Source organism: Corynebacterium sp. HMSC063G05, from assembly GCF_001810555.1.
Taxonomy (GTDB): Bacteria; Actinomycetota; Actinomycetes; order Mycobacteriales; family Mycobacteriaceae; genus Corynebacterium; species Corynebacterium jeikeium_D.
This window is the reverse complement of record NZ_KV801830.1, coordinates 1-109,278: the sequence shown is the minus strand read 5'-3', so window position 1 is coordinate 109,278 and position 109,278 is coordinate 1. Positions and strand designations below refer to the sequence as shown.

Below are 109,278 nucleotides of genomic sequence, written 5' to 3'. Positions count from 1 at the left end.
TCATAAACTCATACAGTTTCACATTTGCAGCCCGCGATCACGCGGCCGCTGCGGCGGCTGCGCCCGCTGCGGCCTGTCGTGGCCAGCCACTGACAGCCACGGGGATGATCATGGCCAGCCGCACAGCAGCCGTCGGGTCGGCAACTGCCGGCCACCGGGATCCCCCACAGCAGCCCCTTCAGTCACACCCAAAATCCGCCCGATACTTGAGGAATCCACGCGACAAACTAGATTGTGTGTACGGTATTCCTTATATTCTTCATATTCTTTCCAGATAATCTTCCGGGGAGAACGCGGCCGGGAACTGATTTGCACTGATCGGAACCGGTTGGAACCGATTGCGGGCTTCTCACAGCTGAAGCCCAGCCAGAGTCCGGCCAAGAACCCCAAGATTTAAACGAAAACAAGAATCTAAACAGTCAAAAACATTCAACGTTGCAGGATAGAAAAACTTCTATGGCGAATTCAGACGGCCTCAAGCGCCTTGTAATTGTCGAGTCGGCGACGAAAGCTCGCAAGATTCAGCCGTATCTCGGCGATGATTACATCGTGGAGGCGTCGGTGGGCCACATTCGCGACTTGCCCCGTGGCGCAGCCGATGTTCCGGCTCGTTACAAGAAGGAGCCCTGGGCTCGTCTGGGCGTGAATGTCGACAACGGATTCGCTCCGTTGTATGTCGTCAGCGCTGATAAGAAGAAGAAAGTCGCCGACCTGAAGGCCAAGCTCAAGGAAGTCGACGAACTCTATCTCGCAACGGACCCCGACCGTGAGGGCGAGGCTATTGCCTGGCACTTGCTGGAGGTTCTGAAGCCCAAGGTGCCGGTGCGCCGCATGGTGTTCCATGAGATCACCAAGCAGGCCATCTTGGAGGCCGCTGCCAACACCCGTGAGCTGGACCAGAACCTGGTCGATGCCCAGGAAGGTCGCCGTATCCTCGACCGTCTTTACGGCTACGAGGTCTCCCCGGTGCTGTGGAAGAAGGTCATGCCGCGCCTGTCGGCAGGTCGTGTGCAGTCGGTGGCAACGCGCGTCATCGTCGAGCGTGAGCGCGAGCGCATGGCGTTTATCTCCGCTGAGTACTGGGATGTCGCCGCAACTTTGGACACCGGCTCGGCTTCTGCTGATGCCAACCAGCCGAAGGAATTTGTCGCAACCCTGACCAGCGTTGATGGTCAGCGCGTAGCGCAGGGCCGCGACTTCGATGACCGTGGCCAGCTGAAGAAGTCTGAGGGCATTCGGGTCGTCGATAAGCAGCTCGCCGAAACTCTGGCGGCGGACCTCGTGGGCTCCGAGCTCAAGGTCGCGTCGGTGGAGGAGAAGCCGTACACCCGCCGGCCGTACCCGCCGTTTATGACGTCCACGCTGCAGCAGGAGGCCGGCCGCAAGCTGCATTACACCTCTGAGCGCACGATGCGTGTGGCGCAGCGTCTGTACGAAAACGGTCACATTACCTACATGCGTACCGACTCCACGACGCTGTCCAAGGCCGGCATCGACGCCGCGCGTAAGCAGGCGTTGGAGCTTTACGGCTCGGAATACGTCGCCGATGCGCCGCGCCAGTACTCGCGCAAGGTGAAGAACTCGCAGGAGGCGCACGAGGCGATTCGCCCGGCGGGCGAGACGTTCGCAACACCGGGGCAGCTGGCTGGCTCGCTGGATGCCGAGGAGTTCAAACTCTACGAACTAATCTGGCAGCGCACCGTCGCCTCGCAGATGGCCGACGCACGCGGCACGTCCATGAAGGTCACCATCGCCGGTGCTACCGACACGCACGCCGTCGAGTTCGCCTCCACCGGACGCACGATTCGCTTCCCGGGCTTCCTCAAGGCATACGTCGAGGTCTCCGCGCTTTCCGACGGCCGCAAGGTCGCCGACAACGCCGAGAAGCGTCTGCCACAGTTGACGGAAGGCCAGGGCCTGACGGCCACGGACTTCAGTGCCGACAGTCACTCCACCAACCCGCCTGCGCGCTTCACCGAGGCCAGCTTGGTGAAGAAGATGGAGGACCTGGGAATTGGGCGTCCGTCGACATACGCGTCGATTATCAAGACCATTCAGGATCGCGGCTACGTCTACTCCCGAGGCAACGCTCTGGTGCCCTCGTGGGTGGCCTTTGCCGTGGTGGGGCTGATGGAGGAAGCATTCTCCGATTTGGTCAACTACGACTTCACCTCCGAGCTGGAGGATGAGCTCGACGACATTGCCGCGGGCAACAAGGATCGCACGACCTGGCTGACCGGTTTCTACTTCGGTGATGACAAGGATCACCGCCACAAGGGTGCCGATGCCATTGCGACCCACGGTGGTCTGAAGAACATCATCGACGTGAACCTGGAATCGATTGATGCTCGGAAGGTCAATTCTCTCCACCTCTTCGACGATGCCGAGGGCAACCCGATCATCGTTCGCGTTGGCCGCTATGGACCGTACCTGGAGCGCACTCGCCCGGGTGCCGGTGACAACGGTGCCGACGAGGTGCAGCGCGCCAACATCCCGGAGGCCATGACTCCGGACGAGCTGGATCTGGCCGCCGCCGAGAAGCTGCTGGCCATGCCGCAGGGTGGTCGTGAGCTGGGCATTAACCCGGCCAATGGTCGCATGATTGTTGCTCGCGATGGCCGCTACGGCCCCTACGTCACCGAGCTGGTCACCGATGAAGAGCGCGAAGGTGTCGTAGCCAAGGCTGAGGAGATCATCGCAGCTGAGCGCGCCGAAGAGGACGCTCAGCGCGCTGCCGAGGGCAAGCGAAAGAAGAACTGGGAAACCAAGACCGCTGCCAAGCAGAAGGAAAAGCGCACCGCGGAAATCATCGAGGAAACTCTGAAGCCGAAGACGGCCTCGCTGTTTTCCTCCATGGAGCCGTCGACTGTCACGTTGGAAGAGGCTCTGAAGCTGATGAGCCTGCCGCGCGAGGTCGGTGTCGACCCGGTCGATAACGAGGTTATTACTGCTCAGAATGGCCGTTACGGTCCGTACCTGAAGAAGGGCACGGACTCGCGTTCACTGGCTAACGAAGAGCAGATTTTCACCGTGACATTGGACGAGGCGCGTCGTATCTACGCTGAGCCGAAGCGCCGCGGTCGCGCTGCTGCGAAGCCGCCGCTGAAGCAGCTGGGCGACAACGATGTCTCCGGTCGCCCGATGTCGGTGAAGGATGGACGCTTCGGTCCGTACGTCACCGATGGCGTCACCAATGCTTCGCTGCGCAAGGGGGATACGCCTGAGACTCTGACCGATGCCCGCGCCTGCGAGCTGCTGTCTGAGCGCCGCGCGAAGGAAGCCGCCGATGGTGGCACTAAGAAGGCTGCGAAGAAGTCGACTCGCAAGACCACGAAGAAGGCTGCGAAGAAGACCACCAGGAAGGCGGTCAAGCGCACCACCAAGCGAGTGGTGAAGGCGACCCGCCGGGGCAAGTAGCGCATTGACCGTTAGCTGCGGCAGGGGCTAAATGGGTGCAGAGCACTTAAGCTGCCGCCGCGCCTTAAGCGCCCGCCGCGCCCGCCACACCTGGCGTGCCCGCCGCACCCGGCGCATCCTGCGGAGCAGGCTTGGGGCCGCCGACCCCGGCCAACTCCGCCCGCATCGTCGGCCCGTACGACAGCCGGCGATGCACCTTCTCAAACGGACCCTGCATGCCGCGACGCTCCATCGCCCATGCGGCGAACAATGTCACCAACCAGACGCCCACAGCAATGAGAGTTTGCACAAATGCACCCATATCGCGCGGGATGTTCAGAGTAAACGGGTACACCAGCGCAAAGAAGATCACCGACTGCATCAGGTAGCCCGTCATCGAACGCTTACCGAGTGCCACAATCGGCACCAGCCAACCAGGTACAGCGGCGCCCTCGTTCAGGCGTCGTTGGAGCGGCTGCAGCGCTAACGCCAGCCCGGCTAGGATGCCAGGACCGGCGAACACTCCGGCAAAGTTATTAATTACCAAGAAGGCCATGTGCTGTCCGGCTGGAAGAACACCAATCGCTGCCAACCCCATAGGGATGCCGATACCGAAAGCCACGACCACAGCCACCACGAGCCACCGAATAAGCAGGGGGCGGTGCGCGTCAACGTCGTCAAGCACGCCCTTGCGAGCCCACACGAAGCCAATCATCATCACCGGCAGGTAGAGGAACAGCTGCAGCGGCAGGGTAGTGATGCTCATTGTCAGGACCTGGAGATTCGCGGCGAGCATATCCAGGTAACTCGCTTCAATCGCGCCGCCGTTGACGAGCTCGGTCATGTCGGAACCGTCCAACCCGACGTCGGGCATCACAATTGTGAAAACCAAAAACAGCAGGCTCAATACCGCATTAATTGTCAACGCAATCCACGCGAGAATCGTCAGCACTTTGTTGCTAAGCCCCATAAGCAGCCCCAGGATGATGCCGCAGATGCCATAGAGAAACATGATGTCGCCAAAGAACAGAAACAGCATGTGCGCGATGCCGAACAGCCCCAGGAACGCATAACGCTTTACGACGACCACCCGCGCCCGCGACCGTGGAAAGTTCCTCCTGGCCAAACTGCGGACGATGAGTCCCACACCGAAGCCGAGCAGCGTTGCGAACATCGGCAGCCCGCGGTTATGCGCGGTCACTGCGGTAAACAGCACGGTGGCCTTGTCGGCGATGCTGTCGTTTATGACGCCGCCGAAGAATGCTGCGGGCAATTCGGGATCTGCAACCAGCCAGGCAGTGGCAATGTTCGCGATTGCGATACCGAGGAGAGCGAACCCGCGCGCAGCATCGGGGACAAGCATGCGGGGACTAGGGGTGGGGCTAGAACTGGGGCGGTTGTCAGTCATTCCTCCAACGTAAAGGATTGGCGGGAGGGTGCGCAGGTTCGCGGTGGACAGCGATTGTTGCAGGGGTCTTGCGGTATATCGAAAAACGATATAGTATCGAAAATCGATACATCGAATAACGATGTGTTGGTGTTGGGTGGCGGACCCAGTCTGCCCACAGAATAATCTCACTAACCGCGCCAATTACGGTGCAGTAAGGAAGTTAGCTATGGTATCTCCACAGACCAAGAAGCCAAATGACCCGTATGTCAATCAAACTAAGGAGCGCCGGGATGTAATCGTGAGCCTTTTTGCCGGAGTGTTTGCACTGGCTTACATTTTGCTCCAGCTCCGCCATCCGGTTCTTCATCAGCAGTTCCCCAGTGATCTGACCCTGCTTTTGCCCGAAGTGCTGGGAAGTGACAAAGGGGTTCCTATCGAGGTTATGAGTGGTGGAGTCCTCTCCTTGTTTATTGCTGCGACTGTTGTTCGATGCGCTATCGTCGCCGCGATTGCCGTGCTCTGCGTGTTGTTCTCACTCTCGTACCTGAAAGGCGAGTTTTTTACAGTTAAGACTGCGCGACGAGTTATGGCTATCTCCTGGCTGGTAGCGATGTATCCGGCAAGTAGTTTCCTGCAGCATATGGGCGAAAACTGGGTCGCAAGTAGCCTGAATCTGAGCACGTGGTACCAGCGTGATCATGCCGATTTCAATGAGCACCTGGGAATATGGTTTGTCCTTATGATAATCATCTCCACTCTCGGAGTTATGTTGTTCCGAGCTGCGCGAATGCAGGAAGACCAGGAAGGACTCATTTAAATGGCGAAGGTTGTGTGCCACTTAGATGAGCTGCTTGAAAGCCGCGGAATGACGTTGGCAGCCCTTTCCGAACAGGTCGGGGTCACTCCGGTCAACCTCTCAGTGCTGAAAAACAACAGGGCGAAGGCCGTGCGATTCACGACGCTCAGTATGTTGTGCGAAGCTTTGGACTGCCAGCCAGGAGATTTATTCTCGGTGGAGTAAGTGTGCTCGCCGTCTGAGAAGTCTAGGGGTACTGGGCGCCCAACGAGCCCTAGGCTTCGTCGGCAAGCGTCGGGCGCACCGGGCGTGCAAGCTGCGTCATGTGCGTACGGCCACGCAGCTCCACAGACTTCAGGGTGGTCCAGCGAGCCTGCTCGTCCTCGTTAGCCAGGCGAATAGTAGAAGCCGTGGCGAGCACGCGGCCCGGGGTGTCCTTGGCCAGCTCGGTCAGACGGGCAGCCTGGTTAACCGCGTCACCAATAACCGTGTACTCAAAGCGGTCGCGGGCGCCGATGTGGCCGGCGACAACGTGCCCGGCGGAGACGCCAATACCCGCGGTGAGCTGGAGGTCGAGCAGTTCCTCGCGCAGTTCACGGGCGGCTGTGAGGGCGTGCCCAGCAGTGTCATCGAGGGGCAGGGGAGCGCCGAAGACAGCCAGAGCCGCGTCACCCTGGAACTTGTTGATAATGCCCTTATTGCGGTGCACACAGTCAACAACGTGGTCGAAGAAGGCATTGAGCTCACGGACAACGACTTCTGGTGAGTTCTTCTCCGCGAAGTTGGTCGAACCAATCACGTCCACAAACAGCACCGCGACGAGGCGATTCTCGCCGCCCAAAGTCGGCTTTTCTTCCAGAGCCTTACGGGCGACCTCAGACCCGACATAGCGGCCGAAGAGGTCACGGACCCGCTGACGCTCCTGCAGGCCACGCATCATTTCATTGAAACCCGCCTGGAGAACGCCCATCTCGGAGCCGTCGTAAATAGGCACGCGCGTATCCACCTGGCCCTGGCGGACCTTGTTAATCGCACCCGTGAGATCACGAATCGGGTCGACGATGGACATAGTGGCCAACATCGTGCCGAAATAGCCGGTAATCAGAGCCAGAATTGCCAGCGCGGTGATGGTGGGCAGCAAATCTGCCGCGTCATCTGTGAATAGACCACGGCGCTGACCTATCAGCACAAGCAGGATTGCTACCACTGGAACACCGCTGGTCAACACCCACGTCTGGCGCAGGCGGTGACCAATCGGTGGCTCCAGCGAAGAATCCGGGGCCCTACGCGCCAGCGCCTCCACAGCAACCGGACGCACCATGCGCTCCGCAATTAGATAGGTCAACAGTGCCACCATGGCGCCACCGAGCACCGAGGTGAGCAGCACCATCAGGCCAATCTTGCTGTCATAGGCGAACGCGACTCCACTGAAGACAATCACGCCCAGAGACCAGATGACGGTACCCAAAAGTGCCTGATAGACAGGCACGCGCATGACCAGATATCGTACCCGCCGCGGATCGTGCATATCCGGATGACGCTGCCATTTCAACAACGGCTTGAACAGGATCCAAGTAGTGCCGATTCCCGCAATAATTGCCAGAACCAGGTAACCAGCCAGGGCATAGATGACCCCATTAGCCAACCGCGGCAGGTGAGTTTCTTGGTTCAGTGGCAACAGCATGCCGAGGAACAAGCCGACAATCATGGCTCCGACAAGGTTGCAGACGAAGATAAATGAGGCATAAGCAGGCCACATTGTCCCGCTTAGCCATTTCAGATTTCGCCAGAGCCGTTGCATGATTACTACCTTAGTGGCAACCCCGGATTGCAGGGAGTAGTTACCTCACAAGAGTCTCGTGGGGCGCGCTAGAGTTGTGGCCATGACAGAGCCGATGACAGAGCGCAGCGTGTTTTCTCGTATGCCCGAAACCGGTGGGGTTCGCCAGCGGCTGCAGGCTGCTGTGCGCGCTGCGCATTATCGCTTTGCCAACGGTCAACCGCTGGCAGGCGATGGGGTGGAGGTTTCGCCGGAAGGTGGGGACGCGGGGTCGTCGTTAAGCGATGTGCCACGCGACTCGGACATGACGCACGCCTGGCTGTTCACGGGACCTGCGGGGTCGGGGCGGTCGGTGACGGCGACGGCGTTTGCGGCGGCGCTGCTGTGCACGCGGCATGACAACCCCGGATGCGGTGAGTGCGAGGGCTGCCGGACGGCGCTGGCGGGAACGCATGGCGACATCAAAATCGTGCGCCCGGAGGGCACCATTATCTCGGTGGCGACGGTGAGGGACGAGCTGCGGCCCTGGGCTTACAAGATGCCCACGACGGCGGATTGCCGCGTGCTGATCATCGAAGACGCCGACCGTCTCAACGAATCCGCCTCAAATGCGCTGCTCAAGGTGGTGGAAGAGCCGCCTCTGCGCACCGTCATCATCATGTGCGCACCAACGACAAACGCGGAGGATTTCTCCGTTACGCTCCGTTCGCGCTGCCGCCATGTCTATGTGCCGACGCCGCATATCGACGATGTCACAAACCTCCTGCGCGCCGAGCGGCCAGAGCTTACCGACGAGCAAGCGGTCTGGGCCGCGACGGTGTCCAACGGTCACATTGGGCGTGCGCGTGGCTTTGTCTCCGATGAGGGCTCGCGTGCTTGGCGGGGTAAGGCCCTGGATTTCGTGGAGGCTGTGTTCGATCCGGCGAAGTCATACGTGGCGGCGCGTGAGCTGGCCAACGAAGTAGCAGGCGAGGTCAAGCGGCGGATGGAGCCACTAGAGGCTGAGGAGCTGGAGAACCTCGAGCGCTCACTGGGCGTAGGTGCGTCCGGCAAGGGTGCGCAGGCGGCACTGCGCGGCTCTAAGGGGGTTATCAAGGAGCTGGAGGAAAATCAGAAGCGGCGGCGCAGGCGCGCGGAGTCAGATCTGATCGACCTGTCGTTGACCGACATTATGGGGCTTTACCGTGACGCCCTGGTGCTGGCGTTTGGGGCGGAACGTGGTGGTGAGACTGCTTCGGGGGATTCGGGCTTTGGTGCTGGTTCTGAGTTTGGCGATGGCGCGGTCTACCTCATAAATCCAGACCGTCGTCGGACAGCCACGGAGCTAGCCCGACGCCTTCCGCCGGAGGCGATATTGGCCTCCATCGATGCTGTCACCGAGGTGCGCGGCATGCTCGTGACTGCAGTGAAGTTGACGGTCTTGATGGATGAATTGATGGCTAAATTGCAGATCGCGGGGCAGGTTGGTCGTAGGTAAGCCGGTAGCCGCGCCTAATGCAGCGGACTGCAGGCCCCATTTTGGTAGCGATGGGGGCAGTACAGTAGTATTACCGCTTGTACATTTTGTGCAGGGTTATTTCTGCTTGCTTGAAAGCTCGGCGCAATGTGCGTGCCGCCTTAGCTCAGTCGGTAGAGCGTCTCACTCGTAATGAGAAGGTCGCGAGTTCGATTCTCGCAGGCGGCTCGGTTTGAAACGGGATCCTTTAAAAAGGGTCCCGTTTTTATTTTTTGGATCGGTCAAACATGAGTAGGGCGAATCCAGCGGCAGGCCGAGGAGCGCGGTGATTCCCCGGAAATGAATGGGGGCGGAAATCTCGGAGCCGGCGACTCTCAATCGAGTGTTTGCTACTGTTACTCAGCACATAGCAGGTACGCGGAAACTAGGAGAACGCACTATGCGGCAGCCCGGACACCAGGGACTAGCAGTGCAGCGATCAGCAAGACGACTAGCTGTGGCTTTGGTGGCTGCGGCAATTTTGCCAGCCGGTCTTGTAGCTTGCACCATCGACACGGAGGCTTCCAAAGCAGGAAGCGCTCAGCAAGCTGCGTCGACAGAAACGCAAACGTCGTTGGCAGCTGAAGAAGAGGCTATGCAGATGCCGAACCCCACTCCGCCGAATGAGGAGTCTGCAATGTCTGATTCTGCTAACCCCGACGCAGTCGCTTCTGGCGATGCACAACAACAGCAAGCTAATCGCGCTACTTCGCGTGCCGACGGCTCCAGCGCTGTAGCCGGCAAGGTCATCTACCTCGACCCGGGACACGCCGGCACCCCACCACCAGCGGACATGATGGTCACTGACGGCCGCGGTGGCCAGAAGCCATGTAATACCTCCGGTACCGCTTCCAATGACGGCTTCCCGGAGCATGAGTTCAATTGGCTGATGGCGCAGGAAATTAAGCAGCTGCTCGAACAGCGCGGTGCTCAGGTGCTGCTCAGCCGCGTCGATGACACCGGTCGTGCAGATTGCATCGATGCCCGTGCAGAGAAGGAAAATGCCTCCAACGCCGATGCCGTGGTGAGCCTTCACGCAGATGGTGCTGGAGAGGGCAACCGCGGATTCCATGTGTCTGCGATTTCGCAGCCGCTCGCCAATAATGACGAGCAGGGATCTACCGCGCTGGCAACCGCGCTGCGCGATGCTTTTGTCGCAGCCGGTTTTGCTCCATCCAACTACCTCGGTAGCCAGGGGCTGAATCCGCGCGCTGACCTCACCGGACTCAACCTATCGACGAAACCAAAGGCACTGGTCGAATACGGCAACATGCGTGATAGCAGCGACATTGCCCTCTTGACTTCCAGCGAAGGCCGTCAGCGCTTGGCAGAGGCCACTGTGGCTGGGTTGGAAGGTTTCTTGGCGCAGTAGCCAACCTGCGCATCCAGGCCGTAGCTACCTCACACCAGTCACCGCCACAGCAGCCACCACAGCGGCCAACCGGCCAACACGCTAACTAGCCGGGTTTGCCTTAGCTTTCGGTGTCATCGCGTCGTGAGGCTCCATCATGGGGATATCCAGCATGGTGCTGGGGACACCGAAGGCGTCGACAAGCACCTCAGACCAGGGGCCAAGGGAATCAACAAGATCGGCCAAGCCCGCCCGCGCGCCCTTGGTGCGAGTACCGGTGAGCAGTGACTGCTCCAAGAACCAGCCGGCGTTATCGCAGACCACCGACAGGAAGAACACATCGCGAACCTGCTCGAGCACCTCTTGAGAGCGCTCATCTGTGAGTGTGGATTCAGCTTCAAAGAACGCTTCCAAAATCATGCGATCGATATGCGCCCACGCGCAGGAAATCATGTGGTCCTGGACCTTGTCCACCAGCTTCGCGGCCTTTTCCACAGGCAGTTTCCGCGCCGGGCGCAGCCTGCGAGCAAGGGACTTGAGAAGTCGATTCTCGCGCTCGATGAGCAATTGCATCTGGCTGGCGGGGTCAAAGAGCGAGGACTCATCAGCGTCAGTCAGCGCATCCAAGAGGTTCTGAACGACGGCGTCCGCACCGGTGCGACGGCGCAAAATGCCACTGAAATTGTCGAGGCCGAAGCGCACCATTTCCAGGTTGGAAAAACTCTGTACCTCCCGGGCAAAACCACCCAAAAGTTCCTTGGTGACCAGCTGCAACATCACCACGTTGTCGCCCTCAAAGGTAGTGAATACGTCAGAGTCCTCTTTGAGAATGGTCAACAGGTTCTCCGCCATGTAGCCAGCTCCACCGGTGGCCTCACGCATCTCCTGGATGGCGTCGGTGGCATGTGCGGTGTTGGCGACCTTCAATGCGGCGGCATGCGCCTCCACTTCACGCAAATCGCGAGCCTGCTCCGGGGTGAGATTCGCACGGTCCAGCCCCTCCGCTTCGAGGTCGTGAATCCGCTTGATTAGCAGGTTGGTGGCAAATTGCAGACCGTACGAACGCGCAATGCGGGGGAGTAGTCGGATTCGGTGTTGGCGGTGCTCAATGAGCTTCTTTTCCGGCAGCGAATCGTCGGGAGCAAATTGGCGCCGCAAGTGTGCGTACTTGGTGCCGATGGTCAATGCGGTGCGGGTTGCCGCACCAGCGGCCGCACCGACTGTCACGCGGCCGCGCACGAGGGCACCGAGCATTGTGAAAAACCGTGCATTGGGGCTGTCAATATCGCTGCTGTACTCGCCAGTGGCCGAGACATCTGCAAAACGGTTAAGCAGGTTCTCCCGCGGCACGCGGTAGTGATCGAACATGAGAGTGCCGTTGTCCACGCCCAAGAGGCCGCCCTTGGTGCCGTGGTCGCCGATAGCAACTCCGTCGACAGGCGAACCATCATCATTGCGGATTCGAGCGACAATGCAGTGCACACCATGGGATTCTTCCTGCCCTGGTGTGTAGAGCTGGCAAAAGACCGCAGCCCAGCGCCCATCGCGCGCGGCATTGCCCAAAAACCACTTCTCAGAGGAAGCCGTAGGGGAATTGAGGATGAATTCTTCCGTCTCGGGGTCGTAGTGCGCCGTGGTCTCGAGTGATTGGACGTCCGAGCCGTGGCCGCGCTCGGTCATCGCAAAGCAGCCGAGAGCCCGCAGCTCAATGAGGTCACGCACCAACTCGCCGTGACGCTCAGTTCCCAAGTTGCTGACAGCGCCGCCGAAAAGGCCCCACTGCACTCCGGACTTCACCATCAACGACAAGTCGGTGTGGCCAAGCATTTCAATCCCGGTGAGAGTGCCACCGGTATCTCCTGTGCCGCCCTGGTCAGTGCGGAAAGCCCCATAGGGCATGCCGGTCTTAAGCACCTTGGACAGTGACTCGGTGGTGTGCTGCCTGGCCTCCTCCACGGTCAGCCCAGAGGTGGGCCGCAGGGAGGGGTCTTCTAGAAGGACGCGGACATCAGCGCGCGCCTCGGGGAAATAGCCGTCCAGGGCCTTTTGCAGTGCACCTGCCACTTCCGGTTCAGGACGGGAGGGGAGCGTCTTCGGACCATCGGTCGAGCGACGGCGGGGGATTCGCGTGGAGCTGGAAGAAGTCTGTGCCATAACCCAACGTTAATGGGATATCTGGGGCTTGTCAGCCGCTTTCGACTGAGAAACTCATGAGGAAATCGGGGCCACGGGTCGGAAACAAGCTACCGGGATAGAACGAAGGCGGAAACGCAAAAGCCGTCGTCAAGCAAATACTGCGTTGTGCAGTGCTTGACGACGGCTCGCGTAATCAGACCCTCGGTGGGGCAGACCCCCCTAGCTGTGGGAACTAGACGCGCGACTTAACTTCGTCGAGGTTAGTTTCCGGGTGCTCGATGAGGTCTCGGTCTTCAAGACCCTTCGGCAGCAGGAACAGGGCAATCAGTGCCGGGATAGCCATGGCCATCAGGTAGATGGAGATGTAGAACGGGTTACCGGTGGCGTCCATGATCATCTGGGCAATCATCGGTGCGAATGCACCACCCAGGACAGCGCCGATGGCGTAAGCGATGGAAGCGCCGGAGTAGCGAACCTCAGCCGGGAACATCTCGGAGTACATGGCCGGCTGCGGGCCGAAGGTCAGTGCCAGCGGCAGAGTGAGGACTGCGACGGTCATGACGTAGAGGAACGGGCCCTTATCCAGGAGGCTCCACATGACGGCTTCCCAAATCATGATTAGGACGTAGCCGATGATGAAGGTCTTTGCGCGGCCGATACGGTCGGACCAAGCGCCGGCCATGAACATGAAGATGGTCCAGCAGATACCGGCGACGAGAGTGCCTGTCCAAGCGACGGTTGCGGGGTAGCCCAGTGTCTTCTGTGCGTAAGCGCCGAAGAATGCGATCACGAGGTAACCGGTGGCCTGCTGAGCAGCGAAGATCAGGGCGCCCTGGATAACCTTGCCCCAGTGGTTGCGGAAGAGCTCCGGCAGCGGAGCGGAGCGCTCAGCAGACTCAGCCTGCATAGCCTGGAAGACCGGGGACTCATCGACGGTGCGACGAATCATGTAACCAATCAGAACCAGGATGAAGGACAGCAGGAATGGCACACGCCAACCCCAGTCCATGTAGGCTTCCTCGCCGATGATAGCCATAACAATCAGCATGGTGCCGGTAGCCAGGGTCAGACCCAGCGGAACACCGGCCTGCGGGAATGCGCCGTAGATACCGCGCTTTTCCTTCGGTGCGTACTCCACGGACATCAGGGCCGCACCGCCCCATTCGCCACCCGCGGAAAGGCCCTGGAAGATACGGAGCAGAACCAGCAGGATAGGTGCAGCGATGCCGATTGACTCATAAGTCGGCAGCAGACCGATACAGAAAGTAGCTGCACCCATGCCGATGAGGGTGAAGACCAGAATCATCTTGCGGCCGTAGCGGTCACCGATATGGCCGGCGACGATAGCGCCAAGCGGGCGGAAGAGGAAGGAAATACCCAGGGTTGCCCAGGCGAGCACCTGAGCGACCTGTGGGTTCGACTTCGCAGCCGGCTCGATGAAGTGCGGAGCGAGCACGATAGCTGCGGCCTGAGCGTAAATCAGGAAGTCATAAAACTCGATGGTCGTACCCACGAGAGTTCCCGTGAGCACCTTGCGGCGCTGCTTGGGATCATTCGCGATGATCGAAGTAGTCATAAAACAACAAGACTTTCTTTACATACCCGTCCGCACGGCCATCGAGGACCTTGGCGATCTCAGCGGTCGTGCAGAAATCGCCCCAGGTTTTTCTCAGCCAGCGTTTGGGGAATGGACAGATTGTTTGACGGTGTCGAATTCTTACACAGCCAGACCGGTAGCGACCAGCGTTTGAACTTCAGCGAGCGACGACAAAAAGTGGGCAACGGGGGTAATGGGGGTTGGTGAATGGCGGTAGATTTCCTTTGTTTGTGACCGAATTCATTTTCTAGATGTCTGAAAAAGGTGGAATCGGGGGTATGTAAAGGGTGTGGAATGGGTGCTGCTTAACGACGGGCCGTTTCCGGCCTGATGTGCGCGAGCTGATGGCCGTTTGTGCGTGAGACTGTCTTAAATAGGGGAAATCTGCGTTTTATGGCTGTTCGGCTACCCCCACATTGAACTAATCTGTAATTATATAATCAGAAGTTGTGTGAATAGTGCGGCGAAAGTGGCGCAAGATACGAAAGAAGTAACGGAACAATAACGATGTAGTGTCGAAAAGGTCATTGCCCCCGGATGGGGCAGGGATGCAAGGTCGGCAACATGCCACCCCGAGACGGGGGTGTGAGCCCCAGGTTTCAGGGGCATTTGTGCCGAGACCAACCCGAGGTGACCAAACTGGGCACGCCACCGCATTAGCCACCACTCCACTAGTCGCCACAGCACTAACCGACTCAGTTGCCCCGCCCCGCCTGCTCAACTATCTCGGCACACCTCTTGTGGTTAGCTCCGGTGGCTTAAAATCTGCACCATTGTGCGTAAGGCGCTGGGGACCGTCGTAAAGTAAACGACATGTCTTCTCACGCAGGAACTAACGGCAATGAAAATGAGGTACCTCACGGCAGGGCCAAATCCAATAAAGGCACGCCGTTGTGGCTGCTCGCCGCAATTGCAGTTTTCGCCGTCGCGTGGGGTGGCAATGAATTCACACCGCTGATGGTGATGTACCGCGAAAACGCTGACCTGGCGCCGGTGTTCATTGACCTTCTATTGCTGGTCTACGCTCTCGGCATCGCGCCGGCACTGCTGATTTCTGGCCCAATCTCGGACCGTATCGGCCGTAAGCCGGTGATGCTCGCCGCGCCGGTGCTCTCGATTCTGGGCTCGACTCTCATCGCGCTGGGCGAGACCATCGCTCCGCTCATTCTCACCGGTCGCTTTATCTCGGGCCTGGCAGTCGGCATTGTCATGGCCGTGGGCGGCTCGTGGGTAAAGGAGCTTTCCGATCCACGCTTTGACCCCAAGGCCACTTCCACCTCGGGCGCGAAGCGTCAGTCCATGGCGTTGACCTTGGGCTTTGGCCTGGGTGCGGGTATTGCCGGCACGTTGGCGCAGTTCGCACCGCTGCCGGGGCAGTTGGCTTATATCATCCACATCCTGATTTCCATCCCAACGATCTTCGGTCTTGTGGCTGTGCCGGAGACCCGCCAGTCGCCGCACCTGGGCGGCAGCAATGCTCCGCACGAAAGCGTCTGGGAATCTCTACACACCCCTTCGGTAACTAACCGTCGCTTCCTGCTCGTCGCCGCGATGGGAGCGCCGTGGGTCTTCGGTGCAGCCGGTGTTGCCTATGCAATCATTCCTTCGCTGCTTCAGGACCACGTCTCACAGCCGGTGTTCTACTCCGCGATGGTCACACTGTTTGCGCTGCTCTGTGGTTTTGGTATTCAGCAGATTGGTCCACGCTTTGTGACCGAGCACAACGCCCGCGGCTCGCTGATCGCAATGGGCATTGTGGTTATCGGCATGGGAATGGCCGCTTGGATGTCCACCAACCCCACCGCAGTGACGGCGTTTATTGCAGCGCTGGTGCTGGGCACCGGCTACGGCCTGGCCATGTTTACCGGCCTCAACGAGGTACAGCGCATCGCCGGCCCGCGCGACATGGCTGGGCTGACCGGTATCTTCTACTGCCTGACTTACATCGGCTTCGCATTCCCAGCAATTCTGACCAAGCTCTCCGAGTCCATCTCCTGGATGACCTACCCGGTCATGCTCGGTGGCGGTATGGTCATCGCCATCCTGATGGGCTTGGTTATTTTCTTCAATTCCACTGTCAACCTGCCACAGCGCGCTGAGTAATCTCGCATTCCCTGGAAGACTAATCAACCCCGTCAATGTGAGGTTGGCACACGTATAAGCGGCTTTCCTTACTAAGCGCCTATAGTTCTTCCTATGGAGAAGCACAAGAACGAATCACCGGCCACCGCGATGACAGAATCGTCGGCAAGCGCGAAACCGCGTGCGCTGGTGACGGGTGGTGCGGGATTTATCGGTTCGACGCTGGTTGACCGGCTGCTGGCTGAAGGGTACGCAGTCACGGCGCTGGACGATCTCTCCCACGGAAAGCTGGAAAACCTCCAGCAGGCATCGCTTAACGACGACTTTGAGTTCATAACCGCCGATGTGCTGGAGGTGGACTGGGACGAGCTGCTCGAGCAAAACCGTCCGGAGGTTATTTTCCACCTCGCAGCGCAGATTGATGTGCGGATTTCCGTGGCCGACCCGGTGCGGGATGCGACGCTGAACATCATTGGCACAATCAAACTTGCCGATGCGGCCCGAAAGCACGGTGTCCGCAAGGTTGTGTTTACATCTTCGGGCGGTTCCATCTACGGCACGCCGGAGGAGCTTCCGGTGTCGGAGAACGTGCCGGTCAATCCGATGAGCCCCTATGCCGCTTCAAAGGCGACGGGCGAACTGTACTTGAATATGTTCCGCAATCTTTATGGGCTCGAATGCTCGCACATCGCGCCGGCGAATGTGTACGGCCCGCGGCAGGATCCGCACGGCGAGGCCGGTGTGGTGGCTATTTTCGCCCAGCGTCTGCTGGCGGGAGAGGCGACCAAGGTGTTCGGCGACGGCGGAAATACCCGCGACTATGTGTACGTCGACGATGTGGTGGATGCTTTCTACCGCGCATCCGGCGAAGTCGGTGGCGGAATGCGCTTCAATATTGGCACCGGTGTCGAAACCTCGGATCGGCAGCTGCACTCGCTGGTGGCACAGGCTGCGGATGCCGAGGATAATCCGGAGTTTGCACCGCCGCGCACTGGTGATGTGGCGCGGTCGGCGTTGGATCCCACGCGGGCGCGTGAGGTACTCGGCTGGGAGCCAGCTATGAGTATTCAGGAGGGCGTTGCCCGTACTGTGGAGTACTTCCGGAATCAGGGCTAGCGCAGCTTACGCGGGCGGCTTCGCGCAGTCGTCCGCGTAGGTTAGCCGTGAGTCAGCCAGGTTACTTGCCAGCTTCCTCCGCGCGCTTGGCGTGGATGAGAGCCAGCTCGATATTGTCCTCGAACACGTCGAGAGGCTGTGCGCCCGAGACGAACTGAGTACCAACGAGGAAGCCCGGAGTACCGGAAATGCCCAGCATGGAACCGAACTGGGTGGCATTCTCGACCGCCTCGGTCCACTTGCCGTCCTTAAGCTCCTTTTCAAAGCGCTTCATGTCCGGCACACCGGCCTCACGAGCGACGGCAATCAGTTCCTTTTCAGTGAACTCCGGGTGGCCCTGGCCCTTTTCGCCGGCCTTCTTAAACAGCGCACGGGAGAACTCCCAGAACTTGCCCTGAGCTGCCGCGGCACGGCCGGCCTCAGCGTCCTTGATGGCCTTCTCACCATTGATGGCCATATCGTTCCACTCCAGGCGGACCAGTCCCTCATTGACGTACTTTTCCACGAGGGCAGACTCGGTTTCGTTTGCGAACTTCGCGCAGAACGGGCATTCGAAGTCCGAGTAGATTGAGATTACGACCGGCGCATCCACTGCACCGAGAGCAAAAGGATCATTTTCATTGCGGCGGTGGACATTGTCCATATCCTCCGGGGACTTCAGCTGCGCTCCCGCCTTTGGGCCGTAGATGCTGGCGTCGAAAGAGCCATTCGGGCCAGGTACAGGCGCAATTTCCCCCTTGCCTGGTGCAACGCCCGCCATGTTGACGGTGCTCACGCCGTTGAAGCTAGCCGAACGCGAGCCAGCGAAGAAGCCCGCTGCGCCGACAACGATCAATGCGACGACAGCTAGCGCCCATGCGGCGTTCGGAATCGAGTACCACGACTTGGTTTTTCCATCACTGTCGGCAGACCAGGACTCCAAGTCCTGTTCAGTGGGTACCGGCTGAGAAGCCTGCTGGGGTTCCTGCTGTGTCCCCTGCGGCGCTGCGTCTGCCGAGGGCTGCTGCGAATCGCTGCTGTTGTCAGCGGCGATGTTGTCCTTATTTTCTTCGCTCATGGCTTCTATGGAACCACAGCCTCAGATTCACATGCGCTTAGCGTGCCGACTAGTCGGACGGAGCGTTGTTCTCGGCGTTCGTCGCGCTGTCTTTTTGGCTGCTGTTCTGGCTGCCCGAAATCACAATTTCTTCTTCCGGACGCACAGCGGTCTTCAAGGCCACTGCACGAGCCAGTCGCGCGTAGCGTAGCTCCTGTTCGCGGAAGCGAATGTAGGACGACACCGTGGTAAACACGAACGCCAACACCAGTACGTAGAGCAGCAAATCGGTGCCCCGGGTCACACCAATCCAGTTGGCCACCACGGTCAGATCGTCGGGACGCACGATTGCCCACAGACACGCGACGACGAAAAGGACGAAGCCCAGTTTCACACCCGCCTTGGCGCGCGCTTTACGACGGTTAGCGACGAAGTAAGCGACCAGGCCCACCATCGCCAGCAGCAAAATAATTTGAACGATGGATGCGGTCATGGCAGCCTCTTCGAAATCAGGGAGTCGGCAAGGATATTGACACCGTTGAACAAGGATTGTCCTTTGGACATGGAGTATTCCGTGTAGAGGATATCCACCGGCTGCTCAGCGGTACGCCAGCCTCTGTTGTCCATGACCTCGACAAATTCGGAGGCATGGCTCATGCCGTTCATGCGTAGGTTCAGTTGCTCTGCCACCGTGCGGTTGAAGGCGCGCAGGCCGTTGTGGGCGTCGGTAAGCCCGAGTCGGCGCGTGCGTGGTGACAACATGACCACCGTCTTGAGGACAATTCGCTTAATCAGCGGCACCTGGTCATCCTCGGCGCGAGGGCGGCCGAAACGGGTTCCCACAATGATGTCGATTGGTTCGGTGCGCAGTCGCTGCACCATAGCGACGACGTCCTTGACCTGGTGCTGGCCATCGGCGTCGAAGGTGACAAAGTACTTCGAGCCAGCCTGCGCGCGAGCGTATTCCACGCCGGTCTGGATAGCCGCCCCTTGACCCAAATTGACAGGGTGGTTGACCAGGTGAGCGCCAGCCCTGTGGATCTCCAGGCTGGAGTTATCCGAAGAGCCGTCGTTGACCGCGACAATGTTGGGGAAGGTCTCGCGAGCGTGCTCGAGAACCTCACGAATAACCTGGCCCTCGTTGTAGCACGGCACAATCAGCCAGGTGTCCGAGAAATCCATGTTGTCAGTCATCGCTCCGAAGCCTACCGCACAAACAATCGTCGATACGCGCGTGACATGAGCTGAGTTGGCAAAAGTCGGAAAAGTGTCCGCACCGCCAAGTTAAACACCGCCCGCGGCCTGGAAATCAGCCCCTCAGCTACCAGCGTGCGCTGGAGCTGACGTTCACCGCGGATGATGCCGCGCGAGGTTCGCCGCTCGAACATGCCGTCGGCGCGGAAGTACACCAGCGGCTCGGGCAGATTCTCAAACTTCGCGCCGGCGGCCATGAGGCGCACCCAGAGGTCGTAGTCCTCCATCAGACGGATGTCGCGATACCCACCGACCTCACGCACCTTCGCCGTTCGCAGCATCGAGGAGGGGTTATTCACGGGCGAATTGATCTTGATATAACGCGCAATCTCGGCGTGCGTCTGCGGCAGGGTCCGCACACGCACCACATTGTCCGGCGTGCCCTCGAACTCCGCCATTGCACTGCCCAGCACATCCAACTCCGGATTAGCGGTCAGCACGTCCCACTGCTTTTCAAAGCGGTCCGCACGCGCAATATCGTCCGCATCCAGCCGCGCCACCCATGGCGTTTCCACCAACTGAAGACCCGCCTGCGAAGCCACTCCCGAGCCGCCATTTTCCGCACACCGCAGCACGGTCATCTCCGAATGCGCCTGCTCATGCTTGACGACGACCCGGTCGAGTTCCTGCTCGATCGGGCCATCGATGACCACAATGACGTGCGCGGCCGGACGCGTCTGGTTCCACAGCGACTGCAGCGCAGCATCGAGCTGGTCGGGGACGACGCGGTGGTAGACGGTCATGAGAACCGTGAGGTTAGTGATGGTGGACATGTGAGTCTCGAACCTTGGGAGTTGCAGGGGGATATGGACGGTGCTTTTTTTGGGGGGGGGGCATCGGATGCGGGTGGTGTTATTCCACCGCAAAAGCCTCCGATACGGCTGACCTGGCAGCACGTGGGGAAAGTGTGCGCAGCGCAAGCAGGTGAATGGCAACACCTACTGCAGAGCCTACGGCGATAGCCGCGACCGTGCGTACCGACAGGTGCCCAGGGAGGAAAAGAATGGCAACGGCGATCGTGGTCGCAGCCAACCAACCGATCAGATACATATGGTGCTTCTCCACTGCCAAGGTGACCGAGCCGGTGATCATCAACATGGCGGTCAACGTCGCACCGAGCGTCAGCGCCGCGAGCACCGGCCCGGACACGTGATAGCTGTCGTCCAGGATGAGAGTCATGATCCACGGGCCGATGAGCCATGCCAGGCCCGCCCCGAAGGTGCCGAAAGCAGCCAACGCTCCCAACGGCTTGGCCAGCGCTGCCAGTACACCCTCGGAGCGATGCCGGACAAAGCTCACAATGATGGCGTTTTGGAACTTCTCCAAGGGCATGAGCAGCGGAGCGCGGGTCAGCGTTACGGCGTAGGCGATTCCCGCAATGGTCACCGCTGCGGTGAAGTTGTTGGCATGCGGAGGGGTAAGTGACTCGGCTATCCCGGCGCTAGTGGTGACCGCTTCGCCGGCAATCTTGACGATTGTCGGAAAACCTGTGACCAGCACAGCAGATGCGCCAGATGCGCCCATGGCCGTGACCATGAGAGTGATGAAGCGGCGCACCGGGACGTCGGCACGCGCGAACATGACCGAGCGGGTTGCCGAGGAAAACAGCGCGAGAATAAGCCAACTGACTGTCCCGAACACCGTAATAATCAGCCAGGCCAGCAGACCCCAGCCGAAGTACCAGGCGACGAGTGCCAGTGCTACGCGCACGAGAATGTCGATCATGATTAGGGCGGCGTAGGGGCCCCACAGCTGGCGGCCGCTGAGCAGACCCGAGGTGGTGGCCTGCATCGAGTACAGAGCAAGGCCAGAGGCCATGAGCAGAATTGCAGTGCCGGCATCATCCTGCACGACCAGTGGGGCCCACAGCGGACCCGTCACTGCCATGGTGATGAAAGTAACTGCGGCGACGCCCAGCGAAACCGTGATGGGACGAGCGCCGAGAGTTTGACCCGTTTCGGTAGCTGTCTGCTCCTGTTCCTGCTCCGGCTTCTGCTCTGGGGTCTGTTCACGGGGCCGCTCCCGCTTCCGGTTCCGCGCTTCCGCAGCACCAATCGCGCGCGTGGTCTCCTGCATCAACCCGCCGAGAACACCCGTGAGCGCGAAGAACAGTCCCCAAAACGCCACGAACTGCAGGTTTATAGCATTGGGAAGTGCGCGGGCCGAAATAATCAGCACCGCGAAGCTGCCTATCGCCGCGACAATCGTGGCCAGCGACAACCATTTGAAACCGGACATTGACGTGCCTCTAGCTCTCTAGTCCTTGGCCTTCGAGTAGCCGAGCTTTGCAAACTGAGCAGCCAGCTTCTCGTCCACGATTGGAGCACCATTATCGTCGATGCCCTGGTCAGCAGGGGAGCGCGTCGGGTCAGCGGGGAAGTTTGGCAAGGAGCTGCGTGATAGCCAGGAGTCAAAGATGACATCCAGGTGCGAGGTGGTGATGCCACGCTCACGGCACACGCGGTTGGCCAGTGCGCGGAAGTCCACTGCATCGACCACACTGTGGCGGTTAGTGGTGGTCCACTTGCGCACCAGGTCAAAGAACACTTCGTCGCCCAGCAGCAGACGCAGAGCGTGCACAGTCAGCGCGCCGCGCTTGTACAGACGGTCGTCGAACATCAGCTTTGGCCCTGGGTTGGCGATGACGATGTCCTGCTCTTCCTCAAGCAGATCCAGGTAGTGCTTGCGGGCGTGCACATCCGCGCTGGCACCGCCGCTGACCTCGGACCACACCCACTCGGAATAGCAGGCAAAACCCTCGTTGAGCCAGATATCGCGCCACTGCGAAATGCCGACACTGTTGCCGAACCACTGGTGCGACAACTCGTGGGCAATCAGTCGATTCCACGTGTCCTTGCCGTCGGCGTGGTTGGCTCCGAAGATGGACAGACCCTGTGCCTCGATGGGGATCTCCAGGTCGTCTTCACAAATGACCACCTGGTAGGCACGGAAGGGGTAAGGGCCAAAGAGCTTGGCGAATTCATCGAGCATGCGTCCCTGGTCGCGGAAGTCGTGGCGGGCATTTGCCACCAACTCAGAGGGCACCCAGGCCACTACGGTCGAGGTCTGGCACGGCAGCTCGACCTTCTTAAACTGGCCGACATTGATGGTGGCCAAGTAGGAGGCCATGGGCTCCTCGGTGACAAACCGCCAGCGGCGGCGCGATCCGCCCACGTTCACCGGAGCGTCGGCAAGCCCTGGTGCGACGACCTCGTAGGGAGCGTCGGTGACCATCGTGAACTCGTAAAATGCCTTGACCTCGGGATCGTCATCGCAGGGGTACCACGACGCCGCGCCCACCGGCTGCGATGCCACGAGTGCACCGTTTTCGAGTTCCTCCCAGCCAATTTCGCCCCACTTCGAGCGCACCGGACGTGGCGTGCCCGAGTAAGTCACAATCAGCCGCAGCGTCTCGTCGGGAGCCAACTCGCGGTCAAAGGTGACGCGCAGCTTGCGTCCCGAATGGCGCCAGCGCTTTACATCGATTGAGTGTGCCTGCGAATCGGAAATCGCATCCACCGAATCGACCCCCAGCGCATCCGCAAAGTCGAGCGTGATGTGTGAGGTCCAAGCATTGATTTCGATATGCAGAGTCGCCGTCGCCTTCAGACGATTCGGCCCGACCCGATAATCGAGGTCCAGCTCGTATTTGTTCACCCGGAAACCCAGGTTGAACGCAATACCGGTATAAGGATTAGTGAAATCAGCGCTACTCACGGCTGTTACCTTACTTGAGCTTGTTCCACAGCCACGTAGATATGAGTGCCTCGACGAACGCGACCTGCGAATTATCCGCCGCGCCCGCGTGCCCGCCCTCTGTGTTTTCGTGATAGTCCACCGGCTGTCCCGCTTCCTCCAGCAGCCACGCCAGGCTCCGCGCATGCGCTGGGTGGACGCGGTCGTCCCTGGTAGACGTCGTAATCAACGCTGGTGGGTAGGCGCGCTGCTCTCGCTTGACGACGCGCTGGACCGGCGAATACTGCGCAATCGCAGCCCGCTCGGTGGGGTCGTCCGGGTTTCCATATTCGGCCATCCAGGAGGCTCCCGCGGACAGCTTGTGATAGCGCATCATGTCCGCCAGTGGCACCTGGGACACCACTGCGCCCACCAACTCCGGGTAGGAGGTTAGGCAGACAGCGGTCAGCAGCCCGCCGTTGGAACCACCGCGCACGCCCAGCTGCTCGCGCGTGCAGTAGCCGCGTTCAACCAGGTCGCGCAGCACGGCCTGATGATCCTCATAGACCCTCATCCGCTCAGTCTTGACCACCGAGGAGTGCCAGGTCGGGCCGAATTCGCCACCGCCACGCAGGTTGGCCTCCACGAAGTACCCGCCCCGCTCGAGCCAGGTCAGGCCACGAATCGCCGAGTACTGCGGGACCAGTGAGACCTCGAAACCGCCGTAGGCGTGCACGAGGGTAGGGGCTGGGTTCGGAGCGGGTGTGGCTGTGGTTGTCTCTGCACTAGCGCCTGCGTCAGCACTTGCACCAGCCCCCGCGCCGAAGCGACCGGTGATGCGATACGGAATCCGTGTGCCATCGGCCGAAGTCGCCCAGTGCTGCCGCGTCTCCATCCCCTCACTGTCGAAGAGCGCCGGAGCACGCCGCACTTCCGTGAGCGGGCTGCCGACCTGCCCGTACCAGAGGGTTGCCGGCTGCGTTGCCGAGGTCGACACCAACCAGATCTCATCGTCGCGTTCAGAGGCTGTATCAATCACGCTCACAGTAGCTTGCGCAGGTAACTCGCCGAAAGCCTCCACCGGCTCCCACGAGCCCTCCCGCAACACGACCAACTTCGTCGCCACATCCTCCAACAGCGTCAACACCAGGAAGTTCTTCGTCCACGCCAGCTGCTGGAACGAGGTGTGCGCATCAGGGGTGAAAATCACCTCCACCTCACGCGAGCCCGCCAGCCACTTTTCGAGCTCCACAACGGCCACGCCACCAGCCGGAATGCCATTGAACTCCGTGCGCGGCATCAGCACCAGCCACTGCCTATGGACACTCGTGCGACAGTCCTGCGGTACCTCCAGGATCTGCAGGGAAAAGTCCCCATTCTGCTGCGCCGCCAACTTGCCCGGACGCTCCGCTGCCACGAACCGCTGCGAATTATAAAAATCATGCGCACGCTCGACAAACAGCCGCTCAAAACCCTCCGTCGCGTCGAACCAGCCGCCCACGGCCACATCATCACTGTGGCCTGAGAAAATCACATCCGCGCTTGACGACGGCATGCCGCGCCGCCACCGACGCACCTGCCGCGGGTAGCCCGAATCCGTCAGTGACCCCGGACCAAAGTCACTGCCAACGAGAATTTCGTCACGACCCAACCAACAGACATCGGACTTCGCCTCCGGGAGGTAGAACGGCTCATCCTCCACAAAAGTGCAGTTGACGAGGTCAAACTCCCGCACCACAGTGGCATCGGCGCCGCCGCGAGAGAGCAGAATCAACGCGCGGTCATACTCCGGATAACGGCACACCGTGCCCTTCCAGACCCAGTTTTCTCCCTCGGCTTTCGCCAGCGCATCGAGGTCGATGAGAGTTTCCCACTCGGTCGCCTGCGGATCTTCCTGGCCAGCCAGATAGCTCTGCAACGAGGTGCGCCGCCACAGGCCCCGCGGATGCTCGGCATCCCGCCAGAAGTTATAGAGGTACTCGCCGCGCCGCACCGGGTATGCGATCCGGGCATCGGTGTTGAGCGTAGCCAGGATGCGTTGTTCCAGGTTGGTGCGGTCGCTGGTGTCGTCGGCAAGCGAATCGACACCTGCGACGGTGGCCTTCGACTGCGCGCGAGCCCACGCCAGCGCCTGGGAGCCGTCGATATCGTCCAGCCAATCGGGGACAAGATCAGTGGAGAGGAAGGAGAAATCGTTGCCCAAGTCGGTGTCCGTGTCGGTGCCCATGCCCACCACCGTAGCCGACCGCAGTAGGTAAAACCGGGACTCGCGCGTGAAGTAAAGACAAGTCGTGCGTAGACTTGTGCACGTGGCTGAACATTTTGATCTTGTAGTACTCGGCGGCGGTCCTGGCGGATACGTCGCAGCAATCCGTGCATCCCAGCTGGGTCTGAAGACCGCTGTGGTGGAGAAGCAATACTGGGGCGGTGTCTGCCTCAACGTTGGCTGTATTCCATCCAAGTCTCTGTTGAAGAACGCCGAGGTGGCGCACATTTTCAACCATGAGGCTAAGACCTTCGGTATCTCCGGCGATGTCTCCTTTGACTTCGGTGCCGCACACGCGCGTTCGCGCAAGGTGTCCGCGGGCATCGTCAAGGGCGTTCATTTCCTGATGAAGAAGAACAAGATCACCGAAATCAACGGTTTCGGTGAATTCACCGGCCCGACCTCCATGGCCATCACTGATGGCGATGACAAGGGCAAGGAAATTACCTTCGACAAGGCGATTATTGCAACCGGCTCTGTCGTCCGTTCCCTGCCGGGCGTTGAGGTCGGCGGCAACATCGTTTCCTACGAAGAGCAGATTCTCTCCGACGAGCTGCCGGACTCCATGGTTATCGTCGGTGCTGGCGCCATCGGTATGGAGTTCGCATACGTCTTGGCTAACTACGGCGTGGATGTCACCATCGTCGAGTTCATGGACAACGTTCTGCCGAACGAGGACGCAGACGTCTCCAAGGTTATTGCCAAGGAATACAAGAAGCTGGGCGTCAAGCTCATGACCGGGCACAAGACCACCTCCATCGTGGACAATGGTGACTCGGTTGAGGTCAAGGTCGAGGCCAAGGATGGTGGCGACGAGCAGACTCTGACCGTCGACCGCGTTATGGTCTCCATCGGCTTCGCACCGCGCACCGAGGGCATCGGCCTGGACAAGGCCGGTGTTGAGCTGGGCGAGCGCGGCGAGATTGTCATCGACGAGTACATGCGCACCAACGTCGACAACATCTACGCCATCGGCGACGTCACCATGAAGCTGCAGCTGGCACACGTCGCTGAGGCACAGGGCGTTATCGCAGCTGAGCACATGGTGGGTCACGAGACCGAGACCATCCCGGACTACAACATGATGCCGCGCGCAACCTTCTGTAACCCGCAGGTTGGTTCCTTCGGTAAGACCGAGGCGCAGGCCAAGAAGTGGGCAGAGGAGAACGGCCGCGAGATTAAGGTCTCCACCTTCCCGTTCTCTGCAAACGGTAAGGCCCAGGGTCTGGCGGAGCCGGCTGGTTTCGTGAAGCTCATTGCAGATGCTGAATACGGCGAGCTGCTGGGTGGCCACATGGTGGGCGCCAACGTTTCCGAGCTCATGCCGCAGCTGGTCCTGGCTGAGAAGTACGAGCTGACCACTGAGGAAATCGGCCGCGCCGTCCACATTCACCCGACCATGTCCGAGGCTATGAAGGAAGCAGCTGAGGGCGTTATGGGCAAGATGATCAACCTGTAAGAGGTTGTGGCTTTGGCCTGGGGCCAGTTTTCGCTGGTCCTGGCTCTCACCGGGCTGGTCCCGGCTCAGGCAGATACGAGTTAGTGCTTAAGTTTATGACAGTTTGACCGTGAAAATCGGTGCGAAAGTGTCATAAACTTAAGCACTTTCTTTTTGGGGTCTTCCTTTTTTGGGGCATCCTGCGCGAACCAAGCCCCCCCGCAAACAGGCCGGCCCTGCGCCCGTCGTAAAGCGAACTAGTACGGCGAGACGGTGGAGCGGTGCATGTTGATGTCGATATCGCGATGGATCGGCGGGAACGCGCGCTGCGGACAGGCCTCGCGGGAGCAGACCCTGCAGCCAGCACCGATCGGAGTGGCGGCGTCGAGGTCCGCGAGATCGAGACCATCGGCGTACACGGTGCGCTCAGCGTGACGGGCCTCGCAGCCCAAACCGATGGCAAAAACCTTACCTGGCTTGCCGAAACGTGCCGCGTGATGCTCCACGGTCCGCGAGATCCACATGTACGGCCGACCATCCGGCATGAGCGCGACCTGCCGCATGACTTTGCCGGGGTAGGAGAAAGTCTCGTAGACGTTCCACAACGGGCAGGTACCGCCCGAATGCGTGAAGTGGAAGCCCGTGGCGGATTGACGTTTGGACATGTTGCCCGCGCGGTCGACGCGCACGAATGTCCATGGAATACCGCGCAAGCTGGGGCGTTGCATCGTGGACAGTCGGTGGCAGATGGTCTCGTAGCCCACGCCGTAAGTGCGCGACAACAGCTCGATGTCGTAGCGTTTCGACTCAGCCATCGCATGGAACGACTCATACGGCAGAATAAGCGCCGCCGCGTAGTACGTCGCGACTCCGCGCTGCGCCAGCTTCCGCGACTCTTCCGACATGAAATGCCCGGACGCGACGGCTTCGGAAATGGTCTCGCCCTGCTCCAAAAACCCCAGCTCCGTGGCCATGCGGAAGGCCCGCTGTCCCGGCGAGAGGTGCCGCGCGAGGTAGAGCGTCTTCGTCCGCCGATCAAGGCTGTGCTGCACATCGCCTAACGACGATTCCAGCGCAATCCGAATCCCATGGTCGTTGGACAGCCTGTCGGCCAGCACAGAGACCACATCGGTGGTCTCGTCGGTGATGCGCAGCTCGCGGGCCAGCTCCTCAGCGGCGGTGTCGACCGAAGCGATGTAGTTCTGGCGGGCGTAGAAGTAGTCGCGGACCTCCTCATGTGGCATGGTCAGCGCCTGTGAGCCGGAGGCGGTGTCGGTGCTGTTGCCGAAGTTGCGCTCCTCGGTGGCCAGAGAGAGCTTGTCCGTGACGTTGCGGTAGCGGCGGTGGATATCCACCATGATGCGGGCGATATCAGGGTGGTCGCGAACCATTTCCGAGATCTCCTGCAGATCCATGGGGGACTTAGCGATCTCCTTGTCCATCACCACGTCCTGAACCTCAGCGAGGAGACGGGAGTCGTCATCGCGGGAGAAGAAAGTCGCGTCAACGCCGAATGTGTCCGTGATACGGAGCAGCACGGGCACAGTCAGCGGGCGGACGTCGTGCTCAATCTGGTTGACGTAACTAGCCGAGAGGCCCAACGCCTGCGCGAGCGCAGCCTGGCTGAGGTCGCGCTCGCGGCGTAGCTGGCGGAGGCGGGATCCGACATAGGTTTTCGACATACTGCCCAGCATATCGCGGGCTTTGCTGAACTTGTGTAGAAAACCGTTGCAACCTTTGCTTACGTGTGTAGGTGCTGAGGTTCTCAGGCACGCTTCACGACGGCCCGGAGTCGACACGTCGATGAACACACAAAAACACCCAGCGAGGGCTGCAAGTGCAACCCTCGCTGGGTGTTGAAGTTAGGCCCTTGACCTAAGCCCTAAGCCGAGTGACTTAGAACTGACCCTCCTCGGTGGAGCCCTTCAGGGCGGTGGTGGAGGAGTTCGGGTCGACGGTGGTGGCGATGCGGTCGAAGTAGCCAGCGCCAACCTCGCGCTGGTGCTTGACAGCGGTGAAGCCGCGCTTCTCGGCAGCCTCGAACTCGCGGTTCTGCAGGTCGACGAATGCGGACATCTGCTCGCGAGCGTAGCCGTAAGCCAGGTCGAACATGCCGTAGTTCAGGGCGTGGAAGCCAGCCAGGGTGATGAACTGGAACTTGAAGCCCATCTTGCCCAGCTCGTTCTGGAACTTGGCGATCTCGTCCTTCTCGAGGTGAGCGGACCAGTTGAAGGACGGGGAGCAGTTGTAAGCCAGGAGCTGGTCCGGGTACTCAGCCTTGACGCCCTCAGCGAACTTCTTAGCCAGCTCGAGGTCCGGAGTACCGGTCTCCATCCAGATCATGTCAGCGTACGGAGCGTAGGACTTTGCACGCTCGATGCACGGCTCCAGGCCGTTCTGGACGTGGTAGAAGCCCTCGGAGGTGCGGTCACCGGTGATGAACTTCTGGTCGCGCTCATCAACATCGGAGGTGATGAGGGTAGCGGCCTCAGCGTCGGTGCGGGCGATGATGACGGTCGGGGTGTTGGAGACGTCAGCAGCCAGGCGAGCAGAGGTCAGGGTGCGGATGTGCTGCTGGGTCGGGATCAGGACCTTGCCGCCCAGGTGGCCACACTTCTTCTCAGAAGCGAGCTGGTCCTCCCAGTGGGTACCAGCGGCACCAGCGTTGATCATAGCCTTCTGCAGCTCGTAGACGTTCAGAGCGCCACCGAAGCCAGCCTCACCGTCAGCGACGATTGGCAGCAGCCAGTTGTCGACGGAGTCGTCGCCCTCGATACGAGCGATCTCGTCTGCGCGGAGCAGAGCGTTGTTGATGCGGCGAACGACGTTCGGCACGGAGTTGGCCGGGTACAGGGACTGGTCCGGGTAGGTGTGGCCGGAGAGGTTAGCGTCACCAGCAACCTGCCAACCGGAGAGGTAGACAGCCTTCAGGCCAGCGCGAGCCTGCTGAACGGCCATGTTACCGGTCAGTGCGCCCAGAGCGTTGATGTAGGAGTCGTCCTTAACGTTGACGCCTTCCCACAGGATCTCAGCGCCGCGGCGAGCGAGGGTGTTCTCCTCGACGACGGAGCCCTGGAGCTCAGCAACCTGCTCAGCGGTGTAGTCGCGGGTGATACCTTCCCAGCGCGGGTTCTCGTCCCAATCCTTCTGGATTTCGGCGGCGGTACGTGCCTTACCAACGTTAGACATAAACGGAGTCACTTCCTTTTGCTTGCTTTTTGAACTCCGGGTGCTGACTTAAGAACAATTCCGACAGAACCGATCTACAGGCTGACCCGATAGTGACCGCGGTGTCACGTGAATGCAGGGGGCGCTAGCAGAGTGCTGTACCCCTGCACGCAAACACGCGAACAAAAACAATGTCCGCTTCCGCGTGCCATGTCTCACATTTTGGGGCATAGCGCTACGTTCGTCAAGCAGCTTCCGATGTGAATTCAAGTATGTAATACGGATAACACTTGTGAAGATTGCAAACATTGTGATGTGTAGCTTGGCTTTAACAATTTTCGCCTGTGACCGGCCGGTACATTTGTACTGTTATTTCCCTATGGCGGGCTCGCGAATAATGTTCCCCCCGCTTTGGGGTGATTTATATTTTGGTATTTATCAAAGCTGGCCGTTAACAGTGTTTGGGGTTTAGGGGGTGTTTCGCTACCCCCGAAATTACGGCCGTAAAGGTGGAAACGGGCTTCTAAATACACTGCCGTTACACCGTCAGTACCCCGCCGGAGCATCCCTGGGTAGTGGCCAGGGTCTCGGTTGTCATCTCGCTTTTATGGTCTGGTTTGAAGGCGGAGGCTGTAGCGACGTGATTGGTCGCTGGCCGTTGATACGCAGGTCGCAATAGTAAATGTCTGTGAGGCGTGACACTTTCCCATTGTGTGTGGTGTTCTGTGGCTGGAGGAAAGAGTGCCGGGGATGCTGCAGTCAATGCGGGTGGGGGAGGGCTGGTTGTGGCGTCAGGATTGAATGCCCGAATGGTCATTGGGGAGGGGTGGGGTCTGTTCGCAGGGTGCTCGTCGTAAAGCGAATGAAATGGCAAATGTGAGCGGCGCTATACCGGGCTGGCGGTTGGCGGTTATGGAAAAAGACGGTTCATAAGTGCGCCGAATCACATACAGTAGGGGAACAACGCATCCAGTGTGGGCCGCTGACGTGGCCATGGCTGGATGGGCAAATTGCAATCAATAGTTTTGAGGAGAGCAATGGCACAGCGTATTTCGGCAGGTGGAATGCAGGTCGCGAAGGTTCTTTACGACTTCGTTAATGACACCGCACTCCCCGCCGCCGGCATTGAGGACAAGGACGCGTTCTGGAACGGCTTCGGTGACATTGTCGCTAAGTACACTCCGCGCAACCGCGAGCTGCTGGCCAAGCGCGATGAGCTGCAGGAAAAGCTCGACGCTTGGTACAAGGAACACCCGGGCGAGCAGAATCAGGATGAGTACGTCGCATTCCTGAAGGAAATTGGCTACCTCGTTGACAACCCGGGTGACTTCCAGGTCACCACCGCTAACGTCGACACCGAGATCACTTCCACCGCTGGCCCGCAGCTGGTTGTGCCGGTCCTCAACGCCCGTTTCGCCATCAACGCTGCGAACGCACGCTGGGGCTCGCTTTACGACGCGCTGTACGGCACCAACGCTATTCCTGAAGATGGCGGTGCGGAGAAGGACACCCCGGGCTACAACAAGGTCCGCGGTGACCGCGTTATCGCATGGGGTCGTAACTTCCTGGACAAGGCTCTGCCGCTGGTCGACGGTTCCCACGCGGACGTCACCTCTTACGACATCGTCGACGGTCACCTGCAGGCAACCCTGGAAGGCGGCGCTACCTCCGGTCTGCGCGAGCCGGAGACCCTGGTCGGCTACACCGGTGACAAGGACGCACCGGAGTCCATTTACTTCAAGCACAACGGTCTGCACATCCAGCTGCTGATTGACCCGGAGTCCCCGGTTGGCAAGACCGACAAGGCTGGTGTCAAGGACATCATCCTGGAAGCCGCTGTCACCAACATCATGGACCTCGAGGACTCTGTCGCCGCAGTTGACGCTGCCGACAAGACCCTGGGGTACACCAACTGGCTGGGCCTGAACGTCGGTGACCTTGCAGTCGAGTTCACCCGTGGTGGCAAGAAGCTGTCTCGTGCCATCAACGACGACCGCACCTACACCGGTCTTGACGGTTCCGAGGTCACCCTGCACGGTCGTTCCCTGAACCTGATCCGTAACGTCGGCCACCTGATGCAGAACCCGGCCATCCTCGACCGCGACGGCGAGGAGATCTTCGAGGGCATCATGGATGCCGTCATCACCGCTGCTTGTGCAATCCCGGGCCTGGACCAGGACAACGCACGTAAGAACTCCCGTACCGGTTCGATTTACATTGTGAAGCCGAAGCAGCACGGCCCGGATGAGGCTGCTTTCACTAACGAGCTGTTCGCTGATGTGGAGAAGCTGCTGGGTCTGCCGCACAACACCCTGAAGGTCGGCCTGATGGATGAGGAGCGTCGTACCTCCGTCAACCTGGACGCTGCCATCAAGGCTGTCTCCGAGCGTGTCGTCTTCATTAACACCGGCTTCATGGACCGCACTGGTGATGAGATCCACACCTCCATCCAGGCTGGTCCGATGTTCCGCAAGGCTGTTCAGAAGACCGCTCCGTGGATGCTGGCTTACGAGGACAACAACGTCGACTCCGGCCTGGCACACGGCCTGCAGGGCAAGGCTCAGATCGGTAAGGGCATGTGGGCTATGACCGAGCAGATGGCTGAGCTGCTGGAGCAGAAGATTGGTCAGCCGAAGCAGGGTGCTTCCACCGCGTGGGTTCCGTCCCCGACCGGTGGTGTGCTGCACGCTACCCACTACCACGAGGTTGACGTCTTCGGCGTTCAGGACAAGCTGCTTACCGACGGTCGCCGCGACACCTTCGGTGATCTGCTCACCATCCCGGTAGCGGCAGCTAAGGCTGGTGAGCCGGGCGCTGACTGGTCCGATGAGGACAAGGCTAACGAGCTGGACAACAACTGCCAGTCCATCCTGGGTTACGTTATCCGCTGGGTTGAGCAGGGTGTTGGCTGCTCCAAGGTGCCGGACATCAACGATGTTGACCTGATGGAGGACCGCGCTACCCTGCGTATTTCCTCCCAGACTCTGGCTAACTGGCTGCTGCACGGTGTTGTCACCGAGGAGCAGATCATCGATTCGCTTCAGCGTATGGCCGAGGTCGTTGACCGCCAGAACGAGGGCGATGAGGCGTACCTGCCGATGGCCCCGGACTTCGACAAGTCCATCGGTTTCCAGGCTGCCAAGGAGCTCATCCTCGACGGTGTCAACCAGCCGTCCGGTTACACCGAGCCGATCCTGCACCGCCGTCGCCTGGAGTTCAAGAAGCGCGAGGGCATCGACCAGGATTAATTCTGGGTCAGGCTGCGGCTGCCGAGCCTGAAATAACAAAATAGCTACCCAAACTGCCGGTGTGTAGGTGGTATTGGCAAACCTCTGATGCCAATTCCGCGTGCGCGTCGGCAGTTTTATTTGTCGGTGCGGGGCGGGCTTGTGCTGGGAACGCACGCGTTGGGTGCCCCATGGTGGAAACATGCGATGCCCTCCGCCGAGATACCCGGGTTCACAAGCGGGGTAGGGGCAACGTTGCTAGCGTTGATTGAGAAGTTAATTGCGAATATGCAGTCTGTAACGTCCAAGGAGCTGCGACCCCCATGACTAATTCCACGACCGACAGTGCTACCAACCTTGCCAAGGCCAAAGAATTCCTCCATAGCGCGGGCGCAATCCTCTTTGACCTCGACGGGGTAATTACCCCTACCGCCGATGTGCACGAGCAGGCGTGGGCGGACATGTTTAGCGACTACTTCGAGCACAAGGGTGTCTCGGCCTACACAGAGGAGGACTACTTCACCTACCTCGATGGCCGCCGCCGCGATGAGGGCATCGCAGCAATCCTGGAATCTCGCGGCATTTCGCTGCCACACGGTAGCGATGAGGACACAGCGAAAGACGAGACGATTGTCGGGCTCGGGAAGCGCAAAAATGATGACTTCTTGGCGCGAGTCGAGAGGGGAATTGAGGCCTACCCGGGGTCGGTTGCGCTGCTCGACGAGTTACAGGGCGCGAGGGACTCGTCGGCAAGCGAAAAACCGCAGTTGGCGGTGGTTAGCTCGTCGAAGAACGCGGTGCCGGTGCTGACGGCCGCTGGGCTGCGTGAGCGGTTCGTGGAGATTGTTGACGGCGTGGTGGCGCATGAGAACAACCTGCCGGGTAAGCCAGCCGCCGATACTTTCGTGTACGCGGCGAAGAATCTGGGGGTGGCGCCGCGCGATGCTGTGGTGGTCGAGGATGCCATCAGTGGTGTGCAAGCGGGTGCAGCCGGCGCATTTGGTCTGGTCATTGGTGTTGACCGCGGTGCTGGTGCGGAAGCGCTGCGCCGAGCGGGCGCCGACGTTGTGGTCAGTGACTTGGCGGCACTCGTCTAGGCTGGCTCGTGACAAATGGCTGAGACAAAACCGGAAGGCATCATGGCCAACGATTCGACCACGGCAGCAGTCGACGAGACTGAGCGTGTGATTCCGCAGGGGCAGGGTCACGACGCGGAGACCGCAGAGGCTGAAAAACAGGAGGAGACGGTGTCCCCAGTTCGTCGTAAGCAGCGTCGTAACTTCCCGGCGGATCGTGCGGATAAGCACCACCACCTTGTAAATGCCGAGGGACTCATGGACCGAGACATCACTCCGGTCGATGAGTGGCGTCTGATTGAGACGAAGCCGAACGGCCTCCCGCTCGGTTTGGGCGAGACGCTGTTTGCGCTGTCGAACGGGTACATCGGCATGCGTGGCAACCCGCCGGAGGGCCGTGACTCCAGTGAGCACGGCACTTATATCAACGGTCTGCATGAGACCTGGCCGATTAGGCACGCCGAGGACGCCTACGGCCTAGCCCGCCAGGGGCAGACGATTGTCAATGCTCCGGACGCTAAGGCAATGCGTCTCTACATTGACGATGAGCCCCTGCGTCTCGGCAATGCTGAGGTCAGCGACTACGAACGTAGCCTGGATTTCCGCGAGGGCGTGCTGCGTCGTCGGTTCATTTGGCGCACCCCGGGTGGCAAGCGCGTTCGCGTCACCTCTGAGCGCATGGTGTCTTTCCAGGAAAAGCATGTCGCCGCGATGAGTCTGGAAGTCGAGCTGCTGGATGCGGATGCTGCGGTGATGATTAACTCGCAGATCCTCAACCGCCAGGACGGCGAGGACGAATACCACGATGCCGCTAAGGCGCAGGGCACCGAACTGGATCCCCGTCGCGCCGAGGCGCTGGAAGACCGCGTTCTCATTCCGGCATTTCAGTCGGAATCGGCGCACGGGCAGCGCTCGACGCTGGGCTACCGCTGCGCGAACTCCGGTATGACCGTGGCTACCTCCATGGACCACACCTTTACTGTCCGCACTCCCGACGGCACGGAGCCGTTCGTAGAGATTTCGCAGTCGACCGAGCCGGATGTGGCCAGCTCCCTGTTCAACCTGGATGCGCCGGTCGGCACTGTCATACGCCTGGAGAAGCTGGTCGCGTACCACTCCTCCCGTAAGGTGCGTGCCGAAGAGCTGGCATTCCGCTGTGAGCGCACCCTGAACCGCGTCGGCCGCATCGGCATGCTGGGGCTGATGGAGAACCAGGAGGAGTGGCTCGAACGCTTCTGGGAGCGCTCTGACGTGGTCATTTACAATCAGCCGGAGATTCAGCAGGCAGTGCGCTGGAACATTTGGCAGATTATCCAGGCCGCCGCCCGCGCCGAATTCCAAGGCGTCCCGGCCAAGGGAATGACCGGCACCGGCTACGGCGGCCACTACTTCTGGGACACGGAAATCTACGTGACCCCATTCCTTACCTATACGTCGCCGCAATTCTCGCGCAATGCCATGCGTTTCCGCTGGGACATGCTCGAAGCCGCGTGGGCGCGTGCCGACGAACTGGCGCACGACGGTGCCCTCTTCCCGTGGCGCACTATCAATGGTCAGGAGTCCTCGGCCTACTTTGAGGCCGGCACGGCGCAGTACCACATCGATGCGGACATCGTGTACGCGATGATGAAGTACGTCTATGCCTCCGGCGATGAGGAGTTCCTGCTCAAGGAGGGCACGGATCTGTTGCTCGGCACGGCCAGGTTTTGGATGTCGTTGGGATTCTTTGATGCCGAGCAGCGAGAGTTCCAAATTCACAGCGTCACCGGTCCAGATGAGTACAACACGGTGGTGAACAACAACCTGTACACCAACGTGATGGCGCAGTATAACCTGCGGGTTGCTGCGGACGTCGTCAAGCAGATGAAGCGTGATCGCCCTGCTGCCTATCGCGAACTGACCAACCGCTTCGACCTCACTGAGCGCGAGGTTGAAGAGTGGGAGCAGGCCGCTGAGGCGATGTACATCCCGTTCGATGAGAAGCTCGGCATTCACCCTCAGGATGACCAGTTCCTGCTGCGTAAGCGCTGGAATCTCGACGATCCCGAAGTTGGCCCGCTGCGCCCGCTGCTGCTGCATTACCACCCGCTGACGATTTACCGTCACCAGGTCATTAAGCAGGCGGACGTCGTCCTCGCACTGTTCCTCATGGGCAATCGCTTTACGACGGAACAAAAGCGCGCAGACTACATGTATTACGATCCGCTCACCACTGGTGATTCCTCGCTGTCCGCCGTTGTGCAGTCCATTGTTGCGGCCGAGTTGGGCTTGCAGGAGCAGGCAATGGACTTCTTCCTACGCGGACTCTATGTGGACCTGGCGAACTTGCATGGCAACGCTGCCGATGGTGTCCACGTCGCATCTGCCGGTGGTGTGTGGCAGTCCCTGGTCTATGGTTTCGGTGGTTTCCGCGATCATGACGGCCGCTACAGTATTGACCCGCGTCTGCCGGAGGACTGGAGTGGTCTGACGTACCGAGTCACTATTCGTGGTTGTCGTATCCGAGTGACGGTGCGCGGCCGCACGGTGGAAGTCGTCCTGGAGGAGGGAGACCACCAGGTTGGGCCGATTATGGTCGCAGGACATGAGGTGATCATTGGTCCGGAGCCGTTGACCGTGGTGATGGCGAACTCGGATCAGAGCGAGGATTAGTCGGACGGCTTCGGCCGTACACGGTGCCAATAGGGGGGGGATTGCCTGTTGGGGGTGGCTGTTTGGGCCTTTGGGGAATTCGGCAGGGGTAAAAATAAAGAATTTCGCAACATAATTATTGAGTATTAAATCCGTCCACCTGAGAAAAGTGGGCGGTTTTTTATTTTCGTGCTATTTATGTTGCGTTATTAGCTAGTTTGGGCGGGGGAAAAATCGGCAAAAGTCGGGGTAGGGGCGTTTTTATGGTGGGGGAGAGGGTTTATGCAGCGACGACGTCAGAAGTGGCTAAAATGCGATAACCTGAGAAAAGGCGGAGAAAAGACCTAGGTAACCTGTGAAAATCCCCACCCAAAAGGGGGAAAAATGTTTACCAGGCGCTGTGTGACTTTAGAGTGAATATGACACTGGAGGTGCCATGACTGTTAAAAGTTCAAACCGTGACGCAATCGCGCACGGCAAAATTAATGTAGAACCGCTGCGCGAGCAGCCTAAATACCCTTCATGGGCTCTGAAGCTGACCATGGCCGTCACTGGCGTGCTGTTTGGCCTCTTCGTTATTGTCCACATGCTGGGTAACCTGAAAATTTTCGCTGGCGCGGAAGATTTCAACGCATACGCGACCTTCCTGCGCACTGTCGGTGCTCCGGCAGTGCCGAACGAGGGCATTCTGTGGATTTTCCGCATTGTCCTGCTGGTAGCTATTGTCCTGCACATTTTCGGTGGCCTCACCCTGGCTGCACGTGCTAAGCAGTCCCGCGGCAAGTTCCGCCGTCAGGGCATGGTGTCCAGCTGGAACACCTTTACTGCACGTTCGATGGTGATCACCGGCATTGTGCTGCTGGCCTTCATCATCTTCCACCTGCTGGACCTGACCATCGGTGCTGGCGTTGCTCCGTCTTCTTTCGAGCACGGTGAGGCATACCAGAACGTGGTTGCGTCCTTCTCGCGTCCGGGTGTTGTTGTTTGGTACATCATTGCGCAGCTTGCTCTGCTGCTGCACCTGTCCCACGGTCTGTGGACCGCTACTTCCGACCTCGGTATCACCGGTAAGCGCTGGCGCAAGGTTCTGCTGTTCCTGTCCGGCCTGCTGCCGCTGCTGGTTGTTGTCGGCAACATCTTCATCCCAGTCGCCGTCCTGACCGGTCTGGTCTCGTAGGTCGAGGAGGAAATTTACTATGACTAACACTGAAGCAACCGTCGCTGCGGACTTCCGCGCGCCGGAAAGCGCTGTCGACGGGGTCAAGATCGGCAAGGTTCTGTCCGATAACTCCCCGGGTGACAAGGTCTCCATGAAGGACCACTGGCAGTACCAGAAGGATCACGCCAACCTGGTTTCGCCGCTGAACCGTCGTAAGTTCCGCGTCATGGTCGTCGGTACCGGCCTGGCTGGCGGCGCTGCCGCTGCTGCCCTCGGTGAGCTCGGCTACGACGTGCAGGTTTTCACCTACCACGACGCTCCGCGCCGTGCGCACTCCATTGCTGCACAGGGTGGTGTCAACTCCGCTCGCGGTAAGAAGGTCGACAACGACGGCGCTTACCGCCACGTCAAGGACACCGTTAAGGGCGGCGACTACCGCTGCCGCGAGAACGACTGCTGGCGTCTGGCTGTCGAGTCCGTCCGCGTCATCGACCACCTGAATGCAATTGGTGCTCCGTTCGCTCGCGAGTACGGCGGTACCCTGGCAACCCGTTCTTTCGGTGGTGTGCAGGTCTCCCGTACGTACTACACCCGTGGTCAGACGGGTCAGCAGCTGCAGCTGTCGACTACCTCGGCTCTGCAGCGTCAGATTGGTCTCGGCAACGTCGAGATCTTCACCCACAACGAGCTGGTTGACATCATCGTCGCCGACGGCCGTTGCCAGGGTGCCATCATGCGTAACCTCATCAATGGTGAGCTGACCGTTCACACTGCTCACGCAGTTATTCTGGCTACCGGCGGTTACGGCAACGTCTACCACATGTCCACGCTGGCCAAGAACTCCAACGCTTCGGCCATCATGCGTGCATACGACCAGGGTGCTTACTTCGCATCCCCGTCCTTCATCCAGTTCCACCCGACCGGTCTTCCGGTTAACGCGCACTGGCAGTCGAAGACCATTCTGATGTCCGAGTCCCTGCGTAACGACGCACGTATTTGGACCCCGAAGAAGAAGGGCGACGAGCGCCCGGCCAACGACATCCCGGAGGACGAGCGCGACTACTTCCTGGAGCGTCGCTACCCGGCATTCGGTAACCTCGTCCCGCGTGACGTCGCTTCCCGTGCCAACTCTCAGCAGATTAACGCCGGCTACGGTGTTGGTCCGCTGAAGAACTCCGTCTACCTGGATCTGCGTGACGCAATTGAGCGCCTGGGCCAGCCGGTCATCAAGGAACGCTACTCGAACCTGATTCAGATGTACGAAGAGGCAATCGGTGAGGACCCGTACAAGGTTCCGATGCGTATTGCTCCGACCTGCCACTTCACCATGGGTGGTCTGTGGTCTGACTTCAACCAGATGACCTCCATCCCGGGTCTGTTCACCGGTGGCGAGGCATCCTGGACCTACCACGGTGCAAACCGTCTTGGTGCAAACTCCCTGCTGTCCGGTTCGGTCGACGGTTGGTTCACCCTGCCGTTCACCATTCCGAACTACCTTGGCCCGCTGCTCGGTACCGACCGCCTGGCTGAGGATGCCCCGGAGGCCAAGGAAGCACTGGACCGCGCTCAGGCTCGCCTGGACAAGCTGATGAGCATCCAGGGTAAGCACGGCGCTGAGTACTTCCACCGTCAGCTCGGTGAGATTCTCTACCGCGACTGTGGTGTGGCTCGTAACAAGGAAGACCTGGCTCGCGGTATCGAGGAGATCCGCGAACTGCGTAAGGCATTCTGGTCTGACCTTTTCATCCCGGGTGAGCCGAACGAGATGAACCAGCAGCTCGAGTACGCTAACCGCGTTGCTGACTACATCGACCTCGGTGAGCTCATGTGTGTCGACGCCCTCGACCGCGATGAGTCCTGCGGTGCTCACTACCGCGATGACCACATCTCCGAAGATGGCGAGGCAGAGCGCGATGACGCTAACTGGTGCTTCGTTTCCGCATGGGAGCGAGGCAACAATGGTCCTGCATGGGATCAGTCCGGTCACGAATTCATTCGCCACGCCGAGCCGCTCACCTTCGAAGCCGTCCCGCTCATGACAAGGAACTACAAGTAATGAAACTGCACCTTGAAATCTGGCGCCAAGCAGGTCCGAACGTCGAGGGACACTTTGAATCCGTTGACGTTGACGACGCCGTCGCAGAGATGTCGATCCTGGAGCTGCTTGACCACGTCAACTCCAAGTACGTCGAGTCCGGCAAGGAGCCGTTCGCGTTCGCATCTGACTGCCGTGAGGGTATCTGTGGTACCTGTGGTCTGAACGTCAACGGTCGTCCGCACGGCCCGGGCCAGAACACCCCGACCTGTCAGCAGCGTCTGCACCAGTTCAGCGATGGTGACACCCTGAAGATCGAGCCGATGCGCTCCGCCGCATACCCGGTCATCAAGGACATGGTCGTTGACCGCTCCGCTCTGGACCGTGTCCTCGAGCAGGGTGGCTACGTCTCCATCAACGCTGGTACCGCTCCGGATGCAGATACTCTGCACCTGAACCACGAGACCGCTGAGTTCGCACTTGACCACGCAGCCTGCATCGGCTGTGGTGCTTGTGTGGCAGCTTGCCCGAACGGTGCTGCACACCTGTTCACCGGCGCAAAGCTGGTTCACCTCTCCCTGGTCCCGCTGGGTAAGGAAGAGCGTGGCAAGCGTGCCCGCAAGATGGTTGACGAGGTCGAAGGCACCTTCGGTCCGTGCTCCCTCTATGGTGAATGTGCTGACGTCTGCCCGGCCGGTATCCCGCTGACTGCGGTTGCCGCCGTTACCAAGGAACGAGCTCGTTCGTTCTTCCGCGGTAAGGACGACTAAACTCTTTCTCGATTAGAGTTTTCCAGAAGGGACATAGATTATGGCGAATGCAGTCAAGCGTTACCAGGGCGAAGAGCACTTCGTCGACGGTTACGTGCCTCAGAGCATGAATGCCGAATACTCCTCGCTTCACAAGAGCATTACCTGGATTGGCATGGGACTCATGCTCGCCTCACTGGCGGCTTGGGGCACCTTCATTTTCGGTCTCGCAACGACCGTTTTTGCCGACCAGACTGCTGCCTCTCACAGCAATGGTTTCCTGGCTAAGGATGCCGCCAACTACACCGACTACACCGGTGGTTGGAACTTCGACGGCAGCGTGTTCATGTGGGCTGGCCTGGTAGTTGCACTGGTTATGGTTATTGCGGGTGTGGCCTGCATCTCCATCGGTCGTCGTGACTACAAGGCTTACCGAAAGGAATTCGGCACTCACCACTAAAGGCTCGCCCCAGTTTAAAGGGGCTCGCCTCTAGTCGGATGCAACGCTAGCCTTTTGAACTAGCACCTCCACAGTTGATGCCACCGTGCACAGTGTGCTGAGGTAGGGAAGTACTGAGAAGTACCTCTCTCACCAACAGCGGACTGCGGCGCGGTGGCATTTTCGCGTTTTCGGCGCCTAATCTATACACATGGATAACAACCCCGCTAAGCTCCCGGCAGCTGTCGATTCGGTCTCGGACCGTCTCGAAGTTCCCGGGCCATCACCTGAGGTTGAAGCGGAAAAACGTGCGCAACTGCGTAAGGCCAAGGCCTTCGCTACGATGCTGCTGGTCATCGCAACCGCTGTGTATTTCACATGCCGCGGTATTGAATCTTCACACTTATCCGCAGGCGAAGTTGTGCCCGCGTGGGTGGGCTACGTTCGCGCTGCTTCTGAGGCCGGCATGGTCGGTGCCCTCGCCGACTGGTTCGCTGTCGTAGCTCTGTTCCGCCACCCGCTCGGCATTCCTATCCCACACACCGCTATCGTCCGCCGCAAGAAGGACCAGGTCGGTGAGTCCCTGGCGCAGTTCGTCGGTGACAACTTCCTGAACCCCGCTTTGATTGTAGACAAGGTGCGCAAAGCCGAGATTCCTGAACGGATCGGTGAATGGCTGGTAGCGCCGGGAAACGCCGACAAAGTGTCAGCAGAGGTCGGTAAGTTCACCGGAAATGTGCTGGAGGCGATTAATCCCGACGATGCCGCCGCAGTGCTGAAGTCAGCAGTCATCGACGAAGTTGCAGCTCCGGAGTGGGGACCACCAGCGGGTAAGGTTCTCGAGCAGCTGATTGAAGAGGGGCGCACCGAGCCCATCGTCCAGCAGATGGCTGAGTGGCTGCACCGGAAGTCGCTGGGCTCCCAGAATCTTATCGACCGCCTCGTCGGAGAGCGCGCCCCATCCTGGGCGCCGAGCTTTGTCAACGATCTCATCGGCGACAAGGTCTATCGCGAGTTGGTTGATTGGACCTGGCAGGTGCAGCATGACCCTAAGCACGACGCGCGCTTGGCACTCCACCGCTTCCTCACGCAGCTCGCCATAGACTTGCAGAACGACGAGAAGACCATCGCCAAGGTCGAAGAAATTAAGACTGACATTCTTTCGTCCGCCGCCGTCACACAGGCGCCGGCGAAGATTTGGGCATCAACATCCGCAAAGCTTGTCGACGCTGCCCGAGACCCGGACTCCCTGCTCCGTCGGAAGGTCTCGGAAACGGCCGCCCGCTACGGCGAGCGGATCCAGTCTGATCCTGAGTTGCGCAAACGAATGGACCGCCGTTTGGAAGCGGCTGTCGTCTTCATCGCTGAGAATTACGCGGGCGAGATTACCTCGATCATTTCCGAGACCGTCGAGCGTTGGGACGCCGATGAGGCTTCCGACAAGATTGAACTGATGGTCGGTCGCGATCTGCAGTTCATTCGCGTTAACGGCACTGTTGTCGGATCACTGGCCGGTTTGGCTATTTACACCCTGTCGACCTTGGTGTTTGGGGCTATTTAGCAGCACAACCCAGCACATCAGACCGTGTGCGTTAGCATGTAAAAAGCAATGCATCCCTGTTAAAGGAGTTGTTCCCCCGGTGCGCCTGTTACCATCTTTGCCCAGTCTTGCGGATTCGCCGCTGATGGCAATTTCCGTCTATGTGGACGTCCTGTTTCAGTTCGCCATTCCGTTTGTCATCGGCATCTTGGCGCTAATCGGTGCGGTGCTTGTCATCACCACCCGCGCGGATGCCTTTGACGCTGCAGACCGCAAGAGCCGCAACGTCTGGGCCGGCATGCTGGTCGGTTCGGCTATCTTCCTACTCCTGCCGTGGCTGGGCTGGGCAATGCTGGGCATCCCGCTGATTGCCGGACTAGTCATCACGGGGATTTACTGGTTGGATGTTCGCCCACAGATCAAGGACATTTTGTCGAACGCACAGGGCGGGTATTAGTCCCGGGCGGGTGCTAGCCCAGGGCGGGTGTTAGCCCGCACAACTGAGAAAGTGTCTGGGTTTATGACAGTTTCTGGGTGAAAAACCCGGTGATTTTGTCATAAACCCAGACACTTTCTTTCTGGGGGAGGGGATAGGGATAGGTCTGGCTCCCCGAAAACCTACTGGAACACCACGGTAACCTACTGGAACACCACGGTGCGGTTGCCGTAGACCTGCACACGGTCCTCCAGGTGCCAGCGCAAACCGCGGGCGAGGACCTGCTTCTCCGCATCGCGCCCCTCACGCTGCATGTCCGCAGCGGTGTACTTGTGGGAGACACGCATGACGTCCTGCTCAATAATCGGGCCGTCGTCGAGGTCCTCAGTGGCGTAGTGGCAGGTGGCACCGATGAGCTTCACACCACGTCGATAAGCCTGCAGGTACGGGCGCGCGCCCATGAACGACGGCAGGAAGCTGTGGTGGATATTGATTGCGCGGCCTTCCCACTTCTCGCACAGATCCGGCGGCAGAATCTGCATGAAACGTGCGAGCACGATGGCATCCGGGTTTTCGGCATCGACAATCTCGGCGACCTCATCGAATGCCTTACGCTTGCCGACGGCATCCTTGGGGAAGGGCACGTGGTGGAAGGGAATGTCATACGCTGCGACCAGTGGCTCCAGATCGCGGTGGTTACCAATTACTGCAGCGATTTCCATCGGATAGTCGGACTGTGCGACGCGGCCGAGCAGATCCTGCAGGCAGTGGCCTTCCTTGGTCACCAGGATGACAGCGCGCTTCGGGACAGCGTTGTCGGTGACCTTCCAGCGGACCTCAGGGCCCCAATCACCGACGAGCTCAGCGAACTTCTCGCGCAGCTCTTCTACCGTCAGGTCGAGAGCGTCGGCGCGGACCGCCTGGCGAGTGAAAAACCATCCGGTCTCCGGGTCGGAGAAGAAGTCCGCCTCGGTAATCCACGCACCTATGTCGGACAGGAAGGTCGACAGGGTGGAAACGATACCGGTACGGTCTGGACAGCCGAGCGAGAAGATGTACTGGCGCTCGGTGGGAGTACCGCTATTTGCGGTGATGAGAGAGCGAGTCATTCTCGGTATCTTACCTGCTAGCTAAAGGTAAGTTCGCTCACGGTCGACAAAGGCAGATTTGCGCCCGTCAGCGTCAACGCCAGGCCCTCCCCGGTGACGTGCGCTTCCTCCACCTGCATACCGTGGCCGATGTCGTAGCTCAACAGCGTACCGCTCGCTTCTCCCAGCCAGCCGGCCAGGCCATCGAGGTTTAAGCCGAGGATTGAGCCGCCCTCCAAGTTGATTTCGATATGACCGCCGTTGGCAATCGGGCGGAACTTGGAGGTCGCAAATCCGGAGGCGAATTCAATGTTGAACAGGCCTTCGTCCGGCAACGGCGTGATTGTGGAAGCGCGTACACCGCTTTCCCGGTTAATTAGCGCCTGCAGCAGTTGAGGTGGGATTGTGACGTCTACTCGCAGCGACTCTGCCGTCGGATCCGCACGATTGCTCAGATCCACGTTTTCCAGGTGCACTTCCGCTGCCGGGTCACCGTTGATCTCCGGTGCGCCACCCAGCGCCTCCGGGTTCTTGACCTCCAGTGTGTTCGGAGTGGACAGATCCATCGAGGGCACTGACTTGGTGGCCAAGGCGAGCAGCATCGGGCGGGTGCCGAAAGAAACCTTGGGGTCTTCAGTGACCGTCGCACCACGCTCTTCGGCGGAGGTGCGGTAGCCGTCGGAAATCTCCTTGCTCACGAACATCCGGACGCCGATTTCGCCGGCGATCGCAATGAGCGCCACCACGATGATGACACCGAGGACGGTGGGCAGGACTTTGACGCTCGACGAGCGTTTAGCAGAACTCATGGTTCCCAGTCTTGCTTAACGACGGCTCCGTCGCTACCACTTATCTTCGCCCGGTATCCGTCCCCTCGGTGTCGCCCCGGAGTGCCCCCCCCCAGTGCGCAACCTACTTAGCGACGTAGTCCGCCAGCACAGCGGTCTCAGCGTTGAGGACGCGTTCCAGGTACGGAGCTGCCTTCTCCTCGAGCTTGCCACCGAGCAGCGGCACGTTGATGGAGAACTCGGAGTTGGTGGTCAGCACTGAACCTTCACCCTGGGCGGTGAGCTTCTGGGACGCACTGAAGGACGCCGGTACGCCCGAAGCTTCTGTGGTCACGGTGGAGGTCGCGCCGTCGTCGTTAAGCGGGCTGATGACGAACGTGCGCGTCATGCCGACCCCGGACTTGACGAACTTCTGTGCCTGCGCCGGAATCTTGTCAGCAGAGACGGTCTGGCGAATCACGACGGTGGTGCCAGCGTCGGTGGTCTCGAACTTTTCCACCTTGCCGTCAGCCGCCGAGAAACGGTTTGCGACCTTCTCCCAGAAACCGGCGTCGGTGAGGGCCTCGTAAACCTTCTCAATCGGCTGGTCGAAGTTGACGGTGTGCGTGTTAGTCGTAGTCATGCGCTTGATGATACGTAATTTGCACTACGCTAGGGGCGTGGAAAATCTCGACCAATCGCCGAACCCAATTCACCTGACCTCCGACATGGAAGAAGCCATCGATGGGCTTGCGGGGCTAGAGGGGGTGGAGCTCAGCACGCATACCGCTTTCGCGGATTTGACGACGCTCCGCCTCGGCGGGGTGCCGCGTGCCGTCGTCCGGTGTAGCACGACGGACGCTGTGGTCGATGTTGTACGCGCGCTTGACGACGCTAACGTGCCCCTCCTCATCGTGGGAGGCGGATCCAACCTGGTGGTAGCCGATGAACTCGAGCCGCTGGTGGCCGTGGTGATCGAGGCCGACAACGTGACCATGAGCACTCGCGGACACGGGCTGGAGTCCGTGTCGGCCATCGTGGAGGCCGAGGCCGGTGCGGTCTGGGACGAGGTCGTGGCGATGAGTGTCGACGCAGGTTTTGGCGGCCTTGAATGCCTATCGGGTATTCCGGGATCGGCCGGAGCCACTCCGGTGCAAAACGTTGGCGCCTACGGTGCTGAGGTGTCGCAGGTCCTGGACTCGGTGCAGCTTTACGATCGCGCAACCGGCTCGGTCGAGTGGGTGGAACCGGAGTCTCTCGACCTTTCCTACCGCTACTCGAACCTGAAGTTCACCGCACGGGCAGTGGTGCTGGCCGTGCGGTTCGAGCTCAGTGTGGATGGCATGTCCGCGCCACTTCGCTATGGCGAACTGGCGCGGCGCCTGGGCGTCGACGAGGCCGAGGCTGCGGCTGGCGAGATTCGCAGGCCGGCTGAGTTGGTGCGCGAAAAGGTGCTTGAGCTGCGTCGGGGCAAGGGCATGGTGCTCGAAGATGCTGACCGCGATACCTGGTCGGCGGGTTCTTTCTTTACCAACCCGATTATTCCGGAGAACTCGGTGGAGGCCGTGCGTGCAAAGGTTGCCGCGCTGCGTGGGGCCGATGAGGCCGCGAATATGCCCGCATTCCCCGCTGGCCCCGGCCACGAGGGAGCCGTGAAGCTCTCGGCGGCGTGGCTTATCGAGCGCGCCGGGTTCCCCAAGGGCTACCCCGGTGACGGTGCGCCCGCGCGACTGTCGACTAAGCACACTCTTGCCCTGACCAACCGCGGGGAGTCCGGCGACGGTACGCCTACGACCGCCGCCGACTTGGTGGCTTTGGCGCGCGATGTGCGCGCTGGTGTGGAAAAGGCCTTCGGCGTGACCCTGGTGCCCGAGCCGGTGTGGGTCGGCGTGAGCATCGATTAGGCCCGCGGCGGGTGGCTGATGGCCAGTGGGGGCGGACTGGAGAGGCTGGCGTGCCTGATGGGGCTGGCGGGCTTGATGGGGGCGCTGGAGCCGCTGGAGCCGCTGAGTAGTCCTCAGTTTGCGCTCCCGGGCCTTCTCCCAATGGCGGGGATAGAGAAAGTGACTAGGTTTATGACACGTGAATATTATTCACCCTCAGTTTTTTGTCATAAACCTAGTCACTAAGTCTGGGGGGGGGAGCCGGGGTCCGCCTTAAAGGGATAGGAGCCCGCTCTACTCAGGCCCCTATCCCAACTACAAAACCACCGTGAACTAATGGTGCTTGCGGTGGGAAAGCGAATCGACGCTCTGGCCCTTCTGCTCCAGCTGCGTGAGCAGCACGTCGCGGACATCGCGGCGGCGGACCTTGCCCATCTGGTCGCGAGGTAGTTCCTCCAGGTGGAAGAATGCGCGCGGCACCTTGTACCGGGTCAGGTTGTCGTAGCAGTGGTCGCGGTAGGCGTCGGAATCCAGTCGGGCGTAGTCAGCAAGGGTGATGGCGGCCACGACCATCTCGGAGCCGTCACTCTTCGGCAGGCCGACGACCGTGGCATCGGTGATGTCCGGGTGGGAGAGCAGTACTTCCTCGACCTCGGCCGGGTAGACATTGAAGCCACCGGTGATGATGACCTCCTTGATGCGGGCAACCAGCTTGATGAAGCCGTCCGACTCCATGACTCCGACATCGCCGGTGCGGTACCAACGGTCGCCAGCGGGAAGCTCAGCAGGCCCATCGGTGAAGGACTTCTCCGTTGCCTCCGGGAGGTTGAGATAACCGGCGAAAACCTGTGGGCCTCGGACGATGACCTCGCCCTCCTCGCCGTCAGCGCGGAGTTTGGTGGGATTTTCGGGGTCAACGATGGCAACCTCGGTGTCGGGGAATGGCAGGCCAACGTAGCCCGGGCGGCGGTTGCCGTCCATCGGGTTGCCGACGATAATCGGTGACGTTTCGGTGAGGCCGTAGCCTTCGACAAGGCGCCCGCCAGTGAGTTTCTCCCACTTCTGCACAAGGGAAACCGGCAGGGTAGCAGCACCGCAGAAGGCGAACTTCACGCCGGAGAGGTCGACATTATCGCGCTCGGCGGCTTCGACAATCTTCTCGTAGAGAGTCGGCACACCAGGCACCCATGTCGGGCGATTGTTCTTCATCACCTTCATAATCAGCGGAATCTCCGGTGCCGGCACCAGCACCAGTTCAGCGCCAATCAGCATGGACAAGTTGGTGACAATGGTCAGGCCGTAGGCATGGAACATCGGCAGAACACCGAGGGAGATCTCCCGCTCCTTGCCAAGGCCCGGCACCCAGGCCTTGCCCTGCAGAATGTTGGCTACCAACCCCTGGTGACTCAACTGCGCGCCCTTTGGCGAGCCCGTGGTGCCAGAGGTGTACATCATCACTGCAGTGTCATCGGCAGTGATGGATTCATCGGCCTGGAGGTCGTGGCCGTCTCCGCCGACGGCGTCGTGAAGCAAAGCGTCAAAACCCATGACCTGCGGTGCGGAGGAGTGCAGCTTAGCGCGGGCGGCGCGGAGTTTCGGCAGCGGGATCGACAGGGCGGTGCGCATGACAAACGGCAGGTCCTGCAGCATATTGACCGCGATGATGGTCTCGAGCGGGGTGTTGTTGCGGAGGTCCTCAAGTACGGGGACGATCTTGTCCCAGCAGATGGCAAAGCGGGCGCCGTGGTCGTTGAATGGGTGGCGCAGTTCGTGGGCGGTGTAGAGGGGGTTGTGCTCTACGGCAACAGCGCCGAGGTGCAGAACTGCCCAGTAGGCGATGACGTGCTGCGGGCAGTTCGGCATGAGCAGTGCCACGCGATCGCCTTTGCGTACGCCAAGTGCGCGCAGGCCGGCGGCAACGCTGCGAACCTTGGCATCCAGCTCGGCGTAGGAGGTGGAGCGACCGAAGAAGGTCAATGCCTTGCGGCGCGGGTGGTTGCTCAGAGTGTGGCGGTAGACGTCTAGGAGGGTGTCGAAGTTGTAGTCGATGTGGGGTGGGGTCCACTCCGGATACAGGTTCAGCCAGGCCTTGGAGGCCGCAGCGTTGGGTGTGGAACCGTGAGCTGGGGCAGAGTCATTTGCAGCGTGTGAGCTGGATGTATCGGCCATGGGATCCTCCTAGGTTTTTGTTTATCGCCTGACTATGTCGTGAGGTGATAATAACCTACGACGTAGTAGGTATCGACCTCTATTGTGCCGTACGTCGCACTGCGATGCCGGAATTCCTATACACGTATTTGAGGTACTCATTTGCGGGGTTGCCCCTGGCATAGGCACTCTGGGCAGTATGAGCGAAACATTTCCGGCGGCAACGGCGGGCGCAGACGCGGCCACCTCTAACACCCCGGCGTGGCCGAACCGCATCGCGATGATCTCCATGCATACCTCTCCGCTGGAGCAACCGGGCATCGGTGACGCTGGTGGCATGAATGTCTACGTGCTGCGCACCTGCGAGGAGCTGGCGCGACGCGGTGTGAAGGTGGATGTTTTCACCCGCGCCACGCGTTCCAGCGATGGGCCGGTGATTCAGGTCAGTGAGAACTTCCGCGTCATCAACATTGTGGCTGGCCCATATGAGGGGTTAGAGAAGTCAGACCTGGCTACGCAGATGCCGGCCTTTGCCGGTGGGGTCATTGAATTCGCCCGCAAACAGGGGATTGAATACGACCTGATCCATTCGCACTACTGGCTCTCTGGACAGGTGGGGTGGCTGCTGTCGGATTTGCTTGACATTCCGTTTGTGCACACGGCGCACACGCTGGCGGCAGTGAAGAATCTCCATCTGGCGGAGGGAGATACGCCGGAGCCGGAGTCTCGGCGTATCTGTGAGCAGCAGATTGTGGACAATGCGTGCCGGCTCATCGTCAACACCGATGCCGAGGCTAAGCAGCTCGCGGATCTCCACGATGCCGACCCGTGGCGCATCAATGTCGTGCCGCCCGGGGTGGACGTGGAGCTCTTTTCGCCGGGCAGTGATCGTGCCACCGAGCGGTCCCGTCGTGAGCTGGGCATCCCGTTGCACACTAAGGTCATTTTGTTCGTCGGCAGGTTGCAGCGGCTGAAGGGCCCGCAGGTATTGCTGCGGGGTGTCGGTGAGCTCATGCGTCGCCATCCCGCCACTAATGTCCGAGTGATTATCTGCGGTGGACTTTCCGGTTCTGGGCTGCATGCGCCCGACGAATTCACCAATCTCGCCGCGGAAGAGGGGATCGACCACCTGGTCCGTTTCATGCCCCCGCGCCCGCCGCAGGACCTGGCGAAGCTCTACCAGGCCGCAGATATTGTCGCCGTGCCCAGTTACAACGAAACTTTCGGGTTGGTGGCGATGGAGGCTCAGGCCACCGGTACTCCCGTTGTCGCGGCGAATGTCGGCGGACTCTCCATCGCTGTCGATGATGGGGTCAGCGGTTTGCTTGTCGACGGTCACGAGCCCGCAGCCTGGGCCGATGCCCTCGGTCGCCTGGTGGAGGACGACGAGCTGCGCATTAAGTTGGCCACCCAGGCGCGCGAGCACTCCTTGGAGTTTTCCTGGCAAAAGACCGTGGATCGGTTGGCCGATGTCTATCATCGAACCGAACTCCAAAAGGAAAATTGTCCCGGCTCTATCCGGGATGCGGGCGGCTCCCGGTAGGTTTCGTTAGCTTCAGTACCGCCAGAGCCGTAGCCACAAAAGCAGGGAGATGATTCATGATGAGCACGGACATCCAAGTACAGCTGAAATCCCTCGGTGAGCAGCTGGAACGCCTCGGTGTCGAGCATGGTATTGCAGACAATGCCGCCGTGGTGGTCCTGCCTGGTAAGAAGAAGCTCAAGACTGTCGTCGGCCTCATCCCGGCGCCGGACTCCCTGCGTGTTGAAGCCTTCGTCTGTCGCGCGGTCGAAGAAAACCACGAGGCCGTTTACAAGTGGTTGCTACAGCGCAACCGTCGTCTGTTCGGCATCGGTTACACCATCGACGCCGCCGGCGACATCTACCTGGTCGGTCAACTGCCCGCTGAGCTTTCCGACGATGACCTCGACCGTCTCCTCGGTCAGCTGCTGGAGACGGCCGATGGGGACTTCAACCAGATCCTCGAACGCGGCTTTGCATCGGCAATTAAGCGCGAGTGGGAGTGGCGGGTTGACCGTGGGGAAAACCTGGCCAATCTGGAGCAGTTCCGCCACATGGTTGAGTAGCCGGGGGTAGCAACCCACATAGCGGGGCAACGAACGGCGGGCTTTCCAGTTTTGGGGCACAATTGGGGGTATGAGCAATGGAAAACTGATTCTTGTCCGTCATGGCCAGAGTGAGTGGAACGCATCCAACCAGTTCACGGGCTGGGTCGACGTTGCACTGACCGACAAGGGCCGCGCTGAGGCAGTACGTGCCGGTGAGATGCTCGTAGAGGCAGGCCTGAAGCCACAGGTTCTCTACACGTCGCTGCTGCGTCGCGCAATTAACACCGCACACATTGCCCTGGATACCGCTGACCTGTTGTGGATTCCGGTTATCCGTGACTGGCGTCTGAACGAGCGCCACTACGGTGCTCTGCAGGGTCTGAATAAGGCAGAGACCAAGGAGAAGTACGGCGAGGACCAGTTCATGTCCTGGCGTCGCTCCTACGACACTCCGCCGCCGGAGCTGTCGGATGACAGTGAGTTCTCGCAGGCTAATGACCCGCGTTACGCCAACCTGGATGAGGTTCCGCGCACGGAGTGCCTCCTGGACGTCGTGAAGCGTTTCATTCCTTACTTTGAAGAGGAAATCCTGCCGCGTCTGAAGGCCGGTGAGACTGTCATGGTGGCAGCTCACGGTAACTCCCTGCGTGCACTGGTCAAGCACCTGGACAACATCTCGGACGAGGACATTGCCGCTCTGAACATCCCGACCGGTATCCCGCTGGTTTACGACTTTGATGCTGAGGGCAAGGTTTTGAACCCGGGTGGCACCTACCTGGATCCGGAAGCTGCAGCTGCAGGTGCTGCTGCTGTTGCTGCTCAGGGCAACAAGTAAATATGTAGGTGTTTGATAGGCCGATAAGGGGCGCAGCCAAGTGGGGCTGTGCTCCTTGGTCTATTTAGAGCTAGCTAGCGCAATGATTTTTCAGCGCGCGCGGACTGTGAAAAGAGCTTAGGGTAAGACCCGTGTCAAAAATCATTATCGCCGCTCTATTAGGTGCTGCGGTTATGGCAGCTGTGCTGATTCTTGGTGGAGTTGTCTCGGGTGCCTATAACGCCGCTCGGCGTCAGAAGAGCGACGAGGAAAGTTCAATAACCACCATGGCGCAGGTCATGCACCTGGCCATTCAGAAGTCTCCGACGGGTGTGGTGGTCGTTGACATCTCGCGTGATTTGATTTTGTCGAACTCCATGGCGCACAAGTTGGGGCTGGTCTATGAGCGCCGCCTCAATGACGTGGGCTGGGAAGCTGCGCTCAAGGTCTTTGACTCGCAGGAGGACCAGGAGCTAACGCTGGTGCTGCCGTCGCGCCGGGCGGGGGCGCCGGACACAATTGTCCGCTGTCAGCTAACTCCGTTGTCGCTGGTGGACGACCGTTTTGTGGTGATTTATGCGGCGGATGTCTCCGAACAGGCCCGTATGGAGGCCGCGCGACGTGACTTTGTGGCTAACGTTTCCCACGAGCTCAAGACTCCGGTGGGGGCCATCAGCCTCTTGGTCGAGGCGCTGAATGAAGCTACCGACGATCCGGTTGCCGTGCGTCACTTCAGTGAGAGCCTGACGCAGGAGTCCAAGCGGATGTCGACCATGATTACGGAGCTCATCTCGTTGTCGAAGCTGCAGGGGGCAGAGCCGCTGCCGGACATGTCTCCCGTGAGGGTTGAAGAGATTGTCCAGGGAGCTGTGCGTCGTAACCAGATGCTCTCGGAGCAGGCGGGTATTGAAATCACCGTTGACTGTGAGCCGGATTTGGTGGTTGAAGGTGAACGCAGCCTGCTGATCACCGCGGTGTCCAACCTGATTTCAAATGCGATCAACTACTCGCCAGAGGCCACGCCTGTATCTGTGACTGCGGTCAAGGAGGATAACGACACCGTCGCTATCCGCGTCACTGACCGCGGTATCGGCATTTCCCAGGCGAATCAGAAGCGTATCTTCGAGCGCTTCTTCCGTGCGGATAAGGCACGCTCGCGGGCGACAGGCGGTACCGGTCTGGGCTTGGCAATTGTTAAGCACGTCGCAGCGAATCACAAGGGAACCGTGAAGCTGTGGAGTCGGCTGGGCACAGGATCGACCTTCACCATTGAGCTCCCGCTGATGGAAAAGAACGGTTCCGCGTCGAATGATGGCGATGTATCTGCACGTTTGCCAATCGGCCACACCCAGCCTGCGGGTAAAATTGCGGCTAAGAAAAACGCGCAGCGAGGTACGGGCAAAACCCGTGGCAAGGATAAGGATTCCCAGAACAAGGATTCCAAGGAAGGAATGAAGTAATCCGTGACTGAGGTACTTATTGTCGAAGACGAGACGGCTTTGGCGGAGCCGCTTGCGTTTCTGCTGCAGCGCGAAGGATTCGAGGTGCGGATGGCCGCTGACGGCCAGGAAGCACTTGCAGAATTCTCCAAGGCAGAACCGGACATTGTGCTGCTGGACCTCATGCTGCCAGGTATGAGTGGCACCGAGGTCTGCAAAAACATCCGCTTAAAGTCCTCTGTCCCAGTGATTATGGTGACCGCCCGTGACACTGAGATTGACAAGGTCGTCGGCCTCGAAATTGGTGCGGATGACTATGTGACCAAGCCGTATTCCTCCCGGGAGCTTATTGCCCGTATCCGGGCTGTGCTGCGCCGCGGTCGCCACGACGACTCCGACGATGTCGAGGATATCTACGAGGAGGTCTTGCGCGGCGGCCCGGTCGTGCTGGACGTCGAGCGCCATGTAGTCACCGTTGACGGCGATGATGTCGCAATGCCGCTCAAGGAATTCGACCTGCTGGAGTACTTGCTGCGCAACCGTGGTCGTGTGCTAACCCGTGGCCAGCTCATCGACCGCGTCTGGGGCTCCGACTACGTCGGCGACACCAAGACGCTGGACGTACACATCAAGCGCCTGCGCTCCAAGATCGAGCGCAATCCTTCCTCGCCGGAGTTCCTGGTCACCGTTCGCGGCTTGGGTTACAAGTTCGAGGACTAGCTCAGCAGACTGCTGCCGACAATCTCCGCCGGCGGTCTGAGAAACCTCGACTTAAACCTCGTCCGGTGCCAGCCCCTCGGCCGCTGCGCGTGTGGCCGGGTGAATCGCCAGCAGTGGGTAGCCACTCGGCCCGAAAACCTTGGCCGCGCCCGCTGCTTCTCGGGCACGGCAGTGCTCCGCGAGAATTTCGTAGCACTCTTCGCCGATGAGCTCTATTAGTTCGGACTTGTGCGTGCGCCACACCGGCTCGCCACCGGTATGTGTGGCCGGCGCGCCCGTGCAGAACCACTCAAAGTCCTCGCCGCCATCGCCCCAGGCACGACGATCATATTCAGTAATGGTCGTGCGCAGAATCTCCTGGCCGTCTGGGCGTTCCTCCCAGTCCTCCAGTCGGCGCAGCGGCACCTGCCAGCACACATCCGGCTTGACCTTCACGGGGTCAATGTCGTTGGCCATTGCCCACTGGTGGATGGCACAGCCCGCACCATTGCGCCACCCGTCACGGTTGGCAAAAATGCAGGCATTCTTCACGACCTTCGTTTTCAGAGCAGGCTCAGGCTCTCCGTTTTCGTCGTCAAGCTCGTCCCACACTAACCACGGTTCCAACGGTTCGGAGGGGTCGGTTTCGTAGGTTTCGAGCCACTTCAGGGTTTGTTTGGGGCGGTTCTGCCACCACTGGGGCTCTGCGGAGTCGCCTTCCATTCGCTTTACGACGTCAATAACCCTCTCGCGGTCTTCTTCGTCGGTGATAAAGGCGCCATGGCCGCAGCATCCGACATCCGCGTTCGCGGAGTCGATGCCCTGGCAAGCGGAGGTGCCGAAAGCGCATTGATAGGAGCTCATCAACCAGGTTAGGTCGCAGGTGATGATATGTTCTGGGTCCTCCGGGTGGGCGAACTCGAACCACTCGCGGGGAAAGTCATAGGCGACTTCAGCGGGAGACGGTTGCGGTCCGCGACCGGGGCGGGGGTGGGGTTGATTCACACCAATACACCGTAGACCGTCTAACCTACTAAGAGTGAGATTAGGTGTATTAGATGTAGGTAGTAATACCGTCCACTTGGTGATGGTGGACGCCCGCCGGGGCGGACATCCGACTCCGATGAGCGATTCCAAGTCGACGATGAAGCTGGTCGAGTACCTGGATAAGGACAACAACCTGTCCAAGAAAGGTATTGACAAGCTGACGGGCTACGTCGCTGAATCCAAGGAATTGGTTGAGCAGATGAAGTGCGAAGAGATGATTAGCTTCGCCACTTCAGCTGTTCGCGATGCCACGAATGCGGACGAGGTTCTCGCCCACGTTGAGAAAGAAACTGGCATTAAGCTGCAGATTCTCTCCGGTGAGGATGAGGCTCGTCTGACCTTTTTGGCAGTACGGCGCTGGTACGGCTGGTCTGCTGGTCGTCTAATCAACCTGGATATCGGTGGCGGTTCTCTTGAGCTGACGTCGGGTACTGATGAAGATCCGGAGGCGGCGTACTCGCTGCTGCTCGGTGCGGGACGGTTGACCCACGAGTGGTTCGAGACCGATCCGCCGGAGCGCAAGAAGATTGACCTGCTGCGCGATTACATTGATGCTGAGCTCGCTGAGCCAGCGCGTCATCTGCGTACGCTTGGTGAGCCGGACTTGGCTGTCGCCACCTCGAAGACTTTCCGCACTCTCGCCCGCCTGACCGGTGCGGCGCCTTCCGCTGCTGGTCCCCGGGTTAAGCGCACTCTGACTGCCGCTGGTTTGCGCCAGTTGATTGCGTTTATTTCCCGCATGACGGCGGCTGACCGTGCTGAACTTGAGGGTGTAAGTGCGAATCGTTCTCACCAAATTGTCGCAGGTGCTCTTGTTGCAGAGGCTAGTATGCGAGCATTGGGATTAGAGAAGGTCGAGATTTGTCCTTGGGCGCTGCGCGAGGGCATCATCTTCCGACGACTGGACAGTGACCTATACGGAAAGGGTTGAGATGAGCGAGGAAAAGCTCACCGTTGCCGAACTGCTGGCGCGGCGGCAGAAGGAGGGAGCCCCCTCTGAACCACCGCGGCGCCGCCGTCGACGCAGCCTTGAAGAAGGCGGTGTGTCTGTTCAGGAACTCACCGGCTCAATCCCTCGTGTAAAGGCCGACGAACCGCGACGTGGTGCTCACGCTCTTTCCAACGCAGACGACGATCAGACGACTACGAGTGATTTGCTTGCCGACGAAGCTGCGGCCAACGCCGCCGACGAAGCGCAGGCAACCGAACCGGAGGTAGAAGCTCCGGAGCACTCGGAGGCTGTCGCTGAGCCAGTGGTAGTTGCTGAAGGGGCGGATTCGTCGGAGCATGAGGTTCAAGCTGAGGCCGAGGCTGAAGCTGCTGCTCAGGAAGAAGAGGAGTCGGAATTAGCTGAGGCTGATGCCGAAGTCGCTGGTGCCGAGGTCGCTGAGGCCGAGGTCGCGGAGGCCGAAGCTGACGAGGTTGCCGGAGTTGCTGAAGAACCGGCTGCACCGGTTGCACCGGCAGCTCCGCAGCAGGAGCAAGCCGCGCAGAGCACACCAACTGCGCAGCCAGCAGCCCCTGCGGTGCCATTGGCAATTCCGATGGAACCCCGTCCGGTCATGGTCAACTCCGAGCGTTCGGAGATTACCTATACCTTCACCGAGCTGCGTGACATGGCAGACGAGTCGCAGCAGCTTGGGGAGCCGGGGCCAGTCGCTCGTGCAGTACTCACCGGTTCCAACGCTTACGACGACCGTCCGACTGCCTCCATTCCGGTTGTCCAGGACAATGTCGACGAATCGTCTGAGGCATCCGCTGAATCGGATGACGTTGACGGTGAACAGCTTGCTGAGGCTGAAGCCGCTCAGGAAACCGCTACCTTCGAGGCTGCCGACGCTGACGCCGATACCGGTGCCGCTTCCAAGGCGGCAGTGGCAGCCGCTGTCGCTCCTGAAGTTGCACAGGCAGAAGGCGCACAGGCCGATATCGAGCAGACCGAGGACGCCCCCGCTGAGGCTGCACAGGTCGAGACCACACCGACCCAGGCCGCAGCTGACGAGAAGCAGGCGGAGCCCCGGGACGTCGTTAAGCGTGAAGAATCCAAGAGCTCCAAGGGCAAGGCCGTCGCGCGCGATGGCTACGCCGAGGACAATTCCCTCTCGGTGCCGTTGCTGCTAATCCAGGTCTTCGTGGGTCTGATTGCTGGTGCATTGGTGTTCCTGGGCTTCACCATGGCCTGGTCGTCGCTGCCAAAGATTGTGGTTGTCATCATGGCTCTCGTGGTTGCTGGTGGCTTCGCGGGAATGGCGAACTACCTGCGCCGTGAGAAGGACAAACTGACACCGATTCTCGCGGGACTTGTCGGTTTGGCGCTGACATTTGGCCCCTGGATCCTCTTCCAGTTGTAGTGGGGCCAACAGAATAATCATCACCTGATGCAGGGGTCGGAAGCGTAGTTTTCCGGTCCCTGCATTCGCATGTGTGGGCCAGTTTTGGCACACTTAGCGTCCATGACAAGAATTGCTGTAATTGGTGGCGGAAAGATTGGTAGCGCACTCGTCGGTGGTCTCATCGACGGTGGTGTCTCGCCCTCCTCGATTTATGTGGTGGGGCGCACCAAGGAGAGCCTGGCCGGTCTGAAGGAGACCTACGGCATTGTCGATGCCGACGACCCAGTAGGGGCCGTCGACGGTGCCGACGTGGTGTTCTTGTGCGTAAAACCGTACTTGATTATCGACATGCTCGAGCAGATTGCCGACGTGCTCGATGACTCTGAGGTCGACACCATCGTGGTGTCGATGGCGGCTGGCATCACGCTGGACAAGATGGAAAGCGTCTGTGCTGTCGGTACTCCGGTGATCCGCGTCATGCCGAATACCCCGATGCTGGTGGGCAAGGGGGTCTGTGCAGTCGCGCCGGGCCGCTTTGTCACGGTGAGCCAGACCGACGAGGTTGTCGAACTGTTGGAGAAGGTCGGCAGCGTTGAGGTTGTCGATGAGTCGCTGATGTCTGCAGTCACTGCGGTCTCGGGCTCTGGTCCGGCTTACTTCTTCCAGTTCGTCGAGGCGATGACCGACGCGGGTGTGAACCTGGGTCTCAAGCGTGATCAGGCTAAGCGTCTGGCGTCGGCTACGGCTGCTGGTGCGGCCGAGATGATGATGCAGGAAGGCGCGGACCCGACTGCGTTGCGTGCTGATGTCACTTCGCCGGGCGGTACAACGGCAGCGGCCACCCGAGTTTTCGAGGAAGAGGGTATTCGTCGCGCGGTGCATCGCGCGCTGCAGGCTTGCTATGACAAGGCCAATGAGATGGGTAAATAAGTATTTCGCCGAGTGGTCGCGGGTGTACAAGTAACCCCAATATTTGGGGCATTGGAAATGGTTAGGGGCAGTAGCTAATCCGATACGCAGGGACGATGAGTTAGTCACAACTGTCACACCATTCGCCAATGCCCCTATTTTTTATCAAAAATCGCACCGGCACCTTGCCTACCGGTAGGATATGAAAAGCACGTGCGTGTCACGATTTTCTGCAGGAGGGGAAGCCTGCAGCGCGTCGCGTGCGCTGAAGGGAATATTTACTAATGCAGAATGCAGATAAAGGCACCTTTCTGACCGTTGCGGAAGTTGCTGACATCATGCGCGTATCCAAGATGACCGTCTACCGCCTGGTTCACGCTGGCGAGCTGCCGGCAGTGCGCGTTGGCCGTTCTTTCCGCGTCCATGAGTCCGCAGTCAAGGAGTACCTGGACTCCTCTTTCTACAACGCGGGTTAATTTTTTCTGCCTTTTAAGCGGGGCTGTTTGACCTGAACGCATATGTCCCCGCTATGATTAATCCGATTAGTACATGGTGCTGTGCTGCGCCCCTGTTTCCTATCGTCTTCAAGTCATGAAGTATCGAGCTGTGAAGGCGGAAGGAAAAAAAGGGCGTGACATCTCGGCGGTTGTAAGGCCGCATTGAGTACGCCGCCATTGTGCAAGAAAAAATTTCCGTCAACGAATAGCGAGGTCGAGCCGATGGGTTCCGTCATTAAGAAGCGTCGCAAGCGCATGTCGAAGAAGAAGCACCGCAAGATGCTTCGCCGTACCCGCGTGCAGCGTCGTAAGCTCGGCAAGTAAGCCAGCATTCCTGCCGTTATCGCAGGAGCGCGCGTGCTGCGTCGCGTACACGTTTTAAAAGCAAAACCCGCCCGGTCTCGTTGAGATAGGGCGGGTTTTGTCGTTGGGGGGGGGCTAATCACGGGCTGCCGATTACGGGCTGCAAATGTGAAACTGTAGGAGTTTATGACACTTTCAGGCCATTTTTCGAGCCATTTTTGTCATAAACGCAGTCACTAACTCTCGAGTGCGCCTAGCAGCGTTTAACTTTCCTTGTTCGCGTCCCACAGTCGCTTGCCGACGAGTCCCGCGCCCCCGACAGCTCCTGCCAGCAGTGCTCCGATCGAGAGCCACCGCATCGTGGCGAAGGTTGCGGAGCGAAAGTGGCGATAGTCGTAGATAGTCCACCCCATCTTCTGGGCGTAATTCCGCAACTTGCGGTCCGGGTTGATGGCCACGGCGGTGCCCACCATGGACAGCATGGGAATGTCGTTGGCGGAATCTGAGTATGCCGTGCAGCGAGACATGTCCAACCCGGAAGAGGCTGCCAGAGCTGCCACCGCGTGCTTCTTACCCGGGCCGTGGAGAATATCGCCTACCAGGCGGCCAGTGAACTTGCCATCTTTGACCTCGGCGACCGTGCCAAGGGCGCCGGTCAGTCCGATGTGCTTAGCGATAACCTGGGCCAGCTGCACCGGGGTGGCGGTGACCAGCCAGACCTCTTGGCCAGCCTGGATATGTAGTTCCGCCAGATCGCGGGTGCCCTGGTAAACGCGGTCGCTGATCTTTTCTTCAAAGATTTCTTCGCCGAGTTTGACCATTTCATTCACATCGTGGCCGGCGAAAAACTCCAATGCCTGTTCACGGGCCTTAGCTACGTCGGCAGCGTTTTCCGCGCCTGAGATTCGGAATTTCAGCTGCTTCCAAATCATGCCGGCCAAATCACGCTTCTTGATGAAGCCGCGCTCGACCAAACCCATGGCAAAGAGGAAGATTGATGCGCCTTGGACAAGCGTGTTGTCCACATCGAAGAAAGCGGCTGCGCCCTGATCGCGTTCGACACCTGGAATGGGCTGCGAGAGCACACGGGCACCGCCAGCGGCATCTTCGGCACCAGCTACACTGCGAAATCCCGTAGCCAGTTCTTCGCCGCCGACGTCGTAGACTTCGCCGAGAGCTTCCAGTGCATTGGCAGCCGCTGCAGCACCAGCTTCCTCCTGTGCTTCGTCATTGAGCGGAGCGAGAACTACCTGCTCGAGGAAGTTGCGGACGTTACCCTGCGAGGACGCAAGGTCACCCAGCATGTCGATGGGGAAGGGGGAGCGGTTGTCGGCACTGAACTCACTCACGGCACGAAAATCTCTTTCCACGGTGTATGCAACCGACATCCGTTATCGGAAGCTCTTGTTGAATAGTATCCGGTCTTTAGGCAAAGCTGCGCGCTGAGATTCAAGGAGCGGATGGGGCAAGGATAAGAAGAGTCACTTTTGCAGGGGAAGTGTGGGGAGGGGGACGTCGTAAAGCGAAACAGTCGACCTTTAGACTGGCCGTTATGGTGACTGTGACGGTGATGAGTAGGAAGACGTGCGGTTCGTGCGCCCGAGTGATTGCGCAGATTGAGCCGCTAGTTCGGGACCAAAATGCGCAGTTCCAGGTGGAAGACGTCGATACCGATCCGAACTTGGCCATGGAATTTGGCGATCGCGTGCCGGTGATTTTGGTCAATGATGAGGAAATCGCTTGCTGGGAAATCGATGATGATGAACTCCTGGAAGCGATAGCGGAGGCCGAATAAGTTCGGGAGACAACTCTGCCGAACTGCTAGGAGCTGCGGAGACATGGCAGAATGTGGAGTAGCGGCAAAGAAGTAGGGGAGTGCTGCGAACATCGAGGTAGAGACTAAGTAAAGTATGCCTTTGTTGTGACGAGATGGCAGAGTTGTCTAGCGTTAACAGTCATAGCTGTGTGAAAAAGCCCGTAGCGGGGCCTGTGAAGGAGCAATAGAGCGGTGATTGAGCGGTGAGTGTGCTTCTCGTCGGAATGTCGTACCGGTCTGCACCGGTGACCCTTCTTGAAAAGGTCTCCGTCGGTGAAACTGAGCGAGAGGCCATTTTGGCTCGGCTGGTCGCGGATGAAGCGATCAGCGAAGCGATGCTGTTGTCGACCTGTAACCGCGTTGAGTACTACGTGGTGGCCAACGGCTTCCACTCTGGCCTATCGGCCGTGGTCCGTGAAATTGTCGGTCGTACTGGGCTCGAACTCGATGAACTGACACCGCACCTCTATGTGCGGTACGCACAGGCCGCAGCGGAGCATGCCTTCTCGGTGTGTGCTGGTCTTGACTCGATGGTGCTGGGGGAACAGCAGATTATCGGTCAGCTTCGCAATGCTTACCAGGAAGCGGACGAAGCCGGCACCGTCGGTCGCATGCTGCATGACTTGGCGCAGAAGGCGCTGCACACAGGCAAGCGAGTCCACAGCGAAACACTGATTGATAATGCGGGCGCATCGATGGTCTCCGTGGCCATCGACGAGGCGATTGCTGCGCTGCATCCTGGGTTCAACTCTGGTGTTGACGTCGCTGAGGGTACCGATATTCTGGCCGGACGTTCGGCCCTTATCCTCGGCGCCGGTGCGATGAGTTCGCTGGCCGCCAGTTACCTGGGGCGCTGCGGCATTGATCGTCTGATTATTGCCAACCGCACCGTTGACCGGGCGCAGAACCTGGCTAACCACTCGATCGAAGCGGGCATCCCCGCTACTGCTATTGCGTTGCATGATTTCGCTGATGTCCTCGATGATGTGGACATTCTCGTCAGTGCCACCGGAGCCATGACTCCAGTGGTCTCAGCTGCAGATGTTGTCGACCACGGCCCGCTCGCCATCGTCGATTTGTCTATGCCTCGCGACGTCGCGGAGGATGTCTCCGGGCTTGAGGGGATCGCACTCTTCAACATCGAATTGCTGCAGATGACTCGCACGGAGGTTCCGGGTCGTGATGATGAGGCTGCAGCGCGCGACATTGTGGCCGAAGAGTTGGAGTCCTACCTCACGGCGCAGCGCGCAAGCGAGGTAGCACCGACTGTTCGCGCTCTGCGTGAGCGCGCGGCGGATGTGGCGGCGGCTGAGCTCGCTCGCCTGGAGGCGAAGACACCGGGTCTTACTCAAAAGGAACGTCGCGAGGTCGAGTCCACGGTTCGCCGCGTCGTCGATAAGCTCTTGCACGCGCCAACGGTTCAGGTCAAGAAGCTTTCTAGCCAGCAGGGTGGTGGCAACTACGCGCTTGCCCTGCAGAAGCTCTTCGACCTGCCCCTATCCACCCCCTCTGGCCTGTATGCTGACACCGATATCCCCGCAGATCTCATGGTAGAGGGCCGAATTGGGCGGATGCAGGGATTTGAGCAGTATGGTCTTGACAGTAGTGCCATCATTGAAGGCGTTGCTGAAACCACCAAAAATTAACACCCGGAGGGAAACATGCCTGACCCAGCGACTATTCGTATCGGTACCAGGGGCTCGGAACTGGCCACGACACAGGCCGGTCACGTCCGTGATGCACTGATTGAGCTGGGACAGCCTGCAGAGCTGGTGATTGTAAAGACCGCCGGTGACCATAACCGCCACGACCCGGTGGAAAAGATTGGCATCGGTGTCTTCACCCAGGCGCTGCGTCATGCACTCCGCGAGGGGGTGTGCGACATTATCGTGCACTCGTTTAAGGACCTGCCGACCCTGCCGGAAGACGACATGATGGTCGCAGCCGTGCCGGAGCGCGTCGATCCGCGAGAAGCGCTGATTTCCCGCGATGCCACGCCGCTGATGGACCTGCCTGAGGGGGCTCGTGTGGGTACCTCCGCGCCGCGTCGTGTCTCTCAGCTGCGTGCGCTGCGCTCCGATCTGGAACTTGTACCATTGCGTGGAAACATCGAAACCCGCATGGGGCGCGTCTCTGAGGACTTGGACGCTGTCATTCTGGCTCGCGCTGGGCTGGAGCGCACGGGTCGCCTCGGAGAGATTGCGGAATCCCTGGATGTGGATGTCCTCATGCCAGCCCCGGCTCAGGGCGCCCTGGCGCTGGAGTGCCGCACTGCTGACCGCGAAATTGTGGATATTCTGCGCAAGATTGACCACCCGGTGTCCCATGCCCGGGCTGTCGCTGAGCGCGCGGTACTCAATGAGCTGGAAGCGGGCTGCACCGCTCCGGTCGCGGCCTACTCAACCGTGAGCGACAGTGGTGAACTCACCCTGCAGGCGGGGGTGTTCGCACTCGACGGTTCGCGTCAGTTGCTCGAGACCGCTACCGCAAACGTGGATAAGGCCGATGAGCTTGGCCGGAAGGTTGCGGCGGCCCTGCTCGAACGGGGTGCTCATGAGGTAATGGGCGATACCCTGCGGGAATCTCAAAAGTAGCCGGTTAGTTAATTTGGCTCAAACCCTTTATGCTAATAGGCCTGTATGCATGCCGTTGGGATAAGGGTTTCCTTCGTGTGCTCGCATGTGAGATTCAGGTATCTACCTGCCCCTCACATGCGTTGGCGCATGTCCGCTTTCTTCCTTAGAGACTCATCGGCACGAAAAGTGAACAACCAATAGAAAAGAAATCACTCCGCAACGATGAACACCTCCCTCCCCTCAGCAACGGGACGCATCCTGTTCGTCGGCGCTGGTCCTGGAAATCCCGACCTGCTGACGCTTCGCGCCCGTGAGATTCTCGCAGACACCGCTATCGCCTACGTCGACGCCGATGTCATGCCGGGGGTTCGAGAGCTCGTCGCAACCGATGTGCCTGTTCCTCCCGAGCTGCTGAAGGAAGCCGAGGAAGAGTACGAGCGCATGTGCGCCGCAGCCAAGGCCAAGGGATCTCGTCGTAAGCCGCCGCGTCCGGCACCACCGACCGCCGCAGATCTGCGCACGCCTATCGACGATCCCAAGAAGATGGCAGAATTGCTCGTCGAGGAAGCCGCTAAAGGCAATGACGTGGTGCGTTTGGTGGCAGGCAATCCGCTGACCAACGATTCGCTGCTGGCCGAAATCAACGAGGTCTCGCACGCCGATGTTGAGTTCCAGATCGTCCCTGGCATGTCCGTGCCCTCCACCGTCCCGGCATTTGCCGGTATCGCGTTGGGCTCGACGTACACGGAGACCGATCTCGATCGCGCCGATGTGGACTGGGACGAGCTGGCCCAGGCACCGCAGCCGCTGGTACTGCAGGCCGTGCAGGACGACCTGTCCGCCATTGCAACTGAGCTCGGCGAACGCGGCCTGCCGTCGTCGTTGCCGGTGTCGGTGACTGTCAACGGTACGACTCGTCTGCAGCGCACCTACGACGTCACACTGGGCACCTTGGCGCAGCTCTCGGGTGACCTGACCGGTCCGCTGGTGGTCACGCTTGGCAAGGGTGTGGACAATCGTTCGAAGTACTCATGGTGGGAAAACCGCGCTCTCTACGGATGGAAGGTGCTGGTCCCACGTGCCAAGGCGCAGGCAGGCCCGATGAGTGCCCGTCTCGTTGCGCACGGCGCCATCCCGATTGAGGTCCCGACCATCTCAATCGAGCCACCGCGCAGCCCGGCGCAGATGGAACGCGCCATCAAGGGGCTTGTCGACGGCCGTTACCAGTGGGTTGTCTTCACTTCCGTCAACGCCGTCACCGCAGTGTGGGAGAAGTTCCAGGAATTCGGCTTGGACGCGCGCTCCTTCGCTGGGGTCCGCATCGCAGCCGTCGGCCATCGCACCGCCGCTGCCATCCGCGATCTCGGCATCACTCCGGAGCTGCTTCCGGATGACACTCGTCAAAATGCCGCGGGCATTGTCGACGTGTTCCCGGAGTACATCGAGGATCTCGATCCGGTCAACCGCGTGCTGCTGCCGCGCGCCGATATCGGCACCGATGTGCTTGTCGACGGTCTGATTGACCTGGGCTGGGAAGTTGATGATGTGGTCGCTTACCGTACCGTGCGGGCAGCGCCACCGAGTGCGGATATCCGCGACATGATTAAGTCCGGTGGCTTCGACGCAGTGTGCTTCACCTCGGGGTCGACGGTGAAGAACCTGGTCGGCATCGCGGGTAAGCCGCATGCTCGCACCATCATTGCCTGCATCGGGCCGATGGCCGCAGCCACGGCTCGCGAGTACGGCCTGCGGGTAGATGTCGTGCCGGAGCGCGCAAGCATCCCGGAGCTGGTGAATGCGCTGGCAGAGCATGTTGCGCAACTGCGGGCGGCAGGGCAGCTGCCACCACCGCGCAAGAAGCGTCGTCGTTCGCGTAAAACCAAGGACTGAGCAGGGGCGTACCGGAGCGAGTTCGCGTTTTGATTAAGGTTGTCTTTATGACTACATCTGGAGCTTCTGAATCATCCCGCGAAATCGATCTCGAACAGTTTGGATTTCCTCTCCCGATTCGTCGCCCACGCAGGCTGCGCACCAACCCGGTGATGCGTGCGATGACGGCGGAGACGACACTGACTCCGAAAAATCTCATCCTGCCCATGTTTGTTGCAGATGGGATTGATGAGCCGAAGCCAATCAGCTCCCTGCCCGGGGTAGTGCAGCATACCGAGGACTCCCTGGTAGAAGCTGTGCGCGAGGCTGTTGAGGCAGGTATCTCGGCAGTTGACCTCTTCGGTGTCCCGCTGGATGCGGACAAGGACGGCGAGGGCTCTGAGTCCTGGAATCCGGAGGGCGTACTCAACCGTGCCCTGCGTCGTCTCCGCGACGAGTTCGGGAATGACATTTTGATTATGGCCGACACCTGCCTGGATGAGTTCACTGACCACGGCCACTGTGGTGTGCTGGGCAAGGACCGCTTCGGCAACACGGTCGTTGAGAATGACCGCACGCTGATTAACTACATCAAGATGGCCGTTGCGCAGGCCGACGCCGGTGCCCATATCGTGTCCCCTTCGGGCATGATGGACGGCCAGATTGCCGCAATTCGCGAGGGCTTGGATGCCGCTGGCCATGAGGATGTCTCCATCATGGCGTACTCGGCAAAGTACGCCTCCGCCTTCTACGGTCCATTCCGTGAAGCTGTGGGCAGCTCGCTGCAGGGTGATCGCCGTACCTACCAGCAGGATCCTGCAAACCGTCGTGAGTCCCTGCTTGAAGTGCAGCTCGACGTTGACGAAGGTGCGGACATGGTGATGGTCAAGCCGGCCATGAGCTACCTGGACATTCTGCGCGAGGTCGCGGATATGTCGCCGGTGCCGGTTGCCGCCTACCAGGTCTCTGGTGAGTACGCGATGATTCACGCCGCTGCCGCCAACGGGTGGATTGACCTGGATGCTGCGATGATGGAGGCAGTACTGAGCATTCGCCGTGCCGGTGCGGAGCAGATTTTGACCTACGCAGCGGTGGACTTGGCGAAGAAGCTGCGCGCCCAGTTCTAATTCGCTCGGGTGAACGTGCAGTAGCAAATATCGAGAAGTGGACGGATGACTAAAGAAGAGAAGAAGCCCGCAATTCCCGAGCAGGTCGAGGGAGCTAGGCAGGCGTGGCGGGTTACGGCCGTGTTGCAGCTGCTCGTCGCTGCGGTAGCTACGGTGACCTACTGGCTGCATCCGGAAATGCTGATGAGCCCCTCAACCGCTAAGGAGAATTTCCCGGGTTTCAGCGAGGGCCAGATTGATGCTGCCATGAAGGCGACTATCGTTATCGCGTTCTTTTTCGCAGTGGGGCTTTGCATCGCGTTCTTCGCCATTATCGAGCGAATGCGCAAGGGGAGCGAAGGTGCTCGCACCGTGCTGGTTATCGGCTCGCTTTACCTGGCACTGTCGGCGCTGATGTCCTTCTTCTCTTCTACGGCTTCAGAATCGGGAGTGCCGGCATCCCTCGTTCTTATCAGCGGAATTGTGCGAATCGCCTCGGCCACTGCCGCGGTAGCGGGTCTAGTGCTCGCCGCTTCGAAGGAATCCAAGGACTACTTCGATCATCAGCGCCCGTCGAAACCGTGGACCCCGTCCGCTCCGGAATCGCATCTGCCGAGAGCGTCGAAGCATGGCGCTGATCCAAAGCGGCAACAGCAGCTGGGCCAGTCACAGCCCAAGCAATCCAAGCAGCCTGAGGAGTCCAAGCGATGATGTCCCTGCCGAGTCGGCCCTGGCAGTGGGTGCTCTTCGTCGCGCTCATCGCCCAGATTGTCCTGAGCTTGATACTGGTCACCGGCGACTATTCGCAGGCTCCCGCCGCCGTTGGCCGCGATATCTACATCGTCGCCGGTGTGACGCTGGTCTGCTCGCTTATTGGTAGCGGCTGCTTGCCGACGGCCACTGAGTTCAAACTCTCCCGGAACTGCCTGCTCATCATGGTGATTATCACGGCTCTCGCCATGTTCTTTGCCATTATGGCTGGAGCGCTGACTGTATGGGTTATCGCGCCCAGCCTGGCGATGGCGTGTGGACTACTGTTGCTCTATCGTGAATTAGCGCTCACGCGCGCCAACCAGCCACAGGATTAGACGGAAAGTTTCAAAGGCCATGAGTGACACCGGTGAGTTTGATTTCTCTCTGGACAATCGCGTTGAACAAGCGATTGTGGATGCCAAGGTCGCTGCTCGTAAGGCATTGCCACGAAGCCGTCAGGACATCGACGAAGAAAGTGCCCATCAGCGGCTTGCACACCGCAGAGGCCAGTCCAACACAGCTTTCGCACTCATCCTGGAAAACTTGGAAAACGCCGAGAGCGCTGAGCGTGCTGAGCATGTTTTGGAATCCTTTCCAGATGTGACCGCCTCTGTGGTCTACAAGCCCGGACGCGCGTGGATTACCGCGCCCGATACCATCGATCCGAATCAGTTCATCGAAGCTCTCCGCGAAATTGGGGTCGAGTCGTACCTCACGCGCAGCACGCTTCGGCGTCGTGCAACTCGGCTGGATGTGTCACAACATCGCCGTCCCGCTGTTCCGGCTGCCGCTCAACAGAATGAGGAGGAGCGCATTCGCCGTCGTGAAGCGGCCTTGCGCCGAAGCGGCGGTGGCGCGGAAGTACTGTTCACGGCGCGTGAACTGGTGACCAAGCAACGCTTTTGGGGAAGCCTGTTCCTATCGATTCCGGTGCTGGTGACGTCGTTGAACGTCAACTGGCAGTTCCCGGGTTGGCAGTGGATGTGTCTTGTGCTGACCACGATTGTGGTGTGGTGGGGTGGTTGGCCGTTCCACCGGGCAATGGCGGCGTCCCTGCGTCGGCGGATGTCGGCGCTGGATGGGGCGAGCTCCATTGCCATCCTGCTGGCGTGGCTGTGGTCGCTAGCGCAGCTTATCTTTGGTCCCGCGGGACAGATTGGATATACCACTGCGCCCACTTGGTTTGCTTTCAACTACCGGGAAAGCGCCTCGGCAGAGGTGTTTTTCGACGTTGCCTGCGGTCTGACTGTGCTGTTGCTAACAGGTCGCATGTTTACGCGCTACAACAAGGTGCGTACTGGACAAATCTTGCGCAACCTGCGCATTCCAGCTGAGCGAAACGTGACAGTCGTGCGCAAGAGCGCTAAATCCGCGGAGCCGAAACGGGTGGAGGTGACGGTCGCGGAGCTCAATATCGGTGATGACATCGTGGTTCCACCGCACTCGGTGATTCCGGTTGATGGCTCAGTCATCGGTGGTGCGTCCACGATGGATGCGCAGCTACTCGGTATCGGCGTTGAACCGCAGAAGGTCAAGGTCAATTCCAAGGTTTGGGCCGGTGCAATCAACCTGGATTCGGAGCTCAAGGTGCGCGTGGAACGCACCGGTTTCAAGACCCGGGCGTCATCGATAGCGCGCTGGCTTCGTCAAGCGGTTCGAGAAGAAACGGTGATGCACCAGACCGCAGTGCACTCGGCATCAGAGCTGGTGCCATGGACGCTGTCGTTGGCGGGCGTGGCTTTTTGCGGCTGGTGGCTGGCGACTGGCACGATGAGCGGTGCCCTCGCGGTGGCGCTGGCTATGCTCTCGGGCATCGCGCCGGTGGCATTGGCAATGTCTACGTCGACCGTGCAGCGCATCGGGATTCTGGCCGGTGCTAGTAACGGAATCTTGATTCGTGGCAATGAGACTTTCCGAAAGCTGGCCGCTGCCGATGTGGTGATTTTTAACCGAGTTGGAACGCTGACCGAGGGTGACACCCACGTGCTCGGTGTCGCCGCTGAGCGCAATGAAAATCCGGATCTGGTTCTGCGTGTGGCGGGCGCTCTCATGATGGAGAGCAACCACCCGGCATCAGCGGCAATCGTGCGCGCGTGCCGTGTATCCCGCGACGCCGGTTCCGGCGGTGGCGAGGTGCCGCACTGGATTGAGACTGTACACGTCGCAATTGCGGAAGACGGTGCGTTCGTTGGCCAGGTAGAGATCCCGGTGAAGGACTCGGACGACAAGTTGGAGATGCGCTTTGTTGAGGGGCGCGTTTGGCGTCCGCGTGATCTCACTGCACTCAGCGAGAAAATGGCCGTGGCTGCGCTCAGTGGCGGTACTCCGATGGTGGTGTCGTGGCGTGGCAAGGTCCGTGGTGTCATCACCATTGGTGAGGACATTAAGCCCGATGCGGTCGAGAGCATTGACCAGCTTGAGGATATGGGCGTGGACACCATGATGATCACGCGAGATCCGTATCCAGTAGCCCGTCGTTTTGCTGACCGGCTGAATATCTCACGAGTATTCGCGGGCATCATTGCCTCCCGCAAGGCCATTGCGGTGCGTTCGGTCCACAGTGACGGCGAGACTGTCGTGATGGTTGGCGACAAGGACATCCGGGACTCTCTGCGTGCCGCTGACGTGGGTGTTTTGATGGACAACACCGAAGGCAATCAGAATCTTGATGTTGATTACGCCGATGTCGTGGCACTGCGTAACAACGTGTTGTCGATTCCGGAGGCCATTGAAATCGCACGTGCTGTGGTGCGGATGATGGACTCCAACATCTACTTTGCGTGGTTCTACAACGTTGCGGTCATCCTGCTGGGTATGACCGGTATGATTCACCCGCTGCTGGCATCGCTTTTGATGATTTTCTCCAGCTTGTGGATCGACTGGCGATCCCGTCGAGTGTCCTCTCGCCGCAAGCATCTATTCAGGGTGAAGCTGGGACGTTGGTAGGGCAGGGTAGCCCTTCATCCGAGTGGCCGTCTACGATGGTCACCGTGACTCAAGACATTAATGCTCCTCATGTCCCAGAAAACGTTGAGCTCACCGATCGTTCGGCAGAGTTCTTTACGCAGGCTCAGGCAGTGACGCCGGGTGGCGTGAACTCGCCGGTCCGCGCCTTCGGTTCCGTCGGTGGCACCCCACGTTTCATTGACCACGCCGCGGGCTCTCGTCTCGTGGATGTTGATGGTAACGAATATGTGGACTTGGTCTGCTCGTGGGGTCCAATGATTCTGGGCCACGCGCACCCGGCAGTGGTGGAGGCCGTTCAGAGCGCCGCCACTCGCGGTTTGTCTTTCGGCGCTCCGACGACGGCTGAGACCGACCTGGCTCGTCACATCGTTGAGCGCACGTCGGTAGATGAGGTGCGTCTGGTCAACTCCGGCACTGAGGCCACTATGTCCGCAGTACGCCTGGCTCGCGGTTTCACTGGCCGTTCCAAGATCATCAAGTTCGCCGGCTGCTACCACGGTCACGTGGACGCGCTGCTGGCATCGGCCGGTTCCGGTGTCGCTACTTTTGGTCTGCCGGATTCGCCGGGTGTCACCGGTGCATCGGCTGCCGACACCATTGTTGTTCCTTATAACGACATTGAGGCCGTCAAGGCCGCATTCGCTGAGAACCCGGGCGAGATTGCCTGTGTCATCACTGAGGCGGCAGCGGGCAACATGGGTACCGTCGCACCGCAGGACAACTTCAACGCGAAGTTGAAGGAAGTCTGCCACGCAGACGGCGCACTGCTGATTCTCGATGAGGTCATGACTGGCTTCCGCGCTTCCTACAACGGCTGGTACGGCATTGATGGTGTGGCCGGTGACCTGACCACCTTCGGCAAGGTCGTCTCCGGTGGTCTGCCGGCAGCTGCCTTCGGTGGTCGCCGCGACGTCATGGAGTACTTGGCTCCGAACGGTCCGGTGTACCAGGCAGGCACACTCTCCGGTAACCCGGTCGCTATGGCAGCTGGCCTGGCCAACCTGGAGAATGCCACGAAGGATGTCTATGACACCGTCGCAGCCAATGCAGATCGCCTGGCCACGATTCTGTCCGACGCCCTGACCAAGCAGGGCGTGGCCCACCACATTCAGCGTGCGGGCACGATGCTCTCGCCACGCTTCGCCGAGGGCGAGGGCCATAACTTTGAGCAGATGCAGGCAGCGGATACTTTCCGCTACCCGGCTTTCTTCCACGCCCTACTGGCCAATGGTGTCTACCCGCCGGCTTCTTGCTACGAGACCTGGTTCGTCTCCGCTGCGCTGACCGACGCCGACTTCGAGATTATCGAGCGTGCAGCAGCCCGCGCGGCCGAGGCGGCGGCAACCGCCAAGCCGGAGTAGGTGACACGTGCCGAACAAGACCAATTCGCAGGCAGCACAGCAGGAATCGCAGCCGACACAGCCGGAAAACCAGGCGTCTAAGCGTGCAACAAAGCACGCCAAGACCACGGTCGTACATCTCGTCCGCCACGGCGAGGTTTATAACCCGGATAAGATTCTCTACGGTCGCCTGCCCGGCTGGCACTTGTCTGAGCGCGGTCAGCGTCAGGCAGCGGCCACGGCCTCGTCCTTCGAAGGCCACGACATCCGCTACTTCGCCTGTTCCCCGCTACAGCGCACGCAGGAAACCTCACGGCCCTTCACCGAGATAATCGGCATGAAGCCGACCCTGGATGAAGATTTGCTGGAGGCTGGCAACTCCTTTGAGGGTTTACACATCAAGGGCATTGACTCCGCACTGTGGAATCCGAAGTACTGGCCACGGCTGCGTCGTCCGAGCGTGCCCAGTTGGGGCGAGCCCTACGAGGAGATCGCGGACCGTATGTTCCACGCCATCGAGCGAGCCCGCGAGGCCGCCGAAGGAGCGGAAGCGGTGCTGGTGACGCACCAGCTGTGCATCATTGCAGCTCAGCGTCGTGCGCGGTACTTGAAGCTCGCCCACAACCCGGCAACTAGGCAGTGCGATCTGGCCAGCGTGACCTCCTTGGTCTTCGTCGGCGACACCATTGTCGACGTGCGCTACAGTGAACCGGCCGGTCACCTGTAAGGTGAATAAATAGTTTTGTTGAAGTTTCACTGACCCCCGGAAGGTGGCACCCCAAGTGGCCAAGGTCTCATCGTCCCGAATTGCAGCAACGCTAGCGGCAGCAACTCTGTCTCTGTCGCTCGCAGCATGTAACCCCGGAGATTCAGTGGGACACGATGCCGTTGCCGTCGGCGGTCAGTTCGAGTTTGTTTCTCCAGGGGGTCAGCAGATCATTGACTACGCACCCGAGGAGCGCAAACCGGTCGGCAAGGTGTTCGGTCCTTCTCTAGAGGACGACGACAAGAAAATCTCCCTCGATGACTTCAAGGACCAGATTGTGGTCCTAAACGCCTGGGGGCAGTGGTGCGCACCGTGCCGATCCGAATCGGATGACCTGCAGTATGTCCAGGAACAGATGGAAGAGCAAGGTATCGGCACCGTTCTCGGCATCAACGTCCGCGACAATGTCCGCCAGGCTCCCATCGACTTTGTGAAGGACAACGGCATCACCTACCCGTCCATCTATGACCCGGCCTTCGTCAACGCCAGCGCACTCGGCGGCATTCCGGCTTCGGTGATTCCGACAACCATCATTCTGGACAAGCAGCACCGCCCGGCCAAGGTCTTCCTCCGCGAGGTCGATCACACCATGCTGATGAAGGCTGTTAATGAAGTGAAGGCGGAGGGCTAGGCCCCAGCATGGGAACTCTTGCCATGGACACGATTTATCTTGCCGATGGCATCGGCCAGCAGTTCGCCGACGCCGCCACCGGCGGTCCCATCCTATTAGGCCTGCTCGCTGCTGCGCTGGCTGGTCTCGTCTCGTTTGCCAGCCCGTGCGTCATTCCGCTCGTGCCCGGTTACGTCTCGTATCTCACCGGTCTTTCCGGAGCATCGGGGGCGCAGGGCCAGGGCTTGACGACGGGCACTGCGGACGCAACCGCCGTCGATAAGCGTGACGGCGATGGAGGGCGTGGCAAGCGTTCCGCAACTGCCCGCGTCGGCCTGGCTGCGTTGCTGTTCGTGCTGGGCTTCACTGTCATTTTCGTGCTGGGGTCGGCCTCAATTTTCGGGCTCGTGTCCACGCTGCGTCTGCAGGCGCGCACGCTGACGATTGTCGGTGGCGTGGTGACCATCGTGATGGGACTCGCCTTCATGGGCATGGTGCCGGCGCTGCAGAAGGACACCCGCATGGCGCCGAAGCGCTGGACCACGTGGCTGGGAGCGCCACTGCTTGGCGCGGTGTTCGCGCTGGGGTGGACGCCGTGTCTGGGCCCGACGCTGACTGCAATTATTTCGGTGTCCGCGGGCACGCAGGGTATGACCGCGGCCAGGGGAGTGGCGCTGATTATCGCTTACTGCCTGGGGCTGGGGCTGCCGTTCATTTTGGTGGCGCTGGGGTCGGCACGCGCGATGCGTGGAGTGGACTTCCTGCGTAAGCACTCGCGAACTATTCAGCTCATCGGTGGTGTGGCGCTGGTGCTGGTCGGAATTGCCCTGGTCACGGGACTGTGGGATGTTTTTGTTGCCTGGGTTCAGGCCGCTTTTATTACTGATACGGTAACGCCAATTTAGTGAAAGATTTTTCGATGTCGGTGAATTGGAATAAGGTACGACAGCCCTTCCAGCAGGTCTGGAACTGGTTGACCAGCATGCGCACAGCGCTGATTCTGCTGTTCATCCTCGCTTTCGCAGCGGTTCCGGGCGCCCTGTTGCCACAGCGCTCGCTGAATAAGGACAAGGTCGACCAGTATCTAGCCGCCAACGGCAAGACCGCCGAGATCATGGATAAGCTGCAGCTTTTCGATGTCTTCTCGTCCGTCTGGTTCGTCGCCATCGTGGCATTGCTGCTGATTTCCCTGGTTGGCTGCATTATTCCGCGCACCATCGACCACTACAAGGCCATGAAGACGCCACCGGCCAAGGCGCCGAAACGGTTGGCGCGTCTTCCGCTTCACGACGAAGCCGTGGTCGATGCCTCTGCGGATGAAGTTTCTAAGCGGGTGCGTGAGCGCCTGAACAAGTGGGCGTTGACCGAGACTCCAGCAGATGAAGATCGCGCTGGGGCACGATCCTTTTCCGCGGAGAAGGGATACCTGCGTGAGTTTGGCAACCTGGTGTTCCACCTGGGCATTGCGCTGCTGATTATCATCGTCGGCTTGGGCCGCATGATCTATTACGAGGGTCAGGTCATTTTGCTGACCAACACCGGCACCGAGATTTCTGACGACAACGTCAATAGCGCGGTGGGCGTTCCGTTCTGTAACACCGCTGCTGCGAACTATGACTCGCTGCGTGCTGGCAACACCTTCGACGGTACAACTCTGAACCCGTTCTGTATTCAGGTCGATGACTTCTTCGCCGATTACCTGCCGAACGGTCAGGCCAAGATGTTTACCTCTCATATCCGATTCGCAGAAGAAGAGGATATGCGCAAGCCGGTCGATGAGTGGGAAAAGACCACGCTGCAGGTCAACCACCCTCTGCGCATCGCCGGTGACCGCGTCTACCTGCAGGGGCACGGCTTTGCGCCTGCGTTCAAGGTGACCTGGCCGAATGGCGAGTCGCGTACGTCGATTGTCCAGTTCCGTCCGGATGATCCGACCTTCTTCCTGTCCTCTGGTGCGCTGCGCTTCGACCCACCAGCAGGCATGTACCCGGACTTGTTCGAGCGCCGCCAGAACCAGATTGCAATCGAGGGACTGTTCGCTCCGACCGCGGAGTTTACTGGTGAAAAGGGTGCTCTGCTGCAGTCCTCTTACCCGGCGATGCAAGACCCGGCCGTGGCTGTCGACATCTACCGCGGCGACGCGGGCTTGGACACCGGTCGTTCGCAGGGGCTGTTTTCCCTCGACCGCGATCTGATGCACTCGGGTCAGCTGGCTAAGGAAGCCCGCGTCAACCTCAAGCAGGGCGAATCCACCGAGCTTGCCGACGGCACCAAGATTGAATTCCTCGGTGCGAAGGAATTCGTCAACTTGCAGGTTTCGCACGATCCCACGCAGTTCTGGGTGCTGGTGGCAACTGTGGCCGCACTGGCGGGCATGGTTCTTTCGTTGGGCATTAAGCGCCGACGTGTTTGGGTGCGCATGTTCCCGCTGGAAGATGGCCGCACTCGCGTTGAGTTCGGTGGCCTTGCCCGCACCGACAAGGCAGGTTGGGGCGAGGAGTTCCAGTACATCGTAGATGACATCCTGGAACGTGACAGTGATGACGAGGATGCTGCTGACAACAATGCTGCGACCGACGAGAGCGCGGACGACAAGGACAAAAGCTAACTGACCACTAAGTCTGGTCCATCATTACTGCAGGGTGAATGCGCGGGGGCGAGAATTGCGCCTCCGCGCATTTTTGCGTCCCCCGTGTCCCCGGTCCCCTTTTGCTTAGTCCTGCTTTAGTACTAGGGTTTGAAGAAGTATTCCGCTAATTCCACACTTTGGAGCCAAGTACATGCTCGTCAATAAGACACTGGCGCAGTTTTCGGACTGGTCGTACTTCACGGCCTTCGCCTTTTATCTTGTGGCCTTTGTTATTTCCATTGCCTACTACAGTCGTCGTATCGCGGCCGCTGAAGCGAAAAGCCAGGTTGCGGAACGCGAGCTGGTAGCCGCCGGTGCGGGTGAGGGAGCTACCACCGCTAGTGTTGCTGACTCGGGGGAGTCGGCGACGAAGTCGTCGGCAAGCGAGCCTAAGAACCAGGTGCTGACGAACCGACTCGGCGTTGTGACGGAAATGCTGATTTACGTCGGGGTGGCCGTGCACTTTGCATCGGTGCTGCTGCGTGGCCTGGCCGTGCAGCGTTTCCCGTGGGGCAACCTCTACGAGTACGTATCAGTTTCAATCCTCTTTGCTATGGCAATTGCAGCTGGCGTACTGCATCGTGAAACCATGCGTGTGTTCTGGCCGTGGCTGTTGGCTCCGATTCTGGCGCTGATGTTTTACGGTGGTAAGAACCTATATGTTGAGGCTGCTCCGGTGGTGCCGGCACTGCAGTCGATTTGGATTCCGGTTCACGTCTCGATTATTTCTATCGGGTGCAGTATCGCACTGATTTCCGGTGTTGCCTCGATTCTCTACATGCTGCGGATGTACAACCGCGAGGGCAAGGAAAAGGGCTTCCTGGGCAAACTGGTCGCGCCGCTGCCGGATGCTCAAAAGCTGGATGCGATTGCTTACCGCACCGCTATTTGGTCCTTCCCACTGTTCGGTCTGGGCATTGTGCTGGGCGCTATCTGGGCCGAGTCCGCATGGGGTCGTTACTGGGGCTGGGACCCGAAGGAGACCACGGCGCTGATTACCTGGATTATCTACGCCCTGTACCTGCACGCTCGCGCGACTTCGGGTTGGCGTAATACCAAGGCCGCGTGGATCAACATCTTCGGTTTTGCCACCATGGTGTTCAACCTCTTCTTCATCAACCAGGTGGTTTCGGGCCTGCACTCCTACGCTGGTCTGAACTAAGTCTTCACACTTGTACAAAGCCGGCATCGCCGGGTGAACTAGAATCGCTTCCATGCGCGTTCTCGTCACCGGTGGTGCCGGCTTTATTGGTTCCAACTTCGTTCTCCGCACTCTGGCTACACGGCCCGATGTGAATGTCACGGTGCTGGACGCTTTCACCTATGCCGCGAACCCTGCGAGCTTGGATGGCGCGGACTGTGAAATCATCCGCGGCGATGTTCGTGACGCGGAGCTGATCGATCGCCTCGTGCCCCGCTTCGACGTGGTCGTCCACTTCGCCGCAGAGAGCCATAACGACAATTCGCTGGTGGATGCCGATCCCTTCGTCACCACTAATGTCATGGGCACCGTGAATCTGGCCAAGGCTTGCGCCACCCACGACGTCCGCCTTCACCACATCTCCACCGACGAGGTCTTCGGCGATCTCGCTCTCGACGATCCAGCACGCTTTACGACGGCCACCGCGTACAAACCCTCCAGCCCCTACTCGGCCTCCAAGGCTTCAGCGGATCACTTTGTCCGGGCGTGGGTGCGCAGCTTCGGGTTGGTTGCGACGATTAGTAACTGCTCGAACAACTACGGGCCGAGGCAGCATCCGGAGAAGCTGATTCCCCGCCAGATCTGTGGTCTGTTGCGCGGTCGTAGCCCTCGCGTGTACGGCACTGGCGAGAATGTTCGGGACTGGATTCACGTCGATGACCACAACGACGCGGTCTGGGCAATCTTGGATTCTGGCGAGGTGGGGGAGACCTACCTGATTGGTGCCGATGGCGAGCGTTCCAACCTCGACGTGGTCGGAGACATCCTGGAGGGCTTCGGTCGTGAGCGGTCCGACTTTGTCCATGTCACTGACCGCCCGGGGCATGACCGTCGTTATGCGATTGACCCCGCATCCATCCGCAGCCTTGGCTGGCAGCCGCGCTACCAAGACTTTTCCGCGGGGCTCGCCGAGACCATCGACTGGTATCGCGCCAACGAGTCCTGGTGGGCGGCGGCCTACGATGCCGCTGAGGCTGGCTACGCGGAGCGCGAGCAGGAGTTGTAGTTCGCTGCTGGGGCATGCCTAGCGAACCCTCAACGCACACTCAGTGCACACTCAACGCGTGCCACAGCCTCAGCCCGGGCGCCCCGTCTACACTTGTTACCCATGAGCCCTAAGAGCACATTCCAGCCCACTTCTATCGACGGCGTTTTCACCTTCGAACCGGTCATCCACGGCGACAGCCGCGGTAGTTTCCACGAGTGGTATCGCCTCGACGCATTCGCCGAGGCCACGGGCTACCCGTTCTTCCCGGAGCAGGCCAACATGAGTGTCTCCGCCGCAGGCGTTGTCCGTGGCCTGCACTTCGCTGACGTCAGCACCGCGCCAGATGGCCACCCCGGCCAGGCGAAGCTGGTTACTTGTCCCGCGGGCCACATCCTCGACATTGCGGTTGACCTGCGTCGCGGCTCCGATACCTTCGGCAAGGTCGAGGTTTTCGAGCTCGACAGCAAGACCCGCCGAGTGGTCTATCTGCCCAACGGCATCGGACATGGCTTCGTCTCGCTTGCCGACGACTCTGTGCTCACTTACCTCACTTCCACCGGTTACAACCCGGAGGCAGAGCGTGCTGTTAGCATCCAGGACCCGACTCTCGGAATTGACCTGGCTGCGCTGCTGGCCAAGGGTGGTCTCACCGACGCGGACATGATTCTCTCCGAGCGCGATCAGAAGGCTCCGACTATCGAGCAGTTCGAGGCCGAGGGCAATAAGCTCCCCAGTGAGTTTGACTGCAAGGATCTTGAGAACATGGCTCGCGACGAGTGGGCAATCGCCAACGAAGCGGCCGGGCAGTAAGGCAGAAAGGCGCGAGCACTATGAAGGGCATCATCCTCGCAGGTGGTACGGGCTCTCGGCTGTTTCCCATCACACTTGGCGTAAGCAAGCAGCTGGTTCCCGTCTATGACAAGCCGATGATCTACTACCCGCTGAGCACGCTGATGCTAGCGGGAATCAGGGACATCCTCGTCATCACCACGCCACATGATGCCCCGCAGTTTGAACGCTTGCTTGGCGACGGCTCGCAGTGGGGCCTCACCCTCACCTTTGCCACCCAAGACGAGCCCCGTGGTCTCGCTGAAGCGTTCATCATCGGTGCGGACCACATCGGCGATGACTCCGTTGCCCTCATCCTCGGCGACAACATCTTTTACGGTGCTGGCTTGGGCACGCAGCTGCGCCGCTTCCATAACGTCGATGGCGGAGCGATCTTCGCCTACTGGGTCGCAGATCCCACAGCCTATGGAGTCGTGGACTTCGACCAAAGCGGCAAAGCCGTGGCGATCCAGGAGAAACCGAAGAAACCACGCAGCCATTTCGCGGTGCCTGGTTTGTACTTCTATGATGCCGAGGTTGTTGAGATAGCTCGCTCGCTGCAACCGTCGTCACGCGGCGAATTGGAAATCACGGATGTTAACCGCGCCTACTTGGAGCGCGGGAAACTGCAGGTAGAGGTGCTGCCGCGCGGCACGGCATGGCTGGACACGGGCACGGTGGACAATCTGATGGCCGCGGGTGATTTCGTGCGCACGATTGAGCAGCGGCAGGGGCTAAAGATTGGCTCGCCGGAAGAGGTGGCGTGGCGCATGGGATTCATTGACGATGCTGCGCTTAGCGCGCGTGCCGACGCCCTCAGCGCCAGTGGCTACGGGGAATATCTACAGCAGTTGTTGCTGCGTGGCAAGGACGTTTAGTCAGTTTCGCCGGGATTATCGGGGTTGTCGTCCTGCTCCCGTTCGCGCCGCTCCTGCAGCTCCTGCTCACGTTTACGGCGATCGAATTCGGCCTTCTTGAGCTTCCAGAGAAACTCCGGATCATCGTCGGGAGCGAGCGGACGGGGTTCCGGTTGCGGAGCGGAAATACGTCGCATGCCGTTGCCGCGACTGCCGGGGCCAAATGCCTTCCACAGCATGACTACGACAAGGATGATGAACAGCAGCAGAATGAGCCGACCCATGTAATAGCTAACCTCCTGGATTTACCGACTAGAATACGCAACGAGTCCCGTAGTGCCCACGAGGGGTATCGCACTGCATGCGGTACGGCGTACAGAGTTCGTTAGGGTACAAAGGAACGTTGGACACGAACAGCCATGGACGCTAGCAACGCCCGGGCACAGCACAGGCGTAACACGTAGAGGTGAGGGTTTAATGACCAATCCAGCAGAGCAGGACAAGTTGGCTTCTGAGGCTCAGATGCCAGCAGCTCCGGTGACCAAGAATGCTGGTCGCGGCAATGCCATGAAGGGGCTGTTCTGGTACGGCCTTGCTCGTCTGCTGCTATTCCTAGTGCTGTTCTTCATTCTGCTCGTGATTATCTACCTCGTTAATGTGCAGATTCCGGCTGCAATTACGGCTGTGTTCGCACTGATTATTGCGATGCCGCTGTCGGTTTTTGTGTTCCCGAAGCTGCGCGTCCAGGCCAATGAGTCTGTTGCAGTGTGGTCGGAGAACCGCCGCGCGCACAAGGAATACATTGCGCAGCAGATTAAGGACCGCGAGGAAAACTAGCGCACCTTCTCCAGGGCCCGCTCGATAGCCCGGTTCACCGCTTCCGGAGCCTCGAGCGGCAACATGTGGCCGGCCCCGTCGACTTCAACCAGTTCGGCGTCCGGCCACTTTTCCATAATTAGGTCTGCTTGCTTGCGCGGAGTGACATCGTCCTTCGTGCCCACCAGTACCGCTCCTGGCAAGCCCTCCAAGTAAGGCCCGGATGCGAACTCGTCGTGATCCTGCAGGTCGTCGAGATATCCCACGAAAGTTTCCAGCGGTGTTTCATTAATCATGGCCGCGTGGAACTCGATGATCTCGTAGTCCGTGCGCCGGGCGAACACCGCCACCGCCAACGACGGCGCCATCAGTGACGCGATTGCCTCGCGGAACTTGCGAATCTCCTTCGGCGAGGACTCAATTGCATTGCGCGCCGCATCCGCCACCGGGGACGCCAGAATCTGCGGCACACCCTGGGCGGCCAGCTTGTCGATAGACGTGGAAATCAACACTACGCCTGCTATCCGACGGCGAATGCTTTCCTCGGCAGCCCGCACCATGTGCAGTGCAATCAAACCGCCTAGCGAATGCCCAACCACGATGAGTTTTCCGGTCGCGGCACGCTCGGCGATCACGGCCAGCGCATCGGCCGCAGCCCCTTCGACCGTGCAGAGTGAAGCCGGAACCGCTCCGGTCTGGCCGTGGCCGCGCAGATCCATAGTCAACAGGCGTGCTTCCGGGTGCGACTTGCGCAGCGCGTTGAACTGCCGGTACCAGGACTCACCAGCCAGGGTGAAGCCGTGGACGAAGACGATGGTCACGGGTTCTTTGGCGGGTTCGCTAGGTTCAACCTCGTACCAGTGCACCGGAATATCGGTGGTGACAGCATCCGGCTTGTCGCTGGCCTTCCGCTCGTCGTCCTTGGCCGCAATCTCGGCCGTGACCGGTGCGGTCTTGATATGCACCACGCCGGTTGACGTGAGATCGGTGAGTCCCGGTTCACGGGTCTGCGAATGCAGCGCACCGTGCTCCAGCGCCAGTCGGCGGCGTCCCGATTTGGTCAAACGCAGAGCAGCGCTGCGGGCGAAAGCTGGAGCCTTGGCTGCTGTGTCGCCAACTCGGGTTGCGGCCTCCTGGACGTCGTCAAGCGCCTTGTGCGTCAGTGTGCGGAAGTCCATCGGTACCCCCTAGCTGAGCGCGAGTGCGAGTGCCGTAATGACGGACCAGGCAAGCATCATCTTGCCGGTAAGCCCCAGTACCGGGATGAGCTCCTTGCCCTTCTTATGCATGCGAATTGGCTCGGAGGCCTTCACCCACAGCGGCACGATGAGCAGACCCACCAGCGCCCATGGGCGCCAGAAAGCGATAAAGCTGCTGGCCAGCGCGGGCATGAGGGAGAGAATCTGCCAGACGATGCGGGTGCGGAAGTCGCCCAGGCGAACTGCCAAGGTGATCTTGCCGGTAGCGGCGTCGGTGGGGATGTCGCGCAAGTTGTTCGCCAGGTTCACGGCAGAAGACACCGAACCAATACCAATTGCGCAGGCCAGGCCGACCCAAGACAGCGAGCCCGTCTGGGTGAATTCCGTGCCGAGCACCGCGACGAGACCGAAAAAGACGAAGACCGAGACCTCGCCAAGTCCGCGATAACCGTAGGGATTTTTACCGCCGGTGTAGAACCACGCAGCCGCGATGCACAGTGCACCGACCAGAATGAGCCACCACGCGCTCATCAGGGACAGCGCCACACCGGCAAGACCGGCGACACCAAAGGAACCGAACGCCGCGTACTTCACAACCTTCGGCTCGACCAGACCAGAACCCGTCAGGCGCAGCGGGCCCGAGCGGTCATCGTCAGTGCCGCGGATGCCATCGGAGTAGTCGTTGGCGAAGTTCACGCCCACAATCAACGCCCACGCGACAACCAGCGCGAGCACCGCACGTCCCCAGATAATCGGCGCGTGCGTCGATGCCGCTCCGACACCGACGATGACCGGCGCAAACGCATTCGCCCAGGTATGGGGGCGCGCGCCTTCCAGCCAATCGCTTAACGACGCCGTTGCAGGACTCTTTGGTGCTTCAGACATGAATTAATAATAGGACGTGACACCAAATGCCTTGAACTAATGCGTGTCTGAATGAGCTAAAAGAGCGCCGCGACTTTCTTCCGGTCGACCTTGCCCGGACCAATCAGTGGCAGGACCTCCACGCGACGCAGGTCCTTGGGAATCATCCAGTGATTGATTCGCCCGGCGTCTTCAGCATCGCCGAGCCCGTCCATGACATCGCCGAGCTCAGCGATGCCTTCATACGCTGCGACGATAGCGTGGCCGAGCCTTGGGTGTGGCACACCGACCACGCAGGCTCCCGTAACTCCATCGATGGCGAGCAGTTCACGTTCGAGGACTTCGGGGTGCAGCTTCAACCCGCCGGAGTCGATGATGGTGTCCAGGCGTCCCGTAATGACTAGTCGGCCATCGTGGATCTCGCCCGCATCGGAGGTGGCGAACCAACCTGGTTTATGGAAAGCCTCGTGACTGGGCGCGTTGCGGTAACCGTGTGCAATCATCGGTCCGCCCAGCCAAACGCGACCATTTTCGATGGCGACCTGTGCACCTTCGATGGGCTGTCCGTCATAGACGCAGCCGCCGGCTGTCTCGGAGGAACCATAGGTGGTCACGACGTTGATGCCGAGTTCTTCGGCGCGCGCTGCCACCTGCGGGTTCAAGGCTGCGCCGCCGACAAGGACAGCATCAAACAGGCGCAGGGCTGCCGCGCCAAAGGGTTCTTCCATGGCCTTGGCCAGCTGCATCGGAGCCAGCGAGGTGTAGGCACGGTCGCTGGTGAGGGCCTCGGCGCCGTCGGCGAATGCGGCCACATCAAAACCGTCGGTCACATCCACACACACCGGATTCGTGCCCGCGAGCAGCGAACGAATGAGAACCTGCAGGCCAGCGATATGGTAGGCCGGCATCGCCAGCAGCCACTGCCCTTCACCGCCGAGCCACTGATGTGTAGCGGTAGCAGAGGAGACCAAGTTATCCACCGTCAGCTGTGCACCCTTCGGTGTGCCGGTGGAACCGGAGGTGCCGACAACAAGCGCGATGGATTCATCAATTGGCTCACCTGCGCGTTGCGAGTTCCGCAAGATTGAGGCGCGCGTGCCGTCGTGAAGCGGAACGGGAAGAAGAGAGACCTCACCGTCCAGCGCAGCGCGGAGGTCGGGCAGGATGGCGGTCGGGTTGTGGGGATTGATGGAAAGCAGGCTGAGCGTACGCACAACCCAAACCATAGTCGGTGTTATTCCGTAGTTTCTGGTGGCGAGGTCGGAACAATCGTGGCCTCGGGCGCGTTGCGCAGACCAAAGACAGTCATAGATAGAAAGGCGTCGAAGATGGGTTGGATTTTTGGTAGATCAGCGGAGCTGGTGCCGGAAGATGAGGCGCTAAAGGGCGGCTCGCACCCGGTGTTGGAAAATCCGAAGCCGCATGCGGTGCTCGGCACGCCGATCACCGGCCCATGGGAGGAAGGCCAGGAGGTCGTCTACATCGGGATTGGCTGTTACTGGGGTGCTGAGAAGCTGTTTTGGGAAACACCGGGCGTGCTCAGCACATCGGTCGGGTTCGCCGGGGGCATGACGCCGAATCCCACCTACCGCGAGTCCTGCACCGGACGCACCAACCACACCGAGATTGTGGAGGTCGTCTACGACCCGGAGCAGATTAGCTTCGACCAGCTGATCGCCAAGGCCTTCGAGGCCCACGATCCCACGCAGGGCTACCGCCAGGGTAATGATGTCGGCACGCAGTACCGTTCCGCGATCTACACGACGACGCCCGAGCAAGCGCGCCGGGCACAGGAGATCGCCGATGCCTACGCGCCGAAGCTTGCCGACGCTGGCCTGGGGGCCATCACCACGGAGATTAAGCCACTCGCGGAGACCCCGGCAGGGGAGTACTACCGGGCTGAGGATGAGCATCAGCAGTACTTGTTTAAGAATCCGAACGGCTACTGCCCAGTGCATTCGACCGGCGTGGCCTGCGGAATTTAAAGGCGAAACTTCGTAGAACGCTTAATTGCGATTAGTAAAACTCACTGAGAAAAGTAAGGTGGTTATATTAATCCGATAGTCGAATAGGAGTGAACCCTTGTGGTGAAGCAAGTACTGCGCGTTGCATTTGCCTTCGTCGGCGTGGTCGTCGGCGCGGGCTTTGCGACGGGTCAGGAAATCATGCAATACTTCGTCGCCTTTGGCATCAATGGTGTCTGGGGTGCCGTTCTCTCAGCGGTAATCATGAGCCTGATGGCGATGATCATTTTGCAGCTGGGAAGCTATTTTCAGGCCAGCGAGCACGGCGAAGTTTTCCGACGCGTATCGCACCCCATCTTCTCGCGAGTACTGGACATTGGCGTGATTATCACGCTCTTCGCCACCGGGTTCGTCATGTTCGCCGGTGCCGGTGCCAACATGGAGCAGCAGTGGGGCATCCCTGTGTGGATCGGTGCCGTAATCATGGTGTTGGTGACCATTGCAGCCGGTTTCCTCGATGTTGACCGAGTGACCACAGTGATCGGTTCCATCACGCCGTTTATCGTCGGCTTTATCCTGCTGGCCAGTGTTTATACGCTGGCGTTCACCGATGCCACCCCGGCCGCGGAGCAGGCAGCTGCCGTTGCGGAAGTCCCGACTACCCTGCCGAACTGGGTTGTCGCCGCAGTGAACTATGTTGGTTTTAACCTGATGGTTGCGGTTTCCATGGCGATTGTTATTGGCGGTAGCCTGTTCAATCCCCGCGCCGCTGGAGCCGGTGGGTTTACCGGTGGTTTGATTTACTCCGCGATGCTGCTGATTACCACCATCACGCTGTTCCACACTGTTGGTACTGTCGCCACCGATGCCGTGCCAATGCTCACCGTCATTAATCGACTGCACCCGTGGCTGGGCCAGGCCATGGCCGTGGTAATCCTTGGCATGATCTTCAACACGGCACTTGGCATGTTCTACGCACTGGGGCGTCGCGTCACCGCAAATCACCCGGAAAAATTCAAGATTGTCTACGTCGCGCTGGTCTTGCTCGGTTTCGCCTTGAGCTTCATGGGCTTCCAGAACCTAATCGGTTGGGTCTACCCAATCCTGGGCTACATCGGTCTGCTGCTCATTACTGTCATGCTTGTTGCCTGGTTGCGCGGCCGCGAGCGCATCAGTGAAGAGACTTCCCGCCGCAAGCGCATCTTCCGCCTGGTCCGCCGTGGCCGGAACAAGGAGGCCCGCGAGGAGATTGAAGACTCCAACCTCAGTGTCGAAGAGGTCCGCGAGGCGATCGAGGAGTAGGTGGGCTGCTCGTAGCGCCGCCGTCAGTCTTGGGATCGGATCGCTTTCAATGATGTCGCCCGAGCCCAAGCCACGAACGCCGCCATCACAATGGCGGACACGAGAACCATCACTGGCCACCGATCGGGGTAATCACGGACTACCCAAGTCCATCCCCATTCCGAGGTCCACCACAACGGTGAGGCGCTGAGGACATCACCGCCAACCATCACCGCCCAACCGCCGAGCGCGACCGAGACAAAGATTGCGGCCGCCACACTTCGACGCGCAATTAAGCCGGTCACGGCCACAATCATCGCGGCCACAAGAGACGCGATTACCGCCTGGTACGGCCAGGGGTTAATGCCCGTCTGGCTATTGGTCTCGCCGCCTGCACCACTGATAACCACCGCAACCACCAGCACCGGCAGGAGAAACGCCATATCCAAGGCAAACAGTCGGAGCGTGATGCTGCGTCGCGCACGCCGATGCATCAGTGCTGGCCAGGCATCGGCTTGCGAAGTCCATGTCATGATGGCCACCACGGTTGCGGCCGTCGGCACGCAGACGAAACTCAGCAGCCCCAGCGCATACTCCGGGTTCCACACCACACGCACGACCGCAAGTCCGGCAAGCATCAGCGCTGCGAGACTCCACCAGGTGCGCCAGGGAAGGGTCGCGCTCATGCCATGGCTTAACGACGAAGTGCTGCGTTCCCGGCCCGTCGGCAAGCTGAGAGATTTTCCGTGCGCAAGCAATGCGATGGCAAATAGACCTAGCCCGAGGAGTAAATGCAGCAACGCGGGCGGCAGGATGGCGATGTTCCAGATCTCGCTGTCGGCGGGAGCCGAGATGGAATTAGCCTGCACTCCGTGGATAGGTAACGTTGGGCGGATTGCCCAGGTCCACGGGAGAACTTTCCAGTTTGGGCTCATGGCGTCCAGTGTTCCTGCGATGGCCCAAGCGATGGAAGCGAGCGGAGCGAGGAAGAGAGCTGCGCGTGGCACAAGGCGCCATAGGGCAAGGCCGAATGTCCAGAAGACGAAGAATGACAACGTGCTAAAGAGCGTGAATTGCAATGCGGTGCTCACGCTCCGGGCAAGGAGTGCAGCCATCAATGCGTGACCGAGGGCCGCGGAGGCAATGACAGTGGCTGCGCGGGCAAGGAGCACTCGAGTGCCCGAGATATTGCGCCAGATTAGGCCGCCTTGGCGGAGTTTTTCTTCACGGTTTTGGCCGATGACGGACGTAATAGCAGCCAGGGGAGGAAGCAGGATAAGCGAGTAGATGTGGGCGCTCGCCATGGCGGTGGCGTCAACGCCTCTAGAAAAGACCATGCTGACCAGAGCGATTGCCACCATGATGATGGGAAGAAACATGGTGAGTGACCACTTTGCCCGCAGTAGCTCGGCGCGGAAGTAGCGGCGGGCAGGAACGGTGCGCGTGTTAAGAGTGCGCGTGTGCGGTTGAGTGCTCATCGGGCAACACCTACTGCGGTGAAGAAAGCTTGCTCGAGGGATTGACCAGCAGCCGCAAAGTCAGCCAGCGGGCCTTCGTAGACCAGTCGGCCACCAGCAAGGACGCCAAGGTGGTCAACGCTCTTCTCGACCTCTCCGAGTTGATGGGAGGACACCACGACGGCCTTGCCACTAGCGGCAAGATTTCGCAACAAGGTGCGCAGGCCCACGATAGCTTCGGGGTCGAGGCCGTTGGTGGGCTCGTCGAGAAGCACAATGTCGGGGTCGGTGAGCAGCGCCATCGCCAGGGAAAGACGAACCTTCATGCCCGTTGAGAAAGCGCGGCCACGCTTGTTACCAGCATGAAGCCCGACCAAGTCGAGGACTTCGGCGATACGGCTCTTGTCCGTGCCGGTCAGATGTGCGTGCACTTTGAGATTGTCGGTGGCTGAGAGCTGTGGGTAGAACGCCGGGCCATTGATGGAGGCGCCGATGCGGTCCAGGTCGACAACGGACCACGGGTGTCCCGCGATGCTGATTTCACCGGAGTAGGGAATTAGCCCAAGCACCGTGCTCATCAACGTGGATTTACCTGCGCCGTTGAGTCCCAATAGCCCGTAGACCTCGCCGGCGCGGACGTTCATATCGAGGCCGTTCAGGACAGGTTCGTTCTTGCCGTAGGAGACAGTGATGCCGCGCAGCTGGAGGAGGGGAGCGGCGGCGTCTGCGGAAGGGCCTGAGGTGGGGGTTGGTGCGTTCATGCCTTAAGTAATAGGAGTGTTTGGCACGGTTCGCGCCCTCCCTGAGGATGAGGTGGCGGAAATATCCTCCCTAGGGAGGAGGCGATAGCGAGGATGACGGTACCAGCGAGGAGAAGCTACAGCAGCCCGTTTTTCGCAGCCCAAATGACAAGATCCACGCGACTGCGTGAGCCTGTCTTGGTCAACAGGGATTTCACATGGGTTTTCACTGTCGTCGTGGCGACAACCAACCTGCGAGCAATTTCGTCATTGGAAAGCCCTTGGCAGACGAGGTTCAAAATCTCCTGTTCGCGGGGTGTGAATTGGGTTCCTGTGTGAGTGGGGTCTGAGTCAGCGCCATGTGTCGAGAACGCTCTCGCTGGCTGTCCTGAGTGCGGTGCGCGCGGTGAAACATGCCGCAACACCATCGGCGTCACCTTCGGATCGATGACTCCTTCACCACGGTGGATACGCATGATGGCCGAAAGCAGCTCACGGGGATTGGAGTCTTTGAGCAAAAAGCCTGCGGCCCCAGTTTCTAAAGCGCCGAGCACCAGGTCTTCTTCGCGGAAAGTGGTCAGTACCAAGACTTTTGGAGTGGAAGCGCGAGCCGCACCTCCGGACGGCACGCCTTGCACAATCTGTCGTGTGGCCTCGATACCGTCCATCACGGGCATTCGAATGTCCATGACGACCACATCGGCTCCGGAGGCACGACGCACAGCCTCGGCGCCGTCGCCCACGGCACCAATGACTTTCATCTGCGGGTGGGCATCAATAAGCTGCGCGAAAGACTGCCGAATCAAAGCCTGATCTTCAGCCACTAATACTCGAATTACATCCATTGCTCGTCTTTCTCAACAGGATTGACAGTCAGCCCTGCTTCGGTCGAACCGCTTACAGCCGAATACTGACGCGGAACATGCCGTCGCTTTCACCATAAGTCATCTCGCCACCGAGCTGAGCCACGCGTTCTTCCAGACCAATCAGGCCAGCGCCAGCTCGCTTCCTGGGTTCCAAAGTTTCGCTCTCAGCCCGGTTTGCAGTCACCAAATGAACCCGCGCCGGGCTGTCATCAGCATCGGCAGGTGGATCGATTACCAGTGCCAGCTGACCAGCGCCCGATGAGTGCTTGGCCATATTCGCGGCCAACTCCGTCACTGCCCGCACCAAAGTCAAACGCTTCGCGAGTGGCCAATCCGCCAGGTCTCCATAAGACTCCGGCAGAGTCACCGAAACATCGCGACCCGGCGGACAAACTGCCGCAACCAGACGCGGAATCTCATTCGGGTCAGCGCTAATCTCGCCGCCATCACGTAGCGCATCGACAAGCGCATGCACATCCCGCAACGATTGGTCTGCGGTCTGGGCAATACCTTCCAGCGTGGTCTTTTCAGCAGCGGATTCCGCTCGTGAGCCATCCATCTCCGCCAGGTACAGAGCGGTTTGGGCCTGAACCTTAATAGAGGTGAGTCCGTGCCCCACGACGTCGTGAAGCTCCCTGGACAACTCCAGCTTGTTGAGCGCCACGACGTTCTCCAACTCCGCGGCATGTTCCTCGGCGTTGATGCGCAGCCATAGTGGCACTGCGTACGCGCTCGCCGTGATAAGCACCGCCGGTAGTCCGAAGACCAATAGTCGTTCCGGGGTAAAGCCGAAGGCAGGAACTGCCGGGTTGAGGAAGCTGCCAATCAACCCTAAAAACAGCCCAACGATGCCCCAGGTGCGATTCGGTTCCCACCTGGTCACAGCCCATAGAGATAGTGGGGCAGCAACAATAATGGGGTCTAGCCCAAGGTTCACTGGGGATAGCCACACCAGCAAGGCGAGACCCGCTAGGGCACTGTACGTAACCACAAACGATGCACGCACTGCTTTACGACGAAACGCTGCGGCCCCGGCAATCATCGCGGACAGAATCACATTGGTGACATAAGTAAAGCTCGGGCCATAAGTAAGTAGCGGCGTCATGCTCAACCAGCAGCACAGCAGGAAAGCAGTCGCAATAGCGAGATCGGCAGTTGGGAACGAGCCGACAAAGAAACGTACCCGGCTGCGCCAGTCGAGTGGGGCAGGGGTCTGCGCGGTGGCAGGCTGTGCGTGCATGGAGGAAGCGGTGCGCTGCATGTGTCTAGGCTAGCGGTCGGTGGCTTGCGCGGTTTAGTGTGAGTTTTCCACTTGCCGGAATGTGATGTTGATGCGGCCCTCTTTAAGCCCGCACCCTTCCGGCAGCGTGCCCGGACGAGTCTTGGGCACACCATGAAACGCAAGCCGCTTCGGACCACCAAACACAATCACATCCCCGCTGGCGAGAGTCACGTCATCCCAGGGTTTGTTGCGGTTTTCAGTCCCGCCAATGCGGAACAGAGCCTCATCGCCGATAGAGAGTGACACAATCGGGGCAGGGTAGTTTTCGTTTCGATCCTGGTGCATCCCCATGGTGGCCCCGGGCGGGTAGTAGTTGACCAACGCCATGTCGGGCCGAAAAGTGGTGGGCCACTGGCTGAGGGATTCGTCGTAAAGCGCGGCAGCGCCGAGTGCTTCGGTAGCGAGCTGTAGCAGGTTGTCAGGCACGGGCGGGACGCGAACGCCGCCTGCGTGCGTGACGTAGCGGTAGGGATTGGTGGCCCACATGCGGCCGAGATGCAGCATAAAGACCTGCATCTGGCCACTTTTGAGCTGCGGGCGAGTCATGGCCAGGGGAGTGCCGGCAACGTCGCGGGCGATGTCGCGGAGTTGCGTGATGATGCCCGCCTGCCGGTCCAGGGGAAGCCATCCCGGCAAATGAACAACTCCCGGCGTGATGCGGGCATCGTCGCGCGGGAGTTGATCGAAGAGCATAGGTCTAGTTTGCCTCTTAACCCGCGATGATTGCGTTAACCGGGCGGGAAAGGAACTGCGGACCAATCTTGCCCAGGTAGCGCAGGATAAAGTCTGCCGCCGACACCGAGTAGAAGTGACGCTGGCGCTCAATGAAGTTCTGCGGGTGCGTTGCCTTCCACACAGCATCAGCGACTTGGTTCGGCGTAATGCGCACGCCAAGACGACGGGTGGAACCAGCGGAAACGTCCGCCAGCTTGGTCTTCGCCCACAGCGGCATGATTGCGACGACGCGGATCTTGTCCTTGCGCCACTCCAGATCCAGAGCCTGCGTCAGACCAGAGACGTAGAACTTCGACGCGGAGTACGGCGCGATGTGCGGCTGGCCGTAAATGCCCGAAGCCGAACCCATGTTGACCAGGTGAGACCCCTTAGTGCGCTTCAGGTACGGGTGCGCCGCCTTCGCGCCCAGTGTCAGGCCGGTGCAGTTGATGTCCACCTGCGCGCGGATAATCTCCGGTGACTGGTCAGTGATATCGCCATCGCCGATGATGCCCGCGTTATTGTCCAGCACCGTCAGCTTGCCGCCGGTGTGGGAGGTGAAGTCCGCAAGCGCGTCCTCCCACTGCTTAAAGTCCGTCACGTCCAGCTTGCCGACGATTACCTCCGGGCGCTCAGCCTTGAGCTTCGCCAGGGCATCCTCATTGATGTCGTAGACGCCGACGGTCCAGCCTGCAGCCAGGAACTTCTCGGCCACCGCGCGGCCAATGCCCTGCGCGCCGCCGGAGATGAAAATGGACGGGGAATCAGAAGTGGCCATGGTGTCTCAATCCTGCCTTTTCTTGCTGTTTTTATAAGTGGATAAATGTTATTTGCCAGCTTAGGTGAGCATTTGTTGTTTAACAGCGGATTGGAGGAAACGGGACCCGATCACAAACGCGTCCTGACTACACTGGCCACCATGAAACCCCTGAACATCCCACCAGGTCCCGGCATCCCAAAGGGCCTCGTCATCCCCGCGGCGGAGCTCACCGAACGCTTCGCGCGCTCCGGAGGGCCGGGCGGTCAGGGCGTTAACACCACGGATTCCAAGGTGCAGCTATCGGTCGATATCGCCGAGCTCAGCGTGCTTTCCGACGTCTACCGCCGCCGCGCTCTCCAGAACCTCAGCCACCGACTCGATGGCACGACACTCACCGTGTCGGTTACCACGCAGCGCTCCCAGGTACGCAACCGCGCGGAAGCCAGGCGGCGCTTAGCGGAACTCATCCGAGAAGCTGTGCAGCCACCGCCTCCGAGGCGCCGGCGGACTCGACCGAGTCGGGCCTCGATTGCCCGTCGTAAAGCGCAGAAGCAGCGCCGCTCCGAGCTCAAAGCCAGCCGACGTCGCCCCAGCGCCTACTAGGGAATATGGGATTTTCGTGCATCCGTTGCAATATAGATGGTATGAGCGAAAACCAGGCCCCTACTGAAAAGGCAGCTGAAACTGTCGCGGAGTTCAACCGCGTGCCCTCGATTCTGTCCATCCAGTCGCATGTGAGCTATGGCCACGTGGGCAACTCCGCTGCGGTCTTCCCGCTGCAGCGCGCAGGTTTTGAAGTGTGGCCGGTCCACACCGTCGATTTCTCCAACCACACCGGCTACGGCCAGTGGCGCGGCCCGATGATTCCGGCCACGGATGTGCGCGAGGTTATCAAGGGTATCGATGAGCTGGGCAAGCTTGACGACGTCGATGCGATTATCTCCGGTTACCAGGGCGGTAGCGATATTGCGGATGTCATCATCGAGGCCGTGGCGATGGCCAAGCAGCGCAACCCGAAGGCCATTTACTCGTGTGACCCGGTGATGGGAAATGCCAAGAGCGGCTGCCACGTCTCGGATGACATTCCGCCGCTGCTGCGCGACAAGGTTGTGCCGGTGGCAGACGTGATTACGCCGAACCAGTTCGAGCTGGGATACCTGACGGGCCGCGAGGTCAACGACCTGGAGTCCACCATTGCGGCAGCCCATGCTGCTCGTGAGATGGGCCCGGAGGCCGTGTTGGTGACCAGTGTGCTGCGTCCGGAGCGCAAGGAGGGCGAGATTGAGATGCTCGCCGTCAATGGTGCGGGCGCATGGCTGGTGGCGACGCCGTACCTGCCCCTGAAGCGCAACGGTTCCGGCGATGTCGCGGCTGCGCTGTTTGCAGGCAACCTGCTGCGCGGTCGCGGTATTTACGGTGACCTTTCGGTCGCGTTGGGTAACACAGCGGCCAGTATCTTTGAGCTGCTGAAGGTCACGCACGAGTCCGGCTCTGGCGAGCTGGAGCTCGTGCGCGCGCAGGAGGCCTACGTTCACCCGGAGCAGCGTTTTGAGGTTACGAAGGTAGCGTAGCGCTTTATAAGCGAATATAGGGGGGGAGTCGATGGCGGCAGCACTTATGTGTTGCCGCCATCGTCGTACCAGGTCTTCGGGATTTTTCTGCCTTTTACCTGGGTTCTAAACATTTGCGCAACAAGAAGAAAAGATTTTGAACCATTGAAATAAAGTTTCCAATGAGTAGATAATGAAAACGGTTACTACTTAGTTGTGCCTATCCTTCAATAAAGGGGAGTAAATGTTTTCTACCCGCACGGGGCGAACCCTGGCTGTCTCGGTCTCTGCACTTGCGATTTGTGGCCTCGGGTTGACCGCCTGTTCGAACCCCGATGATAAGTCCGCCTCCGGTGCCGCCGGGGACTCCGGCGCCAGCGCCGAGCAGACCCTGGTCCTGCTGGATAACAACGAAACCGGCGGATACAACCCGGTTGCTGGTTACAGCAGGTCCGGCGATTCCCCGGTCTACGAGGGCCTTTTCCGGCTCAAGCCGGTGTCGGGTGACACCTCCACGAAGCCCGTCGACTTTGAGCCTCTGCTAGCCTCCGGCCCCGCCGAGCCGAGCAATGGCAACAAAACGTGGACCGTTCCAATCAAGGACGGAATCACCTTCTCCGACGGGACCACCTTCGGGCCGGAGGACGTCGTGGCGACCTACAAGGCCATCCTCGACGAGCGCTCGGCCTCCTCTGAGGCTCCGAACTGGGAAATGCTCGATGAGGTGCACGCCGACGGAGACAAGGTCGTCTTCGAGCTGAATATCCCGTACGCGGAATTCGATCACCAGCTCCTCAACGGCATCGCCCCGTCGGAGGCCTTCAACTTCGATGATTTGAAGCCCGCCGAGGACTCAGATCTCAATACCAAGCCCGTGGGAACTGGCCCGTTCAAGCTCGAATCTTTGCGTGCCGACGAGGCCATCTTCACGGCCCGCGAGGATTATCACGGCGGGGCCCCTGAGCTGAAGAAAGTCATTTACCGAGTCAATCAGGACGAAAACTCCCGTGCTCAGCAGCTGCGCGGCGGCGAGGGCGACGGAACCATTATGGAGCCGGCGTTGGCGCAGGAATTTGAAGGCCAGGAGGGATTCAAGGTCGAGTCGGCGCATTCGGCGGACTGGCGCGGAATCACCCTTCCAGCGGGCAACCCGGTCACCGGTGACCAGGCAATCCGCAATGCGGTCAACCTGGCTGTCAACCGTGAGGCCATGGCGAAAGACGTGATGAAGGGCCACGCGAAGCCGAACTCCACCTTCCTCGCGGACTTCTACGGCGACGCCTACGACCCGACCGCCGAGATCAAGCACGACACCGCGAAGGCCGAGAAGCTTCTCGACGACGCCGGGTGGAAGAAGGGCTCGGACGGCATCCGCGTCAAGGACGGCCAGCGCGCCGCGTTCGATGTCATCTACTTCCCGAACCGCGATCACGCCCGCACAGACCTGACGTTGGCCGCAGCCTCCGACCTGAAGAAGGTCGGCATCGAGGTCAATCCGGTCGCCCGTGATTCCAAGTCTGTCACCCGCGAGGACTACGCCAAGACCCCGGTCATGCTGGGAGGAGGCGGTACCCCGTACTCCGTCGACGGCCAGATCTACTCAATCTTGCACTCCAAGTACGCTGAGCCGGGTGCCGGTGCCAAGTGGGATAACGGCTCCGACTACGTCAACCCGGAGATCGACAAGCTGCTCGACCAGGCGCGCGTCGAAGCGGACCAGGCCAAGCGAGACGAGCTCTACCGTAAGATTCAGAAGCTCTACGCCGAAAAGCCCGCCATGCTGCAGCTGGTCTACGTTGACCATGTCTATGTCGAGCGCGACCGTGGCTACACGCACCCGGATGCCATCCTTGAGCCCCATGCCCACGGCCTGAACTTCGGCCCGTGGTTCAACCTGGGGGCATGGCACAAGTAAATGACAAAAGCCGAGCCACACCCACGTCCTCACCCTCGCTCGCGCCCGCACTCACACCCGCGTCTACACCCCTCTGAGCATCAACCCCGTTTCAAGAGCCGGAAACGGCAGGTCGCAGGAATCGTCGTGAGGCGAGTGCTGGTAGCCGTTCCCATCGTTGTGGCGGTGACGGCAGCAGTGTTCGCGCTGGCGGCGGTGAGCCCCTTCGACCCTTTGGATGCGTATCTCAAAGGTCAGGCGGGCAACCTGACCGAAGCGCAGAGAGTCTCGATTTCTCACCAGTTGGGGCTGGATAGGCCCTGGTGGGAGTCGTGGTTGGTGTGGCTGCAGGGCCTGGCGGTGGGCGACCTTGGCATTTCGAGGTCCTACTCACAGCCGGTGACGCAGGTGCTCGCCGAGCGTCTGCCGTGGACGATGCTGCTCGGCGCCTGCGGACTTGCCGGAGCTATCGCGCTGTCATTCGTTCTGGCACTGTGGGCTGCGGTGCGGCGCGGGGGAGTGCTAGACCGGCTAGTCCTGTCGATCTCGACGGTGATTCAGGCGACCCCGCCCTTCGTCGTTGCACTCGGCGGCCTCGGCCTTTTTGCGTTGGCCTGGAAGCTATTTCCCACCGGAGGCCTGACCTACCCGGGCGAGCCCGTGACTTTCTCCTCTACAGTGGCGCACCTTACGCTGCCAGCTGTCGTTCTTGCGATTACGCAGGTGCCGTGGCTGGTGCTGTCGTTGCGTGAGTCCATCGTCGAGGTCATGGACTCCGGCGCGGTCACCGGAGCGCAGGTCCGCGGCATTCCGCGCCGAACGATCATTTTCTCCCATATCCTGCCGACCGCAGTGCCGCCTTTCCTCGCGCTCATCGGCGCGCGACTGTCTGAGCTGGTCGTCGGATCGACACTGGTGGAGGCGGTCTTCGCGTGGCCTGGGCTCGGAACCGCGCTGGTCAAATCGGCTCAGAGCTTGGACTTTCCGCTGCTGAGCATTCTCACTATCGCGACGACGGCTATCGTCCTGCTCGGAAATCTGCTTGCCGACGTCGCCTTCGTCGTCCTCGACCCACGGGTGGATGCAGATGCTTAAAACGACAAAGAGGCCGGTCGCCCCGGTCGTGGCCGTGGCGTGCCTGGTCCTCATCGCTGCCTACGCCTTTTTAACTCCGCTGTTTCACGACTCCGACCTGGTGCTCACCGACTTCGCCAATTCCGGTGTCGCCCCGGGGCCTGAGCACTTCTTCGGTACCGATTCGAAGGGGCACGACGTTTTCGTTCGAGTTGCTGCGGGAATGCGCATTTCCCTTTTCATCGCACTGGTCACGGCAGTGTGCTCGGCGATCGTCGGTATCGTCCTCGGCGTTACCGCAGGCATGCTCGGCGGGCGCGTCGACCGCGTCATTATGCGCAGCGCCGACGTCACCAACGCGCTGCCGCACCTGCTACTGGGGCTGCTCATCGTCAGCCTTTTCCGAGGCTCGGTCCCCGCAATCATCATCTCCCTGGTACTGACGCACTGGGTGACCATCACCCGAACGGTCCGTGCGTCCGTGCTGCATCTGCGGGGCGCCGAGTTCGTCGAGGCCGCGCTCCTGTCCGGAATGAGCCGCGCACGCGTGCTAGCTCGGCACGTTGTTCCGGCGGCACTGGGGCAGTCCTTGGTCGGCCTTATCTTGCTGATCCCGCACGCAATCTGGCACGAGTCGACGCTGTCTTTCCTTGGGGTGGGCCTGCCGCCGCACAAGCCGTCTCTCGGGACTCTGCTTGCCGACGCCGAGGGCGCCCTGCTTCTCGGCCATTGGTGGATTTTGGTGTTTCCCTCGTTTTTCCTCGTCGCCACAACGTTGTGTATTGCGGCCGTCGGCACGCATTTGAAGGAGCGGGTGACCGGACAGGAGGTGCTGGTGTGAGTGCTCGGGAGGGCGTCGGCAAGCGAGAGAAGCTGCTGGACATTGAGAGACTGACAGTGCGGATTCCCCTGCGCGGTGGTGACGTGGTGCATGCTGCGACGGGCGTGTCCCTGACTGTGGGTAGGGGAGAGGTCGTCGCGGTTGTGGGTGAGTCGGGCTGCGGAAAGTCGATTATTGCCTCGGCGGTGGTTGGCATGCTGCCGCCGCACGCGAGAGTAGAGGGGCAGGTGCGTTTCTATCCGCGCGAAGGGGCAGCTGACAGTGGTGCAGAAGCGGAGAGGAACGCCGAGCCCATCGAAATTCTGGCGCGGCGACGTACCGGCGCGGGCCTTGCTCGCACTGACGAGGAGCTGGCGGGGCGGCAAATCGCGCTAGTACCGCAGTCGGCGGCGACGTTTTTGACACCGGTGCGCACGGTCGGGGCACAGCTAAAAGAAACAATTTCCGTTCTGGGACGCAACCACACGGTGGAGGAGATGCTGCGGCGAGTCAGCCTGGATGCGGAGGTCGCGGCGCTGTATCCCCACGAACTTTCCGGGGGTATGGCGCAGCGCGCAGCAGTGGCATTCGCCCTGGCTGGCGACCCTGCTCTGGTGATTGCTGACGAGCCGACGGCCTCCCTCGACCCCGACCTGACCATGGCCCTGCTGCGCATGCTTCGCCAAATCGCCGACAGTGGTGTGGGAGTCATGCTAATTACGCACGACATTTCCGAGCTGCGCGATAGCGGCATCGCCGACCGAGTTGCAGTGATGTACGCATCGCGCCTTGAGGAGACGGGACCGGCAAAACAGGTGATTGAGGCCCCAGCCAGCGAATACATGCGCGACCTGCTCGCAGCGCTGCCCGAAAACGGCATGCGGCCGATGCCCGGCGTGGTGCCGAGCTTGACGAACCTGGACGAGGACTATTGCTACGCGCGCAGGCTCGAGGAGGCGGGGAAATGAACGAGGAGGCTGTGGTGAGTAAGGCGTTGGTGAGTGAGCAGGCTTCGGTGAGCTGTGACGCGCAGGCGAGTGGCAAAGCGCTGGTCGCCGAGAACGTGTCGAAGTCATTCGGCGCCAAGGACGGCTCTGCGAGAGTCGTTTTATCGGACGTTTCCATCAGGGTTGATCCAGGGCAGATCGTCGGGCTTCGTGGGCCTTCGGGGGCTGGCAAGTCCACGCTCGGCCGTATCCTCGCAGGCCTGGAAGTGCCCGATTTAGGGCAGTGCTTCTGCGACGGGGTGCCGGTCGGCGCTGTGCGCAGCCGCGCCGGGCAGCGGGTTCGTGGCCAGATTGGGATGGTGTTTCAGTCTCCCCGAAGGTCCTGCGACCCGCGGATGACTTTGGGGCGCACCATTCGCTCAGCCGCACGACAGGGGCGGCAAGGGCGACGGGATGGTCAGCGAACCGGGAAAAGTGTGGACATCGACGAGCTCATCCGAAACGTTGGGCTGACTCCGGACCTTCTCGATCGCTTCCCTAGCCAGGTCTCAGACGGGCAGCTCCAGCGTGCCGCAGTCGCTCGCACCCTGGCCGCCGGTCCACGCTACCTCATCTGCGACGAGATGACCGCCATGCTCGACGCCGCCAACTCCGCGGCAATCGTCGAGGTCATCCGGGATTTCGCCGTATCTGGCGGCGGTGTTCTCATGATTAGCCATGAACACAGGCTTCTCGCCGCCGTGTGCGACGGCGTCGTCGCCTTAGAGTAGCGATATTGCTTAGCGCCCAGCTTGGAGTCATTGAACCTTCACTGCCTGTGATCGCCGATAGAATTTAGGAATTAGGGTAGCCATACCTATGACAGGTAGTGTAGGCTCTCCTTTTGTTGGTTGAATGGTTGGCTATCAATCGTTACTTGCTTGAAGGACTTCTATTGATTGATTCAAAAACTCCAAAGCTTCGACTTTTGACCCGATCGGACTTGGAAGATATCGAACTCGAACCTTCGCTGGTTATCCGTGCAGTAGAAGATGGATACTTGGCATTCGCGGAAGGTTCCTCGCAGTGCCCGACAAAAATGATGATTGACTTACCGGTTGAGAGCCGGGACTCGATTGCTTTTTCGATGCTCGGTTTTGATGCCAACCGTGATCTCGTTGGATACAAGACCTCTTATCGCCACGGAAGCGACAACCCAGATAAGTACTACACCACCATTAGTCTCTACGACGATGAAAGCGGCATGCCATACGCGCTAATGGACTGCCAAAAAGTTGGAGCCTCGCGAACTCCCGCTACGACAGCATTGATTGCGCGAGAATGTGCACGCGCTGATGCGAAGACTGTGACTGTTTTTGGCACTGGGATTCAGTCAGTTAACACACTTTCCTACTTGGTCACAGCAGTGCCGAGCCTCGAAAAACTACAGCTGCATGGAACTCATCCGGGAGGATTAGAAAAAAGCCGGAAGTCGCTTAATCACTGGTTTCCCGAGCGGAATATCGAACTAGTTGAACGCGATGATGCTTCTGTTATGAAGGCAGTTCAAAGCAGCGATATCACCGTAGTTGCTTCCGGTCGTGCCTGGCACCCATCGATTCAAACTGAATGGATTCCCGAAGGTGGGCTGCTAATTTCTGTTGCTTCCAAGGGAATTGCGGATGGTGCTGTTGCTGCTGCAGACAGGGTAATTGCTACTAGTGCCGGACAGTTCGAGCTAGTTGGGCAGCGATTGCTCCAGGGCAAAGAAGTGGAATTGGATGCAACACTACCCGATATTCTCGCGCGAAAGGCCCCAGGGCGCACGAATGAAACTGACCGAGTTTTTGCATTCTCGACGGGAATGATTATTACGGATATTCCAGTTGCTCAGGAACTTGCGGTTCGTGCATTTTCTGCTGGGCGAGGTACGGAGGTGTCGCTATGGTCGTAACGCTCGCTGTCGGCACTACGGGAAATGAAAAGTGAACGATAAAACTTTTGCTTCTACACCCTCTGTGCCCAAGACCTCGACCCTGGTCCCGAAACAACGTGACTGGGCGAAAGATTTACTGTCAATTCCAAGTGACGGCGTCTCGGAACTAACTCGTTTAGCCACACTAGCGGCAGGGCCTTTTCATGTTCTAAATACTCAGGTTTTTCGCCAGAATTTGAATGCTTTTGCTGCTGTTTGCGAGCGTCACGGAGTCGACTCGCATATCTACTTCGCTCACAAAGCAAATAAGTCTGCGTGCTGGATCCCCGCAGTCGCCGAAGAGGGGCATCGCGTAGATGTTGCGAGCGGGGAGGAGCTCACCGGCGCTTTAGGCGCTGGTGTGTGTGCTGCCGACTTAGTTGTTACGGGTGCGGAAAAATCGCAATCGCTTTTGACTCTTGCTCTCAGGCAGAGAGTTCTAATTGCAGTAGATTCTCCGAGCGAACTATTCCGAATTAATTCGCTGGCTAAGGATCTTGGAGTCGTTGATGCTCCGGTGTTGATTAGGTTACTGCCTGAAGAACAGCCTGAGACTCGCTTCGGCACCTCCATGGCACAGTGGCTTCGAGAGCTTGAGGCCCTGCGAGAACAATCTAGTAATGGGATTGACTGTAGGGGCGTGACCTTCCATTTGAACGGATACAGTCCCGCTCAGCGTAACCGCCAAGCACATAAAGCTTTGGATTTTATGGAAATTCTTCGAATTAAAGGATGGACGGCAGAGATGCTGGACATAGGTGGAGGATTTTCGGTTCAGTATTGTGAGCCATCCCAGTGGGAAATGTTTCGGGAAAAGGTTATTGATTCACCGGATAAGCGAGACTATTTTCATTCTGGTCGAATTCCAGAAGGGCTTTATCCGTATGGTGGGCAGGGCAATGATGGCCCTGAAATGTTAGATGAAATTCTTTCAGGAGTAGCTAATTCGCCTTCAGTTGAGAGGATTGATAAAACTAGCACTTCGCTTGCGGAACGGCTAAAAAATGGGCGATTTCAGTTGGCCATTGAACCAGGCCGAGCGGCGTTAGATGGTTGTGGATTGAGCGTTTTTCCAATTCAGGGTGTGAAATGGAGAGACGACTACATAATTATTACTGTTGCGGGTTTAAGTATGAGCCTTTCTGAGCAATGGAAAGGCAGTGAATACATGCCTGACATGACGTTATGGGAGAATCCCGGCTCAGATGATGGCGCCAATTACATGGGCAGGCCTAGCGGTGGCAGTAATTGTCTATCGCGCTCGGTTGGTGTCTGTGTTGGCGGAAGTAGCTGTATGGAATATGACATGCTCACTTGGCGAAAGGTCCAAATGAATCGAATTCCGAGAGTTGGGGATTTGGTTATTTATCACAATACGGCTGGTTATCAGATGGACAAAAATGAAAGCGAATTTCATCAAATTCGCCTGCCCATGCGGTTTGTTTGGGAAGGTCGGGGAAGCTTGCCGAAAATAGATAGGCCTTTATATCGGGAATTGGTTTAAATGTCTAATTGGGGTCTGTCATGATTGATTTTCCATATTCTGAAAAAAAATTAAGAAAACCTTGCGCAACATGTTCGCTTGAGAGTTGTAGTTTAATTGGAAACACGCCAATTCTTGAACTGTGTAATACCGGATCCGGAAGCCGGTTATTACTGAAGATGGATTGCCTAAATCCGACGGGAAGCGTAAAGGTGCGAATGGCGCTGGAGATGATTGTTGCTGCGGAGATCTCCGGCGAGCTCAAGCCGGGCGGAAGAATCATTGAACCCACTAGTGGAAACACTGGTTTAGGTCTGGCATTTGTGGCCTCTCAGCGGGGATACAAGTTTACGGCGATTGTGGATCATCACGCTGCTAAGGACAAGCTGCGTTCCATGCAAGCACTTGGAGCAGAGTTGGTCTTCGTCGGGGATAAAGAATCCTGTGTTCCGTCTACGAGCCTTAGACGTGCGAAGGCCGCAGAAATTGTCGCCGAGACCTCGGATGCATGGTGGCCAGATCAGCACAATAATCCCAACAACCCAGCTGGTTACTGGCAGCTTGCATACGAACTCGATGAGCAAATCCCAGAAAAGGTTGACGTTCTCGTTGCGGCAATCGGAACGGGCGGGACGTTGTGCGGTACAACGGAACATCTGAGGAAGCTTGGGCATACCGCCGAGTCGTTGGCTGTTGAACCCGAAGGCTCCATCATTTTTGGTGGGGTGCCAGGGGCATATAAGCAATCAGGTGCCGGTGCTCCGTCGGGTTTCAAAATCGGCAATAACGTCCGCTACAACCTCATCGACCATGGAGTCAAAGTTAGCGATGTCAAGGCATTCGCTGTGGCCCGAGTGTTGGCTAGGGAACATGGGCTCATGGTTGGAGGCACAGCAGGTGCTGCAATCTACGAAGGTTTGCGTCATCTACACGAGTTTCAGGCAGGAACAACAATGGTCGTCATTGTTTGTGATGCTGGTGAGAAATATCTCGACACAATTTTTGATACTGATTGGCTTCAGAAAAATCATTTGTATTCAGAAGTTATGGAGCGTCAAGTTTCGCGAATGCTCAGAGCCTATGGTGATTCTCGTGCCATTGCTAGTTCCTTCGAGGTGGCCGGGTGATAAAACCAGCTCGTGCAATTGGCCAGCAAACCGTGTCCTACCGTGATGTCTATTCGCTTGCGCTACCCATCGCGGGCGTTCAGCTAGCGGGGGTTGCGCTAACCACGACCGATGTGCTGATGCTGCAGACCCTCGGTGTAGTGGCAATTGCCGGCGGCGGACTCGCAATGCAGTTCTACAACCAGATTCGCACCATGTGTGTCGGTATGGTCACCGCCGGAGGCAACCTAGTAGCCGAGGCCGCGTCGGAGTGGGAAAAGACAGGCGAGGAAGTTGCGGCTGAGCGAATCCGCCAAGCGGTACGCAGTTGCATGGCCGTCGGTACCGCAACTGCAATCATTGGTGGCCTCATCGTGATTTCATTTGGTGCGCTTGCACTCATCTTGCCCATCGACGACACTGTTGCCGAGCTAGCGTTCTCGATGACGGTCGCGCTTGCACCAGGCCTTATCCCGATGATTTGGCTCAATGTCCTGCGGCAGTTTGCAGTCGGCATGCGTCGGCCGGGCTCTCTGCTGGTGGTTACGCTCATCTCCATCGTTGTCAACGCTGCTCTCAACGCTGGATTCCTCCGGCTAACAAGTGTCAATGAATGGGGAACTGCATGGGGACTGGTGGGCATCGGTCTGTCGACCACCTGCGTCCAGGTTTTTACCCTGCTGTCCTTTGCTGGCTTGCTGCAAAGAGACCGTCAGCTACGGAAATTCTTCGCGGTCATTCCGAGGCCCGGCGACGCAGCATGCATGAGGCGCATTATTCGGCTTGGGATTCCAGTTTCGCTTACCTACGGCTCTGAAGCTGCGATTACTACTATCGCAGGTCTAGCGATGGGCCTGGTTAGCCCAGTCATGCTGGCAGCGCACACCGTTGTTAACCAACTCGCTTATATCGTCTACCAAGTATGTATCGGCTTCTCGCACGGAGGATCTATACTGGTCAGCCGTGCATTAGCGGATGGTGCCGAGGCAGTCAAACAGGTATCACGTCGGGTTTTGCACGCAGTGGGTATTTATCTTGCCGTCGTCGGTTTGCTCTGGTTGCTACTGGGCAAGTACGTCGTTGGACTGTTCCTTACTGATTCCAACGTTAGTGCCAATCCCGATGTACGCCATATAGCGACAATCTTGTTGTGCCTTGCCGTGCTTCAGCAGTTCGCTAAAGGCTCCCAGAACGTGCTGGTGGGGCTCCTTCGTGGGCTGCGCGACACGAAGTCGGGTCTCAGTGCGACCCTTTGGGGCTACTGGGCGGTGGGGGTTCCAGCTCTCCTGATTCTTGGCCTTGGCCTTCGTTGGGAAGGATATGGCGTTTGGGTTGGGCTCATCCTTGGCTTTTCCACGACCGCTGCTCTGCTTTACCGCGCTCTGCAGCGTCACCTGCAACCCACTAGTTCCGTGTGACGGCCGAAGCTTCGTAACACCCATCCAGAAATAGTCTGAACCATCCACGTAAAGATGACGTTTTCCCTCTACCGAAGGGGATCCGAGGAGCTGAATATGCGGTCGACTGACCGCCTGCTCCGGAAAGAAGAAAATGAAGGTTAGTTCTCCTCTTACTCCAAGCGTGCTACTGCGTGACTTCCCCGCAAGGGTGCTTTTCGCGGTACTCCTATGCATGTCGCTCGTCCTTCTCGCCGCTTGCTCAGATGGAAATGGAGACGCATCCGCTAGCAGTGAGAAGCGTACCGTCGTCGATGCGCTAGGACGCGAAGTTAAAGTCCCGCAGAATGTCGAGCGAATCCTGATGGGCGGGCAGAAGATGCTTTACACGACGGCGCTTCTGAACCCAGACAATCCAACTGACAAGATCGTTGCCTGGCCAGAGGACCTGAAGGAAAACGACAAAGCCACTTACGACCGCTACGTTGAGAAGTTCCCCAAGATCAAGGACATCCCGACCACAGGCGAGATTTACAACAACACTATGTCGCTGGAACAGGCTCTGGAGTCCCGACCCGATGTCTTCGTAGTAAATGCGGGTGTCTTCGACGCGGCTAAAGATGCTGGAATCGTTGATGGATTAGAAAAGGCAGGCGTGCCGACGGTGACTGTCGACTACTTCATTGACCCAGTGAAAAACACCGAGCCCAGTATTCGAATGATGGGACAACTGCTGGGGCGTGAAAAGCAGGCGGAAGACTTTATCAACTACTACGAGAAGAAGGTCAACAAGGTCGCTGACCGCCTTGCCGAGAAGAAACCAGCACCGACACCGACATTCCTGTGGCGAGCACCCGGTTACTTTGACTGCTGCTCAACCTTCGCCAAGTCCAACCTGGCGCAGATTGTCAATTTTGCCGGTGGACTAAACCTTGGCGACGAAATGATTGATGCGAAGCAAGGGCAGGTATCGCCAGAGGCATTGGCCGGGAAGAATCCTGAAGTCATCATTGCCACAGGCGCAGACTGGGATCAGGGTAAGACTCCGGTCAAGGAAGGAAATTACGTACCGCTGGGTTACTCGGAATCGAAGGAAGAGGCGCAAAAGGCCCTTCACGATGTCGTCGGTAAGCAACCCGCTGTGCGTGAAGTCGACGCGGTGAAAAGTAAGCGTACTTTCGTCGCATGGCATCATTTTTACGATTCGCCATATAACTTCCTGGCAGTCGAGATGTTTGCAAAGGCCATGCACCCGGACTTGTTCGGCGACATTGACACTGAACGAGAGGTACAGGACCTGCACGATAAGTTCCTGCCAATCGAGGCCTCGGGCACCTTCTGGACTGGGCTGGAGTGATGTCGAACATGCAAGTTTCGCACGGAAACCTGGCAACAACGCAGGGGAGCGGAGACGCCGTTCGCGGGGAGCAGGAAGTCAGCCCTGATAGAGTAATGGTGCAGTCAACTTTTCACTGGTATCAGCGCGCAGCACGGAAGAAGTGGGTGATAATCGCTCTGATTACTGTGGTGTTGGCTTTGACATCGCTTGCTGACTTTCTACTCGGTGGCGGTAGCATGCCTGCCAGCGAAGTTTTGCATACATTGACCCATCCGGTTGGTGCGCGACCCATTGACCACCAGATTGTTTTCGACATTCGGCTTCCGATGACCGTGACTGCAGTGCTCGTCGGAGCGACGCTGGCAGCGGCGGGCTCACAAATGCAGACAATTCTGGGAAATCCCCTGGCCGAGCCGTACACCCTGGGCGTGTCAGCGGCGGCCGGATTCGGTGCTGCCCTGGCTGTGGTCACCGGCTTCGCTTCTGAGGGAATCGGTGCGGTGCTGGGGATGGCCGGGACTGCGTGGGTGTTCGCGATGCTGGCCTGCGCTGCGATTCTGCTCTTTTCCCGATTTCGTGGCCCAGGAGTCGAGGGGATGATTCTCCTCGGTATCGCGATTGTATTCTTTTTCGACGCTCTACTGGCCCTGATGCAATACCTGGCCTCGGAGACGCAGTTGGAACAGGTTGTGTTCTGGACGATGGGTAGTCTCACCCGCTCGAACTGGACGCAGATTGCGTTGCTCGCGGTGATATTCGTGATGGGGCTACTCTTCTTTTACCTCAATGCCTGGTCGCTGACTGCATTCCGGATGGGCGATGACCGCGCAAAAGCCCTTGGCGTAGACGTTGATCGACTGCGTGCGCTGACCCTTATCGTGGTGTCCTTTATGGCGGCAACCGCTGTGTCGATGGCCGGTACGATTGGATTTATCGGTCTCGTCGGCCCACACGTTGCGCGCTTATTGGTAGGCGAAGATCAACGTTATTTTCTTACTGCTTCGACTTTGGTAGGGGCGCTGCTTCTGGTTGCGGCATCGGCAGTGTCGAAGGTGATTCAACCGGGTGTAATTCTTCCCGTAGGCATTATTACCGCAATTGTAGGAGTGCCCGTATTTGTCGCGATTATCGCTGGCCAGAGGAGGAAAATGTGGGTTGGCTAAAGGCAAGTCGCTTTGTCGGGAACGACGCTGTACATGGTCATCACGACAGCCCCAGTAAACCTGACGGTAAACCCCTCGGCGAAACCCCTCCAGAATCGTCCGCTCTTAGCGCGCGAGGAGTGTCTTTTGCTTACGACGGCCATCATGTCCTGCACAATGTCGACGTTGGGCCTCTTCCGATGGGAAGCGTGACTGCGTTGGTCGGTCCCAACGGAGCTGGCAAATCGACACTGCTGAGGTGTTTGGCGGGCCTTGAAAACTGCTCGGGGCAGGTACGTGCTGAAAGATCTCTATATTTGCCACAGGACCCTCCGCCGCTGAGCTCATTGACCGTGTACGAAAGCGTCCTGCTTGCCCGGCAACAGTCATTTTCTGGGTTTTCCGCACTGCGTGTCGGATCCACAGTGCGGGCAGAAGTGCAGGCCACCATTGAACGACTTGGGTTGGTTGCGTTGTCATCGCGGCTGATGTCTGAGTTGTCTGGGGGACAGCGGCAGTTGGTGAGTTTTGCGCAGGCGGTTGTGCGACGACCTCGGGTATTGCTTCTCGACGAGCCCACCAGCGCACTCGACCTGCGTAACCAATTGATGCTTCTCGGGCAGGTACGCAAGTGTGCGCGGGAATTGCCCTGCGCGGTAGTGATGACACTTCATGACCTGGGGCAAGCGGCGCGCTTTTGCGAACATGTGGTTGTTCTAGCCGATGGTCGGGTCAGCAGTGCAGGGCCTCCGGCAGAGGTCATTAATGAAGCTATGCTGCGAGAGGTTTATCAGGTAGAAGGTGCGGTGCTCCCGACTCGCAATGGCGGGCTGGCGGTCGAAGCGTCGGAGGCACTCTAGCGCAGACCCGTGACTGTAGCGCACGCTCTCGGCTGTTCTACAGCCACGAATGAGCGCTAAAGTGCAGGGCCCGACGAGCGCCCCAGCCGGCGCCCCCCCTAACTGCCCCTAGTAGTAGAACGGGAACTCGTCCCAGTTCGGGTCACGCTTTTCCAGGAACGCTTCCTTGCCCTCGACGGCCTCGTCGGTCATGTACGCCAGGCGAGTAGCCTCGCCCGCGAAGACCTGCTGGCCCATCAGTCCGTCATCGGTCAGGTTGAAAGCGAACTTCAGCATGCGCTGCGCCGTTGGGGACTTACCGTTGATCATGCGGCCCCACTCCACCGCGACATCTTCCAGCTCAGCGTGGTCGGCGACCTCGTTGACAGCGCCCATGCGGTGCATGGTCTCAGCGTCGTAGGAACGGCCGAGGAAGAAAATCTCGCGGGCAAACTTCTGACCAACCTGCTTCGCCAGGTAGGCCGAGCCATAGCCGGCATCGAAAGATCCCACGTCAGCGTCGGTCTGCTTAAAGCGGGCCTCCTGGCGGGATGCCAGTGTCAGGTCACACACCACGTGCAGGGAGTGTCCGCCACCTGCGGCCCAACCATTGACCACGGCAATGACAACCTTCGGCATAGTGCGAATCAGGCGCTGCACCTCCAGGATGTGCAGGCGGCCACCCTCGACCTTGGCACGCGCGGTATCGATGGTGGATGCGTCCGCGGTAGCGTCGTCATGCTCGTGGGATGTGGCGTACTGGTAGCCGGAACGACCGCGAATGCGCTGGTCACCACCCGAACAGAATGCCCAGCCACCGTCCTTGGTGCTCGGGCCGTTACCGGTCAGCAGCACAACGCCGACATCCGGGGTGCGACGCGCGTGGTCGAGCGCGCGGTAGAGCTCATCGACGGTATGCGGGCGGAATGCGTTACGAACCTCCGGGCGATCAAACGCAATACGCACAATGCCGTTTTCGCGGCCCTCGCCGACGTGGCGGTGGTAGGTGATGTCGGTCAAATCCTCAAAACCATCAACCGTCTTCCACTGCTCGGGGCGGAAGGGGTTATCGGTCGAGTACTTCGCGGTATCAGTCATGGCTTCCAGCATAAAGGTCTCTAGCATGAGGGGTATGTCTGTGTCCGCTGCGCCCAACATCCAGCTTCCGCCCATCGATGACATCCTCGACCGCGCCCACGTCGTCGCGCTGCCCATGGCAGTGAAATTCCGTGGCGTCACCACCCGCGAGGCACTCCTCATCGACGGCCCCGTCACCTGGGGCGAGTTCGCTCCCTTCCTGGAATACGAGGCGTCCGAGGCCGCCGCGTGGCTGCGCTCGGCCATCGAATGCGCATACGTCGGCCTGCCCATCCCGAAGCGCGAGTTTGTCGAGGTCAACGCCACCATCCCCGCCGTCACACCCGGCCAGGTGCCGGAGGTCGTGGCGCGCTACCCCGGGTGCCGCACGTTTAAGGTCAAGGTCGCAGAGAGCGGCCAATCGCTTAACGACGACATCGAGCGCGTAGCCGCCGTCCGCACCGCGGTGGCCGAAGCCTATGGCTATGAACCTGTGGTGCGGGTGGATGCGAATCGTGGCTGGTCGGTGGAGCAGGCCATCCGCGCCGCTCATGAGTTGGGGCCGCTGGAGTACATGGAGCAGCCCGTTGCGACTGTCGCCGAGCTCCGCGCGGTCCGCGACACAGTGGGGGAGTTTTGCCCGATTGCTGCCGATGAGTCGATTCGCAAGGCCGAGGATCCGTATTTGGTTGCGCGCGAACAGGCGGCGGACGTGGGCGTAATGAAGGTCGCGCCGCTTGGTGGACCACGCTGCTTGCTTCGGTTGGCCGAGGAGCTCGCGATGAAGGTGACGGTCGCCAGCGCCCTGGACACCGGTGTTGGCATGGCCGCCGGTTTGTTCACGGCGGCGGCCCTGCCTGCCACAGAGCTGCAGCCGGAGCCGAACGCGGCGGGTTTGGCCACGTCCTCGCTGTTTATCGAGGACGTCATCGAGCCCCGGCCACTTATCGATGGCCGACTGCCCGTCACCAACCCCGCTCCCGACCCTTCCCGCCTGGCCGAGCTCGCCGCGCCGGGCCCCCGCCGCGATTGGTGGTTCGACCGCCTCCGCGCGGCGTACGCCCATCTATAACGCCAAGAAAGTGACTAGGTTTATGACACTTTGAGCCCGGTAGGTTCAGGCGGTGAATGCATCACCACTT

Annotated in this window: 93 protein-coding genes and 1 tRNA gene; 64 read left to right on the top strand and 30 right to left on the bottom strand. The window is 59.6% G+C overall.

Features of this window, described 5'->3' with window-relative positions; genetic code table 11:
- Nucleotides 1–456 precede the first annotated feature (456 nt).
- Nucleotides 457–3,417: a type I DNA topoisomerase gene (gene topA / locus HMPREF2751_RS00470; RefSeq protein ID WP_070595109.1), complete on the top strand. Its 2,961-nt coding sequence runs from the start codon at nt 457–459 to the stop codon at nt 3,415–3,417.
- A 64-nt stretch (nt 3,418–3,481) separates the two neighbouring features.
- On the opposite strand, the gene HMPREF2751_RS00465 is transcribed toward topA, so the two are convergent.
- Nucleotides 3,482–4,804, bottom strand: coding sequence for a DUF418 domain-containing protein (locus tag HMPREF2751_RS00465; RefSeq protein ID WP_371325896.1), 1,323 nt, complete (start codon nt 4,802–4,804; stop codon nt 3,482–3,484).
- A gap of 208 nt (nt 4,805–5,012) precedes the next feature.
- Here HMPREF2751_RS00465 and HMPREF2751_RS00460 point away from each other — a divergent pair, with 208 nt between their 5' ends.
- Nucleotides 5,013–5,603, top strand: coding sequence for a hypothetical protein (locus HMPREF2751_RS00460; RefSeq protein ID WP_070595107.1), 591 nt, complete (start codon nt 5,013–5,015; stop codon nt 5,601–5,603).
- Entirely contained in the window at nt 5,604–5,807 is a 204-nt protein-coding gene (locus tag HMPREF2751_RS00455; RefSeq protein ID WP_069359064.1) for a helix-turn-helix domain-containing protein, read from the top strand.
- 49 nt (nt 5,808–5,856) lie between these two features.
- On the opposite strand, the gene HMPREF2751_RS00450 is transcribed toward HMPREF2751_RS00455, so the two are convergent.
- Nucleotides 5,857–7,383 carry an adenylate/guanylate cyclase domain-containing protein gene (locus tag HMPREF2751_RS00450; RefSeq protein ID WP_076773268.1) on the bottom strand — a complete coding sequence of 509 codons (1,527 nt, stop codon included), beginning with the start codon at nt 7,381–7,383 and terminating at the stop codon, nt 5,857–5,859.
- 82 nt (nt 7,384–7,465) lie between these two features.
- Here HMPREF2751_RS00450 and HMPREF2751_RS00445 point away from each other — a divergent pair, with 82 nt between their 5' ends.
- The 3 genes from HMPREF2751_RS00445 to HMPREF2751_RS00435 all read left to right on the top strand — a co-directional run bounded on the left by HMPREF2751_RS00445 (nt 7,466) and on the right by HMPREF2751_RS00435 (nt 10,229).
- Nucleotides 7,466–8,839, top strand: coding sequence for a DNA polymerase III subunit delta' (locus HMPREF2751_RS00445; protein ID WP_070429259.1), 1,374 nt, complete (start codon nt 7,466–7,468; stop codon nt 8,837–8,839).
- Nucleotides 8,840–8,973: 134 nt separating this feature from the next.
- Nucleotides 8,974–9,046: transfer RNA gene (locus HMPREF2751_RS00440), tRNA-Thr, on the top strand.
- A gap of 211 nt (nt 9,047–9,257) precedes the next feature.
- Complete coding sequence (locus tag HMPREF2751_RS00435) at nt 9,258–10,229, top strand: N-acetylmuramoyl-L-alanine amidase (protein ID WP_070595105.1); 972 nt, start codon at nt 9,258–9,260, stop codon at nt 10,227–10,229.
- Between the two features lie 81 nt (nt 10,230–10,310).
- Here the strand turns inward: HMPREF2751_RS00435 and HMPREF2751_RS00430 are convergent, their stop codons facing one another.
- Entirely contained in the window at nt 10,311–12,362 is a 2,052-nt protein-coding gene (locus tag HMPREF2751_RS00430) for an acyl-CoA dehydrogenase family protein (RefSeq protein WP_048732295.1), read from the bottom strand.
- Between the two features lie 214 nt (nt 12,363–12,576).
- On the bottom strand, nt 12,577–13,920 hold the full coding sequence (locus HMPREF2751_RS00425) for an MFS transporter (protein WP_048732297.1): 1,344 nt from the start codon (nt 13,918–13,920) through the stop codon (nt 12,577–12,579).
- A gap of 834 nt (nt 13,921–14,754) precedes the next feature.
- Here HMPREF2751_RS00425 and HMPREF2751_RS00420 point away from each other — a divergent pair.
- Both HMPREF2751_RS00420 and HMPREF2751_RS00415 read left to right on the top strand, forming a co-directional pair.
- Nucleotides 14,755–16,044: an MFS transporter gene (locus HMPREF2751_RS00420; protein ID WP_048732299.1), complete on the top strand. Its 1,290-nt coding sequence runs from the start codon at nt 14,755–14,757 to the stop codon at nt 16,042–16,044.
- Between the two features lie 129 nt (nt 16,045–16,173).
- Nucleotides 16,174–17,139, top strand: a complete 966-nt coding sequence (locus tag HMPREF2751_RS00415) for a GDP-mannose 4,6-dehydratase (RefSeq protein WP_070595114.1) — start codon at nt 16,174–16,176, stop codon at nt 17,137–17,139.
- 61 nt (nt 17,140–17,200) lie between these two features.
- On the opposite strand, the gene HMPREF2751_RS00410 is transcribed toward HMPREF2751_RS00415, so the two are convergent.
- The 7 genes from HMPREF2751_RS00410 to HMPREF2751_RS00380 all read right to left on the bottom strand — a co-directional run bounded on the left by HMPREF2751_RS00410 (nt 17,201) and on the right by HMPREF2751_RS00380 (nt 25,331).
- Entirely contained in the window at nt 17,201–18,196 is a 996-nt protein-coding gene (locus HMPREF2751_RS00410; RefSeq protein WP_049172390.1) for a DsbA family protein, read from the bottom strand.
- A gap of 49 nt (nt 18,197–18,245) precedes the next feature.
- The gene (locus HMPREF2751_RS00405; protein WP_070595104.1) at nt 18,246–18,668 is read right to left on the bottom strand and encodes a DUF2304 domain-containing protein; all 423 of its coding nucleotides are present in this window, start codon (nt 18,666–18,668) and stop codon (nt 18,246–18,248) included.
- Nucleotides 18,665–19,357 carry a glycosyltransferase family 2 protein gene (locus tag HMPREF2751_RS00400; RefSeq protein WP_048732520.1) on the bottom strand — a complete coding sequence of 231 codons (693 nt, stop codon included), beginning with the start codon at nt 19,355–19,357 and terminating at the stop codon, nt 18,665–18,667. Before HMPREF2751_RS00400 ends, HMPREF2751_RS00405 begins: the two co-directional genes overlap by 4 nt.
- 23 nt (nt 19,358–19,380) lie before the next feature.
- Entirely contained in the window at nt 19,381–20,202 is an 822-nt protein-coding gene (locus HMPREF2751_RS00395; protein ID WP_049172388.1) for a glycosyltransferase, read from the bottom strand.
- Between the two features lie 79 nt (nt 20,203–20,281).
- Nucleotides 20,282–21,667, bottom strand: a complete 1,386-nt coding sequence (locus HMPREF2751_RS00390; RefSeq protein WP_070595102.1) for a polysaccharide biosynthesis protein — start codon at nt 21,665–21,667, stop codon at nt 20,282–20,284.
- A gap of 18 nt (nt 21,668–21,685) precedes the next feature.
- Nucleotides 21,686–23,146 (bottom strand): M1 family metallopeptidase, encoded by a 1,461-nt coding sequence (locus HMPREF2751_RS00385; protein WP_070595100.1) that lies wholly within the window; start codon nt 23,144–23,146, stop codon nt 21,686–21,688.
- A gap of 10 nt (nt 23,147–23,156) precedes the next feature.
- Entirely contained in the window at nt 23,157–25,331 is a 2,175-nt protein-coding gene (locus HMPREF2751_RS00380) for a prolyl oligopeptidase family serine peptidase (RefSeq protein ID WP_083304385.1), read from the bottom strand.
- Nucleotides 25,332–25,413: 82 nt separating this feature from the next.
- Between HMPREF2751_RS00380 and lpdA the strand changes: the two genes are divergently transcribed.
- A complete protein-coding gene (gene lpdA / locus HMPREF2751_RS00375) occupies nt 25,414–26,829 on the top strand; it encodes a dihydrolipoyl dehydrogenase (protein ID WP_070546388.1) in 1,416 nt (471 codons plus the stop codon).
- 236 nt (nt 26,830–27,065) lie between these two features.
- On the opposite strand, the gene ramB is transcribed toward lpdA, so the two are convergent.
- Complete coding sequence (gene ramB, locus HMPREF2751_RS00370; protein ID WP_038629316.1) at nt 27,066–28,490, bottom strand: acetate metabolism transcriptional regulator RamB; 1,425 nt, start codon at nt 28,488–28,490, stop codon at nt 27,066–27,068.
- A 214-nt stretch (nt 28,491–28,704) separates the two neighbouring features.
- The gene (aceA, locus tag HMPREF2751_RS00365) at nt 28,705–29,997 is read right to left on the bottom strand and encodes an isocitrate lyase (protein ID WP_016421960.1); all 1,293 of its coding nucleotides are present in this window, start codon (nt 29,995–29,997) and stop codon (nt 28,705–28,707) included.
- A gap of 1,016 nt (nt 29,998–31,013) precedes the next feature.
- Here aceA and HMPREF2751_RS00360 point away from each other — a divergent pair.
- The 9 genes from HMPREF2751_RS00360 (at nt 31,014) to HMPREF2751_RS00320 (ending at nt 43,289) form a co-directional block, all read left to right on the top strand.
- A complete protein-coding gene (locus tag HMPREF2751_RS00360; protein ID WP_070595098.1) occupies nt 31,014–33,224 on the top strand; it encodes a malate synthase G in 2,211 nt (736 codons plus the stop codon).
- 302 nt (nt 33,225–33,526) lie between these two features.
- On the top strand, nt 33,527–34,300 hold the full coding sequence (locus HMPREF2751_RS00355; RefSeq protein ID WP_172620228.1) for an HAD family hydrolase: 774 nt from the start codon (nt 33,527–33,529) through the stop codon (nt 34,298–34,300).
- Nucleotides 34,301–34,315: 15 nt separating this feature from the next.
- The gene (locus HMPREF2751_RS00350; RefSeq protein ID WP_016421963.1) at nt 34,316–36,931 is read left to right on the top strand and encodes a glycoside hydrolase family 65 protein; all 2,616 of its coding nucleotides are present in this window, start codon (nt 34,316–34,318) and stop codon (nt 36,929–36,931) included.
- Between the two features lie 415 nt (nt 36,932–37,346).
- A complete protein-coding gene (locus tag HMPREF2751_RS00345) occupies nt 37,347–38,087 on the top strand; it encodes a succinate dehydrogenase cytochrome b subunit (protein WP_070595096.1) in 741 nt (246 codons plus the stop codon).
- Between the two features lie 19 nt (nt 38,088–38,106).
- The gene (locus HMPREF2751_RS00340; RefSeq protein ID WP_016421965.1) at nt 38,107–40,125 is read left to right on the top strand and encodes a fumarate reductase/succinate dehydrogenase flavoprotein subunit; all 2,019 of its coding nucleotides are present in this window, start codon (nt 38,107–38,109) and stop codon (nt 40,123–40,125) included.
- Nucleotides 40,125–40,874, top strand: coding sequence for a succinate dehydrogenase/fumarate reductase iron-sulfur subunit (locus HMPREF2751_RS00335; protein WP_016421966.1), 750 nt, complete (start codon nt 40,125–40,127; stop codon nt 40,872–40,874). Before HMPREF2751_RS00340 ends, HMPREF2751_RS00335 begins: the two co-directional genes overlap by 1 nt.
- 40 nt (nt 40,875–40,914) lie before the next feature.
- Nucleotides 40,915–41,313 carry a hypothetical protein gene (locus HMPREF2751_RS00330; protein WP_049172374.1) on the top strand — a complete coding sequence of 133 codons (399 nt, stop codon included), beginning with the start codon at nt 40,915–40,917 and terminating at the stop codon, nt 41,311–41,313.
- A gap of 190 nt (nt 41,314–41,503) precedes the next feature.
- Nucleotides 41,504–42,853 (top strand): DUF445 domain-containing protein, encoded by a 1,350-nt coding sequence (locus HMPREF2751_RS00325; RefSeq protein WP_070595094.1) that lies wholly within the window; start codon nt 41,504–41,506, stop codon nt 42,851–42,853.
- A gap of 79 nt (nt 42,854–42,932) precedes the next feature.
- Nucleotides 42,933–43,289, top strand: a complete 357-nt coding sequence (locus HMPREF2751_RS00320; protein ID WP_016421969.1) for a DUF2516 family protein — start codon at nt 42,933–42,935, stop codon at nt 43,287–43,289.
- Between the two features lie 182 nt (nt 43,290–43,471).
- On the opposite strand, the gene purU is transcribed toward HMPREF2751_RS00320, so the two are convergent.
- From purU to HMPREF2751_RS00305, 3 genes are all read right to left on the bottom strand, one after another.
- On the bottom strand, nt 43,472–44,377 hold the full coding sequence (gene purU, locus HMPREF2751_RS00315) for a formyltetrahydrofolate deformylase (protein WP_016421970.1): 906 nt from the start codon (nt 44,375–44,377) through the stop codon (nt 43,472–43,474).
- 17 nt (nt 44,378–44,394) lie between these two features.
- Nucleotides 44,395–45,165, bottom strand: coding sequence for an LmeA family phospholipid-binding protein (locus tag HMPREF2751_RS00310; RefSeq protein ID WP_016421971.1), 771 nt, complete (start codon nt 45,163–45,165; stop codon nt 44,395–44,397).
- Nucleotides 45,166–45,268: 103 nt separating this feature from the next.
- Nucleotides 45,269–45,766: a DUF2505 domain-containing protein gene (locus tag HMPREF2751_RS00305; protein ID WP_049189515.1), complete on the bottom strand. Its 498-nt coding sequence runs from the start codon at nt 45,764–45,766 to the stop codon at nt 45,269–45,271.
- Nucleotides 45,767–45,851: 85 nt separating this feature from the next.
- Here HMPREF2751_RS00305 and HMPREF2751_RS00300 point away from each other — a divergent pair, with 85 nt between their 5' ends.
- On the top strand, nt 45,852–47,027 hold the full coding sequence (locus HMPREF2751_RS00300) for a UDP-N-acetylmuramate dehydrogenase (protein WP_070595110.1): 1,176 nt from the start codon (nt 45,852–45,854) through the stop codon (nt 47,025–47,027).
- A 312-nt stretch (nt 47,028–47,339) separates the two neighbouring features.
- On the opposite strand, the gene HMPREF2751_RS00295 is transcribed toward HMPREF2751_RS00300, so the two are convergent.
- Nucleotides 47,340–49,175 (bottom strand): long-chain-fatty-acid--CoA ligase, encoded by a 1,836-nt coding sequence (locus tag HMPREF2751_RS00295; protein WP_080969550.1) that lies wholly within the window; start codon nt 49,173–49,175, stop codon nt 47,340–47,342.
- A 259-nt stretch (nt 49,176–49,434) separates the two neighbouring features.
- Here HMPREF2751_RS00295 and mshA point away from each other — a divergent pair, with 259 nt between their 5' ends.
- From mshA to HMPREF2751_RS00270, 5 genes are all read left to right on the top strand, one after another.
- Nucleotides 49,435–50,697 (top strand): D-inositol-3-phosphate glycosyltransferase, encoded by a 1,263-nt coding sequence (gene mshA, locus HMPREF2751_RS00290; protein WP_172620248.1) that lies wholly within the window; start codon nt 49,435–49,437, stop codon nt 50,695–50,697.
- A gap of 59 nt (nt 50,698–50,756) precedes the next feature.
- Nucleotides 50,757–51,242, top strand: coding sequence for a type III secretion system chaperone family protein (locus tag HMPREF2751_RS00285; protein WP_049172367.1), 486 nt, complete (start codon nt 50,757–50,759; stop codon nt 51,240–51,242).
- A gap of 70 nt (nt 51,243–51,312) precedes the next feature.
- Complete coding sequence (locus HMPREF2751_RS00280; protein WP_016421977.1) at nt 51,313–52,059, top strand: phosphoglyceromutase; 747 nt, start codon at nt 51,313–51,315, stop codon at nt 52,057–52,059.
- 131 nt (nt 52,060–52,190) lie between these two features.
- Entirely contained in the window at nt 52,191–53,498 is a 1,308-nt protein-coding gene (locus tag HMPREF2751_RS00275) for a sensor histidine kinase (RefSeq protein ID WP_069359363.1), read from the top strand.
- Between the two features lie 3 nt (nt 53,499–53,501).
- Complete coding sequence (locus HMPREF2751_RS00270; protein ID WP_016421979.1) at nt 53,502–54,197, top strand: response regulator transcription factor; 696 nt, start codon at nt 53,502–53,504, stop codon at nt 54,195–54,197.
- 51 nt (nt 54,198–54,248) lie between these two features.
- Here HMPREF2751_RS00270 and HMPREF2751_RS00265 read toward each other — a convergent pair whose 3' ends face one another.
- Entirely contained in the window at nt 54,249–55,181 is a 933-nt protein-coding gene (locus tag HMPREF2751_RS00265) for a DUF3109 family protein (protein WP_070439088.1), read from the bottom strand.
- 34 nt (nt 55,182–55,215) lie between these two features.
- On the opposite strand from HMPREF2751_RS00265, the gene HMPREF2751_RS00260 reads away from it, so the two are divergent.
- The 5 genes from HMPREF2751_RS00260 (at nt 55,216) to HMPREF2751_RS10550 (ending at nt 59,286) form a co-directional block, all read left to right on the top strand.
- The gene (locus HMPREF2751_RS00260; protein WP_161798518.1) at nt 55,216–56,154 is read left to right on the top strand and encodes a Ppx/GppA family phosphatase; all 939 of its coding nucleotides are present in this window, start codon (nt 55,216–55,218) and stop codon (nt 56,152–56,154) included.
- Between the two features lies 1 nt (nt 56,155).
- Nucleotides 56,156–57,574 carry a hypothetical protein gene (locus HMPREF2751_RS00255; protein ID WP_070595092.1) on the top strand — a complete coding sequence of 473 codons (1,419 nt, stop codon included), beginning with the start codon at nt 56,156–56,158 and terminating at the stop codon, nt 57,572–57,574.
- A 102-nt stretch (nt 57,575–57,676) separates the two neighbouring features.
- Nucleotides 57,677–58,486 (top strand): pyrroline-5-carboxylate reductase, encoded by an 810-nt coding sequence (gene proC, locus HMPREF2751_RS00250; RefSeq protein ID WP_070595090.1) that lies wholly within the window; start codon nt 57,677–57,679, stop codon nt 58,484–58,486.
- Nucleotides 58,487–58,749: 263 nt separating this feature from the next.
- Complete coding sequence (locus HMPREF2751_RS00245) at nt 58,750–58,941, top strand: helix-turn-helix domain-containing protein (protein WP_005509751.1); 192 nt, start codon at nt 58,750–58,752, stop codon at nt 58,939–58,941.
- Between the two features lie 243 nt (nt 58,942–59,184).
- Nucleotides 59,185–59,286: a 30S ribosomal protein bS22 gene (locus HMPREF2751_RS10550; RefSeq protein ID WP_003855542.1), complete on the top strand. Its 102-nt coding sequence runs from the start codon at nt 59,185–59,187 to the stop codon at nt 59,284–59,286.
- Between the two features lie 242 nt (nt 59,287–59,528).
- On the opposite strand, the gene HMPREF2751_RS00240 is transcribed toward HMPREF2751_RS10550, so the two are convergent.
- Entirely contained in the window at nt 59,529–60,653 is a 1,125-nt protein-coding gene (locus HMPREF2751_RS00240) for an HAD family hydrolase (protein WP_016421984.1), read from the bottom strand.
- Nucleotides 60,654–60,817: 164 nt separating this feature from the next.
- On the opposite strand from HMPREF2751_RS00240, the gene HMPREF2751_RS00235 reads away from it, so the two are divergent.
- The 17 genes from HMPREF2751_RS00235 to rfbA all read left to right on the top strand — a co-directional run bounded on the left by HMPREF2751_RS00235 (nt 60,818) and on the right by rfbA (nt 79,592).
- Nucleotides 60,818–61,060, top strand: coding sequence for a glutaredoxin family protein (locus HMPREF2751_RS00235; RefSeq protein ID WP_016421985.1), 243 nt, complete (start codon nt 60,818–60,820; stop codon nt 61,058–61,060).
- 224 nt (nt 61,061–61,284) lie between these two features.
- Nucleotides 61,285–62,727 (top strand): glutamyl-tRNA reductase, encoded by a 1,443-nt coding sequence (locus HMPREF2751_RS00230; protein ID WP_042388369.1) that lies wholly within the window; start codon nt 61,285–61,287, stop codon nt 62,725–62,727.
- Between the two features lie 15 nt (nt 62,728–62,742).
- Nucleotides 62,743–63,675, top strand: a complete 933-nt coding sequence (gene hemC / locus HMPREF2751_RS00225) for a hydroxymethylbilane synthase (RefSeq protein ID WP_049190547.1) — start codon at nt 62,743–62,745, stop codon at nt 63,673–63,675.
- Nucleotides 63,676–63,879: 204 nt separating this feature from the next.
- A complete protein-coding gene (locus tag HMPREF2751_RS00220) occupies nt 63,880–65,547 on the top strand; it encodes a bifunctional uroporphyrinogen-III C-methyltransferase/uroporphyrinogen-III synthase (protein WP_070595088.1) in 1,668 nt (555 codons plus the stop codon).
- Nucleotides 65,548–65,594: 47 nt separating this feature from the next.
- On the top strand, nt 65,595–66,653 hold the full coding sequence (hemB, locus tag HMPREF2751_RS00215; protein WP_049172406.1) for a porphobilinogen synthase: 1,059 nt from the start codon (nt 65,595–65,597) through the stop codon (nt 66,651–66,653).
- A 45-nt stretch (nt 66,654–66,698) separates the two neighbouring features.
- Complete coding sequence (locus HMPREF2751_RS00210) at nt 66,699–67,343, top strand: hypothetical protein (protein ID WP_016421990.1); 645 nt, start codon at nt 66,699–66,701, stop codon at nt 67,341–67,343.
- Entirely contained in the window at nt 67,340–67,720 is a 381-nt protein-coding gene (locus tag HMPREF2751_RS00205) for a hypothetical protein (protein WP_016421991.1), read from the top strand. Before HMPREF2751_RS00210 ends, HMPREF2751_RS00205 begins: the two co-directional genes overlap by 4 nt.
- Before the next feature lie 19 nt (nt 67,721–67,739).
- Nucleotides 67,740–70,331 (top strand): heavy metal translocating P-type ATPase, encoded by a 2,592-nt coding sequence (locus HMPREF2751_RS00200; RefSeq protein ID WP_016421992.1) that lies wholly within the window; start codon nt 67,740–67,742, stop codon nt 70,329–70,331.
- A gap of 35 nt (nt 70,332–70,366) precedes the next feature.
- Nucleotides 70,367–71,713 (top strand): glutamate-1-semialdehyde 2,1-aminomutase, encoded by a 1,347-nt coding sequence (gene hemL, locus HMPREF2751_RS00195; protein ID WP_049190552.1) that lies wholly within the window; start codon nt 70,367–70,369, stop codon nt 71,711–71,713.
- Between the two features lie 7 nt (nt 71,714–71,720).
- A complete protein-coding gene (locus HMPREF2751_RS00190) occupies nt 71,721–72,419 on the top strand; it encodes a histidine phosphatase family protein (protein WP_076772585.1) in 699 nt (232 codons plus the stop codon).
- A 55-nt stretch (nt 72,420–72,474) separates the two neighbouring features.
- Entirely contained in the window at nt 72,475–73,089 is a 615-nt protein-coding gene (locus HMPREF2751_RS00185; RefSeq protein WP_016421995.1) for a TlpA disulfide reductase family protein, read from the top strand.
- A 23-nt stretch (nt 73,090–73,112) separates the two neighbouring features.
- The gene (locus HMPREF2751_RS00180) at nt 73,113–73,973 is read left to right on the top strand and encodes a cytochrome c biogenesis CcdA family protein (protein ID WP_070546392.1); all 861 of its coding nucleotides are present in this window, start codon (nt 73,113–73,115) and stop codon (nt 73,971–73,973) included.
- Between the two features lie 14 nt (nt 73,974–73,987).
- Nucleotides 73,988–75,676, top strand: coding sequence for a cytochrome c biogenesis protein ResB (locus HMPREF2751_RS00175; protein ID WP_070546362.1), 1,689 nt, complete (start codon nt 73,988–73,990; stop codon nt 75,674–75,676).
- A 172-nt stretch (nt 75,677–75,848) separates the two neighbouring features.
- Nucleotides 75,849–76,859 carry a c-type cytochrome biogenesis protein CcsB gene (ccsB, locus tag HMPREF2751_RS00170; protein ID WP_016421998.1) on the top strand — a complete coding sequence of 337 codons (1,011 nt, stop codon included), beginning with the start codon at nt 75,849–75,851 and terminating at the stop codon, nt 76,857–76,859.
- Between the two features lie 52 nt (nt 76,860–76,911).
- Entirely contained in the window at nt 76,912–77,904 is a 993-nt protein-coding gene (rfbB, locus tag HMPREF2751_RS00165; protein ID WP_016421999.1) for a dTDP-glucose 4,6-dehydratase, read from the top strand.
- Between the two features lie 102 nt (nt 77,905–78,006).
- Entirely contained in the window at nt 78,007–78,696 is a 690-nt protein-coding gene (locus HMPREF2751_RS00160) for a dTDP-4-dehydrorhamnose 3,5-epimerase family protein (RefSeq protein ID WP_016422000.1), read from the top strand.
- Between the two features lie 20 nt (nt 78,697–78,716).
- Nucleotides 78,717–79,592, top strand: a complete 876-nt coding sequence (gene rfbA / locus HMPREF2751_RS00155) for a glucose-1-phosphate thymidylyltransferase RfbA (protein WP_016422001.1) — start codon at nt 78,717–78,719, stop codon at nt 79,590–79,592.
- Here the strand turns inward: rfbA and HMPREF2751_RS00150 are convergent.
- The gene (locus HMPREF2751_RS00150) at nt 79,589–79,855 is read right to left on the bottom strand and encodes a hypothetical protein (protein WP_016422002.1); all 267 of its coding nucleotides are present in this window, start codon (nt 79,853–79,855) and stop codon (nt 79,589–79,591) included. The two genes, rfbA and HMPREF2751_RS00150, sit on opposite strands and share 4 nt — an antisense overlap.
- 193 nt (nt 79,856–80,048) lie before the next feature.
- Between HMPREF2751_RS00150 and HMPREF2751_RS00145 the strand changes: the two genes are divergently transcribed.
- Nucleotides 80,049–80,408: a DUF4229 domain-containing protein gene (locus HMPREF2751_RS00145; RefSeq protein WP_016422003.1), complete on the top strand. Its 360-nt coding sequence runs from the start codon at nt 80,049–80,051 to the stop codon at nt 80,406–80,408.
- Here the strand turns inward: HMPREF2751_RS00145 and HMPREF2751_RS00140 are convergent.
- From HMPREF2751_RS00140 to menE, 3 genes are read right to left on the bottom strand one after another with little or no spacing between them, the layout of a single operon-like run.
- On the bottom strand, nt 80,405–81,565 hold the full coding sequence (locus HMPREF2751_RS00140; protein ID WP_049192983.1) for an alpha/beta fold hydrolase: 1,161 nt from the start codon (nt 81,563–81,565) through the stop codon (nt 80,405–80,407). The genes HMPREF2751_RS00145 and HMPREF2751_RS00140 overlap by 4 nt on opposite strands.
- A gap of 9 nt (nt 81,566–81,574) precedes the next feature.
- On the bottom strand, nt 81,575–82,471 hold the full coding sequence (locus tag HMPREF2751_RS00135) for a 1,4-dihydroxy-2-naphthoate polyprenyltransferase (RefSeq protein WP_016422005.1): 897 nt from the start codon (nt 82,469–82,471) through the stop codon (nt 81,575–81,577).
- Between the two features lie 56 nt (nt 82,472–82,527).
- Complete coding sequence (gene menE, locus HMPREF2751_RS00130; protein ID WP_048732378.1) at nt 82,528–83,676, bottom strand: o-succinylbenzoate--CoA ligase; 1,149 nt, start codon at nt 83,674–83,676, stop codon at nt 82,528–82,530.
- A 102-nt stretch (nt 83,677–83,778) separates the two neighbouring features.
- Here menE and msrA point away from each other — a divergent pair, with 102 nt between their 5' ends.
- Both msrA and HMPREF2751_RS00120 read left to right on the top strand, forming a co-directional pair.
- Nucleotides 83,779–84,435 carry a peptide-methionine (S)-S-oxide reductase MsrA gene (gene msrA, locus HMPREF2751_RS00125; protein WP_048732380.1) on the top strand — a complete coding sequence of 219 codons (657 nt, stop codon included), beginning with the start codon at nt 83,779–83,781 and terminating at the stop codon, nt 84,433–84,435.
- Between the two features lie 99 nt (nt 84,436–84,534).
- Complete coding sequence (locus tag HMPREF2751_RS00120) at nt 84,535–85,716, top strand: YkvI family membrane protein (RefSeq protein ID WP_016422008.1); 1,182 nt, start codon at nt 84,535–84,537, stop codon at nt 85,714–85,716.
- Between the two features lie 23 nt (nt 85,717–85,739).
- Here HMPREF2751_RS00120 and HMPREF2751_RS00115 read toward each other — a convergent pair whose 3' ends face one another.
- From HMPREF2751_RS00115 to HMPREF2751_RS00090, 6 genes are all read right to left on the bottom strand, one after another.
- A complete protein-coding gene (locus HMPREF2751_RS00115) occupies nt 85,740–87,173 on the bottom strand; it encodes an ABC-2 family transporter permease (RefSeq protein WP_070549784.1) in 1,434 nt (477 codons plus the stop codon).
- A complete protein-coding gene (locus tag HMPREF2751_RS00110; protein ID WP_049172353.1) occupies nt 87,170–87,913 on the bottom strand; it encodes an ABC transporter ATP-binding protein in 744 nt (247 codons plus the stop codon). Before HMPREF2751_RS00110 ends, HMPREF2751_RS00115 begins: the two co-directional genes overlap by 4 nt.
- Before the next feature lie 116 nt (nt 87,914–88,029).
- Nucleotides 88,030–88,716: a response regulator gene (locus HMPREF2751_RS00105; protein WP_246823118.1), complete on the bottom strand. Its 687-nt coding sequence runs from the start codon at nt 88,714–88,716 to the stop codon at nt 88,030–88,032.
- A gap of 73 nt (nt 88,717–88,789) precedes the next feature.
- Entirely contained in the window at nt 88,790–90,019 is a 1,230-nt protein-coding gene (locus tag HMPREF2751_RS00100) for a sensor histidine kinase (RefSeq protein ID WP_049192988.1), read from the bottom strand.
- A 33-nt stretch (nt 90,020–90,052) separates the two neighbouring features.
- Nucleotides 90,053–90,733, bottom strand: a complete 681-nt coding sequence (locus HMPREF2751_RS00095) for an alpha-ketoglutarate-dependent dioxygenase AlkB family protein (protein WP_070546371.1) — start codon at nt 90,731–90,733, stop codon at nt 90,053–90,055.
- A 16-nt stretch (nt 90,734–90,749) separates the two neighbouring features.
- On the bottom strand, nt 90,750–91,532 hold the full coding sequence (locus HMPREF2751_RS00090) for an SDR family oxidoreductase (protein WP_070546372.1): 783 nt from the start codon (nt 91,530–91,532) through the stop codon (nt 90,750–90,752).
- 141 nt (nt 91,533–91,673) lie between these two features.
- On the opposite strand from HMPREF2751_RS00090, the gene arfB reads away from it, so the two are divergent.
- The 14 genes from arfB (at nt 91,674) to HMPREF2751_RS00020 (ending at nt 107,080) form a co-directional block, all read left to right on the top strand.
- Complete coding sequence (gene arfB, locus HMPREF2751_RS00085) at nt 91,674–92,117, top strand: alternative ribosome rescue aminoacyl-tRNA hydrolase ArfB (protein WP_070546394.1); 444 nt, start codon at nt 91,674–91,676, stop codon at nt 92,115–92,117.
- A 41-nt stretch (nt 92,118–92,158) separates the two neighbouring features.
- Nucleotides 92,159–93,085 carry a pyridoxal kinase PdxY gene (gene pdxY, locus HMPREF2751_RS00080; RefSeq protein ID WP_222865278.1) on the top strand — a complete coding sequence of 309 codons (927 nt, stop codon included), beginning with the start codon at nt 92,159–92,161 and terminating at the stop codon, nt 93,083–93,085.
- Between the two features lie 223 nt (nt 93,086–93,308).
- Complete coding sequence (locus HMPREF2751_RS00075; RefSeq protein WP_016422017.1) at nt 93,309–94,979, top strand: ABC transporter substrate-binding protein; 1,671 nt, start codon at nt 93,309–93,311, stop codon at nt 94,977–94,979.
- A gap of 135 nt (nt 94,980–95,114) precedes the next feature.
- Entirely contained in the window at nt 95,115–96,053 is a 939-nt protein-coding gene (locus HMPREF2751_RS00070; protein ID WP_224783768.1) for an ABC transporter permease, read from the top strand.
- Entirely contained in the window at nt 96,046–96,873 is an 828-nt protein-coding gene (locus tag HMPREF2751_RS00065; protein WP_016422019.1) for an ABC transporter permease, read from the top strand. The genes HMPREF2751_RS00070 and HMPREF2751_RS00065 overlap by 8 nt, the downstream gene beginning before the upstream one ends.
- On the top strand, nt 96,870–97,820 hold the full coding sequence (locus HMPREF2751_RS00060) for an ATP-binding cassette domain-containing protein (RefSeq protein WP_016422020.1): 951 nt from the start codon (nt 96,870–96,872) through the stop codon (nt 97,818–97,820). The genes HMPREF2751_RS00065 and HMPREF2751_RS00060 overlap by 4 nt, the downstream gene beginning before the upstream one ends.
- Nucleotides 97,817–98,569 (top strand): ABC transporter ATP-binding protein, encoded by a 753-nt coding sequence (locus HMPREF2751_RS00055; RefSeq protein WP_016422021.1) that lies wholly within the window; start codon nt 97,817–97,819, stop codon nt 98,567–98,569. The genes HMPREF2751_RS00060 and HMPREF2751_RS00055 overlap by 4 nt, the downstream gene beginning before the upstream one ends.
- A 113-nt stretch (nt 98,570–98,682) precedes the next feature.
- Entirely contained in the window at nt 98,683–99,732 is a 1,050-nt protein-coding gene (locus tag HMPREF2751_RS00050) for a hypothetical protein (RefSeq protein WP_016422022.1), read from the top strand.
- Between the two features lie 31 nt (nt 99,733–99,763).
- Nucleotides 99,764–101,257, top strand: coding sequence for a type III PLP-dependent enzyme domain-containing protein (locus HMPREF2751_RS00045; protein ID WP_016422023.1), 1,494 nt, complete (start codon nt 99,764–99,766; stop codon nt 101,255–101,257).
- Between the two features lie 20 nt (nt 101,258–101,277).
- Nucleotides 101,278–102,363 (top strand): PLP-dependent cysteine synthase family protein, encoded by a 1,086-nt coding sequence (locus HMPREF2751_RS00040; protein WP_080985592.1) that lies wholly within the window; start codon nt 101,278–101,280, stop codon nt 102,361–102,363.
- A complete protein-coding gene (locus HMPREF2751_RS00035; RefSeq protein ID WP_016422025.1) occupies nt 102,360–103,760 on the top strand; it encodes an MATE family efflux transporter in 1,401 nt (466 codons plus the stop codon). The genes HMPREF2751_RS00040 and HMPREF2751_RS00035 overlap by 4 nt, the downstream gene beginning before the upstream one ends.
- Before the next feature lie 214 nt (nt 103,761–103,974).
- Entirely contained in the window at nt 103,975–105,096 is a 1,122-nt protein-coding gene (locus tag HMPREF2751_RS00030) for an ABC transporter substrate-binding protein (RefSeq protein ID WP_224783767.1), read from the top strand.
- Between the two features lie 95 nt (nt 105,097–105,191).
- Nucleotides 105,192–106,241 carry a FecCD family ABC transporter permease gene (locus HMPREF2751_RS00025; RefSeq protein ID WP_042389120.1) on the top strand — a complete coding sequence of 350 codons (1,050 nt, stop codon included), beginning with the start codon at nt 105,192–105,194 and terminating at the stop codon, nt 106,239–106,241.
- A gap of 179 nt (nt 106,242–106,420) precedes the next feature.
- The gene (locus HMPREF2751_RS00020) at nt 106,421–107,080 is read left to right on the top strand and encodes an ABC transporter ATP-binding protein (RefSeq protein WP_080969612.1); all 660 of its coding nucleotides are present in this window, start codon (nt 106,421–106,423) and stop codon (nt 107,078–107,080) included.
- 108 nt (nt 107,081–107,188) lie between these two features.
- Here HMPREF2751_RS00020 and HMPREF2751_RS00015 read toward each other — a convergent pair whose 3' ends face one another.
- A complete protein-coding gene (locus HMPREF2751_RS00015) occupies nt 107,189–108,169 on the bottom strand; it encodes a 1,4-dihydroxy-2-naphthoyl-CoA synthase (RefSeq protein WP_016422029.1) in 981 nt (326 codons plus the stop codon).
- Between the two features lie 13 nt (nt 108,170–108,182).
- Here HMPREF2751_RS00015 and HMPREF2751_RS00010 point away from each other — a divergent pair, with 13 nt between their 5' ends.
- Nucleotides 108,183–109,208 carry an o-succinylbenzoate synthase gene (locus HMPREF2751_RS00010; protein ID WP_070595084.1) on the top strand — a complete coding sequence of 342 codons (1,026 nt, stop codon included), beginning with the start codon at nt 108,183–108,185 and terminating at the stop codon, nt 109,206–109,208.
- Nucleotides 109,209–109,278 lie beyond the last annotated feature (70 nt).

Excerpts from the sequence above, each read along its gene's own strand:
- topA (WP_070595109.1), top strand. The coding sequence starts at position 457 with ATGGCGAATTCAGACGGCCTCAAGCGCCTTGTAATTGTCGAGTCGGCG.
- HMPREF2751_RS00465 (WP_371325896.1), bottom strand. The coding sequence starts at position 4,804 with ATGACTGACAACCGCCCCAGTTCTAGCCCCACCCCTAGTCCCCGCATG.
- HMPREF2751_RS00460 (WP_070595107.1), top strand. The coding sequence starts at position 5,013 with ATGGTATCTCCACAGACCAAGAAGCCAAATGACCCGTATGTCAATCAA.
- HMPREF2751_RS00455 (WP_069359064.1), top strand. The coding sequence starts at position 5,604 with ATGGCGAAGGTTGTGTGCCACTTAGATGAGCTGCTTGAAAGCCGCGGA.
- HMPREF2751_RS00450 (WP_076773268.1), bottom strand. The coding sequence starts at position 7,383 with ATGCAACGGCTCTGGCGAAATCTGAAATGGCTAAGCGGGACAATGTGG.
- HMPREF2751_RS00445 (WP_070429259.1), top strand. The coding sequence starts at position 7,466 with ATGACAGAGCCGATGACAGAGCGCAGCGTGTTTTCTCGTATGCCCGAA.
- HMPREF2751_RS00435 (WP_070595105.1), top strand. The coding sequence starts at position 9,258 with ATGCGGCAGCCCGGACACCAGGGACTAGCAGTGCAGCGATCAGCAAGA.
- HMPREF2751_RS00430 (WP_048732295.1), bottom strand. The coding sequence starts at position 12,362 with ATGGCACAGACTTCTTCCAGCTCCACGCGAATCCCCCGCCGTCGCTCG.
- HMPREF2751_RS00425 (WP_048732297.1), bottom strand. The coding sequence starts at position 13,920 with ATGACTACTTCGATCATCGCGAATGATCCCAAGCAGCGCCGCAAGGTG.
- HMPREF2751_RS00420 (WP_048732299.1), top strand. The coding sequence starts at position 14,755 with ATGTCTTCTCACGCAGGAACTAACGGCAATGAAAATGAGGTACCTCAC.
- HMPREF2751_RS00415 (WP_070595114.1), top strand. The coding sequence starts at position 16,174 with ATGACAGAATCGTCGGCAAGCGCGAAACCGCGTGCGCTGGTGACGGGT.
- HMPREF2751_RS00410 (WP_049172390.1), bottom strand. The coding sequence starts at position 18,196 with ATGAGCGAAGAAAATAAGGACAACATCGCCGCTGACAACAGCAGCGAT.
- HMPREF2751_RS00405 (WP_070595104.1), bottom strand. The coding sequence starts at position 18,668 with ATGACCGCATCCATCGTTCAAATTATTTTGCTGCTGGCGATGGTGGGC.
- HMPREF2751_RS00400 (WP_048732520.1), bottom strand. The coding sequence starts at position 19,357 with ATGGATTTCTCGGACACCTGGCTGATTGTGCCGTGCTACAACGAGGGC.
- HMPREF2751_RS00395 (WP_049172388.1), bottom strand. The coding sequence starts at position 20,202 with ATGTCCACCATCACTAACCTCACGGTTCTCATGACCGTCTACCACCGC.
- HMPREF2751_RS00390 (WP_070595102.1), bottom strand. The coding sequence starts at position 21,667 with ATGTCCGGTTTCAAATGGTTGTCGCTGGCCACGATTGTCGCGGCGATA.
- HMPREF2751_RS00380 (WP_083304385.1), bottom strand. The coding sequence starts at position 25,331 with ATGGGCACCGACACGGACACCGACTTGGGCAACGATTTCTCCTTCCTC.
- ramB (WP_038629316.1), bottom strand. The coding sequence starts at position 28,490 with ATGTCGAAAACCTATGTCGGATCCCGCCTCCGCCAGCTACGCCGCGAG.
- aceA (WP_016421960.1), bottom strand. The coding sequence starts at position 29,997 with ATGTCTAACGTTGGTAAGGCACGTACCGCCGCCGAAATCCAGAAGGAT.
- HMPREF2751_RS00360 (WP_070595098.1), top strand. The coding sequence starts at position 31,014 with ATGGCACAGCGTATTTCGGCAGGTGGAATGCAGGTCGCGAAGGTTCTT.
- HMPREF2751_RS00355 (WP_172620228.1), top strand. The coding sequence starts at position 33,527 with ATGACTAATTCCACGACCGACAGTGCTACCAACCTTGCCAAGGCCAAA.
- HMPREF2751_RS00350 (WP_016421963.1), top strand. The coding sequence starts at position 34,316 with ATGGCTGAGACAAAACCGGAAGGCATCATGGCCAACGATTCGACCACG.
- HMPREF2751_RS00345 (WP_070595096.1), top strand. The coding sequence starts at position 37,347 with ATGACTGTTAAAAGTTCAAACCGTGACGCAATCGCGCACGGCAAAATT.
- HMPREF2751_RS00340 (WP_016421965.1), top strand. The coding sequence starts at position 38,107 with ATGACTAACACTGAAGCAACCGTCGCTGCGGACTTCCGCGCGCCGGAA.
- HMPREF2751_RS00335 (WP_016421966.1), top strand. The coding sequence starts at position 40,125 with ATGAAACTGCACCTTGAAATCTGGCGCCAAGCAGGTCCGAACGTCGAG.
- HMPREF2751_RS00330 (WP_049172374.1), top strand. The coding sequence starts at position 40,915 with ATGGCGAATGCAGTCAAGCGTTACCAGGGCGAAGAGCACTTCGTCGAC.
- HMPREF2751_RS00325 (WP_070595094.1), top strand. The coding sequence starts at position 41,504 with ATGGATAACAACCCCGCTAAGCTCCCGGCAGCTGTCGATTCGGTCTCG.
- purU (WP_016421970.1), bottom strand. The coding sequence starts at position 44,377 with ATGACTCGCTCTCTCATCACCGCAAATAGCGGTACTCCCACCGAGCGC.
- HMPREF2751_RS00310 (WP_016421971.1), bottom strand. The coding sequence starts at position 45,165 with ATGAGTTCTGCTAAACGCTCGTCGAGCGTCAAAGTCCTGCCCACCGTC.
- HMPREF2751_RS00305 (WP_049189515.1), bottom strand. The coding sequence starts at position 45,766 with ATGACTACGACTAACACGCACACCGTCAACTTCGACCAGCCGATTGAG.
- HMPREF2751_RS00300 (WP_070595110.1), top strand. The coding sequence starts at position 45,852 with ATGGAAGAAGCCATCGATGGGCTTGCGGGGCTAGAGGGGGTGGAGCTC.
- HMPREF2751_RS00295 (WP_080969550.1), bottom strand. The coding sequence starts at position 49,175 with ATGGCCGATACATCCAGCTCACACGCTGCAAATGACTCTGCCCCAGCT.
- mshA (WP_172620248.1), top strand. The coding sequence starts at position 49,435 with ATGATCTCCATGCATACCTCTCCGCTGGAGCAACCGGGCATCGGTGAC.
- HMPREF2751_RS00285 (WP_049172367.1), top strand. The coding sequence starts at position 50,757 with ATGAGCACGGACATCCAAGTACAGCTGAAATCCCTCGGTGAGCAGCTG.
- HMPREF2751_RS00280 (WP_016421977.1), top strand. The coding sequence starts at position 51,313 with ATGAGCAATGGAAAACTGATTCTTGTCCGTCATGGCCAGAGTGAGTGG.
- HMPREF2751_RS00255 (WP_070595092.1), top strand. The coding sequence starts at position 56,156 with ATGAGCGAGGAAAAGCTCACCGTTGCCGAACTGCTGGCGCGGCGGCAG.
- proC (WP_070595090.1), top strand. The coding sequence starts at position 57,677 with ATGACAAGAATTGCTGTAATTGGTGGCGGAAAGATTGGTAGCGCACTC.
- HMPREF2751_RS00245 (WP_005509751.1), top strand. The coding sequence starts at position 58,750 with ATGCAGAATGCAGATAAAGGCACCTTTCTGACCGTTGCGGAAGTTGCT.
- HMPREF2751_RS10550 (WP_003855542.1), top strand. The coding sequence starts at position 59,185 with ATGGGTTCCGTCATTAAGAAGCGTCGCAAGCGCATGTCGAAGAAGAAG.
- HMPREF2751_RS00240 (WP_016421984.1), bottom strand. The coding sequence starts at position 60,653 with ATGTCGGTTGCATACACCGTGGAAAGAGATTTTCGTGCCGTGAGTGAG.
- HMPREF2751_RS00235 (WP_016421985.1), top strand. The coding sequence starts at position 60,818 with ATGGTGACTGTGACGGTGATGAGTAGGAAGACGTGCGGTTCGTGCGCC.
- hemC (WP_049190547.1), top strand. The coding sequence starts at position 62,743 with ATGCCTGACCCAGCGACTATTCGTATCGGTACCAGGGGCTCGGAACTG.
- HMPREF2751_RS00220 (WP_070595088.1), top strand. The coding sequence starts at position 63,880 with ATGAACACCTCCCTCCCCTCAGCAACGGGACGCATCCTGTTCGTCGGC.
- hemB (WP_049172406.1), top strand. The coding sequence starts at position 65,595 with ATGACTACATCTGGAGCTTCTGAATCATCCCGCGAAATCGATCTCGAA.
- HMPREF2751_RS00210 (WP_016421990.1), top strand. The coding sequence starts at position 66,699 with ATGACTAAAGAAGAGAAGAAGCCCGCAATTCCCGAGCAGGTCGAGGGA.
- HMPREF2751_RS00205 (WP_016421991.1), top strand. The coding sequence starts at position 67,340 with ATGATGTCCCTGCCGAGTCGGCCCTGGCAGTGGGTGCTCTTCGTCGCG.
- HMPREF2751_RS00200 (WP_016421992.1), top strand. The coding sequence starts at position 67,740 with ATGAGTGACACCGGTGAGTTTGATTTCTCTCTGGACAATCGCGTTGAA.
- hemL (WP_049190552.1), top strand. The coding sequence starts at position 70,367 with ATGGTCACCGTGACTCAAGACATTAATGCTCCTCATGTCCCAGAAAAC.
- HMPREF2751_RS00180 (WP_070546392.1), top strand. The coding sequence starts at position 73,113 with ATGGACACGATTTATCTTGCCGATGGCATCGGCCAGCAGTTCGCCGAC.
- HMPREF2751_RS00175 (WP_070546362.1), top strand. The coding sequence starts at position 73,988 with ATGTCGGTGAATTGGAATAAGGTACGACAGCCCTTCCAGCAGGTCTGG.
- ccsB (WP_016421998.1), top strand. The coding sequence starts at position 75,849 with ATGCTCGTCAATAAGACACTGGCGCAGTTTTCGGACTGGTCGTACTTC.
- rfbB (WP_016421999.1), top strand. The coding sequence starts at position 76,912 with ATGCGCGTTCTCGTCACCGGTGGTGCCGGCTTTATTGGTTCCAACTTC.
- HMPREF2751_RS00160 (WP_016422000.1), top strand. The coding sequence starts at position 78,007 with ATGAGCCCTAAGAGCACATTCCAGCCCACTTCTATCGACGGCGTTTTC.
- rfbA (WP_016422001.1), top strand. The coding sequence starts at position 78,717 with ATGAAGGGCATCATCCTCGCAGGTGGTACGGGCTCTCGGCTGTTTCCC.
- HMPREF2751_RS00150 (WP_016422002.1), bottom strand. The coding sequence starts at position 79,855 with ATGGGTCGGCTCATTCTGCTGCTGTTCATCATCCTTGTCGTAGTCATG.
- HMPREF2751_RS00145 (WP_016422003.1), top strand. The coding sequence starts at position 80,049 with ATGACCAATCCAGCAGAGCAGGACAAGTTGGCTTCTGAGGCTCAGATG.
- HMPREF2751_RS00140 (WP_049192983.1), bottom strand. The coding sequence starts at position 81,565 with ATGGACTTCCGCACACTGACGCACAAGGCGCTTGACGACGTCCAGGAG.
- HMPREF2751_RS00135 (WP_016422005.1), bottom strand. The coding sequence starts at position 82,471 with ATGTCTGAAGCACCAAAGAGTCCTGCAACGGCGTCGTTAAGCGATTGG.
- menE (WP_048732378.1), bottom strand. The coding sequence starts at position 83,676 with ATGGTTTGGGTTGTGCGTACGCTCAGCCTGCTTTCCATCAATCCCCAC.
- msrA (WP_048732380.1), top strand. The coding sequence starts at position 83,779 with ATGGGTTGGATTTTTGGTAGATCAGCGGAGCTGGTGCCGGAAGATGAG.
- HMPREF2751_RS00115 (WP_070549784.1), bottom strand. The coding sequence starts at position 87,173 with ATGAGCACTCAACCGCACACGCGCACTCTTAACACGCGCACCGTTCCT.
- HMPREF2751_RS00110 (WP_049172353.1), bottom strand. The coding sequence starts at position 87,913 with ATGAACGCACCAACCCCCACCTCAGGCCCTTCCGCAGACGCCGCCGCT.
- HMPREF2751_RS00100 (WP_049192988.1), bottom strand. The coding sequence starts at position 90,019 with ATGCAGCGCACCGCTTCCTCCATGCACGCACAGCCTGCCACCGCGCAG.
- HMPREF2751_RS00095 (WP_070546371.1), bottom strand. The coding sequence starts at position 90,733 with ATGCTCTTCGATCAACTCCCGCGCGACGATGCCCGCATCACGCCGGGA.
- HMPREF2751_RS00090 (WP_070546372.1), bottom strand. The coding sequence starts at position 91,532 with ATGGCCACTTCTGATTCCCCGTCCATTTTCATCTCCGGCGGCGCGCAG.
- arfB (WP_070546394.1), top strand. The coding sequence starts at position 91,674 with ATGAAACCCCTGAACATCCCACCAGGTCCCGGCATCCCAAAGGGCCTC.
- pdxY (WP_222865278.1), top strand. The coding sequence starts at position 92,159 with ATGAGCGAAAACCAGGCCCCTACTGAAAAGGCAGCTGAAACTGTCGCG.
- HMPREF2751_RS00075 (WP_016422017.1), top strand. The coding sequence starts at position 93,309 with ATGTTTTCTACCCGCACGGGGCGAACCCTGGCTGTCTCGGTCTCTGCA.
- HMPREF2751_RS00065 (WP_016422019.1), top strand. The coding sequence starts at position 96,046 with ATGCTTAAAACGACAAAGAGGCCGGTCGCCCCGGTCGTGGCCGTGGCG.
- HMPREF2751_RS00055 (WP_016422021.1), top strand. The coding sequence starts at position 97,817 with ATGAACGAGGAGGCTGTGGTGAGTAAGGCGTTGGTGAGTGAGCAGGCT.
- HMPREF2751_RS00040 (WP_080985592.1), top strand. The coding sequence starts at position 101,278 with ATGATTGATTTTCCATATTCTGAAAAAAAATTAAGAAAACCTTGCGCA.
- HMPREF2751_RS00030 (WP_224783767.1), top strand. The coding sequence starts at position 103,975 with ATGTCGCTCGTCCTTCTCGCCGCTTGCTCAGATGGAAATGGAGACGCA.
- HMPREF2751_RS00025 (WP_042389120.1), top strand. The coding sequence starts at position 105,192 with ATGGTGCAGTCAACTTTTCACTGGTATCAGCGCGCAGCACGGAAGAAG.
- HMPREF2751_RS00020 (WP_080969612.1), top strand. The coding sequence starts at position 106,421 with ATGGGAAGCGTGACTGCGTTGGTCGGTCCCAACGGAGCTGGCAAATCG.
- HMPREF2751_RS00015 (WP_016422029.1), bottom strand. The coding sequence starts at position 108,169 with ATGCTGGAAGCCATGACTGATACCGCGAAGTACTCGACCGATAACCCC.
- HMPREF2751_RS00010 (WP_070595084.1), top strand. The coding sequence starts at position 108,183 with ATGAGGGGTATGTCTGTGTCCGCTGCGCCCAACATCCAGCTTCCGCCC.